This window comes from Pseudarthrobacter sp. PvP090 (assembly GCF_040547365.1).
In the GTDB taxonomy this organism is placed as follows: domain Bacteria; phylum Actinomycetota; class Actinomycetes; order Actinomycetales; family Micrococcaceae; genus Arthrobacter.
Map to the genome: position 1 here is coordinate 226,133 of NZ_JBEPPO010000003.1, position 106,072 is coordinate 332,204.

103 protein-coding genes and 1 pseudogene (1 of these 104 only partly in view) are annotated in these 106,072 nt (G+C 66.3%); 45 read left to right on the top strand and 59 right to left on the bottom strand.

Translation table 11 applies throughout. The features are described 5' to 3' along the window. Positions 1-438: the 3' end of a sigma 54-interacting transcriptional regulator gene (locus ABIC21_RS04750; RefSeq protein WP_354349266.1), read on the top strand. 945 nt of this gene lie to the left of the window's left edge; the window shows 438 of its 1,383 coding nt (coding positions 946-1,383); its start codon lies off the left edge, out of view; the stop codon is at positions 436-438. 26 nt (positions 439-464) lie between these two features. Next, positions 465-2,465 (top strand): vWA domain-containing protein, encoded by a 2,001-nt coding sequence (locus ABIC21_RS04755; RefSeq protein WP_354349267.1) that lies wholly within the window; start codon positions 465-467, stop codon positions 2,463-2,465. Positions 2,466-2,555: 90 nt separating this feature from the next. Here ABIC21_RS04755 and ABIC21_RS04760 read toward each other — a convergent pair whose 3' ends face one another. Next, positions 2,556-3,647, bottom strand: coding sequence for a type I restriction enzyme HsdR N-terminal domain-containing protein (locus tag ABIC21_RS04760; RefSeq protein WP_354349268.1), 1,092 nt, complete (start codon positions 3,645-3,647; stop codon positions 2,556-2,558). A 433-nt stretch (positions 3,648-4,080) separates the two neighbouring features. Here ABIC21_RS04760 and ABIC21_RS04765 point away from each other — a divergent pair, with 433 nt between their 5' ends. The 11 genes from ABIC21_RS04765 to ABIC21_RS04815 all read left to right on the top strand — a co-directional run bounded on the left by ABIC21_RS04765 (position 4,081) and on the right by ABIC21_RS04815 (position 14,641). Beyond that, positions 4,081-4,671 (top strand): TerD family protein, encoded by a 591-nt coding sequence (locus ABIC21_RS04765; RefSeq protein ID WP_354349269.1) that lies wholly within the window; start codon positions 4,081-4,083, stop codon positions 4,669-4,671. Between the two features lie 21 nt (positions 4,672-4,692). Continuing rightward, positions 4,693-5,274: a TerD family protein gene (locus ABIC21_RS04770; RefSeq protein WP_354349270.1), complete on the top strand. Its 582-nt coding sequence runs from the start codon at positions 4,693-4,695 to the stop codon at positions 5,272-5,274. 38 nt (positions 5,275-5,312) lie between these two features. Next, on the top strand, positions 5,313-5,894 hold the full coding sequence (locus ABIC21_RS04775) for a TerD family protein (protein WP_354349271.1): 582 nt from the start codon (positions 5,313-5,315) through the stop codon (positions 5,892-5,894). Positions 5,895-6,015: 121 nt separating this feature from the next. Continuing rightward, entirely contained in the window at positions 6,016-7,209 is a 1,194-nt protein-coding gene (locus ABIC21_RS04780; RefSeq protein WP_354349272.1) for a toxic anion resistance protein, read from the top strand. 29 nt (positions 7,210-7,238) lie between these two features. After that, positions 7,239-7,742, top strand: coding sequence for a hypothetical protein (locus ABIC21_RS04785; RefSeq protein WP_354349273.1), 504 nt, complete (start codon positions 7,239-7,241; stop codon positions 7,740-7,742). After that, on the top strand, positions 7,742-8,293 hold the full coding sequence (locus ABIC21_RS04790) for a TerD family protein (protein WP_354349274.1): 552 nt from the start codon (positions 7,742-7,744) through the stop codon (positions 8,291-8,293). Before ABIC21_RS04785 ends, ABIC21_RS04790 begins: the two co-directional genes overlap by 1 nt. Positions 8,294-8,296: 3 nt before the next feature. Next, the gene (locus ABIC21_RS04795) at positions 8,297-9,061 is read left to right on the top strand and encodes a hypothetical protein (RefSeq protein WP_354349275.1); all 765 of its coding nucleotides are present in this window, start codon (positions 8,297-8,299) and stop codon (positions 9,059-9,061) included. 9 nt (positions 9,062-9,070) lie between these two features. Beyond that, positions 9,071-10,321, top strand: a complete 1,251-nt coding sequence (locus ABIC21_RS04800; RefSeq protein WP_354349276.1) for an HpcH/HpaI aldolase/citrate lyase family protein — start codon at positions 9,071-9,073, stop codon at positions 10,319-10,321. Further along, on the top strand, positions 10,318-12,882 hold the full coding sequence (locus ABIC21_RS04805) for a phosphoribosyltransferase domain-containing protein (protein WP_354349277.1): 2,565 nt from the start codon (positions 10,318-10,320) through the stop codon (positions 12,880-12,882). Before ABIC21_RS04800 ends, ABIC21_RS04805 begins: the two co-directional genes overlap by 4 nt. Then, on the top strand, positions 12,879-13,688 hold the full coding sequence (locus tag ABIC21_RS04810; protein WP_354349278.1) for an HAD family hydrolase: 810 nt from the start codon (positions 12,879-12,881) through the stop codon (positions 13,686-13,688). Before ABIC21_RS04805 ends, ABIC21_RS04810 begins: the two co-directional genes overlap by 4 nt. A gap of 77 nt (positions 13,689-13,765) precedes the next feature. Beyond that, a complete protein-coding gene (locus ABIC21_RS04815; RefSeq protein WP_354349279.1) occupies positions 13,766-14,641 on the top strand; it encodes an aminoglycoside phosphotransferase family protein in 876 nt (291 codons plus the stop codon). 23 nt (positions 14,642-14,664) lie between these two features. On the opposite strand, the gene ABIC21_RS04820 is transcribed toward ABIC21_RS04815, so the two are convergent. Next, positions 14,665-16,539: a Na+/H+ antiporter gene (locus ABIC21_RS04820; RefSeq protein ID WP_354349280.1), complete on the bottom strand. Its 1,875-nt coding sequence runs from the start codon at positions 16,537-16,539 to the stop codon at positions 14,665-14,667. Between the two features lie 290 nt (positions 16,540-16,829). Between ABIC21_RS04820 and ABIC21_RS04825 the strand changes: the two genes are divergently transcribed. Next, on the top strand, positions 16,830-17,687 hold the full coding sequence (locus ABIC21_RS04825; protein ID WP_354349281.1) for a phosphatidylinositol-specific phospholipase C/glycerophosphodiester phosphodiesterase family protein: 858 nt from the start codon (positions 16,830-16,832) through the stop codon (positions 17,685-17,687). Positions 17,688-17,733: 46 nt separating this feature from the next. Beyond that, positions 17,734-18,780, top strand: a complete 1,047-nt coding sequence (locus tag ABIC21_RS04830; protein ID WP_354349282.1) for a metallophosphoesterase family protein — start codon at positions 17,734-17,736, stop codon at positions 18,778-18,780. A 106-nt stretch (positions 18,781-18,886) separates the two neighbouring features. On the opposite strand, the gene ABIC21_RS04835 is transcribed toward ABIC21_RS04830, so the two are convergent. Continuing rightward, the gene (locus tag ABIC21_RS04835; RefSeq protein ID WP_354349283.1) at positions 18,887-19,216 is read right to left on the bottom strand and encodes a hypothetical protein; all 330 of its coding nucleotides are present in this window, start codon (positions 19,214-19,216) and stop codon (positions 18,887-18,889) included. Between the two features lie 114 nt (positions 19,217-19,330). Here ABIC21_RS04835 and ABIC21_RS04840 point away from each other — a divergent pair, with 114 nt between their 5' ends. Continuing rightward, the gene (locus ABIC21_RS04840; RefSeq protein ID WP_354349284.1) at positions 19,331-20,089 is read left to right on the top strand and encodes a GOLPH3/VPS74 family protein; all 759 of its coding nucleotides are present in this window, start codon (positions 19,331-19,333) and stop codon (positions 20,087-20,089) included. Between the two features lie 22 nt (positions 20,090-20,111). Here the strand turns inward: ABIC21_RS04840 and ABIC21_RS04845 are convergent, their stop codons facing one another. From ABIC21_RS04845 to ABIC21_RS04885, 9 genes are all read right to left on the bottom strand, one after another. Next, on the bottom strand, positions 20,112-21,533 hold the full coding sequence (locus tag ABIC21_RS04845; protein WP_354349285.1) for an FAD-binding oxidoreductase: 1,422 nt from the start codon (positions 21,531-21,533) through the stop codon (positions 20,112-20,114). A gap of 296 nt (positions 21,534-21,829) precedes the next feature. Next, the gene (locus tag ABIC21_RS04850) at positions 21,830-22,972 is read right to left on the bottom strand and encodes an amidohydrolase family protein (RefSeq protein ID WP_354349286.1); all 1,143 of its coding nucleotides are present in this window, start codon (positions 22,970-22,972) and stop codon (positions 21,830-21,832) included. Then, on the bottom strand, positions 22,972-24,336 hold the full coding sequence (locus ABIC21_RS04855) for a type I glutamate--ammonia ligase (protein WP_354349287.1): 1,365 nt from the start codon (positions 24,334-24,336) through the stop codon (positions 22,972-22,974). Before ABIC21_RS04855 ends, ABIC21_RS04850 begins: the two co-directional genes overlap by 1 nt. Positions 24,337-24,416: 80 nt before the next feature. After that, the gene (locus tag ABIC21_RS04860) at positions 24,417-24,608 is read right to left on the bottom strand and encodes a hypothetical protein (RefSeq protein WP_354349288.1); all 192 of its coding nucleotides are present in this window, start codon (positions 24,606-24,608) and stop codon (positions 24,417-24,419) included. Positions 24,609-24,683: 75 nt separating this feature from the next. Beyond that, on the bottom strand, positions 24,684-25,766 hold the full coding sequence (locus tag ABIC21_RS04865) for a PfkB family carbohydrate kinase (protein WP_354349289.1): 1,083 nt from the start codon (positions 25,764-25,766) through the stop codon (positions 24,684-24,686). Beyond that, the gene (gene eda, locus ABIC21_RS04870) at positions 25,766-26,434 is read right to left on the bottom strand and encodes a bifunctional 4-hydroxy-2-oxoglutarate aldolase/2-dehydro-3-deoxy-phosphogluconate aldolase (protein ID WP_354349290.1); all 669 of its coding nucleotides are present in this window, start codon (positions 26,432-26,434) and stop codon (positions 25,766-25,768) included. Before eda ends, ABIC21_RS04865 begins: the two co-directional genes overlap by 1 nt. Next, positions 26,431-27,201, bottom strand: a complete 771-nt coding sequence (kduD, locus tag ABIC21_RS04875; RefSeq protein WP_354349291.1) for a 2-dehydro-3-deoxy-D-gluconate 5-dehydrogenase KduD — start codon at positions 27,199-27,201, stop codon at positions 26,431-26,433. The genes eda and kduD overlap by 4 nt, the downstream gene beginning before the upstream one ends. Beyond that, the gene (locus ABIC21_RS04880; protein ID WP_354349292.1) at positions 27,198-28,223 is read right to left on the bottom strand and encodes a zinc-dependent alcohol dehydrogenase; all 1,026 of its coding nucleotides are present in this window, start codon (positions 28,221-28,223) and stop codon (positions 27,198-27,200) included. Before ABIC21_RS04880 ends, kduD begins: the two co-directional genes overlap by 4 nt. Positions 28,224-28,282: 59 nt before the next feature. Then, the gene (locus ABIC21_RS04885; protein ID WP_354349293.1) at positions 28,283-29,605 is read right to left on the bottom strand and encodes an L-fuconate dehydratase; all 1,323 of its coding nucleotides are present in this window, start codon (positions 29,603-29,605) and stop codon (positions 28,283-28,285) included. Between the two features lie 243 nt (positions 29,606-29,848). Between ABIC21_RS04885 and ABIC21_RS04890 the strand changes: the two genes are divergently transcribed. Then, positions 29,849-30,571, top strand: a complete 723-nt coding sequence (locus ABIC21_RS04890) for a GntR family transcriptional regulator (protein WP_354349294.1) — start codon at positions 29,849-29,851, stop codon at positions 30,569-30,571. Between the two features lie 2 nt (positions 30,572-30,573). Here the strand turns inward: ABIC21_RS04890 and ABIC21_RS04895 are convergent, their stop codons facing one another. The 5 genes from ABIC21_RS04895 to ABIC21_RS04915 all read right to left on the bottom strand — a co-directional run bounded on the left by ABIC21_RS04895 (position 30,574) and on the right by ABIC21_RS04915 (position 35,293). Then, positions 30,574-32,112 (bottom strand): UxaA family hydrolase, encoded by a 1,539-nt coding sequence (locus ABIC21_RS04895; RefSeq protein ID WP_354349295.1) that lies wholly within the window; start codon positions 32,110-32,112, stop codon positions 30,574-30,576. Between the two features lie 164 nt (positions 32,113-32,276). Beyond that, complete coding sequence (locus ABIC21_RS04900) at positions 32,277-32,981, bottom strand: amino acid ABC transporter ATP-binding protein (protein ID WP_354349296.1); 705 nt, start codon at positions 32,979-32,981, stop codon at positions 32,277-32,279. A gap of 32 nt (positions 32,982-33,013) precedes the next feature. Continuing rightward, positions 33,014-33,703: an amino acid ABC transporter permease gene (locus ABIC21_RS04905; protein WP_354349297.1), complete on the bottom strand. Its 690-nt coding sequence runs from the start codon at positions 33,701-33,703 to the stop codon at positions 33,014-33,016. After that, a complete protein-coding gene (locus ABIC21_RS04910; protein WP_354349298.1) occupies positions 33,696-34,367 on the bottom strand; it encodes an amino acid ABC transporter permease in 672 nt (223 codons plus the stop codon). The genes ABIC21_RS04905 and ABIC21_RS04910 overlap by 8 nt, the downstream gene beginning before the upstream one ends. An 86-nt stretch (positions 34,368-34,453) precedes the next feature. Further along, entirely contained in the window at positions 34,454-35,293 is an 840-nt protein-coding gene (locus ABIC21_RS04915; RefSeq protein ID WP_354349299.1) for a transporter substrate-binding domain-containing protein, read from the bottom strand. A gap of 227 nt (positions 35,294-35,520) precedes the next feature. Between ABIC21_RS04915 and ABIC21_RS04920 the strand changes: the two genes are divergently transcribed. The 3 genes from ABIC21_RS04920 to ABIC21_RS04930 all read left to right on the top strand — a co-directional run bounded on the left by ABIC21_RS04920 (position 35,521) and on the right by ABIC21_RS04930 (position 39,057). Then, positions 35,521-36,237 (top strand): GntR family transcriptional regulator, encoded by a 717-nt coding sequence (locus tag ABIC21_RS04920; protein ID WP_354349300.1) that lies wholly within the window; start codon positions 35,521-35,523, stop codon positions 36,235-36,237. 91 nt (positions 36,238-36,328) lie between these two features. After that, the gene (locus ABIC21_RS04925) at positions 36,329-37,840 is read left to right on the top strand and encodes an aldehyde dehydrogenase (NADP(+)) (protein WP_354349301.1); all 1,512 of its coding nucleotides are present in this window, start codon (positions 36,329-36,331) and stop codon (positions 37,838-37,840) included. Continuing rightward, entirely contained in the window at positions 37,837-39,057 is a 1,221-nt protein-coding gene (locus tag ABIC21_RS04930) for a fumarylacetoacetate hydrolase family protein (RefSeq protein ID WP_354349302.1), read from the top strand. Before ABIC21_RS04925 ends, ABIC21_RS04930 begins: the two co-directional genes overlap by 4 nt. 101 nt (positions 39,058-39,158) lie before the next feature. On the opposite strand, the gene ABIC21_RS04935 is transcribed toward ABIC21_RS04930, so the two are convergent. The 4 genes and pseudogenes from ABIC21_RS04935 to ABIC21_RS04950 form a co-directional block, all read right to left on the bottom strand. Then, positions 39,159-39,830: a FadR/GntR family transcriptional regulator gene (locus ABIC21_RS04935; protein WP_354349303.1), complete on the bottom strand. Its 672-nt coding sequence runs from the start codon at positions 39,828-39,830 to the stop codon at positions 39,159-39,161. 87 nt (positions 39,831-39,917) lie between these two features. Then, positions 39,918-40,676, bottom strand: a complete 759-nt coding sequence (locus tag ABIC21_RS04940; protein WP_354349304.1) for an SDR family NAD(P)-dependent oxidoreductase — start codon at positions 40,674-40,676, stop codon at positions 39,918-39,920. Between the two features lie 26 nt (positions 40,677-40,702). Beyond that, the gene (locus ABIC21_RS04945; RefSeq protein ID WP_354349305.1) at positions 40,703-41,620 is read right to left on the bottom strand and encodes a fumarylacetoacetate hydrolase family protein; all 918 of its coding nucleotides are present in this window, start codon (positions 41,618-41,620) and stop codon (positions 40,703-40,705) included. A 293-nt stretch (positions 41,621-41,913) separates the two neighbouring features. Then, a pseudogene (locus ABIC21_RS04950) lies at positions 41,914-42,036 on the bottom strand (GNAT family N-acetyltransferase); the annotation flags it as partial. Positions 42,037-42,184: 148 nt separating this feature from the next. Here ABIC21_RS04950 and ABIC21_RS04955 point away from each other — a divergent pair. The 5 genes from ABIC21_RS04955 to ABIC21_RS04975 all read left to right on the top strand — a co-directional run bounded on the left by ABIC21_RS04955 (position 42,185) and on the right by ABIC21_RS04975 (position 48,201). Then, entirely contained in the window at positions 42,185-43,717 is a 1,533-nt protein-coding gene (locus ABIC21_RS04955; protein WP_354349306.1) for an FAD-dependent oxidoreductase, read from the top strand. Between the two features lie 603 nt (positions 43,718-44,320). Then, complete coding sequence (locus ABIC21_RS04960; RefSeq protein WP_354349307.1) at positions 44,321-45,697, top strand: chloride channel protein; 1,377 nt, start codon at positions 44,321-44,323, stop codon at positions 45,695-45,697. Next, positions 45,690-46,175 carry a hypothetical protein gene (locus ABIC21_RS04965; RefSeq protein ID WP_354349308.1) on the top strand — a complete coding sequence of 162 codons (486 nt, stop codon included), beginning with the start codon at positions 45,690-45,692 and terminating at the stop codon, positions 46,173-46,175. The genes ABIC21_RS04960 and ABIC21_RS04965 overlap by 8 nt, the downstream gene beginning before the upstream one ends. A 38-nt stretch (positions 46,176-46,213) precedes the next feature. Next, on the top strand, positions 46,214-47,593 hold the full coding sequence (gad, locus tag ABIC21_RS04970; protein ID WP_354349309.1) for a glutamate decarboxylase: 1,380 nt from the start codon (positions 46,214-46,216) through the stop codon (positions 47,591-47,593). 137 nt (positions 47,594-47,730) lie between these two features. Then, positions 47,731-48,201: a hypothetical protein gene (locus ABIC21_RS04975; RefSeq protein WP_354349310.1), complete on the top strand. Its 471-nt coding sequence runs from the start codon at positions 47,731-47,733 to the stop codon at positions 48,199-48,201. Between the two features lie 34 nt (positions 48,202-48,235). Here ABIC21_RS04975 and ABIC21_RS04980 read toward each other — a convergent pair whose 3' ends face one another. The 8 genes from ABIC21_RS04980 to ABIC21_RS05015 all read right to left on the bottom strand — a co-directional run bounded on the left by ABIC21_RS04980 (position 48,236) and on the right by ABIC21_RS05015 (position 55,807). Continuing rightward, positions 48,236-48,718: a sensor histidine kinase gene (locus tag ABIC21_RS04980; RefSeq protein WP_354349311.1), complete on the bottom strand. Its 483-nt coding sequence runs from the start codon at positions 48,716-48,718 to the stop codon at positions 48,236-48,238. Positions 48,719-49,112: 394 nt separating this feature from the next. After that, entirely contained in the window at positions 49,113-49,643 is a 531-nt protein-coding gene (locus ABIC21_RS04985; RefSeq protein WP_354349312.1) for a gluconokinase, read from the bottom strand. Then, positions 49,643-49,954, bottom strand: a complete 312-nt coding sequence (locus tag ABIC21_RS04990) for a putative quinol monooxygenase (RefSeq protein ID WP_354349313.1) — start codon at positions 49,952-49,954, stop codon at positions 49,643-49,645. Before ABIC21_RS04990 ends, ABIC21_RS04985 begins: the two co-directional genes overlap by 1 nt. Before the next feature lie 167 nt (positions 49,955-50,121). After that, complete coding sequence (locus ABIC21_RS04995) at positions 50,122-51,318, bottom strand: ABC transporter ATP-binding protein (protein ID WP_354349314.1); 1,197 nt, start codon at positions 51,316-51,318, stop codon at positions 50,122-50,124. Between the two features lie 2 nt (positions 51,319-51,320). Further along, positions 51,321-52,214 carry a carbohydrate ABC transporter permease gene (locus ABIC21_RS05000; RefSeq protein WP_353917894.1) on the bottom strand — a complete coding sequence of 298 codons (894 nt, stop codon included), beginning with the start codon at positions 52,212-52,214 and terminating at the stop codon, positions 51,321-51,323. Between the two features lie 4 nt (positions 52,215-52,218). Beyond that, the gene (locus tag ABIC21_RS05005) at positions 52,219-53,166 is read right to left on the bottom strand and encodes a carbohydrate ABC transporter permease (RefSeq protein WP_200939300.1); all 948 of its coding nucleotides are present in this window, start codon (positions 53,164-53,166) and stop codon (positions 52,219-52,221) included. Between the two features lie 26 nt (positions 53,167-53,192). Next, the gene (locus ABIC21_RS05010; RefSeq protein ID WP_354349315.1) at positions 53,193-54,458 is read right to left on the bottom strand and encodes an ABC transporter substrate-binding protein; all 1,266 of its coding nucleotides are present in this window, start codon (positions 54,456-54,458) and stop codon (positions 53,193-53,195) included. Beyond that, entirely contained in the window at positions 54,455-55,807 is a 1,353-nt protein-coding gene (locus tag ABIC21_RS05015) for an NAD(P)H-dependent oxidoreductase (protein ID WP_354349316.1), read from the bottom strand. Before ABIC21_RS05015 ends, ABIC21_RS05010 begins: the two co-directional genes overlap by 4 nt. A gap of 276 nt (positions 55,808-56,083) precedes the next feature. On the opposite strand from ABIC21_RS05015, the gene ABIC21_RS05020 reads away from it, so the two are divergent. Beyond that, positions 56,084-57,112 carry a substrate-binding domain-containing protein gene (locus tag ABIC21_RS05020; RefSeq protein ID WP_354349317.1) on the top strand — a complete coding sequence of 343 codons (1,029 nt, stop codon included), beginning with the start codon at positions 56,084-56,086 and terminating at the stop codon, positions 57,110-57,112. A 155-nt stretch (positions 57,113-57,267) separates the two neighbouring features. Next, the gene (locus tag ABIC21_RS05025) at positions 57,268-58,185 is read left to right on the top strand and encodes an NAD(P)-dependent oxidoreductase (protein WP_354349318.1); all 918 of its coding nucleotides are present in this window, start codon (positions 57,268-57,270) and stop codon (positions 58,183-58,185) included. Positions 58,186-58,213: 28 nt separating this feature from the next. Here the strand turns inward: ABIC21_RS05025 and ABIC21_RS05030 are convergent, their stop codons facing one another. Together ABIC21_RS05030 and ABIC21_RS05035 are read right to left on the bottom strand one after the other, a co-directional pair. Then, the gene (locus ABIC21_RS05030; protein ID WP_354349319.1) at positions 58,214-59,026 is read right to left on the bottom strand and encodes an alpha/beta fold hydrolase; all 813 of its coding nucleotides are present in this window, start codon (positions 59,024-59,026) and stop codon (positions 58,214-58,216) included. Positions 59,027-59,051: 25 nt separating this feature from the next. Further along, positions 59,052-60,302, bottom strand: a complete 1,251-nt coding sequence (locus ABIC21_RS05035; RefSeq protein ID WP_354349320.1) for an MFS transporter — start codon at positions 60,300-60,302, stop codon at positions 59,052-59,054. A 74-nt stretch (positions 60,303-60,376) separates the two neighbouring features. On the opposite strand from ABIC21_RS05035, the gene ABIC21_RS05040 reads away from it, so the two are divergent. Further along, positions 60,377-60,919 (top strand): ArsR/SmtB family transcription factor, encoded by a 543-nt coding sequence (locus tag ABIC21_RS05040; RefSeq protein WP_354349321.1) that lies wholly within the window; start codon positions 60,377-60,379, stop codon positions 60,917-60,919. A 4-nt stretch (positions 60,920-60,923) separates the two neighbouring features. Here the strand turns inward: ABIC21_RS05040 and ABIC21_RS05045 are convergent, their stop codons facing one another. Beyond that, positions 60,924-61,556: a DUF998 domain-containing protein gene (locus ABIC21_RS05045; RefSeq protein WP_354349322.1), complete on the bottom strand. Its 633-nt coding sequence runs from the start codon at positions 61,554-61,556 to the stop codon at positions 60,924-60,926. Between the two features lie 57 nt (positions 61,557-61,613). Beyond that, positions 61,614-62,327, bottom strand: coding sequence for a hypothetical protein (locus tag ABIC21_RS05050; RefSeq protein WP_354349323.1), 714 nt, complete (start codon positions 62,325-62,327; stop codon positions 61,614-61,616). A 267-nt stretch (positions 62,328-62,594) separates the two neighbouring features. Here ABIC21_RS05050 and ABIC21_RS05055 point away from each other — a divergent pair, with 267 nt between their 5' ends. Next, complete coding sequence (locus tag ABIC21_RS05055) at positions 62,595-62,951, top strand: hypothetical protein (RefSeq protein WP_502935954.1); 357 nt, start codon at positions 62,595-62,597, stop codon at positions 62,949-62,951. Positions 62,952-62,969: 18 nt separating this feature from the next. On the opposite strand, the gene arr is transcribed toward ABIC21_RS05055, so the two are convergent. Further along, positions 62,970-63,395 carry an NAD(+)--rifampin ADP-ribosyltransferase gene (gene arr / locus ABIC21_RS05060; protein WP_354349324.1) on the bottom strand — a complete coding sequence of 142 codons (426 nt, stop codon included), beginning with the start codon at positions 63,393-63,395 and terminating at the stop codon, positions 62,970-62,972. 234 nt (positions 63,396-63,629) lie between these two features. On the opposite strand from arr, the gene ABIC21_RS05065 reads away from it, so the two are divergent. Then, entirely contained in the window at positions 63,630-64,559 is a 930-nt protein-coding gene (locus tag ABIC21_RS05065; RefSeq protein WP_354349325.1) for an NADP-dependent oxidoreductase, read from the top strand. 50 nt (positions 64,560-64,609) lie between these two features. On the opposite strand, the gene ABIC21_RS05070 is transcribed toward ABIC21_RS05065, so the two are convergent. Both ABIC21_RS05070 and ABIC21_RS05075 read right to left on the bottom strand, forming a co-directional pair. Next, entirely contained in the window at positions 64,610-65,194 is a 585-nt protein-coding gene (locus ABIC21_RS05070; protein WP_354349326.1) for a histidine phosphatase family protein, read from the bottom strand. A 47-nt stretch (positions 65,195-65,241) separates the two neighbouring features. After that, positions 65,242-66,438: an NAD(P)/FAD-dependent oxidoreductase gene (locus ABIC21_RS05075; RefSeq protein ID WP_354349327.1), complete on the bottom strand. Its 1,197-nt coding sequence runs from the start codon at positions 66,436-66,438 to the stop codon at positions 65,242-65,244. 339 nt (positions 66,439-66,777) lie between these two features. Here ABIC21_RS05075 and ABIC21_RS05080 point away from each other — a divergent pair, with 339 nt between their 5' ends. Beyond that, entirely contained in the window at positions 66,778-67,149 is a 372-nt protein-coding gene (locus ABIC21_RS05080) for a VOC family protein (RefSeq protein WP_354349328.1), read from the top strand. Between the two features lie 73 nt (positions 67,150-67,222). Then, positions 67,223-68,026: a GOLPH3/VPS74 family protein gene (locus tag ABIC21_RS05085; RefSeq protein ID WP_354349329.1), complete on the top strand. Its 804-nt coding sequence runs from the start codon at positions 67,223-67,225 to the stop codon at positions 68,024-68,026. A gap of 15 nt (positions 68,027-68,041) precedes the next feature. Here ABIC21_RS05085 and ABIC21_RS05090 read toward each other — a convergent pair whose 3' ends face one another. The 7 genes from ABIC21_RS05090 to ABIC21_RS05120 form a co-directional block, all read right to left on the bottom strand. Continuing rightward, entirely contained in the window at positions 68,042-69,298 is a 1,257-nt protein-coding gene (locus ABIC21_RS05090; protein ID WP_354349330.1) for an NYN domain-containing protein, read from the bottom strand. A 128-nt stretch (positions 69,299-69,426) separates the two neighbouring features. Beyond that, a complete protein-coding gene (locus ABIC21_RS05095; RefSeq protein ID WP_354349331.1) occupies positions 69,427-69,630 on the bottom strand; it encodes a hypothetical protein in 204 nt (67 codons plus the stop codon). A 335-nt stretch (positions 69,631-69,965) separates the two neighbouring features. Next, positions 69,966-71,261, bottom strand: coding sequence for a cation:proton antiporter domain-containing protein (locus tag ABIC21_RS05100; RefSeq protein ID WP_354349332.1), 1,296 nt, complete (start codon positions 71,259-71,261; stop codon positions 69,966-69,968). Beyond that, entirely contained in the window at positions 71,261-73,162 is a 1,902-nt protein-coding gene (locus tag ABIC21_RS05105; RefSeq protein WP_354349333.1) for a pyruvate kinase, read from the bottom strand. Before ABIC21_RS05105 ends, ABIC21_RS05100 begins: the two co-directional genes overlap by 1 nt. A 136-nt stretch (positions 73,163-73,298) precedes the next feature. After that, a complete protein-coding gene (locus ABIC21_RS05110) occupies positions 73,299-73,502 on the bottom strand; it encodes a three-helix bundle dimerization domain-containing protein (RefSeq protein ID WP_354349334.1) in 204 nt (67 codons plus the stop codon). A gap of 253 nt (positions 73,503-73,755) precedes the next feature. Further along, a complete protein-coding gene (locus ABIC21_RS05115; RefSeq protein ID WP_354349335.1) occupies positions 73,756-74,100 on the bottom strand; it encodes a MarR family transcriptional regulator in 345 nt (114 codons plus the stop codon). A gap of 70 nt (positions 74,101-74,170) precedes the next feature. Further along, on the bottom strand, positions 74,171-74,743 hold the full coding sequence (locus tag ABIC21_RS05120; protein WP_354349336.1) for an MOSC domain-containing protein: 573 nt from the start codon (positions 74,741-74,743) through the stop codon (positions 74,171-74,173). Positions 74,744-74,834: 91 nt separating this feature from the next. Here ABIC21_RS05120 and ABIC21_RS05125 point away from each other — a divergent pair, with 91 nt between their 5' ends. Further along, the gene (locus tag ABIC21_RS05125) at positions 74,835-75,560 is read left to right on the top strand and encodes an alpha/beta fold hydrolase (protein WP_354349337.1); all 726 of its coding nucleotides are present in this window, start codon (positions 74,835-74,837) and stop codon (positions 75,558-75,560) included. A 90-nt stretch (positions 75,561-75,650) separates the two neighbouring features. Continuing rightward, entirely contained in the window at positions 75,651-76,055 is a 405-nt protein-coding gene (locus ABIC21_RS05130; RefSeq protein ID WP_354349338.1) for a nuclear transport factor 2 family protein, read from the top strand. Between the two features lie 44 nt (positions 76,056-76,099). Here ABIC21_RS05130 and ABIC21_RS05135 read toward each other — a convergent pair whose 3' ends face one another. From ABIC21_RS05135 to ABIC21_RS05155, 5 genes are all read right to left on the bottom strand, one after another. Continuing rightward, the gene (locus ABIC21_RS05135) at positions 76,100-77,260 is read right to left on the bottom strand and encodes a serine hydrolase domain-containing protein (protein WP_354349339.1); all 1,161 of its coding nucleotides are present in this window, start codon (positions 77,258-77,260) and stop codon (positions 76,100-76,102) included. Between the two features lie 181 nt (positions 77,261-77,441). Then, on the bottom strand, positions 77,442-78,209 hold the full coding sequence (locus ABIC21_RS05140; RefSeq protein ID WP_354349340.1) for an SDR family NAD(P)-dependent oxidoreductase: 768 nt from the start codon (positions 78,207-78,209) through the stop codon (positions 77,442-77,444). Between the two features lie 72 nt (positions 78,210-78,281). Continuing rightward, positions 78,282-80,957, bottom strand: coding sequence for a PEP/pyruvate-binding domain-containing protein (locus ABIC21_RS05145; RefSeq protein ID WP_354349341.1), 2,676 nt, complete (start codon positions 80,955-80,957; stop codon positions 78,282-78,284). Positions 80,958-81,149: 192 nt separating this feature from the next. Next, positions 81,150-81,509, bottom strand: a complete 360-nt coding sequence (locus ABIC21_RS05150; protein WP_354349342.1) for an Hpt domain-containing protein — start codon at positions 81,507-81,509, stop codon at positions 81,150-81,152. A gap of 138 nt (positions 81,510-81,647) precedes the next feature. Further along, positions 81,648-82,454 (bottom strand): DeoR/GlpR family DNA-binding transcription regulator, encoded by an 807-nt coding sequence (locus tag ABIC21_RS05155; protein WP_354349343.1) that lies wholly within the window; start codon positions 82,452-82,454, stop codon positions 81,648-81,650. A gap of 167 nt (positions 82,455-82,621) precedes the next feature. On the opposite strand from ABIC21_RS05155, the gene galT reads away from it, so the two are divergent. Next, complete coding sequence (gene galT, locus ABIC21_RS05160) at positions 82,622-83,770, top strand: galactose-1-phosphate uridylyltransferase (protein WP_354349344.1); 1,149 nt, start codon at positions 82,622-82,624, stop codon at positions 83,768-83,770. Further along, positions 83,767-84,966 carry a galactokinase gene (galK, locus tag ABIC21_RS05165; protein WP_354349345.1) on the top strand — a complete coding sequence of 400 codons (1,200 nt, stop codon included), beginning with the start codon at positions 83,767-83,769 and terminating at the stop codon, positions 84,964-84,966. Before galT ends, galK begins: the two co-directional genes overlap by 4 nt. 95 nt (positions 84,967-85,061) lie before the next feature. On the opposite strand, the gene ABIC21_RS05170 is transcribed toward galK, so the two are convergent. Both ABIC21_RS05170 and ABIC21_RS05175 read right to left on the bottom strand, forming a co-directional pair. After that, positions 85,062-86,090: a LacI family DNA-binding transcriptional regulator gene (locus ABIC21_RS05170; RefSeq protein ID WP_354349346.1), complete on the bottom strand. Its 1,029-nt coding sequence runs from the start codon at positions 86,088-86,090 to the stop codon at positions 85,062-85,064. 10 nt (positions 86,091-86,100) lie between these two features. After that, positions 86,101-87,306, bottom strand: coding sequence for a Gfo/Idh/MocA family protein (locus tag ABIC21_RS05175; RefSeq protein WP_354349347.1), 1,206 nt, complete (start codon positions 87,304-87,306; stop codon positions 86,101-86,103). A 212-nt stretch (positions 87,307-87,518) separates the two neighbouring features. Here ABIC21_RS05175 and ABIC21_RS05180 point away from each other — a divergent pair, with 212 nt between their 5' ends. The 4 genes from ABIC21_RS05180 to ABIC21_RS05195 all read left to right on the top strand — a co-directional run bounded on the left by ABIC21_RS05180 (position 87,519) and on the right by ABIC21_RS05195 (position 93,200). Next, positions 87,519-88,475, top strand: a complete 957-nt coding sequence (locus ABIC21_RS05180; protein WP_502935955.1) for a carbohydrate ABC transporter permease — start codon at positions 87,519-87,521, stop codon at positions 88,473-88,475. Positions 88,476-88,487: 12 nt separating this feature from the next. Next, a complete protein-coding gene (locus tag ABIC21_RS05185) occupies positions 88,488-89,429 on the top strand; it encodes a carbohydrate ABC transporter permease (protein WP_354349348.1) in 942 nt (313 codons plus the stop codon). 64 nt (positions 89,430-89,493) lie between these two features. Then, positions 89,494-90,831 carry an ABC transporter substrate-binding protein gene (locus tag ABIC21_RS05190; protein ID WP_354349370.1) on the top strand — a complete coding sequence of 446 codons (1,338 nt, stop codon included), beginning with the start codon at positions 89,494-89,496 and terminating at the stop codon, positions 90,829-90,831. 146 nt (positions 90,832-90,977) lie between these two features. Further along, on the top strand, positions 90,978-93,200 hold the full coding sequence (locus ABIC21_RS05195; protein ID WP_354349349.1) for an alpha-galactosidase: 2,223 nt from the start codon (positions 90,978-90,980) through the stop codon (positions 93,198-93,200). Positions 93,201-93,319: 119 nt separating this feature from the next. On the opposite strand, the gene ABIC21_RS05200 is transcribed toward ABIC21_RS05195, so the two are convergent. Beyond that, positions 93,320-93,883: a hypothetical protein gene (locus ABIC21_RS05200; RefSeq protein WP_354349350.1), complete on the bottom strand. Its 564-nt coding sequence runs from the start codon at positions 93,881-93,883 to the stop codon at positions 93,320-93,322. 442 nt (positions 93,884-94,325) lie between these two features. On the opposite strand from ABIC21_RS05200, the gene ABIC21_RS05205 reads away from it, so the two are divergent. Next, a complete protein-coding gene (locus ABIC21_RS05205) occupies positions 94,326-96,287 on the top strand; it encodes an ATP-binding protein (protein ID WP_354349351.1) in 1,962 nt (653 codons plus the stop codon). A 24-nt stretch (positions 96,288-96,311) separates the two neighbouring features. Here ABIC21_RS05205 and ABIC21_RS05210 read toward each other — a convergent pair whose 3' ends face one another. The 4 genes from ABIC21_RS05210 to ABIC21_RS05225 form a co-directional block, all read right to left on the bottom strand. Then, positions 96,312-96,659: a DUF202 domain-containing protein gene (locus ABIC21_RS05210; RefSeq protein ID WP_354349352.1), complete on the bottom strand. Its 348-nt coding sequence runs from the start codon at positions 96,657-96,659 to the stop codon at positions 96,312-96,314. A gap of 2 nt (positions 96,660-96,661) precedes the next feature. Beyond that, positions 96,662-97,159: a YidH family protein gene (locus tag ABIC21_RS05215; protein ID WP_354349353.1), complete on the bottom strand. Its 498-nt coding sequence runs from the start codon at positions 97,157-97,159 to the stop codon at positions 96,662-96,664. Positions 97,160-97,221: 62 nt separating this feature from the next. Then, a complete protein-coding gene (locus ABIC21_RS05220) occupies positions 97,222-97,761 on the bottom strand; it encodes a TspO/MBR family protein (protein ID WP_354349354.1) in 540 nt (179 codons plus the stop codon). 100 nt (positions 97,762-97,861) lie between these two features. Then, positions 97,862-98,467: a TetR/AcrR family transcriptional regulator gene (locus ABIC21_RS05225; protein WP_354349355.1), complete on the bottom strand. Its 606-nt coding sequence runs from the start codon at positions 98,465-98,467 to the stop codon at positions 97,862-97,864. An 83-nt stretch (positions 98,468-98,550) separates the two neighbouring features. Here ABIC21_RS05225 and ABIC21_RS05230 point away from each other — a divergent pair, with 83 nt between their 5' ends. From ABIC21_RS05230 to ABIC21_RS05240, 3 genes are all read left to right on the top strand, one after another. Continuing rightward, positions 98,551-99,330, top strand: coding sequence for an SDR family NAD(P)-dependent oxidoreductase (locus tag ABIC21_RS05230; RefSeq protein ID WP_354349356.1), 780 nt, complete (start codon positions 98,551-98,553; stop codon positions 99,328-99,330). Between the two features lie 161 nt (positions 99,331-99,491). Continuing rightward, a complete protein-coding gene (locus ABIC21_RS05235; protein WP_354349357.1) occupies positions 99,492-101,180 on the top strand; it encodes a long-chain-fatty-acid--CoA ligase in 1,689 nt (562 codons plus the stop codon). Between the two features lie 149 nt (positions 101,181-101,329). Next, complete coding sequence (locus ABIC21_RS05240) at positions 101,330-101,941, top strand: DnaJ family domain-containing protein (RefSeq protein WP_354349358.1); 612 nt, start codon at positions 101,330-101,332, stop codon at positions 101,939-101,941. A gap of 30 nt (positions 101,942-101,971) precedes the next feature. Here ABIC21_RS05240 and ABIC21_RS05245 read toward each other — a convergent pair whose 3' ends face one another. The 3 genes from ABIC21_RS05245 to ABIC21_RS05255 all read right to left on the bottom strand — a co-directional run bounded on the left by ABIC21_RS05245 (position 101,972) and on the right by ABIC21_RS05255 (position 104,125). After that, a complete protein-coding gene (locus tag ABIC21_RS05245; protein ID WP_354349359.1) occupies positions 101,972-103,285 on the bottom strand; it encodes a S8 family peptidase in 1,314 nt (437 codons plus the stop codon). A 237-nt stretch (positions 103,286-103,522) separates the two neighbouring features. Continuing rightward, positions 103,523-103,840: a DUF6221 family protein gene (locus tag ABIC21_RS05250; RefSeq protein ID WP_354349360.1), complete on the bottom strand. Its 318-nt coding sequence runs from the start codon at positions 103,838-103,840 to the stop codon at positions 103,523-103,525. Positions 103,841-103,903: 63 nt separating this feature from the next. Continuing rightward, complete coding sequence (locus tag ABIC21_RS05255; RefSeq protein WP_354349361.1) at positions 103,904-104,125, bottom strand: hypothetical protein; 222 nt, start codon at positions 104,123-104,125, stop codon at positions 103,904-103,906. A gap of 197 nt (positions 104,126-104,322) precedes the next feature. Between ABIC21_RS05255 and ABIC21_RS05260 the strand changes: the two genes are divergently transcribed. Continuing rightward, entirely contained in the window at positions 104,323-105,075 is a 753-nt protein-coding gene (locus ABIC21_RS05260) for a GAF and ANTAR domain-containing protein (RefSeq protein ID WP_354349362.1), read from the top strand. A gap of 34 nt (positions 105,076-105,109) precedes the next feature. Here the strand turns inward: ABIC21_RS05260 and ABIC21_RS05265 are convergent, their stop codons facing one another. Next, entirely contained in the window at positions 105,110-105,844 is a 735-nt protein-coding gene (locus ABIC21_RS05265; RefSeq protein WP_354349363.1) for a GAF and ANTAR domain-containing protein, read from the bottom strand. Between the last annotated feature and the right edge of the window lie 228 nt (positions 105,845-106,072).

Sequence of the window (106,072 nt, forward strand, 5' to 3'; positions counted from 1 at the left end):
CGCCGGGCCAGCGTGCGCGGCGAGGACGAGGCCGTCGCCCGGATCATCGACCTGGACGCCGCCGTTGAAGTCCTCGCCGGGAAGATCGAGTTCGAGTCCGGGGAGGAGGGCCGGGAACAGGACATCCTGGACCACCTCCTGCGCGTGGCCACCGCGGAAGCAGTGCGGGCGCACTTCCACGGTATCGACATGGGCGAACTCGTGGCCGCGCTGGACGGCCACACCACGGTGACCACCGGGGAGCTGGTCACCGCGCGGGAGTTCCTCGAAAACCTCCCGTCGCTCAACGGATCAAGCCTCTACGACGACATCGGTGAGCGCCTGGGCGCGACGAACGACGGACAGCGCGCCGCCGCCGTCGAACTGGCACTGGAAGGCCTCTACCTCGCCCGGCGGATCGCCAAGGAGTCCGACGACGAGGCAACCGTTTACGGGTAACGCAGCGTTACCGCTAGGGAGACCTGATGACCGCTCACCACCGGTCCCGGTACAGCCGCTACCGGGGAGGACCGGACCCGCTCGCCCCGCCCGTGGACCTGGCGGAGGCGCTGGACGCCGTCGCCGAGGACGTTATGGCCGGCTACTCGCCCCGGCACGCCCTGCAGGAGTACCTGCGGCGCGGCGGCCGCAACCGCGAAGGGCTCGACGACCTCGCCGGCCGCGTCCAGCAGCGGCGCAAAAACCTGCTCGGCCGGCACAACCTGGACGGCACCCTTAACGAGGTCCAAAAGCTGCTGGACACCGCCGTGCTGGAGGAGCGCAAACAGCTCGCCCGCGACGCCATGATGGACAACACCGACCGCGCCTTCCGGGAGATGCAGCTGCAGAACCTGCCCAAATCCACGGCGGCAGCGGTCAGCGAGCTCGCCTCCTACGACTGGCAGTCCAGCACCGCACGGGAAGCCTACGAGCGGATCAAGGACCTGCTGGGCCGCGAAGTCCTGGACCAGCGGTTCGCCGGGATGAAGGAGGCCCTCGAGGGCGCCACGGAGGAGGACCGCGCGGCCGTGGCCGAGATGCTGCAGGACCTCAACGAGCTGCTCGACAAGCACCGCCGCGGCGAGGACACGGACGCGGACTTCCAGGAGTTCATGGCCAAGCACGGCCAGTTCTTCCCGGAGAACCCGCAGTCGGTCGAGGAGTTGGTGGACGCGCTCGCCCAGCGCGCGGCCGCAGCGCAGCGGCTCCTGCAGTCCATGTCCGCCGAGCAGCGCGAGGAGCTGATGCGGCTCTCCGCGCAGGCATTCGGCTCGCCCGAGCTTATGGCACAGTTGGGCCAACTCGATGCCAACCTGCAGGCGTTGCGCCCCGGCGAGGACTGGAGCGGATCCGAACGCTTCGAGGGCGAGGAAGGGCTGGGACTCGGCGACGGCACCGGCGTGCTGCAGGACCTCGCCGAACTGGACGAGCTCGCCGAACAGCTCTCCCAGTCCTACAACGGCTCACGCCTGGACGACCTGGACCTGGACGCCCTCGCCCGCCAGCTGGGACAGGACGCCGCCGTGTCCGCGCGCACCCTCGCGGAAATCGAGCGGGCCATGCACGACGGCGGCTTCCTGCAGCGCGGGGCCGACGGCGACCTCCGGTTGTCCCCGCAGGCCATGCGGCGGCTCGGCAGGTCGCTGCTGCGCGACACCGCCAAACAGCTCTCCGGCCGGCAGGGCCGCCGGGACACCCGCGTTGCCGGGGCGGCGGGGGAGCAGACCGGCTCCAGCCGGCCCTGGGCGTTCGGCGACGCCGAGCCGTGGGACGTCACCCGGACCATCACCAACGCGATCCGCCGCACCATCGCCGACGGCGGGAACCCGCGGCACGGCCTGCGCCTGGCGGTGGACGACATCGAGGTGACCGAAACCGAGGCGCGCACGCAGGCCGCCGTCGCCCTGCTGGTGGACGTCTCCTTCTCGATGGCCGCCGAGGGGCGCTGGGTGCCGATGAAACGCACCGCGCTGGCCCTGCACCACCTCGTCTCTACCCGGTTCCGCGGCGACCGGCTGCAGCTGATCAGCTTCGGCCGCTACGCACGGACCATGGACATCGGCGAGCTCACGGCCCTGCCGGCCTTCCGGGAGCAGGGCACCAACCTGCACCACGGGCTGCTGCTGGCCGGACGGTTCTTCCGCCAGCACCCGTCGATGCAGCCGGTCCTGCTGGTGGTGACCGACGGCGAACCCACCGCGCACCTGCTGGCCGACGGCGAATCCTGGTTCTCGTATCCGCCGGACCGGGAGACCATCCGCGTGACGGTGGCCGAGCTGGACCGCCTGGGGCGGGCCGGCACGCAGGCCACATTCTTCCGCCTCGGCGATGACCCCGGCCTGGAACGGTTCGTCGTCCGGATGGCCCGCCGCGTCGGCGGCCGCGTGGTGGCGCCGGAGGCCGGGGACCTGGGCGCCGCCGTCGTGGGGGAGTACCTCCGCGCCCACTTCCGCGGACGTGCGTTCGGCGACGACTGGGCCGGATAGACGCCGTGTACATTTCTTGGCACAGATAGTCTCGCTACCCTGCACTCAAGTCGCTGCTAGCTCGCCGTCGTCCGCTGAATACCCGCGGATTTACCAGTTGTTCCGGAGCTTCGGGTCAACGATCTCTGTCCGGATCACGGCCGCCAGCGTCTGGACCGTCGTGGTGATCCCGGTATTCCGCTTGATTTCCTTGCGGATGATGTCCAGCACCGAGTCGGACAGGATGACGTCCAGAAGTGCATCCGGCGACGTTGCCGCTCGGTGCTTCCACAGCTCATCGATCCGGCGGCGTTTGAGCGCCTCCCGGTGGAGGAAGAACATTTTGTCCGCTTTTGCCTCCAGCGATTCGGGGCCGAGGAGGTCAACCTCGAAGGCGAGATTCACAATCACGGGGAGTCCGCCGGTGAGGTGGTAGGCCTGCCAGACCTGGCCGTTGGTGAGGATCATCCATTCCACCCCCTCGTTGACCGCATACATTTGGACTTGGCGAAGGTGGCGCTCACCGAGTTTCTGGCTCACCCGCTTGACCTCGATGAAGGCAACCAGCTGCTTATCAATTCTGACGCCATAGTCCGCGAAATCCTGCTTGACCATGTACTCGGTGGTCAGGTCGCGGAATTTGTCGTAGCCCAAACCCTCGCAGAGCATGTCCGTGATCAAGAGGCGGGTATCGCCCTCATTGGCGTCACGGGTCAGGAGATCGTGGAGTGGCCTGGTGAATCGCTGCACGGCAGCTTGAACCTGCTCACGCGCCTCGGACTCCCACTTCGGTACCTTGGCGGTTGGCGGCGTGGGTTTGATCTCCGCGACGACTGTGACGGATTCGGCGGCGTCGACTGCCACCAGGCTTACTTCCATCGCCGGCGGCGCTGGCGCGTCGGCCGAATCTTCGTCGGCTGGAACGGCCCGGAGAGCGTGCGCTGCACCCACGGGACGCGACAATTCGTCGGGGAGTTGGACATGCGGGTCCACCACGCCAAAAGCCGCTTGTTTCAGGAGCCACTGGATTGTCGGCAACCACGGCTGGACTTCCTTCCTGCTCACACCCGGGGCCTCGACGGTTCTGGCCGCGGAGATGGCCTCCAGATCGGCGATGCGCGGAACAAGGTGACCCTGCCCGGCTGCCTCAGTTGCCCACTGAGAGAGCACCTGCAGGCGCGCCTGATACTTGATGTCTGTCATTTTCCCCCCAATTGAATTCAATCCTTACTGGAAATTGACTTCATGTGAATGCTTTCAAGCAAGAGCCGCACTGCGTCTGAAATTCGCCAATTAGACGAGACCATACACGGCCGCCGTGTCCGGCTCCGCCCGCGCCACGACTCCACTTGGAGCGTACCCGTCCCGGACGTCGGAATGCCTGAAATTCCAGAACTGCAAGGGCGTTGGCCGCGAGTCCATGCCTTCGCCGCCTCATTTGCTTTTGGCCCCAGCGTAAGGCGGCTTCGACATCGCCTCCATTCCGGCTAGGATCGCTCTCGAACCCGGCCTGATCGGCATGGTCTGGGTCCTCACCCCCGCTAACTTCACATGTACACGAGGAACTAGCGCAGGGACGGGCTCGTTGGGACCTGAGGACGCGAGTATTTTCAAACTAGCTGGAGGTTGAGAAATTATGGGATTGAGCTTGCAGAAGGGTCAGTCGCTGTCGCTGACCAAAAAAGACGGCGGTTCGCTCACCAAGACCAAGATGGGGCTGGGCTGGGACTCGGCGGCTCCGGTCAAGAAGGGCTTTTTCGGAAAGGCCAAGACTGTGGAGGTCGACCTCGATGCGTCGGCCATTTTCTTCGACGCGGCCGGCAAATCGCTGGATCAGGTCTGGTACAACCAGCTGCAGAGCAAGGACGGCTCCACGCGTCACACCGGCGACAACCTGACGGGCGATGGCGACGGCGATGACGAGACGATTCTGGTGAACTTGGAGCTCGTCTCCCCGGCCGTGGCACACATCGTCTTCGTCATTAGCAGCTACACCGGCCAGACCTTCGATCAGGTACAGAACGCCTTCTGCCGGCTGGTGGACGACTCCACGCCGGGAAGCCCGGAAATTGCCAAGTACCAGCTGACCGACTCGGGAACCCATTCGGCCATGATCATGTCCAAAGTATCCCGTGATGGCGCGGGCTGGACTTTTAAGGCCATCGGGGAGCGCGCCCAGGGCCGCTCGGTCGCGGATTTGATCGCACCTGCCGCTGCCGTCCTCTAGCCGTTCGAAGGATCCCCTAATTTGTCGAGCCTGACCCTTACCAAAGGTAATAATCTCTCTCTCACCAAGGCCGATCCCGGCCTGGTACGGGCACTGATCGGCCTGGGCTGGGATCCGAGGACCACCAGCGGCGAAGCCTTCGACCTGGACGCTTCGGCGCTCCTGGTCGGGGCGGACGGCAAGGTCCGGTCCCAGGACGACTTCATCTTCTACAACCAACTCCAGGCCAAAGACGGTTCGGTGGTCCACCAGGGCGACAACCGCAGCGGTGTGGGGGACGGCGACGACGAACAGATCCTGATCGACCTCAGCCTGATTGCAGCAGACGTCGACCGCGTTGTCGTCGTTGTTTCCATCGACCAGGCGGATGCCCGCGGCCAGAACTTCGGCCAGATCCGTGGCGCGTACTGCCGTGTGCTGAACCAGGACACGGAGCATGAAGTGGTCCGCTACGATTTGAGCGAGGATGCGGCACCTGAAACGTCAATGATTTTCGCCGAGATTTACCGCAACCGTGCCGAATGGAAGTTCCGGGCGGTTGGCCAAGGCTATGCCACGGGCCTCCACGGCATCGCCACCGATTTCGGCATCTCGCTGGACTAGTTCGCAAGACCGATTCAACACGAAGGAATGGTACAAACATGGCAGGACTAACCCTTACCAAAGGCAGCAATCTGTCCCTGACGAAGAGCGCACCAGGCCTGACGAAGGCTGTGGTGGGGCTGGGCTGGGACCCGCGTACGACGACGGGTGAGGCCTTCGACCTCGACGCCTCCGCCCTCCTGGTGGCCGCGGATGGCAAAGTCCGGTCCTCCGCGGACTTCATTTTCTACAACCAGCCCGCTGCCGCGGACGGCTCCGTCAGCCACTTGGGGGATAACCGGTCCGGCGAAGGCGCCGGCGATGACGAACAGATCCTGATCGATCTCTCCCTGGTTGCGGCTGACGTCGAGCGTGTTGTCATCGTGGTCTCCATCGACCAGGGTGAAGCGCGCGGCCAGAACTTCGGCCAGGTGCGCAGCGCCTACTGCCGGGTGGTCAACCAGGTCGATGACAAGGAAATCGTCCGCTACGACCTCAGCGAGGACGCGGCGCCCGAAACGTCGATGATTTTCGCCGAGGTCTACCGCAACAACGGTGACTGGAAGTTCAAGGCCGTCGGACAGGGGTACGCCACCGGACTTGCCGGCATCGCCAAGGACTTCGGCGTCGACCTTAGCTGATTAGTTTCCCGGACTGGGTAGAGTCCGGACTGGCTACTTCCGCTCCGCATCGTTTCCACCTGAGGTGGTGTCCCGGCCAATCGAAACCGGGACACCACCGATCTCTTGAAAAGGCAGCATCATGAATTCTCCGTTGACTCCCCCCGACGCCGCAGAGGCTTCATTGGTGCTTCAGGCTCCGGACGCCCCTGCCATAGTTCAGCCCGAAGACGCGCCCGGCATGGTGCCGGTCGCCGACGAACGACGGGCCGAGATCAACAGGCAGGCAAGGGAGTTCGTGGCCGGCCTGGCACAGCTGGACGCGCGCAGCCCGGAGTTCTCCTCACAGGTCGATGGCATCAATAAAATCGGCAGCGCCGAGATCACAGCGTCCAGCAACTCCTCCAGCAGGCTGCTGGAGCGTTCTTCGACGTCCATTGCCGGCGCCAAGAAGTCCGGGAACAGCGCTCAGGTGGCGGTCGCCAACACCCTGGGTGAGCTGCGGAGCACGGTGGAGGACCTCACTCCCAACCAGGCCAACATGAGCGTGGGCAAGAAGATCCTGGGCTTCATCCCCGGTGGCAATAAGCTGGCCAAGTACTTCCAGAAATACGAGTCGGCGCAGACCCAGCTGAACCAAATCATCAAGGCCCTGATGACGGGCCAGGACGAGTTGCTCAAGGACAACGCCAGCCTGGCCAACGAAAAAGTCCAGCTCTGGGAAACGATGCAGGCGCTGAGCGAATATGCAGTCTTCGCCAAGGCCCTGGATGCCGCCTGCGTGGAGAAGATCGACTCCGCCCGCGCCGCCGGGCAGATTACCGAGGCCCAGAAGATGGAGGCGGACGTCCTGTTCCCCGTGCGCCAGCGCCACCAGGACATCCTGACTCAGCTCGCCGTATCGGTGCAGGGGTACCTGGCGATGGACCTGATCCGTAAGAACAACGTTGAGCTGATCAAGGGTGTGGAGCGTGCGCGCACCACCACCATCTCGGCGCTGCGCACGGCGGTGATCGTGGCCCAGGCCCTGGCCAACCAGAAGATGGTCCTGGACCAGATCGACGCCGTCAATACCACTACCAACAACATGATCCTTAGCACCAGCGAAATGCTCAAGGACCAGACTTCGCGAATCCACCAGCAGGCGTCCAGCTCCGGGGTCAGTGTGGAGACGCTGCAGAAGGCCTTCGACAATGTGTTCGCCACTATGGACGCCATTGACACCTTCCGGTCCGAGGCGGCCAAGAACATGGAGAGCACCGTCGGGGCCCTTGAAGCCAGTGTGTTGAAGGCCAAGCCGTACCTGGAACGCGCACGGCAGGGCCAGACAGACTAGGTGACAGCGAAGCAGCAGGCGGTACCGCAGTGATTGGTAAGTTCATCGGCTCCCTGTTCGGCGGAGACCCCGCGCCGAGCATCGCCGAGCAGGCTCCGGAGCCAACGGCCGACGCCGAGCTGGCGCAGGCCGCCGGGTCCATGGACAACCTGCGCAGCGCCATCCGGCGGGCCGGCGCTGAGTTGCCGACGTCGGTGTCGTCGCAGCTGCGCCAAATCGACGATGTGCTGCGTCCGCTGGTCAGCCATATGGCCGAGCACGGGGCTTCGATGGAGCAGCAGGTGCTGTTAAATTCCATCGTCTGCAGCTACATCCCGGATCCCCTGCGCACGTTTCTGGCGCTCCCGGACAGTGCCAGGACTGAGGAGTCCGGGCCGACGGGGCTGCTGGCGGAGCAGCTCGCCACGCTCGAGGAAATAGCCCGGGACCTGGCCAATCAGGTGCGGATCGGTGCCATTGCCGAGCTGTCCACCCACGGCCGGTTCCTCGAAGATAAGTTCGCGCCGTCCGCGCTTCGTTTGGAAGGCCGCTGATGGGCAACCTTGTGGCCGGGGCCAACGCGGCGCTGACGGCCGAGAACCCGGGACTGACCAAGATCCTGGTCGGCCTGGGCTGGCAGTCCATCCCCAGCCGGGGGCCCCAGTCCGAGCTGGTTCCGCTGGCGATCATGTGCGACGCCGGCGGCCGGGCCGTCTCGAATGATCACCTGGTGTTTTTCAACCAGATCGCCAGCCCGGAGGGCTCGGTGGCCTTCGCCGGCACCGACGACCAGGAGCAGATCGACGTCGACCTGTCCCTGGTGCCGGCCAGCGTCGCCAAGATCACGTTCATCGTCTACGTTGACCCCGATCTCCGCGGGCCCGGCACCTTCTCCGCCATCCGCGGCCAGTACATCCGCGTGGCTACCGCACAGAATCAGGAGCTGGTGCGCTTCGATATCCCCCAGTCCCCGCAGGACAGCATCACTGCCATGATGTTCGGCGAACTGTACCGCCACCGCGAAGACTGGAAGTTCCGGGCCCTGGGCCAGGGCTACACGACCGGCCTGCGCGGCGTGGCAGCCGACTTCCGGTTCGACGTCTAGGCGATGGCACTGAACAGGTCCAATATCCGCACGGACATCACCTACCTCAGCCGCCGGATCAAGCCGTCTGCGCGCGCTGAAACATCCGCCCCGGCACCCGTCCGGGCGACAGTGCCGCCGTCGTCTCCTGGGGCCCCGGCAGCCACCCCATCGCTGTCCCTCAGCCGATCGCCGGCGCCCGCCTCCCCGGGACCAGCCACGTCAGCTGCCACCCCGTCGGCCGGAGCCCTGCCCGTGGCCGCGGCCCGGCCTACCCGGCTCTTTCCGGCTCCCGGGATCGGCGCGACTGGGCTGCTCAACGCCCAGACGCCGATGGTCCGCCTGGACCCGCGTCAATCTGCGATTGGCAGCCTGCTGGTGACGGGGGCAACCTCGGCGGCATGGGAAAGCTCAGAGCGCGTGACCGGGGCCATGACCGTGGACGGTGCTGTCTCCGGCACTTCCATCACGTGCTCGGGAAACCGCCCGCTGGTCGGCTACGAGGATGGGACAGCCGCCGTGACGCTTCGGCATATCCGCGAGTTGCGGCGGGCGCTCTTTATCGGACAGCCTTCAGCCCCGCTGACCGCGGAGATCTTCGACGGCGGCACCGTGACGCTGCCCGCGGCCGAGGGAGAGCTTAGATACATCCTCTCCCTGACTGCGATCGATGGAGTCATCGAGCTGCGCGCCGAACCGGTTCCTGCCCGCGCCGAAGCCGCCGAGCTCTGGCAGGAATTCGGCTTTTCCATGACCATCAAAGCTGCCGTCCGCCGGCAGGGACCCTGACGGGACGGCATGCGCCATTTCAGTTTTCTCAGCGACGAGCATGCCTCGCGCCTTTTCCACATCGCGCCGCAGGAGCTTAACCTGGGCTCGGCGCCCGCGGTCCTGGCCGTGGCCCTGGGCGCGACGCTCTACACTCCGGCGGACCGCCCGAACCTGGCGCAGGATATCCGCAAACAGGCGGCCCGAGGCTGCCTGAGCATGGTGATCTGCCTCGAGGATTCCATCGCCGATAATGCGGTGGACTCCGCCGAGACCAACGTCGTGGACACGCTGACCCGGCTGCATGCCGGTTCCGCCGGCACTCGCCGCGGGAGCGGCATCGGCAGCGACGATGACTGGACTGGCGACGGCTGCAGCGACACCGAAGGTGCCTTCCACTCCGACGAAGGGCCTTTGCTGTTTCTCCGGGTCCGCACCCCGGAACAGATGCTGGGCCTGGCCCGCCGCTGCGGCAAGGCCCTGGACCTGCTGATCGGCTTTGTCATCCCGAAGTTTGAGAATGAGACCGGCCGGGCGCAGCGGTTCCTTGATGCCTTGCATGACATCAACGCCTCCCGCGGTGGCGGCCGCAGGCTGCGGATTATGCCCATCATGGAATCCCCGCTGATGATCCACGGCGAAACCCGGGCAGGGACCTTGTCCGGTATCTGCGACGTGCTTCAAGCCAATCGGGACGACGTCCTAGCCGTCCGGGTGGGCGCCACGGACATGTCCAGTGCTTTCGGCCTGCGCCGCTCCCGGGACCTGACCATTTATGACGTCAAGGTGGTCGCCTCCGTGATCGGGGACATCGTGAATATGCTGGGCCGGCCGGACAACGGGTTCGTGATCTCCGGCCCGGTCTGGGAGCACTACAGCAACAGCGAGAGGGTGCTGCGCCCACTGCTGCGGCGCACTCCTTTCGCCGATGCAAATGAGATGCCCCTGCGCGATCGGATTCTGACGGCCAACCTCGACGGGCTGATCCGCGAAATCGAACTGGACCTGGCCAACGGGCTGCTGGGCAAGACGGTCATCCACCCCACCCACGTCCCGCTGGTCCATGCCATGTGCGTCGTCAGCCACGAGGAATACGTGGACGCGCTGGAGATCGCCGGCAAGAACGGCGGCGGCGCCTCCGCCTCTCCATACGGCAACAAGATGAATGAGATGAAGCCCCATCAGGCATGGGCCGGCCAGACGCTGCTGCGTGCCGCAGCTTTTGGCGTTGCCGCCGAGAACATCACCTACGTTGACCTTCTGGAAGCGAGCATGAATTGAGCCAGCACCCCTGGACCGGCGGCTTCGTGCAGGACGCCCTCGGCGTCGGCATCAAGACGGACCACTCCGCGAGCCTGCTGCCGGTCGAGGACCTGGTGGGACTAGCACTGCGTCGCAACCCCAAGCGGGCCCACCTGCTGGTGTCCCGGGTGCTGGGCAAACACGTCCCGTCGGAACCCGGGCTGGTCATGGCCGCCGGTGAGCTGCTGGGCGTGCTGGTCGGCGAGGCGCTGTCCGCCACCCCGGAATCCGTATCCGCCACTCGGACCATTGCGGCCGGGCTCGCCGCGCTCATGCGCGGGGAAACGCACGACGACGGCAGGCGGGCCGCGTTGCGTAGCCTCCGGCGAGAGCTCGCCGGGTTGATGACCCGCAACCAGCAGATTATTACCATCGGCTACGCGGAGACGGCAACCGGTCTGGGGCGGCTTGTGGCCGACACGATCGGCTCGTATTACATCCATTCATCCCGGCACGCCGCGGTGGGCGCCGCCGCCTATGGGTCCTTCGAGGAATCACATTCGCACGCCACCTCACACCGGCTGCTGCCCACGGATCCGCGGCGCCTGAACGCCCCGGAACCGGTGGTGCTGGTGGACGACGAACTCAGCACCGGGGCCACCATCATCAACACCATCACCGAACTCCACGCCCTCGCGCCCCATCCGAGTTACACGGTGGCCACACTAGTGGACCTGCGAACACCGGGCGACCGGGCCAGGTTCGACGAACTGGCGAAACGGCTCGGAACCCGCATCCGGGTGGTGGCCCTGGGCACGGGGCAGATCACCCTGGGCGCGGACATTCTCAAACGTGCCGGGGAGGTTGTGGCGGCATTGCCACAGGCGCCGGTTACTCCCGATTCGGCACCCGGAACGGTGACTTTCCTCAAGCCACCGGCGGTCGGCGCATCCGTCCGCAGCGACCGGTTCGGCAACGGCGGTTCCCCGCAGGCGGACACGCTGGCCCACATCGGGGAATCGATCCACCGGGCCCTTCCGCAGGCGGCCGCCGCGGAGCCCGTCCTGGTCCTGGGCAGCGAGGAGTTCATCCACGTCCCCCTGGCCGTGGCCGACGCACTGGACCGGCTGAATCCGGACCGGGGCGTCCGGTTCTCTACCACCACCCGCTCTCCAATCGTCGCCCTGGACCGCCCGGACTACGCCATCACGGGGACGGTGCAGTTCGCCAGCCATGACGCCACCGTGGACGGCCCCGGTGTGCGCTTCGCCCACAATGTTTCCCCCGCCGGCCGCAGATTCGGCACGATCGTCCTGATGCCTGAACCGGGGACCCCCGCGGAGGCCCTTTCGGGTCCCGGCAGCGTGACGGAGGCGCTCAGCGCCGTCTGCAGCGCCGTCGTCGTCGTGCTCCTGCCTGCCTCACCCATCCTCCCTGCTCCGCTGGCGGGACCGGCGTTCGGTTCCTACGCACCGGAGGAAGTCACCTGGCTGCTCAAGGACATCGGTGATGCCGCGCTGGAAGCGCCGGCGGCCGATCGTGAAGCCGTGATGCAAGCGGGTGCCGGGAGGTATGCAGAAACCCTGCCGATCGAATATTCGCCCTCCCAGCAGTACCAGCAGCTGTACCGGGATGCCGTGGAACGCTCCTCCGCGCGCGTGGCGCAGGCCGTAGGCACCGTGACCGAGATGGCGCTGGCCGTGCGACGGAACCGGCCGGTGTTGGTTTCCCTGGCCAGGGCCGGCACGCCGGTCGGCATCCTGATGCGCCGCTGGGCCGAGCAGATCCATGGCATCGACCTGCCCCACTACACGATGAGCATCGTACGCGGTGTCGGGCTGGACCAGACGGCGCTGCGATACCTGGCCGCCCACCATGATCCGGAGCACATCCTCTTTGTGGATGGCTGGACCGGAAAGGGCGCGATCACCCGCGAGCTCTCTGCCGCCCTCGACCGCTTCGCCGAAACCGACGGTGTTGCGTTCCCGAAGGACCTCGCCGTGCTCGCCGATCCCGGGCACTGCGCCGACATGTACGGCACCCGCGAGGACTACCTCATACCCTCCGCCTGCCTGAACTCGACGGTGTCCGGGCTCGTGTCCCGCACGGTCTTCAACATGGAGTTCATCGGCCCGGACGACTTCCATGGGGCCAAGTTTTACCATCAGCTGCGCGGTGACGACGTCTCACGGGAATTCCTAGCCGCCGTCTCCGGCCATTTCCGAACCGTCGAAGCGTTCGCCCGGACCGAAGCCCGGGCCCTGCTGGCCGCGGACCGGACGCCCACCTGGGCAGGCCGGCTCGCGGTGGAAAGCCTCGGCCGGGAATACGGGATCGACGACCTGAACCTCATCAAACCCGGAGTCGGCGAGACAACACGGGTGCTGCTGCGCAGGGTGCCGTGGAAGATCCTGGTGCGTCCTGATGCCGCGGCCGAGATAGCGCACATCCTGCTGCTGGCTCAACAGCGCGGTGTGGCGGTGCTGGAAGTGCCGGGCCTGCCCTTCAGGTGCGTGGGGCTCATCGATCCGGGGTTCAGCGGCGGGGCATCCGGTGCTGACGGATTCGCCGAAGAATCAACAGCGGTGGCCGCCCAATGAATTCCGTCCTGGTGGCCTCGGATCTGGACCGGACCCTGATCTATTCGGCGAAGGCCTTCTTTTTGGACGTCCCCGACCACCTGGCCCCGGCCATGGTGGTTGCGGAGCTCCACCGGGGGGTACCCATCTCATTTATGACCCGCACCGCCGAACAGCTGCTGCTTGAACTCACCCGGACGGCCATCTTCGTCCCCGTGACAACCCGGACCGAGGCCCAGTACCGGCGGGTCCGGCTGCCCGGTGCCGTGCCCGAATACGCGATCACCACCAACGGCGGTGTACTGCTCAAGAACGGCGAGCCGGACATCGAGTGGCAGACCAACGTCGGGCAGAAGGTCTCGGAAGGCTCCGCGCCGCTGGCCATCATCGAGGAATTTCTGTCCCGGGAGGTCTATCGGTCCTGGATACTCCAACTGCGCCAGGCCGAAGAGCTTTTCCTCTACGCCATGGTGGACCGGGAGCTCATGCCCGCGGAATTCGTGCGGGAGCTGGACGCATGGTGTGCCTCGCTCGGCTGGACGGTGTCCGTCCAGGGCCGCAAGCTCTACTGCGTGCCGCACGCGGTGACGAAGAACAGCGCCGTCGCAGAAGTCGCCAGGCGCACCGGGGCCTCCCGGGTGATCGCCGCCGGGGATTCGTTGTTGGACGGGCCGATGCTGGCCGAAGCCGACGTCGCCTTCCGTCCGTCCCACGGAGAACTCGCCGACGTCGACTTCCGCAGGGACCACCTGCGCGTCACCGATACCCGAGGCATCCTGGCAGGCGAGGAAATCTCCCGGCTGATCCATGCCCTGGTCCAGCGCTAAGCACGCGTCTACAGACGGCCTTGCTGGACCGCCCTCATGCAACCTGGACACGGAAGGCGGATCTCCGAATGGCGGGAATGCCACCAGCCACGCTGGAAGTCAATGACGCCGTCGTCCGGTGCCTCGTCCGGGACCAGCGGCCCGATCTCGCCGGCCGTCCCCTGGTGCGGGTCACGAATGGCTGGGACAACGCGACCCTCCGGCTCGGCGACGACCTGGCCGTCCGGCTGCCGCGCCGGGCGGAGGCCGTGCCGCTGATCCTGCATGAGCAGCGCTACCTTCCCGGCATAGCCCGCCGCTCCCCGGTGTCGGTTCCTGTCCCCGTCCATGCCGGCCGTCCGACGTCGGACTTTCCCTGGCCGTGGAGCATCGTGCGGTGGGTCCCCGGAGCCGCCGCGGCCGACGTCGGCCCCGCAGGCCGCGGGCCGGCCGCTGAAAGCCTGGCCGATTTCCTCCTCGCCCTTCACGTGCCTGCCGAACCCGGTGTCCCGGTGAATCCTGTCCGGGGCGTGCCGCTGCTGGAGCGTGACGCTGCGGTGGGGGAACGACTCCGGGACCGCGCACGCTACCCGCAGGCGGCAGCGCTGGGAGCGGTGTGGGCGCAGGCCCGTGCCGCTCAAGCCTGGGACGGTCCGTCCATGATGCTCCACGGGGACCTTCACCCGGGCAATGTCCTGCTGGCGGACGGCGGCTCGCTGGCCGGCGTCATCGATTTCGGCGATGTCGGGGCAGGGGACCCGGCTGTCGATCTTGCGGTGGGATGGCTGATGTTCGACGCCGCCGCCCGCCACCGCTTTATGGACGCCTTTGGCCCCGCCGTGGAAGGGGACACCTGGCTGAGGGCCCGTGGCTGGGCGCTTATCCTGTCCACCGCCCTGCTGAGCAACTCCGACGACAATCCGCGGATGTTCTCCGTGGGGGAGTTCGGGATCAGGCAGATCCTGGAAGGCTGACTTTGCCTCCTGCCCTCCTGCCCTCAGCCCAGCAGGTCGTCCTGATAGCACCAGCGCCAGTCTTCGCCCGGCTCGATGCTCCGCATGACCGGGTGCCCGGTCGCTTCGAAGTGCCTCGAGGCGTGGCTTCCGGGCGAGGAATCACAGCACCCCACTCTGCCGCACGCCAGGCACATCCGCAGGTGCACCGTCGTCGTGCCTTCCCTCCGGCAGTTCGCGCAGAAGGGGTCCGCGGGTACCTCCGGAGATCGGGCCGACTCGAGGTGGGCGCATACTCCGCCCGGCCTCGCGATCCCTTCCCCGCCGCCCTCGCCGGAGGTGTCCACCTCGTCCAGCGCCATGTCCAACATGGATTCCTCAACATCCAGCCGGTCCAGCACAGCACTGAGGACCTCGTGCGCGTACTCGCCGCCCCGTCTCAGTTCCAGTACCTTGGCCCGTTCCGCTTCCAGCATGGCCAGCCGCAGCCAGGCGTAACGCGCGCTGGGGGTCGCCGTTTCCGCCGACGGGCGTCCGAGCCGTTCCCAAGCAGCCAGCCCGCGCTCCTGGGTGCGCCGTTTCAGCATGGCCACCACCTCGGGCGGATCGTTCTCCGTGCGCAGTTCCTGCAGGCGTGCCACGCCCGCAACGGTGGCCAGCTGCATCAGCGAAGCCTGGTTCAGCGCGTCTTCGCGCTGGTCCGGGCCCTGGACCTTCAGGAGACGGACCAGCCCCGGAAGAGTGAACCCCTGCAGCGTCAGCGTGCCGCCCACCACCACCAGGGCGGCCAGAATCAGCACCGAACGGTGCTCCAGGTCTGCAGGCAGCACCAGCACCGCGGCCAGCGTGACCACTCCCCGCATCCCGGCCCAGGAGACAATCGCCGCGAACTGCCACGGCGGCGCCGGGTCCTTGCGCTGCACGGCCGGAATCAGGCGGGGCAGGTACGTGGCCGGGAAAACCCACACCGGCCGGAGCACCAGCACCGCCAGCAGGATCAGGGCACAGCCGGCCCAGATCCGCCCGGCGCCCAGGGAGTCGTCTTGGACGCCGTCGATGATGGTCCGCACCTGCAGCCCGATCAGCAGGAATACCGAGTTCTCCAGCAGAAACTGCACAGTGTTCCAGTTGCTGCGCTGGCTCAGCCGGGCGGCGCCGTTGGGCATGGATGGCGCCTTGGTGCCCATCACCAGCCCGGTAACGACGACGGCGAGTACGCCGGACGCGTGGATCGCCTCCGCGGGAAGGTAGGCGACGAGCGGGGCTATCAATGACGTCGACGTGTTAATGGCGACGTTCCGGGTCCGCTTGCGGAGCTCGGTCAGCACGTAGGCGGCCGCCATGCCCACCGCCACCCCGCCCCCGGCCGCGAGCAGGAAATCCCCGGCGATCCCCGTCACGGACACCGACCCCGAAATGGCGGCGATGGCGGCGCGAAGGCAGATCAGGGCGGTGGCGTCGTTGACCAGGGATTCACCCTCCAGGATGGTGACGATCCTGCGTGGCATCCGCACCTTCCTCGCGATGGCGGTCGCCGCCACAGCATCCGGCGGCGCCACGACCGCGCCGAGAGCGATAGCGGCAGCCAGCGGGATTTCCGGGAACAGCCACCAGACCACAAAGCCCACGGCGAAGGTTCCGAAGATGACATAGCCCACCGAGAGCAGTCCGATGGCGCGGCGGTTGGAGCTGAAATCGAAGAGCGAAGTCCGCAGCGCCGCGGCGTACAGCAGCGGAGGCAGCAGTCCCACAAGGACCACTTCAGGGTTCAGCTCAATGGGTGGAACGAAGGGGAGGAAGGAGCCCGCCACGCCGGCCAGCACCAGCAGCAGTGGAACCGAAATGTTGAGCTTCCGGCCCAGCGCGCTGCCGGCACAGACCACCGCCACGAGAACCAGGAGTCCCAGCGCGATGTCCATTGGCACATTGTCTCAGCTGGCGGAAAAGGTGTCTGGGCCGGCCAGACATTTTCTGTGGCCTGCGCCGGATGCGGGCTGAAGCTTGCCAACGTGCGGGTGGCCTGGGTGCGGCCATATTCAGCGTGTTCGGAACGAAAACCACCGCGCCAATGATCCTTCCCAGTTCACCCGCCAGCAACCAACACGCCCTCCAACGTTCTCCCGCGACCAGCAGTCTTTGCACGCCCCCCTTTTGCCCGGCACGTCCCCATCTGCCGGGCGGAGAATCCCCTGCATTCAAGGAGTACTCCGTGTTCGTGAAAAGCACCCTTGCCGCCGTCGCCGTCCTTGCCTCCCTGGCCGGGACAGCAGCAGCCCCCGCGCAGGCAGAGGCACCCAAGCCGGCACCCGTCGTCGTCGGCCAGCCGCTCGCCCAGGCGCATGCGCACAACGACTATGAGCACGACCGCCCCCTGTTCGATGCGCTCGAGCATGGCTTCACCAGCGTGGAAGCGGACGTGTGGCTGGTGGACGGCGAGCTGCTGGTGGCCCACGACCTGGAGGATGTCCAGCCCGGCGTTACGCTCGAGAGCCTCTACCTCGATCCGCTCCAGGACCTGGCCCGCGGCCAGGGCCACAGCGTCTACCCGAAGTGGGACGGCAGCCTGCAGCTTCTGATCGACATCAAGAGCGACGGCGAATCCACCTACGCCGCAATCGAGCAGGAACTGGCCGAGCACCGCGACATCATGAGCCGCTACAGCCACGGGACCACCAAGACCGGCCCGGTCACCGCGGTCGTCAGCGGAAACCGCCCGCTGGCCACCATGCAGGCGCAGGAGCAGCGCTTCAGCTTCTACGACGGCCGCTCCGCAGACCTCACCTCCGGACAGCCCGCCGGCCTGATGCCGCTGGTCAGCGACAACTGGACCAAGCTGTTCACCTGGCAGGGCGTGGGCCCCATGCCGGAGACCCAGCGCGCCAAGCTGCGCGCCTACGTGGCCGAGGCGCACTCCAATGGCTACCGCGTCCGCTTCTGGGCCACCCCGGACATGCCCGGCACCGCACGCGAAGCCGTCTGGAATGAACTCTTCGACGCCGGCGTGGACCACATCAACACCGACGACCTCGCCGCGCTGCAACAGTTCCTGACCGCCCGCGCGGCCTAAGCCGCACACCCCAAGCCCCAACCCCGCAACGAAGAGGAACACCGTCATGCCTTCAAAGACCATCAAAACGACGACGGCGGCAGCCGTCCTGGCGCTCGGGCTCCTTGCGTCCCAGCCCGCCACGGCCACCGCAGCCGACGACGCCGCGGACAGCCAGGCGTTCACGTTCGGCGTGATCGGCGACATCCCCTACGGCGAGGCCGAAATCGCGACGTTCCCCGCCCGCATCCGGGACATCAACGCCGACAGCGCGCTGAAGTTCGTCACCCACGTGGGCGACATCAAGAACGGCTCCTCGGTTTGCTCGGACGAGTACTTCGAGAACATCCGCGCACAGTTCGACACCTTCGAGCACCCGCTGGTCTTCACCCCGGGCGACAACGAATGGGTGGACTGCCACCGCACCAACAACGGCGCCTACAACCCGCTGGAACGGCTCGACAAGCTGCGGGAGGTCTTCTTCGACGAGCCCGGCAAGACCCTGGGCGCCACCATGCCGGTCAAGACCCAGGCGGACCTCGGGCTGCCGGAAAACGTCCGCTTCGCCCAGAACCGGGTGGCGTTTTCCGTGCTGAATATCCAGGGCAGCAACAACTCGCTGCAGCCGTGGACCGGTCTGGGCGAAACCACGGCCACGCCCGAGCAGCTGGCCGAGGTTGAGCACCGGACGGACGCCGTCGTGGCCCAGATCCGCGGCACCTTCGCTGACGCCGAACGCCGCAATGACCGCGCCGTTGTCCTGATGACCCAGGCCGACATGTTCGACCCGTCCCTGCTCGCCGCCGCCACCGCCGACCCGGACACCATGTCCGGCTTCCGCGAAATCGTGCAGGCCATCATCCACGAAACCAACCGCTTCGACGCCCCGGTTTACCTCGTCAACGGCGACAGCCACGTCTTCGCCGAGAACCGGCCGCTCGCGGAGGGCTCACCCTGGCTGGACATCTACGGCCAGCCCGCCGCCGATGACCTGCAGCGCATCACCGTGGACGGATCCGCCAACGCCACCAACTACGCCAGGTTCACCGTCGCCGGCAACAGTGCCGACGGCGCGGACATTCTGGACTGGGAAAAGGTCCCCTTCAGCCAGTAGGCACCCGACGGAAGCGGGGGGGGGGGGGGGGGGGCCCCCCCCCCCCCCCCCCCCCGGCGGGGGGGGGGGGGGGGGGGCGCCCCCCGCCCCCCCCCCCCCACCGGTGTCATTCCTGGGCGCTGAGGTTCCAGTGGACCCGGATGGCCTCGGCGATGGGGCCGGCGGTGACGTCGACCCGGAAAGCAACGGGCGCGGTCCCTGTCTCTTCGATGACCGAGTCGCGGTACACGCGGCCGCATGACGGGCACAGGGTGTAGAGATCCTCGTCCGCAGGCCATTCCGCCAGCCCGGCGGGGACCGGGGTGTTGTCATCGTTGTAGACGGGGACGCCTTGTGAGTTGGCCTGGATCAACCCGTCCTTGCTGACGGTGTTGCCGCACACGCAGGTGATGGTGGTGACATCGTGACCGATCACATCGGCGGTTTCACTGTCCATGATGACCTCCCCGGTGATGGAAAAGACGTTCTTCAATTAGCTTAGGCCTGCTGCCGACGTCGACGCTTGTAAGTTTCCATTGTGGTGGCTGCCCACCTGCGCCACGATGATCCTATGAACGCTGAAACGCCGACGGCGGCGGAACTGAATCTTCCCCAGGCATTCCTCCTTCTCGCAACCAATGACCAAGACGGCAAACCTGAGGTGCCGATGTTCGCACTCAGGACCACGTTGGCCGGGGCGATACTGGCCGAGCTGGAGCTGATCGGCGCCATCGGGCTGCAGGGGAAGCACGTCAGGGCTAGAGCCACCGCCCCGCAGACGGACCTGCAGCACGAGCTGGAGCTCATCCGTGGCAAGTCCCGGCCCCACACGCCCAAGCGGTGGGTTTCCATGCTGGAGGGCCGCGCCGAAATGCAGCGTGTCTACGAGGGGATGGCGGCACGGGGCATCGTGGAACATGTCGGCGAGAAACACCTGGGCGTGTTCCGGGGCGTGCGGTACCCGGAGAAGGACCACGCTCCGGAGGCGGCGCTCCTGGAAAAGATCCAGGCCGCACTCGGCGTCGCGCCGGCGGCTGCCGGCGCTTCGGAAGTCGCGGCATCCGACGCCGGGACGCCTGATACCGCGGCACCTGCTGCGACGACCGATGCGGCGACTCCCGCACCCGCGAAGCCTTACGCCACGGCGCCCGATGCCAGAACCAAAGCGCTGATCGCCCTGCTTCAGGCGGCCGGGCTGCTCAGCAAGCTGGTACCGTCAGCAGACAAAATCCGGGCCAGTGAACTGGCGAAGGACTATTGGCCTTCCCGCGCGGTGGAGGACGAACTGCGCATGATCAGACTGGCGGAGGAAGAAGAGCCAGGCATCTGAGGTTGCGCCCGCCGTCGCCGTCTCAGGCGGAGGTCGGCACGATGTTGTGGTTGAGGCGGAAAAGGTTGTCCGGGTCGAAACGGTTCTTCAGTGCCACCAGCCGGTCATAGGTATCCGGCCCGTAGGCCTGACGTGCGGCCTCGATGACGTCTTGCCCGATTTCCGCGCCGAGGAAGTTGACGTACTCGCCGTGCTCGCCGAACGGCTGCATGAGAGCGTGGGCCTTCCGGGCGAACGCGCTCAGCCGCTGGTCCTCCGCGGGGTCGTTCCAGAAACCGTAGATGTTCAGCCAGTATTTCGCCGAGCGGTTGGGAAACGCTGTGGCCTCCTCCGGCACACGCCCGAAGGCCCCCTCCATGTGGTGGATATCGATCCCGGTCCCCATCCAGGTCACCTCGGAGGCGAAACCGACCAGAACGTCGACGGCGGCGTCGTCCAGCCGGGAGAACGACAAGTTCTTCCAGTACCCCCGGGAGCCCTTGGGGAAGAGGCTGTCCATGGCGGACTGCCACGCCAGCCAGTCTGTCGGCACGACTTCCTCCTCGTCCGGGGGCGCGGCGGCGCGCAGCCGCTCGATCAGCTCGAGCCCGGGCTGGTGGTTCTCCGACGCCCAGGCAAAGCCGATGATCATCCACGGCTCCTCTCCCATCTCGAGGTCGGGCGGGAGCACCAGGAAGGAGATGATCGGGTTCATTTCGTCGGGCAGATCCTGCGTCCACCGGTCGAACGCGCTCAGCGCGCTCTTCCAGCGGGGCGGGCGGTAGAACAAGTTTCCACCCAGGACGGCATCCGGAAGCGGCCGGGCGCGGAAGGTGAAGGACGAGACCACCCCGAAGTTCCCGCCCCCGCCGCGCTGCCCCCAGAACAGCTCGGGGTTCTCCTGTTCGCTGGCGTGCAGGTGCTCTCCGGTGGCGGTGATGACGTCGGCGGAGACCAGGTTGTCCAGGCTAAGCCCGTCGGACCGGGTCAACCAGCCCACCCCTCCGCCGAGCGTCAGTCCCGCCACCCCGGTTGCGCTGATCACGCCAAGCGGCACGGCCAGTCCGTGCGTGGTGGTGGCCCGGTCGACGTCGGCCAGGGTCGCCCCGGGTTCGACGGTCACGAGCCGGTGTTCGTCGTCGACCTCCACACCGCGCAACTGGCCCAGGTCCAGCACGAGGCCGCCGTCGACAGTGCCGTGGCCGGCGATGTTGTGCCCGCCGCCGCGTACGGCCAGCGGCAGGCCGGTGTGCCGGGCCGTGTGGAGGACGGGGTCAATGTCTCCGACGGCTCCCGCCCGGATGACCGCCCGCGGACGCACGTCGATCATGCCGTTCCAGACCGCCCGGGCCTCGTCGTATAGGGGGTCCTGCGGCTCGATCACCGACCCCGCCAGGCGCCCGCGCAACTCCTTAAGGGCGCGGTCCACGTCGCCGCCCTGCTCTTCCTGATGCGTTGTGCTCATCGGTCTGCTGCTTCCGTGCCATGGGGTCGGCGCCCCTGGTCCAATAGTGGAATTGATCTCGCCGGAGTCGGCGCTGCAGGGTGATACTTCCAGCCGCCAAGGCACTGGAACAGTTCGCGGTGTCCACAGTATAGATTCGCCTGCGCGCCCGGACAACGGTCAACGGACAGCGTGGAGCGCCCGCCTGCATGACCGTTCCGCCGGCGGCCGAACTCGGAGACCCCGCGAAGCTGACCGGGTTTCAAGTGCCATCGTGTCCCCCGGCAGGAGTCCGGCACCAGATCCGGGTCGGCGGCTCAGGGGAGCGCGTACACACGGCGGGCGTTGTCGCGTGCGACGAGTTGCACGATCCTGCGGGCATCCGCCTCGGAGCAGTCGTCGTCGTCGATCCATCCACCGACAACCTTGGTGATGGCGTTGCGCCACAGCCGCGCTCCGAGGTAGTGAAGTTCGGCCGGGCCAAATGCGTCCGAGGAGTACAGGACTTTTGTGAAGGGAGCCAGTTCGAACGAGCGGGCCACCAGATCACGGCTCCGTGACCCCGTGAAGTTCACCGCTAGGCCCACATCGAGGTAGACATTCTCAAAAGCGTGGGCCAAATAGCCGGCTTCGCGCTCGAACGGATAGCAGTGCAGCAGCATGATGGGTGTGTCCCGGGCCCCGGGGGACCGGAGAAAATCCAGGAGGTACATGGGATTGGTTTTGTGGAGGTCCAGGTCGCGGTCACCGAATCCGACATGGAACTGCAGCGGAAGCCTCATCGACACCGCCGTATGAATGCCGTGGGCAATGAGCGTCACGTCGGTGAGCTTCGCATTGGACCCGGCGCGCGGGTCCTCCTGCCAGCGGCGGGCTGCTTCCGTGACCGCAGCCGACGTCGGCCGGCTGAGATCCCGGTCGAATCCTGCGCGGTAGGCGAGAACCGTCTTGACCCCCACTGCGCTGCGGGTGAGCTCGTGAAGCCGCTGGCCGAACTCGTCGACGTAGTCTGCCGGATTGGCAATCTCCCGGAGCAGCGCCTCGGCGACCAGTTCCAGCCGAACGATCTCGTGGGTTCGCCCGCCGGAGACGTCGGCCAGACCGGCCCGTCCGAGGTAGTCAGCGCCATCCAGGCCTGTATCGATCAGCCAGTCGCTCACCCCGGCAGCGCGGGTCATGCGCCGGCACACCTCGAGTTCTCCAAGCTCGGAACGCCGGCTCCAGTAGTCCGCCGGTGAGGCGTGGCGTGGCAGATCAAGAATCCCGCTGCACCAGCGGCGGATGGCGAGCCCGATCTGTGTGTCGTAGGCGTCCTCCGGGTAGGCCAGCGGTTCGGTGTTCCCCTCGTTGAGCGCGTTCTGAAAGCGCGCCTCATCGCCGGCGGCGTGAAACACGCCATGCACGTGGTGATCAACAAGGCTGACGTGGTCGACGAAGTCCGCGAAAGAACCGCCCGCCATTAGATTGACCAGGCGAGTCGAAAGCGTTCGGAAAGCTCGTCCGGCGGGAGGTCCGCGGCGATTCGCTGTTCGTAGCGCCGGACGGCCACTGTGGCATCGACGATTGCGTCGCCCAGAAGCCCGCGGGCCAGGCGCGACGTGTCCAGCGTGTCGATGATGGCGGAGGGGGAGTTGGTGAGCAGCCGGACGTTGGCCCGGCGCCGCTCGTCGTCCGAAAGCCGTCCGGGGTCACCCGGGATCTCTGCCGGAAGCTGGCGCCCGCCGCGGATGCCGTCAAGGGCGATCGCAAGGATGGCTGCGGAGGCCAGATACACGTTTGACGACGGGTCGACGATTTTCACCTCGACGTTGGCCCCGTGCGGATTGCTCTTGCCCTCGTTCAGAAAGCGCACGGAGGCTTCCCGGTTTTCCAGGCCCCAGCATAAATAGGCGCCCGACCACGAGCCGGGTGTCAGGCGGCTTCCGGACAGGACCGATCCCGTGAGGAATCCCTGGACATCGGGAATTCCTGCGATGATGCCGCCCATGGCCGCGCCGCCCTCGGCGGAGATGCCGTGCGGTCCGCTGCCGCCGGAGAACAGCGGCAGGCCGTTCTTGTGGAGCGAAAAGTGCTGGTGGGCGCCGTTTCCGACCGTGCCGGTAAAGGGCAGCGGAGAGAACGAGGCCTGCATGCCGTGGGCCCGGGCGACGATGCCAACGATGATCTTGGAAAGGACCACAGTGTCCGCAGCCTCAACCGGCGAAGCAGGGGGCAGGGAAAACTCGAACTGGTTTCTGCCGTACTCGGCGTGGATCTGCTCCATCGGAATGCCGGCATGGTTCAGCAATGACAGCAGATCATCGAGGAATTCTGATCGATCCAGAAGGCCGGTTGCGCCGTATGGAACCCAGGGTGTGGTCTCCAGCGCTGAACCGTCCGGGGCGACGAGGAAGAATTCAAGTTCGTGGCCCACGAGTGCCTGGTATCCGGCCTCGTCGAGGCTGCCGTCGACAGTGGCCAGAAGGCCGCGGGCACAGGCCGGAGACGCGGCTCCGTCTTGTTCGAAAAGCTTGCCCGGTGCCCATGCCCGGCCGCCCTGCAGGACACGGAGTCCCGCGATATCTATCTTGAGGCGCAAATCGCCTACGGTGGTGATGCTGTCCGTGAAAGCTATCCCGCCGTCGATGGTGAAGACATGCCAGACGGGGGCGGCGCCCATCCCGGATTGCTGGAAGGTTTTGAGCCGGGCTACCGGAACGCTCTTGGCCAGCGTGATGCCCGAAGCATTCACCACCGTCCCGATCACGGTGCGGACCCCGGCCTCTTGGAGCTCGTGTTGAGCCTTGGCAACAGCGGAATCGCCGGCTGACGCGAATTCACTCATGCGCCCATCATGCGGCGCCTCCCCGCCCAATGAAAGGTTCGAAAGATGCGCCGGGCTTTAACTTGCCCCGCTCAGCAGGTTCATTCCTGGGCGCTGAGGTTCCAGTGGACCCGGATGGCCTCAGCAATTGGTCCCGCGGTGACGTCGACCCGGAAAGCAACGGGCGCGGTCCCCGTCTCCTCGATGACCGAGTCACGGTAGACGCGGCCGCAGGAGGGACACAGGGTGGAGTCCATGATGACCTTCCCGGCGCTGGAAGAGACGTCCTTCAATTAGTTTATGCCTGCCGATCTCTGCCCGCACTGGAACGCGACAGCATAGCTCACCCTGGTTCGGTAGGCGCGGCCTTATCGGTTGGTGTACGAGCCCTGTCCTTGAGCCGCCGTGAGGACTTCCGCCAGGGTCGCCATGGAATTGTCGCCGGGGGTGGTCATGGCCAAGGCGCCGTGGGCGGCACCGATTTCGACGGCTTCCTGAACAGAGAGGCCCTGCAACAAACCGTAGATGAGACCGGACGCGAATCCGTCCCCACCGCCTACGCGGTCGAGAATCTCCAGGTCCGTCCGTTCCCGGGAGGTAACGGTTCCGGCCTTTAATGTGTGGCACATTCCATGCCAGTCGTTGCGGCTGGCGCTGCTGACCCTGCGGGTGGTGGCGGACACCATTCCCAAATTGGGGAACCGGGCCAGTGTCCGGGAAGCGATCGAGGTAAATCGCGGCGTGCCAGCCAGGGACGCGGGGGGAGCCTCGATGCCAAGCCTGTCGACAAAGTCCGTTTCACCTCCAATGACGACGTCGGCGGCTGCGGTCAGTTGCGTGAAAACGGCGGCCGCCCGCTCCTGGCCTCCGTGGTCTGCCCACAGGCTCGGACGGTAGTTAAGGTCAACGGACACAACTGTGCCGTGTTTCCGCGCGGACGTCATGGCGGCGATCGCCGTCGCGCAGGAGTTTTCGGAGAGCCCCGCGAAAATGCCGCCGGTGTGGAACCAGCGGACGCCGCGAACGCCGAAGAGGTCCTCAAAGTCCACGTCCTCGGCGCACATCTGTGACACTGCCGTATTTCCGCGGTCGGATACGCCCCGCGCGCCGCGGATGCCAAAGCCTCGTTCCGTGAAGTTCAGCCCGTTGCGGGACTCACGTCCCAGACCGTCATACGGGACCCACTTGATGAGGGAAGTATCCACGCCGCCGGCGCGGGCCAGGCTTTCGATGAGATGTCCGATGTCATTGTCGACGAGTGCTGACAAGGCCGCTGTCCGCTGCCCGAAGACATGGCTCAAGGCCCGGATCGCGTTGTACTCGCCGCCGCCCTCCCAGACGTCGAATTGCCGGGCCGTCCGGATGCGCCCGGCTCCTGGGTCCAGGCGCAGCATGATTTCACCCAGCGCCACGGCGTCGTAAGACGCGTCGGTCTTGACCGTCAGAGGCATCAGATGGGTCCCTGGTTCATCCGGTGGTGTTCGGCCAACGCTGACCGGGTTTCGGCGCAGAGTCGGGCAATTTCCTGGAAGTTGCCCGCAACAATCGCGGCGCGGGGGACCATCCAGCTGCCGCCGGCGGCGAACACCGCAGGATGGTCCAGATAGGTGTTCACGTTCTCCGGACGCAAGCCCCCGCTGGGCATGAACCGCACCTCGGGGAAGGGGCCAGCGAGTGCGCTGAGCATCGGCAGGCCACCTGCTTGTTCAGCCGGGAAGAACTTAACGTGCCGGAGACCGGCGGCAACGGCTGCCTGCAGTTCCGAGGCCGTTGCGACTCCCGGGATGGCGGTGACGCCGCGTTCACGGCACCGCATAACGACGTCGGCTCCGAATCCGGGGCTGACGATGAACTTCGCCCCCGCATCGGCGGCTATATCGACGTCGGCGGCGTTCAGCACCGTGCCGGCACCGAGCAGGAGATCGGTGCGCCCGCGAAGCGCCTTCAGCGCTTCCAGGCCGGCAGGTGTGCGGAAGGTGATTTCGGCGCAGGGGATTCCGCCGGCAACCAGGGCATCGGCGAGTTCGTTCGCCCCTGCAGGGTCATCCAGGACCACCACCGGAACTATCTGGATTTCAGCGAGTATCCCGGTCACGGTTGCTGTCGAGGTGTGAGTCATCGTCCCAGCCACCCGCCGTCCACTGACAGCACCGTGCCGGAGACGTAGTCCGAGGCGCGGCTGGCCAGGAACACGACGGCCCCGGCCATGTCGTCGGCAGTGCCCCAGCGGCCAGCCGGGATGCGGTCCAAGATTGCCTGGGACCGGCTGGGGTCGTTGCGCAACGCCTCCGTGTTGTCTGTGGCGATATACCCCGGGGCGATGGCGTTGACGTTGATGCCGTGGACCGCCCACTCGTTGGACAGCGCCTTCGTCAGCCCGGCGATGCCCGATTTGGCGGCAGTATAGCCGGGGACGTTGATGCCGCCTTGGAAGCTCAGCAGGGACGCGGTGAAAATGATCTTGCCCCCTGCGCCACGCTGGATCATGGCTTGGCCGATTTCGCGGCTCAGCACAAACTGCGAGGACAAATTCACCTGCAGCACGTGGTCCCAGAGATCGTCCGAGTGCTCTGCCGCGGGTGCCCGTTCAATAGTGCCGGCGTTGTTGACGAGGATGTCAACAGGCCGTTCCATGGCGGTCAGTTCGGTGCCAAGGGCGCCGACGGCGGCCCGGTCCGAGAAGTCGACGGTGCGGGCACTGAATGTGCGCCCGAGTGACTGGACAGCCTGGGCGACCTCGCTGTCCTCGGGCTCCAGGGTTGCGCTGACGCCGATGATGTCGGCTCCGGCAGCGGCCAGGGCCTCGGCCATGGCCCGGCCGAGTCCACGTTTCGCGCCGGTGACAACAGCAAGTTTCCCGGTCAAGTCGAAGGGATCAGTGCTCACGCCGGTACCGCCTGGCAATCGACGAGGATCTTCATGGCGTCTCCGGCGGCGAGCCGGCTGAACGCGTCAGCGGTCCGCTCGAGGGGAACGGTTCCGGTGATCATTTGATCGGCCGGTATGACGCCGGCAGCCAGCAGCTCGACCGCCGTTTCGAAGTCCCGGCGTTCGTAGACGCGGGCGCCCACGATGGTCAGTTCGCGCCAGAATACCCGCTGAAGGTCCACAGGCCTGGGCTGGGGGTGGATGGCCACGATCACGAGCCGGCCCCGCACCTTTGCCAGCGCCGTCGCCCCCAGTACCGCGGCTGCAGCACCGGAAACCTCGAAGACGACGTCGGCGCCGGCCCCGCCTGTCCAGGTGTTGACCCATTCGACCTGGTCCTGTGTTTGTGGGTTTAGGACATCAAAGCCCAGCTCTTGAATCATGGCGCGGCGGTCGGCGTCCAGCTCCAGTACGACAACCTCGGCGCCGGCGTGCCGGGCGGTCGTGGCGATGAGGACTCCGATGGGGCCGCCGCCGATGACGACTGCTTTCTCGCCCGGTTGAATCTCGGCGCGGCGGACGTCGTGAACCGACACCGCAACAGGTTCAACCAGTGCGGCGTGATCCAGACGCAGGGAGTCCGGCAGCCTGACCAGGACATTCTCCTGGACGTTCCACTGCTTCTGCAGCGAGCCGGCCGAGTCGATGCCGATGAAGTTCAGATTCTGGCAAATATGCTGATGCCCGGCCTTGCAGGCTGGGCAGTCGCCGCACCAATGTAGGGGCATGACCGTGACCGGGTCGCCCAGGTTCCAGCCGCTGACGCCTTCGCCGACGGCTGAGATGCGGCCGGACATTTCGTGACCGATGATCGCCGGAAAAGTGACCCGGGCGTCCATGTTCCCGTGCAGGATGTGAAGGTCGGTTCCGCAGATTCCCGTGAAGGCAACATCAATCTGGACCTCGCCCGGAGCGGGCGGGCGCTGATTGCTTTCAACGATGTCGATGGTGCTGTTGCCGATGTATGTTGCCGCTGGCATGGCTTCTTCCTTTGCTGAGAGCTTTGCGGGGCCGGGACGTGCCCGGCCCCGCGGGTGGCTTAGACGCTGACGGGAGCGGCGTTCCTGGTTTTAGCCCAGTACGAGCCCGCCGGGAACGAGAACTCGGCAAGGGTGGTCTCGAACATCTCCGCGCTGTATCCGGGAAGGGACGGCAGCATGTACGCGCCGTCGCGCACGATGCAGGGATCGACGAAGTGCTCGTGGAGGTGATCAACAAACTCGGTGACCCGTCCCTCGAGGCTGCCCGAGACGGCGACGAAGTCAAAGATCGACAGGTGCTGCACCAGCTCACAAAGGCCTACGCCGCCTGCGTGCGGGCAAACCGGGACCCCGAATTTGGCTGCCATGAACAGCACCGAAAGGACCTCGTTGACGCTGCCCAGCCGGCAGGCGTCCAGCTGGCAGTAGTCGATGGCCTCGGCTTGGAACAGCTGCTTGAACAGGACACGGTTCATTCCGTGTTCGCCGGTGGCTACACCGATCGGTGCCACGGCCTTCCGGACCGCTGCGTGGCCGAGAATATCGTCGGGGCTGGTGGGCTCTTCGATCCACAGAGGCTTGAACTCGGCCAGGGCGCTGACCCATTCGATGGCCTCCGGAACATCCCAGACCTGGTTGGCGTCAATCATCAGGTGGGCGTCGTCGCCGATGACTTCGCGGGCGATTGAACAGCGGCGGATGTCGTCCTGAAGGTCGGCCCCGACCTTCAGCTTGATGTGGCGGTAGCCCGAGTCCACGGCCTCCTGGCAGAGCATCCGGAGCTTGTCGTCGGAGTAGCCGAGCCAGCCGGCAGACGTGGTGTATGACGGGTATCCGGACACATCCAGCTGCGCGATCCGGTCCTTGCGGGTACCTTCGAGTTTCCTCAGCAGCTCCAGTGCTTCATCGCGGGTGAGCGCGTCCGAGAGGTAGCGCATGTCCGCCGCGTCGACAAGTTCTTCCGGTGTCATCTCGGCCAGCAGCTTCCACATCGGCTTTCCGGCCCGGCGTGCTGCCAGGTCCCACACGGCGTTCATGACCGCGGCAAGGGCAAGGTGGATGACGCCTTTCTCCGGACCGAGCCAGCGGAGCTGGGAGTCGGACTGCAGTTCGCGGTAGATGCCGCCCAGGTCCGACGTGATCTCCTCGACGCTCCGCCCGATCAGCGGCAGCGCACGCTGTTCGGCGGCGGCGACACAAAGATCGTTGCCGCGGCCAATCGTGAAAGTGAACCCGTAGCCCGAGAGCTGCGGGTCGTCGGTGCGGAGGACGACGTAGGCGGCGGAGTAGTCGCCGTCCTTGTTCATGGCGTCGGAGCCGTCCGCGGTCAGCGATGTGGGGAAGCGGACGTCGACTACGTCCACCCCGGTGATGACTGTCATTTTGATTCCTTAGCGAATTAGCTGGTCAGTGCGGGCGTGGCGTTCCATAAGTGATGCGCTGAGGTCGAATCCTATAGGAATACTCCTAATTATATATAGGGTGTGATCTGAGTCAAGCAATTTGGCGCGGCCCCGGGGCCGCAGCCGGATGGCCGCAGGGGGTGATCGTGTGTGATGTGCTGGGCAGGGGCCGATCACATATGCTTCGTTTAAGCCACATATACGGAGGGACGGAAGGGTTTCATGCCAAATCGGGCTCCCGCAGACCAAGCCAAGGTCCCTACGAGCGAGGTGTACACGTTGCTCCGCGCGGCCATCATGTCCGGGGAAATCGCGCCGGACTCGCGGATCAACATCGAGGCCATTTCCCGGACCTTTGGCGTGTCCCAGACGCCGATTCGGGAAGCGCTGCAGCGCCTCGAGGGCGACAACCTGATCGTTTATGCGCCGGGCAGGGGCTACAGCACCACGGCCCTGCTGGATCTTCAGGGTCTGCATGACCTCTTTGAGTTCCGGCTGCTGGTCGAACCCTGGGCGGCCCGGGCGGTAGCGGTGGACAGGCTTTCCAATCCCGGAACCCAACTCCTCCATGAGGTGGAAAAGTTTGCCGACACGGCGGACCCGGACCAAGACCTGCGTCAGGACATGGTGGCGCATGATGCGCGGTTCCACGAACTGATCCTGACGGCCACCGGAAACCCGGTCATCGGGCAGGCCTACGCACAGACCCACTGCCACCTGCACATATTCCGGCTGTATCCCCGGGACCTCTACAGGGCTGAAACGATCGACGAGCATCGACGGATTGCCACCGCCGTCGCCAACGCCGATCCGGAGTTGGCGGAGCAGGCCATGTCTGACCACATCAAAAACTCATTTGGACGGTTTTCCGTGGCCTTCGATGTCAGTGCAGGATGTCCGACGCTGGTCCACACGAAACGGCCGCCGCTCCGGCTCCAGCGCTAGGGCTACATCACCGTGCCGACCATCCACGGAACGAATTCCTTGTCGCCATAGCCGAAGTCCTCGCTCTTGGTGTGGGTCCCCGAGGCAACGTCCAGGATCGTCCGGAAAATCTCCTCTCCCAGGTCCTCGATGGTGGTGGTGCCGTCGGCCACGCCGCCACAGTTGATGTCCATGTCCTCGGTCATGCGGTCATAGAGTTCGGTGTTTGTGGCGAGTTTGATGCTGGGCACCGGAGCGCATCCGAACGCCGATCCACGGCCGGTGGTGAAACAGACCAGGTTGGCCCCGCCGGCGACGATGCCGGTGACGGACACGGGATCGTGGCCGGGGGTGTCCATGAACACGAACCCTTTCGAGGTGACTGGTTCCGCGTACTCCACGACGTCCGCGAGGGTGGTGGTGCCTCCCTTGGCGACGGCGCCCAGGGATTTTTCGAGAATGGTGGTGAGGCCACCCTCCTTGTTGCCCGGAGACGGGTTGTTGTCCATGGATCCTGAGTTCTTGGCGGTGTAGTCGCGCCACCAGTCGATGCGCGCCAGCAGCTTGCGGGCCACGGCCTCCGTGGCCGCCCGCCGGACGAGCATATGCTCGGTGCCGTAAATTTCGGGCGTCTCGCCGACGATCCCGGTCCCCCCCTGGTGGACAAGGCGGTCCACGGCGTTGCCAAGCGCGGGGTTGGCCGTGATTCCGGAGTATGCATCGGAGCCGCCGCAGTTGGTTCCGAGAATGAGCTCGGATGCCGGGACGGTGGTTCGCTTCGCCTCATTGACCTGCCCCAGCATCCCGGTGAGCCAACCGATGCCGGCGGTGATGGTCTTCGACGTTCCGCCGAGCTCCTGGATGGTCGAATACACGATGGGCAGGTCCGGGCGGAGCTGGACGTCCTGGGTCAGTTGGTTGATCTGGTTGTCCTCGCAGCCGAGGCCCAGCACCAGGAAGCCGCCGAAATTGGGGTGGGTGAGGTAGCCGCGCATGGTCCGGCGGAGGATGTCCATCCCCTCGCCTTCCTGGGCCATGCCGCATCCGGTGCCATGCGTCAGTGCAACGATGCCATCGACGTTCTCGTATTGGTCAAGGACGCCCGAGTACCGGAGGCGCTGGACGATCTGGCTTGCTGCCGTGGCCGAGCAGTTGACCGTGCTCAGGACGCCGATGTAATTCCGGGTTCCGACCTTGCCGTCCGAGCGGACATAGCCCTGAAAGGTTGCCCGCTCGCTGAGGGGCAGGACAGGCTCATCCTTGGCGTCCACGCAGAACTCGTAGTCGCGGTCGAACTCCTTGTAATCAAGATTGTGCAGGTGGACATGGTCCCCGGTGCTGATGTCCGACCGGGCGAAACCGATGATCTGGCCGTACCGGCGGACCGCGTCGCCTTCGGCAATGTCGCGGACGGCCACCTTGTGGCTGCGCGGAACTGCGGCGGCCAGCGTCACCAGTTGGTCGCCGGCGCTGGCCGTTGAGGCTACCTGCATGTCCTGGGTAGTGATGGCCACGTTGTCTTCGGTGTGAAGGTGGATGAGGGGCGCAATGGCAGTGGCCACGGGGATAAACCTTTGTTCGATGTTTTCGGCAGGACGGACTTCAAATCGGGCCGTCAATGGGCCAGCACGTCCGGGCCGCAGGTCCTGCCCGGAATTGGGGCGTCCGGTGGGGTACGCCCCACCGGACGCTGAGGGGGAGCAGGTGCCCGGCTAGAGAACGGTGGCTAGAGAACCTTGCTCAGGAATCCCTGGGTTCTTCCGTGCTGCGGTGCGGAGAAGATCTCGTCCGGCGTGCCTTCCTCGACGATCCGTCCCTGGTCCATGAAGATCACGCGGTCGGCCACTTCCCGGGCGAAGCCCATTTCGTGGGTGACAACTACCATGGTCATGCCCTCATTTGCGAGGTCCTTCATGACGGCCAGAACTTCGCCGACAATTTCGGGGTCGAGAGCCGAGGTGGGTTCATCGAAGAGCATGATTTTGGGATCCATCGCCAGGGCCCGGGCTATGGCGACGCGCTGCATCTGACCGCCGGACAGGTTCCCAGGGAAGGTGTTCATCTTTTCCGCGAGGCCCACCTTTGTCAGCAGCATTTCAGCCTTGGCGCGGGCTTCCTCCTTGGAGGTCTTGGCGACCTTGAGCGGGGCAAGCATGACGTTGTCGATGACTTTCAGGTGCGGGAACAGGTTGAAATGCTGGAAGACCATCCCCGCCTCCTGCCGGACCAGATTGATATTGGTCTTCGAATCGTCCAACCGGTGCTTGTTGATGACGATGCTGCCCGAGGAGATTGACTCCAGGCCGTTCATGCACCGCAGAAAGGTGCTTTTGCCGGATCCTGAGGGACCTATGACACACACCACCTCACGCTCGCGGATGTGGCAATCGATGCCCTTGAGCACATGGTTCGGCCCGAACTTCTTATTCAAATTCTCAACAAAAATCACTGGTGTATTCCGATCTAAATGCCCGCGGGCTCTGGAAGTTTGAGGGGGTCGACATGGACGCCGGTGCGCCTCTCGTAGAGTCGGCCCAGCCGGGAGATGCCATAGCAGATGACGAAGTACATGGCGGCGACCACCAAGAACGTCTTGATGGGGTCACCGGTGAGGTTGGTGACGATGTTCCCGGCATGGGTCAGTTCGAGGAGGCCGGTGACCGTGACGAGCGACGAATCCTTGACCAGGCCGATGAGGAAGCCGATGCCTGGCGGAACCATGATCTTCACTGCCTGGGGAAGGATGACGTAGGTCAGTTTCCGCCAGTAGTTGAGACCGAGGGCATCCGCTGCTTCGCTCTGTCCCTTGGCCACGGCTTCGATGCTGCCGCGCACGATCTCTGCTACGTAGGCTGCGGCGAAGCAAGTCAGTGCGATGACGGCTGAGGAGAATTTGTCCGGTTCCAGGCCGGGAAACAGCAACGGAATCCCGAAAAAGACGAAGAAGATGATGACCAGAACAGGAATGCCGCGGACGCAGCTGATGTAGACGGTGCTGATCCATCGCGCGATCCTGCTCGGCGACGTCCGGGCGATGCCGAGAATCAGTCCAAAGAAGACTCCGAGAATGCCGGATACGGCGCAGAGCTGAATGGTCAGCCATGCTCCCTGGAGCAGCGGAATCAGGTCCTGCCAGTCAAAGGGCCTAAACATGGGTACCCACCGCCCACCGGAACAGCGTTGTTTCGGCCCGTTTGGAGGCCAGCGACATCAGCGCCGATACCCCGAGATAGAGCAGGCCGCCGACGGCGAGTACTTCGATGGTTCGGTACGTGGTGTTGCTGACGCTCATGATCGCGTTGGTCAATTCAGGAAGCGAGATGATGGATCCAATCGACGAAGCCAAGAACAGCAGAATGAGCTGGTTGGTCAGTGCGGGGAAGACGTTTCGTGTGGCCGGCAGCAAAATGATGTAGCGCACGATCTGGCCAGGCTTCATGCCGAGCGCTTTTCCTGCTTCACGCAGGCCGTGGGGCACCGATTCGAACCCGGCCCGGTAGATTTCCGCCGTGTATGCAGCATTATTCAGGGTCAGGCCGATGATGGCGGCCCAGACGGGCTCGAGGTTGATGCCCAAGGCAGGAAGGGCGAAATAGATCAGGTACAGCTGAACTAGCAGAGGCGTGTTGCGGATGGCCTCGATATAGCACGTGCACAGGATGCTGAGTGGTTTTCCGGGCCCGACCTTCCCCAAGTACACGAGAACACCGAGTGCGCTTCCCACCAACATGGCCACGAGCGTGATGTACAAAGCCGTCCAAAGTCCCTCGAGTAAGAGCGAGCTGAACGGGAGAAGGTCTCCGAAATATAGAGCCATGAGCAAGGGATCCTATCCGTGAACGGCAGGGTGGGTGGAGACTGCAATGTCATCCACCCACGCCTGAGGACGCGTTCGAATGCTGTCTAGTGGGCGAGGAACGGAGGGAGTGACAGCCCGAACCACTTCTGCAGGGAGGCCTCGTTCTGTCCGGAGATGTTGTAGTTCCGGATGAAGTTGTTGAGGTAGTTGAGCCAGGTTTGGTCGCCCTGCTTGACGCCGATGGAGAACAGCGCCGGCTTGATCGGATCGCCCTTCAGAACCTGGAACGCGGCAGGTTCTTTTTTCACGAGACCGCCGACAATGGCGTTGTTTTCAATCAGCGCGTCCACCTTGCCGCTCTTGAGCGCCTGGATGGAGTCCGCCGTCGTGTTGAAGCCGGTGATCTTGGCGTTGGGGAAGCTGGCCTTGAGGATTTGCTCGCCCACGCTTCCCCGAGACGTAGCCACCGACTTGCCGTCAAGGTCCCCGTAGCTGGCGATCGGGCTCCCGGCAGGCACCATGAAGACGGTGGAGCTCGCGGCATACGGCTCGGACATGTCCACCACTTGGGCGCGCGCATCCGATGCGGTGAAGGTGGCAATCACGGCATCAGCCTTATCCGTCTGCAGCAACGGGATGCGGCTTTCATTCGTGGCGGTGACGAACTCTACCTTTGCGCCCAAAGAGGCGCCGAGTGCATTTGCGACGTCAATGTCGAAGCCCTCGTGGGTTCCTGACGAATTCATCACGCCATAGCCCGGGGAATCGGCGCTGACGGCGATCTTGATGGTCTTTGACTTGAGAATCTGCGTGAGGTGGCTGTCTCCAACGGCGCCTGTTGCGGCACCGGGTCCATTCGATGCGCCGCCGGACGAGCAACCCCCCAATAGAAGGGCCAAGGCGACAGCCGGAACAAGAAGCAACTTCGGCGTTGCTCTGAACATGAGTACTCTCCTGGTGATTATTTACTGCGTAACGGAAGCGGACTGTGACAGCGTTCCGGGATCCCGGGCTGATAGCACCTCAGGGGATCCTGTAGGAATATGTTGTATCATATATGCAATGTGATCTAGGTCAAGTCTCTGCTTGCTCACTTGCTGCAGCCGGCCGACGGGGCGACCCGCCGTACTGGACGGCTCACGATCTCGACGGCTACTGAAATGAGGGGCGAGTGACGGTATCAACCGCAGGCGACGCAACGACGGCGAAGGTCGCGGCCAGCGAGGTGTACTCAGCCCTTCGCCAGTCAATTCTGGATGGCGACATCGCTCCGGGTACGCGCATTAACATCGATGCGGTGTCCAGGCGCTTGGGGGTCTCCCAGACTCCAGTCCGCGAAGCGCTGCAGCACCTGGAGGGCGACAACCTTCTGGTGTACTACCCCGGCCGGGGCTACAGCACCACGCCCCTATTGAGCCTGCCGGAGCTTCGTTCGCTGTTTGAGTTCCGGCTGCTGGTTGAGCCCTGGGCGGCACGATCAGCCGCAGTGGACCGACTGTCCAATCCCTCGGCCGCCCTGCGGGCGGAACTTGAGGTGCTCGAGCGCCAGATTGATGACACCGTCAACGTACGCCAGGACCTACTGGCCCACGATGCACGCTTCCACGACCTGATCCTGGCCTCCGCCGGCAATCCGGTGGTCCAGCAGGCGTACGCCCAGACGCATTGCCACCTGCACATGTTCCGGCTGTACCCCTCGGACCTGGACAGCCAGGTCACCCTGATGGAGCACCGCGGCATCCGTGACGCAGTTGCGGCCGCGGATCCGGTGGCTGCCGAGGAAGCCATGAGCGCTCACCTCCGCAGTTCGTTCCATCGCTTTGCCCGAGCCTTCGGCGCGGAGCCGGCCGCACTGCCGGGTGCCGCGCTCGGACGAATGACACCCTGACCGCGGTACCATTTGATCCGGGTCACATTGCATATATGATGCGATGCATCCATATATGATCCGATCCGCTCGCTCAGGAGATAGAGACTTCATGGCACCGACGATTTCCAGCACCACCCGCGACGCGGCCTCAGTGAGAACCAGTGTCGAGGATCTGAACACGACCGTAGAGACGGCACACGCCGCGTTCCTGCTCGGGCGGCGCGCCGATTTGACCACCCGGGCAGGATGGCTCGAGGTGGTGGCTGCTGCCCTGGAAGAGGACGCCGACGTCCTGGTTCCGCTGGCAGCCCGTGAGACCAACCTCGGTGTAGCGAGGCTCCAGGGCGAACTGAAGCGCACCGTTTTCCAGCTCCGGCTCTTCGCCGCGGAAGTCCGCTCCGGTGAGCACCTGGACGCGACCATCGACCATGCGGATCCCGGCTGGGGGATGGGCGCCCGGCCGGACCTGCGGCGGATGAATGTCCCCTTAGGTGTCGTGGGCGTCTTCGGCGCATCCAACTTCCCGTTTGCTTTCAGCGTCATGGGCGGGGACAGCGCATCGGCCCTCGCGGCCGGATGTTCCGTTGTTTACAAGGCCCACGAGGGCCACCTCGGACTCTCGCTACGCACGGCCGAAACCGTGCAGCGCGCCCTCCGGGAGGCGGGCGCCCCGGCCGGTCTCTTCACGCTGATCGCGGGCCGGGCGGCGGCTGAAGCGCTGATAGACCACCCGCTGGTTAAAGCGATCGGATTCACCGGCTCCACGGCCGGGGGACGCGCGTTGGCGGAGCGGGCCTTCGCCCGGGCGGAGCCGATTCCATTTTATGGAGAGCTCGGCGGCATCAACGCCGTGTTCGTGACCGAAAAGGCCTGGTCGGCGCGCAAAGACAGCATCCTCAGCGGCTACGCGGCGTCACTCAGCCTCGGCATGGGGCAGTTCTGCACCAAACCTGGCCTCCTCTTTGTCCCCGGGGGGACGACGTCGGAAGTTGCCGAGGCACTGCGCGCAGCGTTCACGGATTTCGAGCCGGCGCCGCTACTCACCGAACGGCTGCACGAGGGCTACCGCAATGCCGTCAAGGAGGTTGCCGGACAGCCGGGAGTGGAACAGCTGGTGGAGGGCACTTTCGACGCCGCCCCGATGCCGACCGTGCTGCGCGCGGCCAGCGCTGCGGTCTTCGAGCAGCCCGAGCTGCTGCGCCAGGAGATGTTCGGGCCGGCCAGCCTCCTCGTTGAATACCGGGACGAATCCGAACTGGCGGCGCTGGCCGAGCTGCTTGAGGGCCAGCTGACCACCACCCTGCAGGCCGAGGCGGACGACGACGTCAGCGAACTCGCGGCCCGGCTAGCCGACATCAGCGGACGGGTTCTCTGGAACGGCTGGCCCACCGGCGTTACGGTCAGCTTCGCCCAGCACCACGGCGGCCCCTACCCGGCCACGACGTCGACCACGACATCCGTGGGGACGGCCGCCGTTGGGCGCTTCATGCGTCCGGTGGCGCACCAGGATTTCCCTGCCGCACGATTGCCGGATCCACTTCAGGACACGAACCCATGGTCGGTGCCCCAGCGCATCGACGGGACCTGGACCCGACCGCAGCCAAAGGTGGATGCCCGATGACTATTCCTAGCGAAAACCTCCCGCAGCGCCTGACGATGAGGGACGTGCTTCCCGAGGACGCCGGGAACGCCGTGCTGATTGGACGTGTCTGGGACGTTGAAACCCGGGGGCCGCGCGTCGCAGCCTTCCGCGGGGAAGACGCCTTCGATCTGCAGCCCATCACCGCCACGGTGTCGGATCTGCTGGAATCCAGAACCCTCCTCAGCGACGTCAAGGCCGCGATGACAACGCCCCGCTGGCGGACAGCGGACATCATCGACGCGTCCATGTCCAGGGACCCTAAGCGCCCCCATCTGCTGGCCCCGGTGGATCTGCAGGTCATCAAGGCCTGCGGAGTGACCTTCGTGGACAGCATGATCGAACGCGTCATCGAGGAAAGATCCGGCGGCAATCCGCAAAAGGCCGCAGACATCCGCGGCCGCGTCGGTGCAGCCCTTGGCGGCAGCCTGGCGGGAGTCCGGCCCGGCTCGAAAGAAGCCGTGGAAGCCAAGAAGGTGCTAATCGAGGAGGGGCTTTGGTCCCAGTACCTCGAAGTGGGCATCGGGCCGGACCCGGAGGTCTTCACCAAGGCACCCGTGCTCTCCTCGGTCGGAACGGGCGCCATGATCGGGATCCCGTCGTTCTCGTCATGGAACAACCCGGAACCGGAGCTGGTGCTCCTGGTCAACTCGCGCGGGGCCGCCGTCGGGGCAACGCTTGGCAACGACGTGAACCTGCGCGACGTAGAGGGCCGCAGCGCACTGCTGCTGGGGAAGGCAAAGGACAACAATGCGTCCAGCGCGCTGGGCCCCTTCATCCGCGTCTTTGACGAGGACTTCACCCTGGAGACCCTGCGGACCGAAGAAATCCTCCTCAAAGTCCAGGGCCCCGACGGCTACCTGCTGACCGGGAACAGCAGCGTGGGCAGGATCAGCCGCAGCTTCGAAGAGCTGATTTCCGCAACCCACGGCGACCACCACCAGTATCCGGACGGCTTCGCTTTGTACACCGGCACCCTATTCGCCCCCACCCAGGACCGGGGCGAGCCAGGCCGCGGGTTCACCCACCAGATGGGCGACACCGTGGAAATTTCCAGCTCCCATCTGGGGACGCTGATCAACGAGGTGGGACCCACCGAAGAGCTGCCACGCTGGAGCTACGGCATCCGTGACCTGCTGGGCTATCTTCAGCGCACCGGGTCCGCCATGACCCAACCGGCCTCCGCCTCGGGGGACTGACCGGGGAGCAGTCGAGCGCCTGTGCCGTGGCGGCGTAGACCATCCCCGGCGCCGTCACGGCACAGGTCTCATCCCGTTCTTAAGCCGCTTCGCTGGGCTTTTCAGACCGCTTCGCGGAGCCAGGTCTCGACGCCGGAGATATGGACCGTCAGCAAGGCCCGGGCGAGGTCGCCGTCGCCGCGAGCCAGCGCCTCCACGATGGCGGCATGCTCGTCAACGGTTCGTGCCACCGCGCGTTCCTCGGTCAGGCCACGCCAGACTCGGGCTCGCACGGTGCCGCTGGAGAGGCCATCCAGGAGGCTCGCGAGGTAGCTGTTGCCACTGGCATGGGCAATGATGCGGTGGAATTCCAGGTCGTGGGAGACCAGTTCCTCTACCGAGGTGTCTTCCCGGACTGTGGCCATGCTCGCCCTGAGCAGGGCCAGCTGGTCAGCGCTGATCCGGCTGGCGGCGATGGATGCAGCTGCCGGCTCCAGGATTCGACGCACCTCGAAGAGCTCGAGTACTGAGGTGTCCTGGTGCAGGTCTACGATGAAAGCCATCGCTTCTGACAGCAGCCGTGGCTCCAGGCTCGTCACGTAGGTGCCGTCGCCCCGTCGCACATCGAGAACGCGGATGATTTCCAGGGCCTTGACCGCTTCGCGCAGCGAGCTCCGGGACAACCCGAGCTGCTCGCTGAGTTCCTTCTCCGGAGGTAGGCGCTCTCCCGCAGTGAGCCGTCCATCGAGGATCATTTCCTTGATCTTCAGAATCGCTTCATCGGTTACGGTCATGAGCCTCATCCCCTCGGACAGGATTTTGGTTTGACCCACGCCGGGGCAGGGTAGCGTCGTGAACGGAACATCGGAGGCGCCTAGTCCTCAGTGCCTGGCCGCGGGCAGCCGAAGTGCCTGGAGGCCTCCGTCAACGGCCAGGGAGGTACCCGTCGTGGAACCGGAGAGCGGGCTCGCCAGATAGACAACGGCGCCCGCGACTTCGTCCGCAGTGACCAGCCGGCCATGCGGCTGCCGCCCGTTCAGGGCCACGCGTTCGGCCTCGGGATCGACGGCGGCGTCCAGCAGCCGCCCGACCCAGGGCGTGTCCGCGGTGCCGGGGTTGACGCAGTTGACGCGGATACCTTCGCGCAGGTGGTCAGCAGCCATGGCCTGGGTCAGTGAGAGCACAGCCCCTTTGGTGGCGCTGTAGAGGGCACGTTGGGGTAGCCCGGCGGTGGCGGCAATGGAGCATGTATTGACGATGGCGGCCGACGGCGACCTGCGCAACAGCGGCAGGGCGGCACGGGTAACTCGGACCATCCCGACGACGTTGATGTCCCAGACGCGGTGCCATTCGCCGTCGTCGTTATCCTCCACGGTGCCCTGGGCCCCCATGCCGGCGTTGTTGACAACGATATCCAGTCGCCCAAACGAGGCTCGCACCGCCTCGATGGCCTCGCGAACGGACGCATCGTCGGCGACGTCGCATACCAGGCCGAGTTGGCCGTCCGGCAGTCCGGTGGGGCGGAGGTCCAGCACGGCAACTTTGACGCCGAACTCCTGCAGGCGGGCGGCAATGGCGGCGCCGATCCCGGATGCTCCACCGGTGACGACGGCGACGAGTCCGTTCATTTCCTGGCCCATGCGGGCCTCCTTACTGGAACTGGTGGCTACTTCGGTGCGGGTGCGGGTGTGGTGCCGGCCCGGACAGGTGCTCGCGGGACGGGGGTGCTCACGTATGTCTGACGTTGCCGGCCCAGGCCTTCTATCTCGAGATCGACGATGTCGCCGTCCTGCAGGTAAGGGAAACGGCCGGAGAGGGCCACGCCTTCCGGGGTCCCGGTGAGGATGACGTCCCCCGGTTCAAGCAGCATATATTGGCTCACGTGGTGCACCACCGTCGCGACGTCGAAGATCAGGTCCGCGGTGCTCGAATCCTGGCGTTCTTCGCCGTTCACCCAGCTGCGCAGCCGAAGGTTGCCGGCGTCCACTTCATCGGCCGGCACCAGCCAGGGCCCCAGCGGTGTGGACTTAGGCAGTGATTTGCCCTTCGTCCACTGCCCGGCGGCGCCGGGAAGCTGATACTCACGCTCGGAGAGGTCATTGGCGACGAGGTAGCCCGCGACGGCGTTCATCGCCTCTGCGGGACTGCCCAGGTAGCTGGCTTCCCTGCCGATTACGATCCCCATCTCGACTTCCCAGTCGTACTTGCGGCTGCCCGGCGGTATCGGGGCGTCGTCATTGGGGCCGGTGACGGTGTTGTTCGGTTTCAGAAAGACCACGGGAGTTTCGGGCGCAGCGGCCCCCGACTCCGCGGCGTGGGCCGCATAATTCATGCCGATGCAAATCACGTTGTTGGGCCGGGCGAGCGGAGTTCCTATCCGCAGACCGGCTGCCCCGGACAAGACGGGCAGGGCGCCCGCCGCCAAGGCGGCGCGAAGCCGGGCGACCCCGTCGGCAGCTAGAAATGCGCCGTCGATGTCGGCGGTGATGCTGCTCGCGTCATACGCCTCTTCCCCGCCGTTCCCCGCCGCTGCGTAGATGACTGGTATTTCATGCCCTGCTGGACCCAGCCGTGCGATTTTCACTCTTGTCGTATCCCTTCGGGCGCTTCGTCAGCGTGTGTCGCACATTGTCGTGAACGTCGAAACACTGCAAACATCGGAGTTATTAGCGGGCCTGATCGACTCACCGCCTGGTCGCTTCAAGCAATTGTAGTGGCAATCTGAAAATCGGCAAGGATACATCCGATGTCTTGCTTGTTTTGGGCTTCGCAAAACCACGCTTTGGGTCCATGGATGAACCGGCATTCAGCGGGGGAGCGCGTCTCCTGCACGGTCCCTCGAGGCCCCGGTGAGATCCAGGCGCACCAGCACGCAAATCGGGCGAAGTCGACGGCGCCCTTCAGTAGCTGGTGGGAGATTCCCTCGCCGCGATGCCCGGGTCGCACCCGGATGCACCACACCGACCACACGTCGAGCCGGTCCACGTGGGGGGCCCATCGTAGGTCGCTGCTGTGCGCCAGCGCGACCGCCTCGGCGCCGGTCAGCGTCCTTGCTGCCCTGACTGCTGAGCTGGCCGCTGGCTCCGGTGGAACCGCGGGACAGCGCGCTGTTCGCCGCAGTATGGTGTGCTCCTAGAAGGGGGCTGTTATGAGTGGGATGTTGCAAGGGCAGGCCATTTCCCTATGGCTTGCCACCGCTGCCGGCACGGGCTATCCCTCGCTCAGTACCGACCTCGACGTCGACGTCGCGGTGATCGGCGGTGGCGTCGCGGGTCTGACGGCAGCGCTGGCCTTAAAGCGTGCTGGTCAATCGGTCGCGGTTATCGAGGCGGCGCGCGTCGGGACAGGCGTCACTGGGCACACGACCGGCAAGGTAACCTCCCTGCATCGCTTGGTGTACACCGAGCTTGCCGGGCGCCACGGCCCCGACACGGCGCGCCGCTACGGGCAGGCGAACCAGGCGGCCATCGAGCACATCGCCCGCGTCGTCTCGGACGAGGGTATTGACTGCGGTTTCCGCCGCGTATCTAACTTCACCTACGCGGAAACGGACGGGGCCCTGAACCTCGTCCGGCAGGAGGCGGCGCTGGCCGCCCGGCTCGGCCTTCCTTCCGTCTTTACCGCCGATGTGCCGCTGCCTTTCGCCGTCAGGGGAGCCGTCCGCTTTGACGACCAGGTGCAGATCCACGCCGTGAGATACGTGCAGGGCCTGGCCCGAGCGGTCGACGGCGGCGGCAGTTTTGTGTTTGAGGAATCCAGGGCCCTTGCGCTCCGGGACGGGTCACCGGTTGTGGTGGCGACAGAGCGGGGTTCGCTCCGCGCACGGGATGTAATCGTGGCTACCAATGTGCCCTTTGGCGACCACGGAAGTTTTGCTGAGAAGTCCTTCCTGCACCGTTCCTACCTCGTCGCGAGCCGGGCGGGTTCCCCTCAGCTGGAGGGGACCTATATCAGTGTCGACGAGCCGATGCGCTCGATTCTGGCTGTAGAGATCGATGGCGCCAGCTACGTGCTCGCTGGCGGCGAAGGCCACCGGCCCGAGGAACCCGGCGACACGGCAGAGAGATATCGCCGGCTGACAGCTTTCAGCCGTGACCGTCTCGGCACGCATGAGCCCTTGTTCCGCTGGTCCACCCAGGACAGCATTTCCGTAGATGGCCTCCCGTATGTGGGCCTCATGTCCCCGGATTCCACCCACATCCATGTGATCACCGGGTTGCGGAAGTGGGGCCTGACCAACGGCTCCGCGGCGGCCCTGGTCCTGGCCGATAGCTTGTACGGCCGGGCGAATCCTTGGGCGCGTATGTTCGACAGCACCCGGACGCCACGGGCCGAGGCCACGCCGGCCGCGCTTCAGAGCGTTTCACTTCCGCCCGGGCCACAGCATGTGGCGCAGGCCCGGGAAGATGAGGGTGCTCCCATCGTTCCTGCCCCGGGGGAAGGCGCAGTCATCGACCGGGATGGCGAAAGGATCGCCGTCTATGCTGATCCGGCCGGTAGAGTGCTGTCGGTCTCGGCGACGTGCACGCATTTGGGCTGCATTGTCGAGTTCAATTTGGCCGATGCGACCTGGGACTGCCCCTGCCACGGTTCGCGGTTTGCCACCGACGGCACGGTCATTCAGGGTCCTGCCAGCACCAACCTCGCCCCCCGCCCCCTTACCGGGGATGAACTCCTTTAGCCCGGTCCCGGGCTGGTCCCTGCGGCGTGCCCCCATTGTTCAGTGTGGGCACGCCGTTGGAGTTCGTGATCGATGAGGTTCAGGAGCTCGCCGGCGGCAGCTGGTCCGCCTATTGCGTGGATCTGCCGCAGTGATTGGCGTAACTTCACATGGTCTTCTGTCGGCACCAGAGGCCACCTTCAGAAGGTGTGGAATATCTTGTTCCCCGCGCCCTGGGCTGACCCTCCCGGTCACGCGGCCCGCCTCGCTGTCAGGTACGGGCAGCGGGGTCCGTGGCGGGCGTCCAACGGATGTGCGACTGACGGCCGCTTGCTTGACGTCTTTCAGAATACCGAGAGTGTCTGTACTACCGCTCTTGGTTCCCGTTCACCCGCTTTGGGTGATGACTGCCCCCGCTTGGAGCGCTAAATTGGCGGACGTGTGATTGACCGCCTGTATCGCTTGTGAGACCTCACTAATGGCTCCCGCCGTGTACCGGACGGCCAGCGGAAGGAGAGGGATGATCAACGGTTACCACCGGCGCACCGAACCCGTTCCCTCGGTCCTCTCGGCGCCTCCTTTCATCGGGGGTACCGGAGTCACAGGAGCGCAGGCTTGCCGGAAATGAGCGAGCCTGCCGCCTCGGCACCCAGCATCGACCCGGTCGCCGTGATTCGTTCCAGGCCGTACATGGCTGCGCTGGTGCTGGCAGCGGTCCTGGGCGTTCCCATCTCGATCATGGCCTACGGATTTCTCGCTTTGGTCGCGGCGGTCCAGCGGTACGTCTTCGTCGGGCTGCCCAATCAAATCTTCGGGGGTCCTGCTCCTGCGTGGTGGCCGGTTCCATGGTTGGTGCTGTGTGGGCTGTTAACGGCGTTGACCATCCGGTACCTGCCAGGAACCGGGGGCCACTCACCGGCATTCGGATTCAAGACGGGCGGCGGTCCGCCCAGCGGCCGGGAGCTCGCGGGGATCGTCCTCGCGGCGCTGACCACTCTCAGCCTGGGTGCGGTACTCGGGCCCGAAGGGCCGCTGATCGCGATCGGTGGCGGACTCGGGGCGCTGGCCGTGCACCTGGTGAAGAAGGACGCTCCGCCGATGTCCCTGACGATCATGGCGTCGGCCGGCAGCTTCGCGGCGATCAGTACCCTGCTCGGGTCTCCCGTGCTCGGTGCCTTCCTGATCATGGAAGCCGCCGGGATCGGGGGAATGACGCTGAGCCTGGTGGCCCTGCCCGGACTGATCGCTTCCGGCGTCGGGGCGCTGGTGTTCGTCGGCCTGGACGGCTGGACCGGGCTGGGCAGCTTCTCGCTGGCGCTGCCCGTGGTGCCGCCCGCGGTGGCGCCGACGTTGGCGACGATGGGCTGGGCGGTGGTCATGGGGGCGGTCGGCGCGCTCCTGGGATGGCTGATCCGCTGGGTCGCGCTGTCGCTGCGCCCGGTCGTGCACCTGAACCGGGTGTTGGTGACGTCGGCGCTCGGCTTGCTGATCGGTCTCACCGCGATGGCGTACCAGCTGGTCTCCGGGCACAGCTTCACGCAGGTGTTGTTCTCGGGGCAGGATGCGCTTCCGGAGCTGGTCGAACACGCCGCGGACTACTCGTTTGCTGTGTTGGTCCTGCTGATCGCTTGTAAGACCCTGGTCTACGGGCTCTCGCTGAGCGCATTTCGTGGCGGGCCGGTGTTCCCGTCGATGTTCATCGGCGCGGCGCTCGGCATTGCTGCGAGTGGGCTGCCCGGAATGAATCTCGCGGCAGGGATCGGCATGGGCATGGGAGCCATGTGCGCAGCCATGCTGCGGCTGCCGTTGACGTCGACGCTGCTGGCCACGCTGCTGCTGGGTGTGGACGGTGTGGCGGTAACACCCCAGGTGGTGGTGGCTGTGGCGGTGGCCTTCGTGATCACCAATGTCCTTCCGGTCCCGGGCCCGACGGCGTCCGTGGCGCCTGACGATGTCGGCAACGTCCAACATCGGCCTCCTTCGAGGGCCGACCATGACTGAGATCCCGAGCGCGGGCCGTTCGACCGCACGGGACCGGTGGGTCGCCTGGTTGTTCATCGTTGGCTCGAGTCTGTTCGCCCTGGGGGCGGTGCCGTCCTATGTCGAGGCTGTGGGATTGCGTTTGTGTGCGGCTACATTCTTCGTCGGTTCGCTGTTCTTCACCGGTGCGGCGTTCCTGCAGTACCGCGAGGCCGTAGACGCGCTCGCGGCCGTGGGTGCCACGCGGCGCCGTTCGTTGTGGGTGTGGGCGCCGCGGAATCTCGTTTGGCCCGCCGGCGCGGTTCAACTTGCCGGCAAGCTGTGGTTCAACTGGAGTACGGGAAACGCCCTGCGGGACAATCTCAGTGCGGAGCCGACCGAGCAGCGGGTGTGGCGACCCGACGCTCTGGGTTCCATCGCCTTCCTCGTTTCAAGCGCCGTGGCTGATGCTGAGTCCGGAATCCACCGATGCCTCGGTTCCTGCGGGCCGGGGAACTGATCCGTAACCTCTTTTCGCCAGTTTCTGAAGGAGAAGTGATGTCAGCAAATTTCCAGCCGGCGGATGCCGACGTAGCCCTGTTTGGCAACCGATTCGTCACCCAGGAGGTTCCGAGCCGGGAGTTCCCGGAAACCGGCATTCCTGCTGAGGACGCTTTGCGGCTCGTGTCGGAGGACCTGGCGCTGGAGGGTGATCCGGCCCGGAACCTGGCGACCTTCGTGACGACATGGATGGAACCGCAGGCCCAGCGGATCATCGCCGCGAACCTGCACCGCAATTTCATCGACCACGCCGAATATCCCCGCACGGCCGAGATCGAGCAGCGCTGTATCCGGATGCTCGCCGACCTCTTCCACGCGCCCGGCGAGACGACGGGAGCCCGGACCCAGGGATCGTCCGAGGCGATCATGCTCGGCGGCCTGTCCCTGAAGTGGAACTGGCGCAAGCGTCGGGAGGCGGCCGGCGCGTCGACGTCGAGCCCCAACCTGGTGTTCGGCGGCGACGTGCATGTCGTGTGGGAGAAGTTCTGCCGCTACTTCGACGTCGAGCCGCGGATTGTGCCGCTGCAGCCCGGGAAGTACACGATCGGCCCGGAAGACGTGCAGGCCCATATCGATGAGAACACCATTGGCGTCGCAGCCGTGCTGGGTACGACGTTCACCGGACACAAGGACGACATCGCCGGGATCAACGACCTGCTGCTATGGATCAAGCGCGAGCGGGGCCTTGATGTGCCGTTGCACGTGGACGGGGCAAGCGGGGGGTTCGTCTGGCCCTTCCTCTACCCCGACTCCAAGTGGGACTTCCGGCTCGAGCAGGTCCGCTCGATCAATGTCTCCGGGCACAAGTTCGGACTGGTCTACCCCGGCATCGGCTGGCTGATCTTCCGGGAGAAGGCCGACCTGGCCAAGGACCTCGTCTTCGAGGAGAACTACCTCGGCAAGACCGACTCGACCTTCACCCTGAACTTCTCCACCGGCTCGTCGATGGTTATCGCCCAGTACTACAACTTTGTGCGCTATGGCCGCGCCGGCTACACCTACATCATGCGGGACATGCAGACCAACGCCCGCGTCCTCGCCGAGAAGTTGGAAGCCATGGGCCGGTTCGAGATTATCGGCCCCGGCGAGGAGCAGCTTCCCCTGGTCGCGTTCCGGCTCGCTGCCGACACCGGCTATGACGAGTTCGATATCGCCTGGCAACTCTCGGCCGAGCGCGGCTGGATGGTGCCGGCATATACCCTGCCCCCGAACGCCCAAAACGTGACGATCATGCGGGCCCTGGTCAAGCAGACGATGAGCCGCGAGCATGTCGACACGCTCGCCCGGGACATCGAAGAGGCGTGCTCCACGCTGGCCAAGAAGGGCGGCGCGCACGAATCCGAACGCAACAAGATCATCACCGGACCCGGCCATTGACCCACTGCGACCCCGACCCACCAGGCGTGCAGAGCCGCGTCAGACAGCGGCACGCCGCGCTGTACCCGGGGAGGGGCCTGTTTCGACGGCGCCGGGGGCCGTAGGCTATGGGCATCCATCACACCAAGGAGGCACTCATGCGCACCGCAACACCCACAGTGCAGGCCGATCAGGTCCGGCATCTTTCCGAGAATCTCAAGTCCCAGCTCTCGAAGGGTAAGGAGTGGGCCACTCCCGGGGTCGAGGCGGCACTTCAAAAAGCGATCGCGGGGCTCGATACCGGGATTGAATCCGCGTCCCCGAGGATCCAGGCCGGACTGCGGCGGCTCGCTGACGAGCTCGCGGTAGGAGTGGAAACTCTGACTCCCCGTGTTCACGAGGGTCTGCAGCGGGTCGCACCTAAAGTCGCGCCGGCCAAGTCGAAGCGGACGGCTTCCGGGAAAGCCTGGTTGGTTGCCGGGGCGGTAGCCGTCGCGGTGACCGCGGGAGTGGCGGCCTGGCGCTTTTTCCGGCCTGCCGACGAGGAGCCGGCGCCGTCCGTGAATGCACGGCGTACCAGCGGCGCGAACCCCGCCGCGGACGCCGGCCCCGCAGAGGCCCGGACCTGAGGCAATCAAGGGCAGAAAAGCGGGGCGGCCGACCCTAGTCCAGGGGCAGTGTTACCGTCACACAGGTTCCTGCGGCGGCGGACGAATCGATGATCACCTCTCCGCCAGCGAGGCTTACGGCCACGCGCATGAGCCGCAGTCCCATGCCGGTGTGCCGGCCGATCATGGCTGCCGACACGTCGAAGCCGCCGCCGTCGTCGGTCACTTTGAGCTGAACGCCGTGGCTCATGCCGTGGGTGACGCAACCGAGCCGGACCGTCACAGCTGACGCCTGGGCGAATTTATAGACGTTGCTGAGGAGCTCCTGCGCCGCCCGGTACAGAAGCGTTGCGGACTGCCGGTCCACTTCCATCGCGTGGTGCGGAGTCTCCAGATGAACCACGGTGCCGCGTTTGCGGAGGGGAAGGGTCAAACGGTCAATTGCGCCGGTGAGCCCGAGGGCATGAAAATCGACCGGGTGCGTATCGGTGAGGACGCCACGTACGGCGACGACTTCATCGCTGAGTAGTGATTTCATGTTCTTACTGTGCGCTTGTGTCGTTGGCTTTTTCCTGTGACGCGCCGAGCATAGCGGCGGGAGTCCTCGCCGTCGTCAGCTGTGAGCGTCGTGGCACGGCGAAGCCCCTGCCGGGCAGGACGTGCCCTAGTTTTTTTGGTGTGGCATCCCGGCCCGAACGAAAGGCGGCACATGGAGATTGCCAAGCCCACGAAGGCCGACAAAGAGCATTTCCGATCCCTGTTCGCGGAGCTCCGCGCCAGGCCCAAGAAGGGCTGAACGACGACGGCGCGAAGGCCCGGTGCCGCTATTGGCGGGGACCTGCGGACGACGCGCGTTCCTGGTCCGGTACCTCGGCGGGCATAGGCTTCTGAAGATGACCGCCAGCCCGCCGGTCCATGTCGATACAACAGTGTCATCCCCGATGGAGGCCTGCAGGTGGCTCAATTGGACGAGCTCCGAGTTGGAGCAGTATCAGCTCTGCGGTTGACTCGATCCCTTCCTCCGAGGTGACGGTTAACCCTGCTTCATCTGATTCGAGCGGTTCGAGTGTTTCGAGCTGAGATGTGAGGAGGGAGGCCGGCATAAAGTGTCCGGGGCGCATGGGCAGGCGCTCTTGCAGCACCGGCGTCGCGACGTTCAGCAGGACAAATGTCGTGGTCGGGGCAATGGCCCGGATCGCGTCCCGGTATCTGCGCCTGAGGGCCGAGCAAGCTACGACAACCCCACCGGGGGACTCAGCAGAAAGCGCCGTGCCCACCAGTTGGAGCCAGGGCCATCTGTCTTCATCCGTCAGGGGAGTGCCCGAGGCCATTTTCCGGACGTTGGCCGACGGGTGCAGGGAATCGGCGTCTTTGAACACGGCACCTAGCCGAGCGGCGAGGGCGGATCCAACCGTGGACTTGCCCGCGCCCGAGACGCCCATGACGACGATCGGACGCATCATTAGAGCGCCCCCTGGCTTTCTGTTCCTGCCGGGATGGCCGTCAGGCGGGTGACTTCTACCGGCGCTTCCAACAGCCCCTCAAGTGCAGCGTTGAGCCGCTTGACTGCGACACCGTCGCCGTGAGCCTCGAGCAGTTCCACTGATTGCCATTTCTCAATCATGGCAATCTGGCCGTTCGGCGCTGCGTGGATGGCGTAAAGGAGACAGCCGGGTTCCTGGTGGACTTCCGCTATGGCCGGGGATAGGGCGTCGACGACTTTGTTGAAGGCGCCGTCGGTGGGAGTGAAGACTGCGGTGACGATGATGGACATCGGTGAATTTTCCTTGTGTGTGAGATCAAGCTTTGCTTGAAAATGCCAAAAGTTTGGATGGTCTGAAGCCGGCGGCGCGGGCGGCCGACGGCGGATGAACGCCGTCGGCCCGCGGAGACCGCTGCTCTGTGCTGCGGGGGATCGGAGATATTTCGTCGTGGCGCAGGCTAGCCGCGCAAGGGCAGCATTCCGGCGTCTGAGATCTGGTCGGATGATGCCAGGTTCACACCGGTATCGCTGGCGAAGTAGCTGGCCAGTCTGGTCTCGGGGATGATCGTGCAGGCATCTCCTGCGATCAGTCGGGTTTGTCCTGTCTGACGGATCCAGATGAGTTCGTCCTGGTTGAGCTCCCACAGTTTCAGGTCCAGGGCCGGGTCGGGTCGGACTCCGATCAGGGTGTCCGCACCCAGGTCCTCAATTCTCCGGACCGTTCCCGCCAGACCATGCCCGCCGAGGTCGGCGGTGACCGTGAGGCTTTCCGGGCGCAGCCCCAGGGTCACCGTGCCGGTCCTGAGCCGGAATCCTGCGGGCGCCGGGAGCCGAAGCCCTCCGAGTTCTGCGCACCCGTCGGTCACGGTCGCGGTCATCAGGTTCATGGGCGGGCTGCCGATGAACCGGGCAACGTACGTGTTGGCGGGACGCGCGTAAATCTCCTGCGGGGTGGCGTGCTGCTGCACGATGCCATTGTGGAGAATGACGATCTGGGTGGCCATGGTCATTGCCTCGACTTGGTCGTGCGTGACGTAGACGAAGGTCTTCCCGGTCAGCCTGTGCAGCCGGACGATTTCGCCGCGGAGTTCAGCCCGGAGCTTGGCGTCGAGGTTGGACAGCGGTTCGTCGAGCAGGAACATCGAAGGATTACGGATCAGGGCGCGTGCCAGGGCCACGCGCTGGCGCTGCCCGCCCGAGAGACCCCCGGGCTTGCGGTTCGCGTACTCGTCCAGTTCCAGCATTGACGCGACACCGGCGACCCGCTCGACGATGTCCTTGGACGAGCCAAAGATGCGGCGCGCGATCGCGCTGATGCCCGGGATGTGGTGCCAGGCCTTGAATCTGTCCAGGGCCAGCGGGAAGGCAATGTTCTCTCGGACTGTCAGGTGCGGATACAGCGCGTAGGACTGGAAGACGAAGGCTATGTCGCGTTCGCGCGGGCTTTGCCGGTTCACGCGGAGGTTGTCGAAGATGATGTCGCCAGCGCTGGCATCGGTGAGCCCGGCAATAATGCGGAGCAGGGTCGATTTTCCGGAACCCGACGCGCCGAGCAGGACGAGAAACTCTCCGTTGTCGACGTCGGCGCTGAAGTCGTGGATGACCCGGGTGTCCCCGAAGCGCTTGCTGATGTTGCGTAGTGAGAGCTTTGCCATGATCAACCTTTGACTGAGCCGGCCGTGAGGCCCGAGACGATACGACGCTGGACAAGGAGGAAGAAAATCAACGCCGGGAGCGTGAACAGCAAGGCTGCGGCCATGACGGAGTTCAGTGATGTCAGGTACTGGCCAATGAAGGAGGCCAGGCCCACGGACGCCGGCCAGAGATCGCGTTCGGCGATGAACGTCTTGGCCAGGAGGAATTCGTTCCATCCGTCGAAAAAGTTGATGACGGCGGCCGCGGCGATGCTGGGAAGAATGAGCGGGGTGAGAACCAGCGACAGGATGGTGACTCGAGGGCACCCGTCGACTGCCGCGGCTTCCTCGATTTCGTAGGGAATCGCGTCAATGGCTCCCTTGATGATCCATACGCTCACGGGCATCGTGAATGCCACGTTGGCGAGGATCAGGCCGCCCATGCCGTTGAGGAGGCCCAGCGACGCGAAGAGGGCATAGATGGGGACCACGAGCAGTGCTTCGGGCAGCATCTGGGTGGCGAAGAGCAGGAACCCCGCGGCGCCCTTGCCATAAAACTTGAATCTCGACAGTGCGTAGCCGGCCAGAACCGCGAAGATGAGGGACATCAAGGTGGTGCCGCCCGCGATGACCACTGAGTTGGTGAGCCACTTGAAGATGGGGACGCTGCCGATGAGGTCCCCGAAGTCAGCGAGCCGTTCCCAGTGCGGCCACCAGCCCTGCGCCTGGCCGTACAGTTCTGAGTCCTGGCTGAGCGCCGTATTCAGCATCCAGTAGAGCGGGAAGCCTGAGAAGAGGACCAAGGCGGCCAGCATGAGGGAGCGGGCGGGTTTGCTGAAATTGCGGTTGCCCGGCGCCTTCAGCCGGCGCTTGTGCGGAGCTGCCTCGGTGAGTGGTGGTGCTTCTTTGGTGGTCATTGTTCTAGGCCTCCTTGGCGGCGTTGCGCCGTTCCATCATGAAGTAGACAACCGTGACGAGCAGGGACAGCACCAGGCCGAGGGCGCCGATGGCTGCCGCGCGGCCCAGTTCCTGGTTGCTGAAGGCCTGGCGGTAGACGTTGACGACGAGGGTGTTGGTGGTGTCAACCGGGCCGCCGCCGGTCAGGAGATAGATGATCTCGAAACGGCGGATGGACCAGATTGTCATGAGCAGCGTGACCACCCTGACGGTGGGGGCGATGTGCGGCCAGGTGACGGCCTTGAACGTCTCCAGTGCCCCGGCGCCGTCCATGCGGGTTGCCTCGTAGAGTTCGCTCGGGATGGACTGCAGCGAGGCAAGAACCACGAGCATGACGAGGGGCATGACCTTCCAGACCGAAGTCAGGACGACGGCGGCCATCCCGAACTTCGGATCGACCAGCCAGCCCTGCTGGCCGACGCCGAGCACTCCGACCACTTCGTTCAGGACGCCGTCGGACCGGTTGAAGATCCAGCTGAAGATCAGGGCGGTGGCCACCGTGGGGACTGCCCAGGGGAACGTGATGATGGCCCGGACAATCGTGCGGCCCTTGAAAGCTTGGTTCAGGAGCAGCGCCGATCCGGCGCCGATGGCGACGGCGAAGATTACGGTCGCGGCCGTGTACAGGATGGTGGCGCCCAGCGAATTGTAGAACTGCGGGCTGCTGAGCAGGCGGGAGTAGTTCTCCAGCCCGACGCCGGTTCCGCCGTCGGGCCTGACGAGAGGGGTTTTGGTGAAGCTGAGCTGGATGCCCTGCACGACCGGAATGATCATGAAGATAATCAGGTACACGACGGCGGGACCGATGTAGATGTACGGGGAAATCCTCTGCCACATGTGATGCCGGGAAGGGGCATCCTGGATGGGAGGCTGCGCCACGGCGGGCGGGGAGATCGAAGTTCGGAGCGACATTGCCCGGATCCTTTGCCTAGGTCTTCTCAGCCAAGCAGCTGAGTTACTTGTTTCTGTGCGGTGGCGAGTGCCTTGGCAGCATCGCCGCCGTCCACGAGGTAGCGTTCCACCTGCGTCATCACTTCGCGCATGATGGCTTTGGTCTGTGCCTCGTAGCCCCGGATGAGGGGGCTGCGCGACTCGGAGGCGAGGTCGATGAACGCCTTGGCCCACGGGTTGGCCGCGGCGTAGTCGGGAGCCAGCGGCACGTCGGTGGCCAGTGTTGACGGGCCCATTGCCGCCCGGAGCGCCGCCTGGCCTTCATCGGAACCGACCCAGCCGACGAAGTCGACGGCGAGGTTTTTATTCTTGCCGTACCCGTTGACTGCCAAAACGATCTCCTGGTGGGCCGACGGCTTGGGCAGGGGAATCCGTTCGGCAAAGCCGATGTCGGCCGACGTAAGGGCCTTGGAGGACCGCAGGATGCCGGCCACCGTGGAGGAAACATCGATCATCATGCCGAGGCGGCCTTCGCGGAACTTGGTGCGCATCGTTGATGCGTCGTCTCCGATGGGCATGGCACCCGAGCGGTAGATCTCGCCGAACGCTTCAACGCCGGCGATGTTCTCTGCGGAGTCGATGGTGGGCCGTGAGCCGTCCGACCAGGATCCGCCGTGCCCGTAGGTCCACACGTCGAAGTCCATGAACCAGGAGTCGAATTCCGTCATCTGGTGCCGGACTCCGAAGCCGTCCAAGCCTGTTGCGGAACGGATCTGGCCCGCTGCCGAAATCAGTTCAGCGACGTTCATCGGCGGCGTCACGCCGGCCTTGTCCAGGATCTTGCGGTTCCAGAAGAAGTTCCAGTTCAGCCGTTCCCACGTGATCCCGTACTGCACGCCGTTGACCAGACCGGATTTATTGGTGTGGTTGAACGGCGTGCCCTTGCGCGAGGAGATGACCGAGGTCAGCGGGGCCAGGATGCCGGCGTCGGCCAGCGGATAGAAATTGACGTCCTGCACGACGAAGACGTCGGGCCCGCCCTTGCCGCCTAGCTCGGTGTTGAGCTTGTCGGCGAAGGAGAGGAACGGCGTGGTGCTCTGGGCCAGGACCGCGGACGGATTCACCTTCTGGTAGGCCTGGATGGCCTTCCACATGGCCTCACCGCGGCCCGGCTCGAGCCACTGCCAGCTGCCGAACTTCAAGGTGCCACCGGCCGATGCGGCACGGTTGGGGTCGATTCCCGGGGTGGCCCCGCAGCCGGCGAGCAGCATGCTCGCCGCGGCGGCTCCCAGGAAAGTGCGGCGGTCGATCATGTCGCCGGCACCACTTCGAGTGCGAGGGCCTCCGTCTCGCGCCGCAGCTTCAGCGCCTCTTCCAGGGAGGTATCGATCTCGACATCGTCCCAGCCGACGATGCCGCCCTCCGGAACGTCGTTGACGAGTTTGACGTGGTGGGCCATGGCGACCGGAAGGGCGCGGTCCCGGACCGACTTTTCGGCCGAAATCAGCTTGCCCCAGACCGTGAAGCCGCCCTCGCCGTCGAGGATTTCCCCGGCGTGCAGGTCCTTCTTGGCGCAGGCGACGACGTCGGCGTGGAAGCCTTCCGGAGCGCCGGTGGCCACACCGCGAAGCACTGCGTTGGCGATGGAGACGTTGAGCTCCAGGCCGACGTAGTGGTAGGGGCGGTAGAGGGCGGCGTACTGGCCGGTGGGGTCCGGGTGCCAGGGGTATTCCTGGAAGCAGCCGGAGACGTACCTGTTGGTGGCCTTCACCACGACGAAGACGCCTTCCTGGGTGTTGTGGGGGATCCAGTCGCCTTCACGGGTCACGCTGGACATCACGTCGACGCTGCCGGTGTTGCTGAGGACGCCGCCGTCGGCCGCGGGACGGCAGATCGTGGCGATCTGTTCGACGTCGCCGGGAGTGAACGTCAGCCCTTCGTCGGACGGACGCAGGCCCGCCGCATTGGCTACGGCTGCCATCTCGATGGCGGCCTTGGTGCCGTCACGGAAGGAGGTGTGCATGTAGGGGTTGAGCTGGCCGGAGTCCGTCAGTTCCTTCGAGAATTCCCAGTTTTCCCAGACGTTGTCCGGGTTCATCTGGTGGTAGTGCGAGAGGTACTTGGCGCCCTTGCCGGCGCAGACGACGTCGAAGCCGGACGTCCGGGCCCAGTCCACGAGTTCCCAGATCAATGCGGGCTGGTCGCCGTAGGCCAGTGAATAGACGACGCCAGCCTCCTTGGCCCGCTTGGCCAGGGCCGGACCCGCCAGGGCGTCCGCCTCGACCGTGACCATGATGATGTGCTTGCCGGTTTCGATGGCGCGGAGCGCGTGGTTGATGCCGACAATCGGGTTGCCGGTGGCCTCAACGATGACGTCCAGGTCCGCGTCGAACAGGACGGACGCATCGGTCACCACGGTGGTGGCCCTCGTGGCGATGGCCGTCCCGATGTCTTGAACGAAGGCTTCCTCGGGCCAGTCCACGAGCTTCAGGGCGCCCTTGGCGCGTTCCGCATTGATGTCGGCGATGGCCACCACGTGGATGCCGGGGATGTTGCGGGCCTGTGCCAGGTACATGGTGCCAAAACGTCCGGCGCCGATCAGCCCAACGCGGATCGGGGCGCCTTTGGCCTCGCGTTCGGTCAGGAGTTTGTGCAGGTTCATAACTACCTTTCAATGGGTGCGGCTCTATCCCGTGTGGATGGCCGGCGGAAAGCATCGGGTCCGCCGCAGCGTGCGGTGAAGTAACGCTCAGGCGGGTGGCTGGGGTGTGCTGCCTCAATCCCGGGCGGTGCTGCGGTAGACAATCGGCTCCGAAGTAAACATAATGGAACCGGTTCCACTTTTATTTCATACCTGCTCGACGAGGTCAATACCCTAGTCTGAAAAAGTTCCTGCCGGAGGTTCCGGGGAGCCGCAGTAGCCGATTGAGGAGTACACGTGCAGAAGCAGCCGACCATACGCGATGTTGCCGCGGCTGCGGGGGTGTCGGTTGCCGTCGTCTCCCGGGTCCTCAATCCGGGCTCGGGTCCCGTGGCGGCGGCGACGCGGGGCCGTGTGCACGAGGTGATGGAAACCCTTGGTTACCACCCCCGCACAGCGGCCAGGGAACTTAAGCACGGGCCGCCCACTACGTTGGGACTTCTCTTGGCCGACGTCTCCAATCCCTTCTTTGCCCGGCTGGCGGACCAGGTTGTCCAAGAAGCGCATTCCCGCGGGATCCAGGTGCTTCTCATGACGACTCAGGAGGACGATCAGTTGGAGGCGGAGCGCCTCTCCACGCTCATTGAGCGACGGGTCAGCGGTATCATCGCCACTCCCACGGGCAACAATCTGGAAATCTGGAAAAGACTCCACGACATGGGAACCGATGTCGTCTTCGTCGACCGCTCGATCCCGGCGTTGCCCGAGGTCGACGTCGTGACCATCAACAACACAGAGTCGGCGCGGTCGGCCACAGCCCTGCTGGCCGCGCATGGGCATCGCCGCATCGCGATAATCTCGGGTCCTGTGTCTTCTACCACCGGTCGGGATCGGATCGCCGGCTATCGCGAAGCTCTGGTAGCGGCCCATTTGGAACAGGATGACCTTCTTATCCGCTCCGCCGCCTTCCGTGGGGTCGCCGGCGGGGATGCTGTGACAGCGCTGCTCAATCTGGAAGATCCGCCGACGGCCCTTGTTGTGGCCAATACCGCCCAGGTGACGGCCGTGCTCCGGCGCCTTGCGCATGCCGGGGTGTCAATTCCGGAGGAACTGTCGGTCATCGTGTTCGAGGATTCGCCTTGGACCGAACTGATGACTCCGCCTTTGACGATTGTCCGTCAGCCCATCGATCTGCTGGCCATGCACTCTGTGCAGCTGGCCCTTTCCAACGCAAGCGGCAAGGCCTCCGGAAGGCCTTCAGTCATACGGGTCGATGCCGAATTGATCGAACGGTCCAGCGTGGCGCGGCCAAAGCCCCGCACATAGACTTCACGGCGGCCCCGCTCGCTGAAGCTGGGTAGGCGGCCCCGGCTTGTGGTTTACACCTGATCAACCGGCGTGGTACAAAAAGTGTACCGGTTCCACTTTGCGTTGCACTCGCGCCAAGCGGCAGCGGCTGCCTCAAACCAAAGGACTTGATAATGACGGAAACCACACGCCCTTCGCTCGCCCTTCTAGGACTCGGCCCCATGGGAGGGCCCATGGCCCGGCGGCTTCTGGACTTCGACGGCGATCTCACCATCTGGAACCGGACATCAGCGAAAGCGAAACCCCTGGTTGCGCTGGGTGCGCGCGCCGCTGCATCGCCGGCCGAAGCCGCATCCGACATTGTGCTCACGGTCCTGCCCGATCTGGAACAGGTCGAATCACTGCTGCCGGGGCAGGCCGGGTTGCTGGCCGGCTGGGCGGCGAAGGGCATCGTCCGCCCTGTCCTCGTGATTCACGGGACAGTTTCACCGACCGCCGTCGCGGCCTTTGCAGAACGCTTGTTCAGCGCGCACGGGGTCACGGTCCTGGATGCGCCAGTCAGCGGCGGAACCGTCGGCGCTGAGACGGGTTCCCTCAGCATTATGGTCGGTGGCGACGAGGAGGCCGCGAAATCCATGGAACCCGTGTTCCGGGCCATGGGCACCACCGTCCGGTACATGGGGCTGAGCGGTTCGGGGGCCCTCGCGAAGGCCTGCAACCAGGTCGTGGTAGCTGCCACAGTGACCGCACTTTCCGAGGCCATGCTCCTTGCCCGCAGCGGAGGTCTCGACCTGGCGGTGATGCTCGAGCTGCTGCAAGGCGGGCTGGCCGACTCTGCTGTCCTCCGGCAGAAAGGTCACAGGTGGCTGAGCAGCGACTTCGCCGGCGGGGGCAGCGCTCAGAACCAGCTTAAAGACCTCGGATTCATCTTGGATGCGGCTACGAAAGGTGGAGTTGAGCTGCCGCTGAGCCGCACGGTGACGGCGTTGTTCGACGAGATGGTCGCCCAAGGCGAGGGCGCCCTCGACCACACGGGAATCCACCGCACCCTGGCGCTTCGCGCTCAGGACTATTTGCAGAGTCCTCGCTGATGCAGGCATCCATCCCGACGTCGGCTGGTCAGCGCAGCTGATGCTCACGCACGCGCGCGAGCCATTCGACGACCAGGGCGTGCGTGAGGGCGGGCTGCTCGTGGAGCAGGGCGTGGCCGGCGCGATCGAGTACAGCAAAGGCAGCGCGAGGGTAGTGCTCGACCAGGTCCCACGGGCCCGTGTGCCCGGCCGTGGCATCCTGTCGCCCGGCAAGAATTAGCACAGGATGAGGATAGGTTTTCCCAGCCTCCGGGGGATCCCGTAGCTCCCAGTGCGAAAAGATCCGCATCAGGCTCGGCTCGTCGACGAGTGACGCTGCGGGAGCCACAAACTCCTGGAACCGGTCAAGCGTTTCAGGCGTCTGCACAACAAAGTAGCTACGGTAGGAAGCCTCGAGCTCCGCTCCCAGTTCGCCGCTGAGATCGGCCGACGAAACAAGAACCTCATGCTTGGGCACGGCGCCGGTATGCGCGCCCACCGGGCAGATTAATGCCAGCCCGACAGCCTGCTCGGGTCTCCGGTTGGCCACCGCGCGGGCCAGGTACGCGCCGTACGAGTGCCCCATGACCAGGAACGGTTCATCACCAATGGTGCTATCGATCAGGCCGAGCAAAAGGTCCAGGACGTCGTCGTTGCACGTGATCGTCTTCGGCGCGGGGGTGCGGCCCATCCCCGGCAGGTCCGGATACAGGCGCCGAAAGCCGGGAACGTGGCTGAATATCGGTTCAAGGGCGCCGGCGATCTCAAGGTGATCCACACCGGCACCGTGCAGGGCGAGAACCGGAGTGCCGGTGCCGTGCTCGGCGTAATGTACAGGAACTCCGCTGACCGTAGCCTCCATCCGGACAGTGTAGATCCAGAACAACTCAGGATTCGACGTCGGCCGCGGCGATTGCCTTGTCGGTGAGGATGGGCATCATCCCGAGCAGCGCGAGGGTCAGCGCTCCCATGATGCCGAACATGGCCTGCAGGCCCAGCCATTGGGCCAGCAGGCCGCCCGCTGCCGCACCGAGCGGCATGGTGCCCCACGCCAGCAGGCGGTAGGCGCTGTTGACCCTGCCCAGCAGGCGGTTGGGGGCAATGCGCTGGCGCAGGGATACGGTGATGACGTTCCACAGCATGATCAGCATGCCGCCCACAAAGAGGATGGTGCCAAGAATATACGGGTTGTCGGTTACGGCGGGCGCACCTACAAACAGCGCGCCCGCGAAGATCGTGAGCATCAGGGACCTGGACCGGCCCAGCCTGGCTTCCACCCGTTCGGCGATGAAAGAACCAACGAAGGCGCCGAGGGCGGAGGTCGTCAGAAGTAGGCCGAACCCCACTTCGGACAGTTCCATTTCCGACGCCGGGCCCACGGCAAACAGCACCAGGACCGCGAATGCCGCGCTGGAGGCGAAGTTGAACACCCCGGTCATCACCGCGAGCGTGCGAAGGATCTTCTGGTTCCAGAGGAACCGCAGACCCTCACCAATGTCGAACCGCAGTGTGGTCTTCTGCTCCCGCTCGATGCGAAAAGCCCCCGGGACCAGGAGCAGGGCAGCGACGGCCGCAAGCCACAGTGCCGCCGGCACGGCCAAGCCCGCAACAACGCCGACGGCCACCAGCAGCCCGCCCAGCGGCGGACCAACGAACTGGTTCGCGGTGAGCTCGACGGCGTAGAGCCGGCCGTTGGCGCGCGAAAGCTGTTCCCTGTGCACCATCTGGGGCAGGATCGACTGCGCGGAGGTGTCGTAGAGCGTCTCAGCCACACCCACCATCAAGGCGACAACGTACAGAGCCCAAATGGAGCCCAAGTCCAGCACGACGACGGCGGCCAGCACCGCGGGCAGCACCGCGCGGCTGACGTTAGCCCACAGCATGAGCTTGCGCCGGTCCAGCCGGTCGGCCAGCGCCCCGGCAGTCAGGGCGAAGAGAAGCCAGGGAAGCGTGGCTGCAACGGACAGCCCGGCGATCAGCGTGGGTGACTGCGTGACCTGAATGGCCAGCAGCGGCAGCGCGATTTTGAAGACGCCGTCCGCGAGGTTTGAGAGCCCGGATGAGGTCCACAGCTTCCAGTAGGAAGCCCCCAGCGGCGCGCCGCCCCGTTCTTTCACCTGCGCAGCTGGAATGGTCATAGGTGAACCATTCCCTATTGATTGAGAAAATTCAAGGTGGTTGAATTTAGTACATCAGATCGTAGGATGGACACATGACGGATGCCGAGCCGACGGGCGCGAACGAGAAGAAACCCGCCGCGAGCGCCCGGGAAATTAAGGCACTGGCCCATCCCCTGCGCCTGCGGATCCTGCGCCTGTGCGGGCTCCACGAACTGACCAACAAGCAACTCGCCGACCGGCTGGGCCAGGATCCGGGGACGGTGCTCTATCACGTTCGGCAATTGCTCTCGACCGGCTTCCTTGAACCCGCCGAGGTTCGCACGGGAGAAAGCGGCGCGCTGGAGAAGCCGTATCGTTCCACGGGGCGGTCCTGGAATCTGGACACCGCACTGCGGGAAGCCGGTCCGGGCGGTCCGCTGGCGCCGATCGAGGCGTTCCGGGAAGAGCTGACGGACGCGGGACCGGACGCACTCGCCAGCCTCTCACGCTTCGTTTTGCACCTCTCCGAGGAGGACGCCGGGGACCTTATTACGCGCATCGGCGCTGTGCTGGACGAATACACCGGGAGTGATCGGCAGAGATTGGACCAGCCCGCGTACGGCGGCATCTTTGTCCTCCACCGGTCGCCGGACTAGGAGGTCATAGAGCCTGGATCAGTGTCAGGCCGCCTGCCAGCGCGACCCACGCCAGATACGCCAGCATGCTGAAACGGTTGGGCCAGCCGATGCGTACTTCAGGCTTCCCGACCATGTCGGGTTGACCGAACCGGAATGTCGCGCCAAGGAACCACATGAGGCCCGCCCACGGGATGATCGCCGCCCACGCTAGAACTAGCCCGGCCGGCGAATGCATGGCTGCGCCAATTCCCGCACAGGTGGCGGCAACGGGAAAGCCCAGGATGAACAGCGCGCCGAGACCGGCGTGGACCTTGCTCCGGCCCGTCATCTCCGGCCGCGGCGTCGTGACCGGGTCCGTGTCGACGAAGGCCGCCCCGATCGGCCCGAGCGCAACCACCGGCAGCCCGACGGCCAGAAGGCCGGCGGCCTGCCACAGGGCAACACCGCAGGCCGCGACGCCGCTCCCGCCGAGGATGAAGGCAAAGCGCATGATCGCGCCGTACTTGCCCAAGGAATACTCACTGAGCATCCGCCAGGAGGGGTCGAATTCCGGTTCAAGCTTGTGCAGCGCGATCACGAGAAGGATGGCGACCGCTACAGCACCCAGTGAGTAGCCGGCGGCCAGCGCCGAAAGGGACTGCATTGACGCCGTCATGCCTTGATTATCGGCCCCGACGCCGGAAACGCCTGCCCCACCAGACGAGGGGGACTATTACCCGACGTGGATGCGTGGGCGCCGGGCGGGATCCGGTTCGTGCTTGCGGATGATTTCCCGCACGACGGGCGGGGTATCGCCGCGCCCCAGCAGAAGGTAACGCATCAGGTGGGCCAGGGGGTTGCCTTCGGACCATTCGAAGTAGGAGTGGGGAATGACGCCGGTGGTGTCCCTGAGTGCCAGCAGAATCGCGGCGATCGCGTTCGGGGCGGCGGGGCTTTCCACCCGGAGGATGCGGTGGCCATCGACTTCGACGCCGTGCACGTCGAGGGTCCCGGCGAAGTTGGACGGGTCGATGATGTCGATTTCGAGGAAGATGACGTCAGCTGTCCCGGGGACAGCATTCTGGCCGCGCTGGTCCACTTCCTTCTCCGCGTATTCCAGGGCATCGCCGTCCTGGCGGCGGTTGGCAATCAGGTTCAGGGCTCCGTCGTAGTCCAGCGAATCGGCGATGAAGCGGAGGGCGGTGTCGTCGAACCTGATGATGTCCGCGCGCAGTTCCGTGGTCCGCGCGACGCGGGAGACCAGTGAGATCGCGATGATGCCCAGGATGAAGAACGCCGAGATGGCCAGTCCGTCGGGTTTCGCGATAACGTTCGCGGCCAGTGCGTACAGCAGGATCAGTGTGAGCACCGCGAAACCCGGGTCGACCCTGCGTTGCCTGTGCCGGAAGGCAGATATGGTGACGGCGATTGAGCCGGAGACCATCATGGCCAAGATGCCAGTGGCGTATGCGCCAGCCTGGGCGTGCGGCCCGGCATTCCCGCCTGGCTCGACCTGTCCTCGAAGGACGGGCACGTGCGCAACGAGCTCGACGGCGACCGCGCTCCCGGCGCGTCCGAGCGGAGCGTCGCAGTGTGTGCGCGCACCCGGGCCAGCGACATCAGCATCCAGTGCGCCCGGTGACTCATCGCTGCCGCCTGCTCTCTTTGCGGGAAAGTCGAGCTATTCAGCAGCGGTCCGTGCCAGACTTCAGCCATGGAGCCCATGGATTGTCTGGTCATCTACGTCCCCACCGAAGCTGCGCCCGCTGTCCGGCAGGTCATTGGCGACGCCGGGGCGGGCAGGCTGGGCAACTACTCGCACTGCTCGTTCAGCCTCGAAGGCACCGGGCGCTTCACGCCGCTGCCGGGCGCGACCCCGGCAATCGGCACCGTCGGATCCCCCGAGGAAGTGTCGGAAACCCGGATCGAGGCCATTTACCCGCGCTCCCGGCGCAACGCCGTCGTCGGCGCCGCCTTGTCCGCGCATCCGTACGAGACCCCGGCGTTCATGACGTTCCCGGTCGACGCCAGCCTGCCGGACGGAACCGTCAAATCCACGGAAGCGCCGTGACTGTCGTTGCGTCAGAGTTCAGTCGATTGCCTCGATGCCAAGCCGTTTGAGGTCTTCAAGGTGGTTCCGCATGTTCTGCAGCAGCTCGGGGGAGTGCGGCTGCCAATCAAGAATCTCGTCAACCACCCTCAGCGGCGCTCGGGTGCGGTAAGACCTCGTCGGGTTGCCTGGAAACTTCTGGTCCGTCAGGTTGGGGTCATCCTCAAAGGGGCCTGTGGGCTCCACCCGGTAGATTCTGCCTGGCCCCTCGCCCACCCCAAGTTCCGCTCCCCAGGTGGCCGCGTCCAGGGTTGCGGTCAGGTAGATGAAGTGCGCCCGCTTTCGCTCCCCGAAATTCGAGCTATAGCCGGATCTCAGCAAGTCCCCAGCCTTCAGGTCAGCCTTCGTCCCGTGGTAGAAGGGCCCGGGATCTTTGGCCTCGGACCACAGCGGTCGGTTCTCCATGCATACCCTCCTCGAAGTCGGGCTACCACTCTAGTTCGCAGACCTTTGACGATAGTTAACATCCGCGCCGGCCGTGGGCTCAGCAGTCCAGCCCTTTGCGTCGGCGGCGCCCGGCATTAGGATGCCGTGTGAGCTTCACCCATGGCTCCGCGGACAACCACGGACTTCGCGGCGCGGTGAGATGCCGCACGAACCGTGCCGGCTTCGGAATAGTGTCCCGGGAGTGGCTGTTGCATGAAAGCAATTACTTACAGCGAATACGGAAACCCCGACGTCCTCGAGTTGACGGAGGAACCGATGCCGAAGGTCGGGCCGGGGATGGTACTGGTCAAAGTGAAAGCGGCATCGGTGAACCCGGTCGACTGGAAGATCATGGCCGGCTACCTGGACGCAGCCATGGACCTGCAGTTCCCCGCAATTCCCGGGTGGGATGTGGCCGGCGTCGTCGAGTCAGTGGGAATCGACGCGCCGCACTTCCGGCCCGGCGATGAAGTCATTTCCTATGGCCGCAAAGACTACGTCCACGGTGGCAGTTTCGCTGAATATATTGCCCTGCCGGAACGGCTCCTTGCCCGGAAGCCGGCGTCCCTGGGGTGGAACGAGTCCGCCGGTCTTCCCTTGGCGGGCCTGACGGCATATCAAGTCCTTCGCCGGCTGGGCCTCACAGCGGGCGAGACCGTGCTGATCCACGGCGGCGCCGGCGGTGTCGGGTCCCTGGGCATCCAGATTGCCGTTGCGCTGGGCGCCCGGGCCATCGCGACCGCCTCCGAAAGGAACCACGACTTCCTGCGGTCGCTCGGGGCCGAGCCCGTCAGCTACGGCGAAGGACTCGTGGCCCGGGTGCGCGCCCTGCGGCCCGACGGCGTTGACGTCGTCGCCGACTTCGTGGGAGGGAACCTCGACGCGACCCTGGCTGTCCTGGCCGACGGAGGCCGCCACGCCTCCATCGCGGACAGCGACGTCGAGCAGCACGGCGGCACCTGGATGTGGGTCAACCCCGTCGGCACCGAGCTGCAGGAGCTCGCCGATCTGGTCGACCAGCACAATATCCGCGTTGAGGTTGCCCGGACGTTCCCGTTGCCGGAGGCGGCCGACGCCTTCCGGCTCAACATGGAGGGGCACACACGCGGCAAGATTGTCGTCACGGTCGACGACGTCGCGTGATGTGAAGCGGCGGCCGGATTCCGGCCGCCGCAGTTCCGGGTTGGTGCGGCTCAGCCCGGAATGTCGGCGGCAACCCGCTCGCCGTTGAAGTATTCGAGCTGCCAGCCGTCAGCGGGATGGTGGTGGGCCAGGTTGAGCGCGGCGTTCTCGATGCTGTGCAGGGTGCGGCCGATGGCACGGCTGAGGCTCACGCGGAGAAGGGAGCCGTGGGCGACCACCAGGACGCGGCGGCCGCGGAACTCCTCGGCGAGGGCTTCCAGCGCGGCCAACCCGCGGCGGGCCGCACCGTCCTCGCTTTCTGCGCCATGGAAGCCGTCGGGGATGCGCAGCGCGTCCAGCTCCGGGCCGGCCTGCAGGCCCTCGGCGGGTCCGAAGCTGCGTTCGGTGAGTTCCGGTACGCGGCGGGCGGGGCCGAGTCCCAGTCCTGCCGCAAGGAGGTCGGCGGTTTCCGCGGCACGGCTCAGCGGCGACGACACGATCGCATCCCACGCATAGCCGGACAGGACGGCGACGGCGTCGCGCGCCTGGCCGCGGCCGACGTCGTTCAGTGGAATGTCGGTGGATCCCTGCAGCCGGCGCTGGGCGTTCCAGTCCGTCTGGCCATGGCGGACGAGGGCGAACGTCGTAAGGGTCATGCGCTCCATTCTGCCCCGAATCCCGGTGCCGGCGGTGCTAAGCGTCCTCAGACGCGCCCCTTCAGGATCAGGTTCCAGTACATAAACGGCAGCGCGTAACGCTTGAGCAGCCACATGTCGCTGCGTTCCTTGGTGGTGTCGATAAAGGGGATGCTGGGGGCGGGCTGGAGGGTGTAGTCGAACTCGGCCAGCAGCATCTTTCCCCGCGCCGTGGTCAGTGGGCAGGAGGCGTACCCGCCGTACTGGGCCGACGGGGTTTCGCCGTCGAGAGCGGCCAGCAGGTTCTCCACCAGCACCGGGGCCTGCTTGCGGATCGCGGCTCCGGTCTTAGAGTTCGGTGTGGATCCGGCGTCTCCCAGGGCAAAGATTTCCGGGTAGCGCTTGTGCCGCATGGTGTGCTTGTCGACGTCCACATAGCCGGCGGGGTTGGCCGGATCGGCCAGCGGTGTGCGCTTGAGCCAGTCCGGGGCCGACTGCGGCGGCACAACATGGAGCAGGTCATAGTGCAGTGATTCCTCGGAGCCCGCCGCGTTGTCCCTAATCACTGCCACGCCGGCGGCCGGGTCCACTGAGGTCAACTCGCTGTTGAAGCGGACTTCGATGCCGTATTTTTCCACCACCCGCTCAAGCTCATCGGCGAACACCTTGACCCCGAACATGCCCGGCGTCGGCAGAACCATGACGACCCGGATGTCATCCAGCACCCCCTGCTTGCGCCAGTAGTCGGCTGCCAGGTAGGCGATTTTCTGCGGGGCGCCGGCACACTTGATCGGACCCGAGGGCTGGGTGAAAACGGCCGTCCCGGACTTCAGGTTCCGGATCATGTCCCAGGTCTTGGGTGCCAGGTCGTACCGGTAATTGCTCGACGCCGCCGGGGATTCCATGGCTTCGGCCATGCCCGGGATCTTGTCCCAGTCCAGCTGGATGCCGGGACAGACCACCAGATAGTCATACGTCACGGAACCGCCGGACGCGAGGGAGACAGTGCGCCGCTCAGGGTCGATGTCCGCCGCGGCGTCCTTGATCCAGGCAACCCCCTGCGGCATGACGGACGCCTGGGGACGGACCGTTTCCTTCTGGCTGGCGACGCCTCCCCCGACCAGGGTCCACAGCGGCTGGTAATAGTGCTGCTCGCTCGGCTCGATCACACCGACATCAGTCCGCCCTGCATTGCGGAGCCGGGCGGCAACACTCAGCCCCGCGTTGCCGCCGCCGATGATCAGGATCTCGTGGTGCATAGTCATGGATAAGACGCCTCTCTGGGAATCGGGCGCCGCATCAAGGCCGACGCCGGACAGGTTAGGGATGAATGGGCGGGAATCTGCGAAGCCGGTCCTGGCTGCCTCTTCGCCTGCACAACCGGACCGCGATGTCTTCGTGCTGTCTAACCACTGTGGTGATAATCACTGTATACCCCGTGGGGTATGGCTGTATACCCCTATGGGTATTTTGCTGGACGACGGCGGGACCTCCCGCCGTCGTCCGTTTAGCGCCACCCGCGAGACCGGCCGGTCCGGCGCCCTGGCCTGGGATAACCGCGCGTATTATCGGAAAGATCCGTCCCCTGGAGAGTGGAGCAACACATGCAGCTCGGCGCTTTTTCCGTCAGCCTGGCAGTCAAGGACATCGAGGCCTCGGTTGCGTTCTACGAGAAACTCGGCTTCAGCAGGTTCGGGGGCGACATCACGCAGAACTGGCTGATCCTGAAGAACGGCGAGACCGTCATCGGCCTCTTCCAGGGGATGTTTGAGAAGAACATGCTCACCTTCAACCCGGGCTGGAACCAGAACGCTGAGGCGGTGGACCCGTTCACCGATGTGCGCGACCTCCAGCGGGAACTGAAAACTAAGGGCATGGAGTTCCTTACCGAGGCAGACGAGGGAACAACGGGGCCGTCGAGCTTCATCGTCCTGGATCCGGACGGCAACCCGGTGCTCGTCGACCAGCACGTCTGACTTGAGCAGACGCCGCCGTAGACGGGTATAAATCCTCATTGTGGTGGATGCGTGACTGCGCCACCATGATCGTATGGATGCTAAGACGCCTGAAACACCCAAGCCGGCGGAGCTGAGCCTTCCCCAGGCCTTCCTTCTTTTGGCAACGAACGACAAAGACGGCAAACCTGAAGTGCCGGTGTTCGCGCTCAGGACGACTTTGGCCGGGGCGATATTGGCTGAGCTGGACCTGATCGGCGCCATCGAGCTGCAGGGGAAGCACGTCAGGGCTACCGGCGCCGCCCCGCCAACGGAGTTCCAGCACGAGCTGGAGCTCATCCGTGGCAAATCACGGCCCCACACTCCCAAGCAGTGGGTCTCCATGCTGGAGGGCCGCGCCGAGGTGCAGCGTGTTTACGAGGGAATGGCGTCCCGGGGCATCGTGGAACATGTCGGCGAAAGGCACCTTGGCCTGTTCAAATCCACGCGGTACCCGGAGAAGGACCACGGTCCGGAAGCTGCGCTCCGGCAGAAGATCGAAGCGGCACTCAGCGGTGCACCGACGGAACCCGCAACGCCCGCTGCCACAGCGCCCGTTTCCGAACCTGATGCCGGGGCGCCCGGGGCCGTACGTGAGTCCGCGACGCCCGATTCCAAGCCTCTTTCCGGGACGCCCGGTGGCACGCCTGATTCCAAAGCCCCCGTTGCCAACGTGTCCGATGACAGGACCACGGCGCTGATCGCCCTGCTTCATGCGGCCGGGCTGTTCGGCAAGCTCTTCCCGGCAGCAGACAAAGGCCGGGCAAGTGAGCTGGCAAAGGACTATTGGCCTTCCCGCGGGGTGGAGGACGAACTTCTTATGGTCAGACTGGCGCAGGAGGAAACCGCCACCTTGTGATGCTGACCGACATCGCTAGTCCGGGGAGTTGTCAGGCTGCGTGGACTCCAGTAGCCCGCCGCTGGCCCAGCGCCTCACCGCGGACTTCTCGGCGGCGTCGAACTCCAGCAGCGCCACCCGGCAGAGCTCTTCCACGTTCGCGGTCCAGGCTGCTGCCAGCCCTGCTGGGGTCGCCTCGTCACTGGGCTGGAAATTGGCGTAGGCGAGGCCCTGCAGGACAAAGTTCACGGCGTTGCGGGAGACCGGCTGGCCTGCGCTGACGCAATCATCCCGCACCAGCCGGGACAATTCGGTGCGGTTGAGCGGATGCTCCCTAAGCCTGGCCGCCATGGCCAGGAACACCTGCCGGAACTGGGCCGCGGACAGTGCCGGAACGTCCGTCACCCTGGTGACCTGCTCCTCGATGCCGGGCTGCAGGTCCGCCGGGGCAGGAAGATCCTCGCCCGAAAACCGTTTGGCGTCCCAGACCCACCCGCCCTGGGCCGGGGAATATTCGACGCTCTGGCCGATCTGGGCCACCCAGGTCCCGAACTTTCCGAAGCCGCCCCAGTCTGTCTTCAGGGACGGGTCCGCTGTGAGGGCCCGGTGGGCCACCATCGCGCCGACCACCGGTCCGGGAGCGTTGCGGACGAACTCCAGGACCTCACGGACCGCCGGAGAGGCTGCCGTCGTTTTCGACTTCGCTGCTGCCGGGACGTGCTGCTGCTTCGGGGACGCCACCGCATGGATGGGCTCCACCGCCGTGCCGTTGAGGATGGCGACGAAGTCGTGGGACTCCACCACATGGTCCGCCATCTCCCGGTAGGCGAAGGCCACGGCGCCGGCTGCGATGACCGTGGTCATCCGGTCGGCGGCCCGGAACCGCTGGATCAGGGACGTGAAGTCGGCGTCAGCCGAGGCGATGAAGAACTCGTCGATGACACCGCTGCCGGAAAGTGCGTCCATGGCATCAAGCACCAGGTTGATGTCCGTGCTGCTCTTTCCCCGCTGCGTCAGCGACGGGCAGTCGATCACGCGGAACCCGGCCCGGGTCCAGTACGTCCGGTACTTCGAGTACACCACCGGGTTGAGATAACAGTTGCGGATCAGGAAGCGCCGGGATTCCCCGCCGGCGCCGCCGTCGGCCAGTGCTTCCGTCCAGTGCTTGGGATCCTCGGCGAATCGTTTGGCGGCCGGGTCCAGGGCCAGCAGGCCGGTGTAGACGTTGTCGAAGTCGACGAACATTGCGGCGCGGATGCCGGGCCGCCCGGACAGGGGGAGAGGATCACTCATCGGCTCAGTGTGCCAGCAGGATGGCGGGACGGACCAGATTGACCTCCCGCGGCGTTGCTCTTTTCGAACACGACGACGGCGGCGGCAGACTCCCGCCGCCGTCGTCGTGTTGCGCCGTGGCAGTGGCGCTAGGAGGAGACGGAGTCGATGTTGGCTGCGCCGTGGTTCAGGCTGAGCGTGAACGTGCTGGGGCCGCTGGCGTGGACCGCGATGTTGCTCTTCGGCGTGTTGTGACGGACCGAGAGGTCGTGGATCAGGGAATCCAGCTCGTGGTGCATCGTGGAGCGGTCCCAGAGCTTGTGGGTGACAGAGGTGGCAGTTTCAAACGTCATTGTTCAGTGCTTCCATTCGTGATCCGGGTGTCCGGCTGCCGCACCGATGCGGAGCCGCCGTAAGGCCAAACCGGGAACGCTCCGGGACCGTTGGCGGCTCTGCGAGCTCACCGGTTTGGCCTCATTGCGTCCACCAGGATGGGTAAAGCTGTTGCCGCCGGCCTGCTGCTTGCGCGAAGCGGCCAGGGCTGCTGCGGCCGGGACGTTTCCGTCCTGCCGTGCCTTTCCATAGTGCACAGGGCGGCGTAATCGGCTCAAGCGGATTTCGCATTTATGGACCGTGAGACTCATCACAGGCAGTCGCCGTGGCGGCGCCCGCCGGGGTCCAAAGCGGACTAGGGACGTGCCCGTTTCCACGGAAAACGGGGAAGCGGCGTGTGCTTGCGGCTCAAGCCCCGGGCGGGCGCGGGAGTGACCGGCACCGGGCCGCCGGGCTCCGGGCCGGCGGCGGCAGCGGCCCGTCCGTAGCGGGCGGCCAGCGGCGCGGCGCTGATGCCGTGGGCCACGACGCTGAGCAGGACGGTGGCCGTGATGACGCCCACCGCCTCATTCGACACTGTTCCGAGGGCTTCCAGCGCCAGCAGTGCGAACACGAGCGACGCCAGGCCGCGCGGTCCGAACCACCCCACAAAAAGGACGGTCTTCCGGTCGAGGCCGGAACCAATCGAGGCGAGCGCCACCGGCAGCATGCGCACCACCGTGAGGCTGAGCACTGCGTAGACCAGCGTCAGGGGAACAAAGTTCGCCAGCAAGGTCGGAACGGAGATGGCGCCGAAAGCGAGCCACACCAGCAGGGAGACCAGTCCGCCCATCTGCTCAACGAAGACCAGTTCCGCCGGTCCCCGCTGGCCCGCGCACGTGCCAAACGCCAGGCCGGCGCAGAACGCGGCGACGAACCCGTTGCCGTCCACGGCGAGGGCGACGGTGTAGGCGAGCAGGCTCAGGGCCAGGACGCCGATGCCGGCGAAGTCCTCGGTGGCGGTCCCGTGCCGGCGGGCCAGCTGCAGCAGCCACCCGCCCAGGGCCCCGGTTGCTGCGCCGACGCCGGCGCCGATGAGCAGCGCGACGGCGGCGCTGCCGGGAGCGGCGGCGCTCTCCAGTCCTGCCGCGGCGGCCGCGCCGGCGATAGCGACCATAACCACCGGGGTGGCGATGCCGTCGTTGAGGCCGCTCTCGACAGTGATCAGCTGGCGGATCCGTGACGGCACGGCCGGGTTCGTCACCACCGGGATCCCGAGGGCGGCGTCGGTGGGGGCCAGTGCCGCGCCGACGAGGAGGGCCAGCCACAGCCCGACGTGCGGGAAGAACCAAAGTGCCAGGACCCAGCCGAACACGATCGTCAGCGGCAGGCCGATTCCCAGCAGCCGAACATAGCGGCCCACATCACGGCGCAGCTGCTGCAGGGGCAGGCGGGCGGCGTCGGAGAAGAGCACCCACACCAGGGTGATCTCGACTATCGGGGTGACTGCCTCCGGGGGTGACGAGCCATCGACCAGCCCGGACCAGGCCATGGCCGCACCGACGGCGGTGAACACCACGGGGGCGGTCAGGTCCGCCTGCTGCAGCCGCGCCGAAACCAGCGCCCACACGAACAAGGTGGCCGTGATGAGGACTAAGGCCGTGAGTTCCATCAGGGGTCCGTCCCCGTTTCCGTGGCTCCGGCGCCGGCGTCGTCCCATGCGCGGAGGCGCCTGAGCAGGCTGCTCTTCTTCTGGGTGTGGTCCTGCATCCGGCCGAGAATATCCGCGAGCATGCTGATCGCTTCGTTGATGAAGGGACCCTTGTTGAGCATGACGCACTCGGCACGCTGGGCCATGGCGGCGTCGGTCACTTCGGCCCGGGACGGCCTGCCGGCCCGGGACGGCCTGCCGGCCCGGGCGAGGGTGTCAAGCGCCTGGGTGGCCCAGACCACGGGGACGTGGGCGGCTTCGCAGAGCCACAGGATTTCCTCCTGGACCTCTGCGAGACGTTCGAAGCCGGCTTCCACGGCGAGGTCCCCGCGCGCGATCATGACGCCGACGTCGGCCCACTTCATCAGTTCAAGGAGGATGTCGGGCAAGGCCTTGAAGGCCGCCACGGTTTCAATCTTGAGCAAAATATCCAGGTTCCGGTCCCGCTCCGGATCGAGGTGGGCGAGGAGTTCCCGCACGTCTGATGCGCTGCGGACAAAAGACATGCTCACGATGTCGGCCAGCTCCCGGACGTGCTCCAGATCCGCGACGTCCTGCTCGGTCAGGGCAGAGACGGTGAGCCGCGAGTCCGGAAGATTGATGCCCTTTTCTGCGCGGAGCCGCGTACCCTGCGGTGCGGCGGACGTGACCCTGGCCGTGAGCTCTCCCGGCCCGACGGCCGTGATCACGGCGCCGATCTTGCCGTCGTCGAACCAGATCCGTTCCCCGGTCCGTACGTCAGCGAGGACGCCGGCGAGGGTGCACCCGATGCGGTGGTTGCCCACCGAGGTGCTGTCCGCGGGTTCGAGGCTGCTGCTGAGCACAATGCTGTCACCGCGACGAATGAGCAGGCTCTCCTGAACGGCCGGGAGTTCCCCGACTTTGACGGAGGGGCGCCCCGGGTGGTGGCCTTTCTTGCCGGCCGCCGGGTCCGGGACCGCGGTGAGTCTGGTCCCGGGCATGAAATAGGCGGTTTTATCCAGCGTCACCAGGCACCCGTTGGGGGCCGTCTGCTCGACGACGAGCGTGCGGCGGGCGCCGCGGGCATCATCCAACGTGATCTTCTGGCCCCGCTTCCGTGAGCCGGCCCAGGCGTTGTCATCCAGGGGAATTGCCGGCAATGCCGGGGCGGGGGCCGGTTCGGGTGCTTCGCCGAGCCACACGCGTCCGGGTTCCAGCACCGTGCCCGTGTTGCTGCGGACCGGTTTGACCCGGAGAACCCTGGGGCCCGGGCGCACCGGGCCGGTGCGCAGCTTGGGGCCGGCGAGATCCATGGCGATGAGGCCGCGTTTCCCGGTGGCTTCCTCCGCGGCGCGGACATGGTCGACCATGTGCCGCCATGCCGGGGGTCCGTCGTGGGCGCAGTTGATGCGGGCAAGGTCCATCCCCCGCTCCACCATGCCGCGGACGAGGGACGCGTCCGTTGCAGCTTCGCTCGGCAGCGTGACCATGATGCGCGTGGAGCGGTCTTCCGGTCTGGGCCCCAGGAGGTTGACGGCGTTCCGCGCGAGCAGCTCGCCGCCGTCCAGGAAACCGGCCGGCGGGGCGGTGTGCCCGCCATCAGTGGTGACCAGCCGGGTGAGGGTCCAGATCAGCGTTTCGATACTGGGCAGCACATGTGATTCCGTGCGTCCGAGCGAGGACAGCCCGTACTTCGAGAGCCGGGACTGGAGGTCGCGGATGTCATGGCGGCGCAGCTCGGCGTAGTGAACGAGGTTGAGGGCACTCTCGCGGTGGCGGGGCCGGACGGCATCGATTCTTCCGACGCTGCTTGTTTCGGCGTGCTTGACGTTGCGCCGGAGCCTGATGACTTCCTCAAGCAATGCGCGCAGTTCTTCGATCTCCGCATTGGACACGAGCATTTACTCCTGCGGGTCGCATTTTCGTTCCGCATCGAGCGGGGCGGAACTTACCATGCTCAATGTTAGTCGGGGCGGACCTGCCGGGGCCTGTGTCCAAAGGCCCTAGGGGGCGCCGCCGTCGTGGGCCGACTACTGCCTAGTTGTTGAGCTCACGGTGGAGTCTGGTCCGGGCGCTGTTTTCGATCAGCGTCGGGATGTAGATTCTGATCCGGCCGGTTTCCAGCGAGTCGTATTCCTCCGCGACGATTCCTTCAATGCGGTGCCGGGGCGCCGCGGGGAAGCGGGTGGCGAGGCGGTCTGCAACCTTGCGGATGGTCGGGTCCCTCTCGGCGTCGCTCACTATTTCAGTGTGCTTCAGACCTGTTTCGGCGTCAACCAAAAGGTGGCCGTTCACCGGTCGTTAAAAGTGCCGGCCTACGCTGAAGAGGACCCATCTCTGTTTACGGGAAGGCGCCGCCATGAGCTTTGAAGGAAAGTCCGGCAGGAATCTTCACGGGAGTGAACTGCAGCGCGGAGCTCTCTCACCGAGTGAGCCGGTCTGCGTTGCGGCTCATGCGTTCGAGCACGCTGACGGCGATCGCATACTCGTCCGCTCAGATGCCTGCCGTAAGTTCCCGCCGCGTGTCCTCCACGAGGGCGGTGGCCTCCGCGTGCAGTGCCGAGCCGGCTTCGGTGAGGGTGAGGCCGCCGTCGAGCAGAAGCACGAGCCTCTTTCGAACCAGCACGGCCATGTCCCGCTCCTGCGCGGCGGGGCCGTCCCCTGAGTTGAAGGGGCGCAGGATATTCCTTACTTTCGCGGGCGTGGCGGGGCCGGCCTTCAGAGCATTGAGTACGTGCCACTGTCGTCGGGTGACGTGCAGGCGGGCCAGCGTGGAATCGAGTTGTGTCTCCAGCGACGCATCAAGCTGCTTGATCCAGTATCCGATTGGCCTGTTCACCAGTCCATGGTCGCAGGACGCTTACGCCTAGGCCAACGTCCGCAGCTCGACCGCTGGCCGCCGTCCGGCCCTACGGCAGCCGCGACGGCCGCAGGAGGCTGGGCATGCCAGCCAGGGCAGGGTCCAGCGGCACGAGGCTGACCAGCACGGCCGGGCCGCGGTGCAGCAGGCCGTCCGAAAGAGGCTGGCAGCGCACGCCTCCCCGCCCGCGCATGGCGGCGTGCGCTCCAGGGGCGAGCATCCGGTCCATCCAGGCACACGGGTGGGCCGGCCGCCCCGCCCGGAGCCGCACCAGATCCCCGCCCGACTCCAGAGCGAAGTCCTGACCCAGCAGGGGAGCCAGCTGCGCCCCTCTGATGACCACATTGCGCCGGGTCAGGAGCGGGTCAAAGGGCTCGGCGCCCAGCTCCGCGGCCATCTCCTCGAGGGCTTCGGCCGCGATCAGGGTGACGGCCGCATCCATGTGCGCAGCCTTGCCGAAGAACCGGTCGCCGGCGATCCCCTTGCCGGCCACCAGCTCCACCCTGTCCGCGTCCGTTGTGGGGACGTCGGCTGCGCCGTCGCGGGCGCGGCCGAAGTATGCGTGGGCGGGCGATACGAGAAGGTGGAGGATCTCGACGTCGTACCTGTAGCTTGCCGTCATGCCTTCAAACTACCCTGAGCCTATGGAACCCGAGGTCCGGATCCTACGGCTTTCCAGCGGCATCACGGTGCCCTGTCTCGTCCAAGGAAGCGTGGACGCCAGGCCGCTGTTGCTGTTGCATGCCTGGGGCGAATCCCGCCGTAGCTTCGACCGTCTTGTGCCCCTGCTGACCGGTTTCCGGGTCTATGCGCCAGACCTCCGCGGCCAGGGCGACGCCGACAAGCCGGCGGACGGCTATTCGCTGGCGGAACAGGCCCGGGACGCCGCCGCGATCCTGGCTGCCCTCGACGTGCAGAGGGCCTTCGTCCTCGGCTCCTCCAGCGGCGGCTACGTGGCCCAGCAGCTGGCCGTTGAGCACCCGGAGCTCGTCGCGGCACTTGTCCTGGTGGGCTCTCCCTTGAGCCTGCGGGGCCGGCCTGCGTTCACGGACGAGGTCGACCGTCTCACGGACCCCATCGACGAGGACTGGGTGCGGAAATCGCTGTCCTGGTTTCCCCTGCTGCACGCCGTCCCGAGGTGGTTCATCGAGGACCGGGTGCAGGACGGCCTCAGAATGCCCGCGCATGCGTGGAAGCGCATTCTGGAGGGCCTGCGTGCCGCAGAGCCGCCCACCGAGTCCGGAACGATTCATGCGCCCACGCTCATCCTGTGGGGAGCCCACGATGGCGTGCTGCCGCGGCGGCACCAGGAAGCCCTGGCGGCGCGGATAGCGGGCGCCGAGCTGAAGGTCTATCCCGACGTGGCTCACCTTGTCTTGTGGGAGTGCCCCGCACATGTGGCCGAGGACGCAACGGCGTTTCTTGGTTCTGTCGACTGAGTCCCACCACCGCTGGTCTCCGGCGGGCGGCACGGCCCTGGGACGGTCCCAGCCTAAAGGCTGTGGCGGAAACCACCGTACGGGAGCAAAATGCAGGACATGGAGCCGAATCGTATGGATGAATCGAAGGCAAACGAGATTGTGGTCAACCGACTGATCGCTTGCATCAACGACCGTCGGGTTGAACTCATGGACGAGCTGTTTCATGACGACGCGGTCATGCACTGGCCGCAATCCGGGGAAGTCGTGCGCGGCGCCGAGAACCGGAGGGGAATCTACAACGCCTTCCCGCAACTGCCGACCATCACGCCCCGCAGGCTGGTTAGCGGCGGGGACCTGCTGGTCCTCGAGGCGTCCCTGGATTACGGCGGCCCGAAGTATGAAACGGTCTTCATCTTCGAATTCCGGGACGGCAAAATTGCCAAGGAAACCGCGTACTGGAGTGAGGCGTTCGAAGCGCCGGCCTGGCGCGCGCAGTGGGTGGAGAAAACCTAACGACGGCCGAGCGTCGGGGAACGCAAGGCTCAACAGTGGCGCCCTCAGCAGGCGGCATTCAATGCCTCCACCACGGTCTCCATCATGTCGTCCACTATTCCGTTGTCCCTGACACCGAACGGGCCGGGCGGATACGTCAAGGACATGGAGACCTGCCGCGAACCGTCCGCGCTGGAGACCGAGATGGTTCCGTACCCCGGCACATCCCCTCCGTGGCCGTAATAGAAATTGTTGGTGCACGTGTCGTTCCAGCGGCCAATGCCCAGACCGTAACGCGCATGGAGCGGGCTTTGCATTTCGGCCACCAGGGACAACGGCAGCAACTGTCCCCGCAACAGCGCCGAATAGAACGCGTTCATATCGCCCACAGTGGAGATCAACCCGCCGTCAGGCGACCCGGCGAACATCTCCATACTGCTGACATCCCTGCGCTCGCCGAAGACCGTGATGTAGCCATGGACCATGTCGCCCGGGGCTGGACCGGACTGGGCTATGGCAGTTCCCTCCAGCCGGAGCGGCTCCACAATGTCTGTCCGCAGGACGTCGCCGATGGGCCGACCGCGAAGCCGTTCCACGATCATTCCCAGGGCGACGTAGTTTGAATTTGAGTACTCAAAACCCTGGGCAATTTTCCGTTCCCACTTTTGGGTTCCCGCCAGGGCGAGCCGCTCCGTGTGGTTCAGGGGGGTGTCAAACACCTCGCGAAGGCTGCCTTGCTGCAGCATCGGGATGACGTAGTCAGGCATGCCCGACCGGTGCTGCAGCAACTGCCGCACGGTGACCTGCTCGGGTGGGCGTAAAAGGCGCTCGACGTCGGGAAGGATCTGGCTGACGTGGTCCTCGAGCCCGAGCCGTCCTTCCGCGACCAGCTTGAGGACGGAGACGGCCACGAAGCTCTTGGTCACGCTGCCCACCCGTGTGCGGTCACTAATCTGGGCAGGCTCCGCACTTTCCAAACTCCGCACACCGTAGGCCCGTGACCATTCCTCGCCGCGCATCTTTGCCTGGACCAGAACGGCGGGCGCTCCGGCGTCGCGCATCTTGTTGCCAAACCCATCAAGAGACGTTGCAATGCTGAGGGTGGAAGGGGATTGTCGCTCGGTGGGCTGGGGCGCCGGAGTGCATCCCGTCGCTGCCGCCAGGACTACCGAAGTAACGGCGGCCCAGGCGGAGCAGGACTTCGCGCGCATCCATCCACCGGACATGGCATCAGATCCCTAGCTTGTCCTCGGTTCCGGCCCGTCATTGAAGTGGATCTGCGGGGCCGGTCCGATGCAACAGATACTCCTCGGGCCGGTTCCGGCCGTCAATAGCTGGTGTCACCGCACTCGGGTCGGAACCCGGCGGCCCGCCGTCAATCCGGTCGGACCCGGGGCCGGTGCTGCCTCAGAACAGCGTGATGCCGGTGAGTTCGGCGAGTTTCTCGGTGAGCCTGTCCTGGAAGCTGGGATCGGTGACCGCCGGGGCCGGCTTCTGCTGCCGGCGATGGTGCCAGTACTTGCCCGAGACCAGGGCGGCGGGGTCCTTGCTGACGGCGAGCCAGCACTGGGTGTCGTGGCCCATAGCCAGGTCGTCGGGGGCGCCGGCGCCGCCCATTCTGGTGGGCACCCAGCCCGGGTCAACGGAGTTGCTGAGCACGTCGGGCCAGTGGCGGGCGACGGAGGCGGCAAGCGCAGAGATGTGGAGTTTGCTCTCGGAGTAGGCGGCGCCGGCATTCCAGCGGCGTTCGGTCCAGTCGATGTCGTGGAGGCTTCCGCCGGCCCCGCGGTGCATGCCGCTGCTGAGGTAGATCAGCCGGTGCGGCCGCTCGATCAGGGCGGTGAGGAGGTAGGGGGCGAGCACGTTGACGGCCAGGGTGCGGGAATGTCCCTCCGGGGTCGCGACGCGCCCCGGCGAGAGGTAGACGCCGGCGTTGTGGATGACGGCGTCCATCCGCCCGTGCGCGTTGACCTGCCCGGCGAGGTCCCGGGTTTCGGCGGCGCTGCTGAGGTCGCCAATCACAACGCCGGCCGCCTGCGGGGCAAGTCCATCGAGGGCAGCCGCGCGCTCCGTGCTGCGGGCGTGCAAGAGGACCTCGTGGCCTTCAGCCAGCAGCGTCCGGGCGCTGGCGAGTCCGAGTCCATCGGTCGAACCGGTGATGAATATGCGGGCCATGCGCTGATCCTATCCGTGGTCCGGTGCCGGCGACCGGTGCCGTCGACTCGGCGGGGCAGCAGTTGCGCGGAGCTAAAACGGATCACCCGTAACTGGACCAAGGCCCCGTTCGATCGTGACGGTGCCGGCGTCGCCGTCGACGCGGATCCGCTGGCCGCTGGTGAGCCGCTGGGTGGCCACTCCGGTGCCCAGCACGGCCGGGATGCCGTACTCGCGGGCCACGATGGAGCTGTGGCTCAACGGGCCGCCGACGTCGGTGACCACGGCGGAGGCCATCGCGAACAGTGAGGTCCAGGCGGGAGTGGTGATGCGGGCGACCAGGACGTCCCCGGGCACCATCCGGGCGAAATCCTGGGGCCCGCTGAGGACCCGGGCGGGGGCGGTGACCCGGCCCGAGCTGGCGCCGGTGCCTTTGATGATGTCGCTGGGCTGGTCCTGCGGGCCTGCCGGCATCATGGACCCGAAGGCCCGCTCCATCCACCGGCTTTCCGGGAGAAGCTGCGGGGCGGCAGCCCTGGCCTGGCCCCGCCACAGCATCTTGCGCTCTTCGACGGCGCCGGCGCGGACGGGCTGCTTTGCTCCGGTAATGGCCACTGCCGCCGTTGCGCCCGGGCTGGTGAGGCCGAACTCGACGGCGCTGCGCAGCTCCCGGTGGCGCAGCCAGAACACGTCGGCGGGCTCGGCGATGACGCCGGCGCCGACCAGCCGCCGTCCGAGCTCGAACAGCATCCGGCGCAGCAGCGGCCAGGCCAGGCCGACGTCGGCCAGGGCATCCTCGCGGATCGGGTTGGCGCTCTGTGCCCACCGCAGCAGCTTCAGGAACACGGCCCGGCGGCGCGGCCCAAGCCGGTCGGCCGCCCGGCTTGTCAGATCCTCCCGGCGGGCGGCCGACAGCCGCTGCCGCTCGTACGGGTCAGTGCCCTGTCCCCGCAGGTAGAACTTCACCGTCTCCAGCAGCGGCGCGGGATCGTCGGCCGGCACCGGGCAGACGAAGTCCAGGTTGTAGACCGCATGGCCGAACCGGCCGAGGTGGTCCTGGAATCGGGAATGCCACTGCTGCCAGAGGCCCGGGTCGACGCCGGCAGGCGGGATGCCGGTGCGCTGGGCGGTAACCAGCGCCGTCGTCGGTTCCTCAAGGATCACCGCAGCCAGCCCCGGAACCCCACGGGCCCAGACCGACAGGTCGTACAGCGATTTTTCGGCCCGGATGGGTTCGCTGTCGTAGCCGAGGAGGAACGTCTGGGCGGGAGGATCCCCGTCGCGGCGCACGAACTTGTCGTAATACGCCCGGAAGGACATTTCGCTGGTGGCGGCGAGCGGAATGATGGACTGCACGGCCGTGTAGTACACGGTGCCGGCGTCGAGCAGCGCCTGCGCACCCTCCAGCAGGTCCTCGCCGGAGAGTTCCTCAACGGGTGTCGCCGACCAGTCCTTGATCACCCGCTCGTAGCGGGGATGCGAAAATTCCCGCCAGCCGGCCACTCCCATGTGCGCCTTGCCACGGACCAGGGCGCGCACCGCCGTTAACGTTTTGGCTGTCACCCGCCACAGGGCCGAGGTGCGGTAGTAGTAATAGGCGTAGCCGTTAATCGTGGGCAGCCCCACGTCGTCCGCGCGGATGACGTTCTTGCCGACGGCCTCGGCGAGCAAAGCCCGCAGCGACCGTGACACCGAGCCGTCAATGAGGTCGGCGAACAGCGGCGAGAGCGGGTCGGGCAGCTGTTCCACGATGCTCGCCCGGAAGTAGAGCCCCTTCGGGTACGGCACCGGCCAGGTATCCGGGGTGTCGGCCGCCGGTTCGGGCAGTGCGGTGATGGGCCGGGACTGCAGGATGAAAAACTCCCCGCCGGCCCGTGCCCACTCGATGTCCTGCGGTGTCCCGAAATGTTCCATGATCCGTGTTCCATAGCCGGCCAGCTCCGCCGCTGCCAGGTCGTCCAGGACGGGCAGGTGACGGCGGTCCGCCGGCACCGGTTCCTCCCGTGTGCCGTGCTCCGCGTAGACCGTCATGACCTGTTTGTCCGCTGTGCGGCGGGACAGCACATGGCCCGTCCCGGCGTCGACGACGACGTCGTCGGTGCTGACCGTTCCGCTGACGACGGACTCGCCCAGGCCCCACGCGGCACTGATGACGAGCCGGTCGCGGCGTCCGTTGGCCGGGTTGGCGGTGAACATGACCCCGGCTGCCTCGGCGTCGATCATCCGCTGGACCACGACGGCGAGGCGTACCGCGGCGGGTCCGATGCCCTCACGCGCCCGGTAGGCCATGGCGCGCGCCGTCCACAGGGAGGCCCAGCACTCTGTCACGGCCGCGGCCAGGGCCTCCATCCCGGTGACGTTGAGGTAGGTTTCCTGTTGCCCGGCGAAGCTGGCCGAGGGGAGGTCCTCGGCCGTGGCGGAGGAGCGGACCGCCACGGCTGGATCCCCGGTGCCGAGATGCCGGTAGGCAGCGCCGAGTTCCGCTGCGATGGCGGCCGGCATGGATCCGCCCGTGAACAGGGCGCGGATCCGTTGCGCGGCGTCCTCGTAGTCCTGCGGCGTTGCGTGCGGTGACAGCGCGGCCAGTTCTTGAATCCCGGCCCCGAGGTGGTTGGCGTCCACAAAGTCCGCATAGGCGGCGGTGGTCAGCACAAATCCGGGTGGGACCGGCAGCCCGGCCCCAATGAGGCCGCCCAGTCCGATCCCCTTGCCGCCGGCCAAGGCGACGTCGTCTGGTCCCACATCGCCGAGGTGGTTGACGTAAGTCATGACAGTGCATCCTTCTGCCCGGAGCCGGGGCCCCTTCCTGGAGCCTGATGCCCTATCACTTTTGGTGCCCATCCGCGGGTTTTAGCAACCAGGAGTGACAGGGCAACGGGGAGGCGGGGCGGGGCTCCTTCCTTGGGCCTGATGCCCAACATACTGGCACTGCCGCAGGCAAGAGGCCAGAGCTGGCACAGCTCAGGGGGCCGGCGCCGGACCCTTGGCGTCGTCGGGAAACGTGACCGCGACGGTACCTGCCAGGGCTGACCTGAAATCGGCGGCGAGCCGCGGGAGCGCACCGGCACTGGGAATCCGCTGCCCGCGGAGTTCCGTCTCCAGGCCTGTGCAGTAGAGGGTCATTTGCTCCGCTCCGAGCATTGCCGAGCTTGCCTTGAGGCTGAGGACGGCGTTCAGGGCGGCCGCGGGGTCCGCCGCTGCCAGCGCCCCGTCCACGCGGGCAAGGCGGTCCTCGAAAAGTTTGAGGAAATCGTCCGCAAACCTGGCTGCGGCCGAACGCCCGGCGTGTTCGATCAGGGCCTGCAGTTCAAGGGGGTTCAAGACCGGTGGTGCTCCAGGACCAGCGCCGGAAAGCGGCTGTGCAGTCTTGTGATCGGGCACTGGTGCCCCGGACAGCGGCTTGTTCATAGCGTCCCCCAACGTCATGACCTCAAGCCTAGTCTGCGCCGCGGGCCGGTCCTAACGCTCCGGAAGTGCTACGGGCCCCGCGGCTCCGCTGCCGCCCGCCAGCCGCAGCCGGCCCACGCGCTCGCCCAGGATCCGCCGGGCCTCACCGGGCAGGCCCTCGTCGCTGATCAGCTCGTCCGCCTCCTCGAGGCCGGCGATGGTGCTGATACCAAAGGTGCCCCACTTTGTGTGGTCCGCCAGCACCACCACCCGGCGGGCCGCGGCCACGAAGGCCCGGTCCGTCTCGGCCTCCAGCACGTTCGGCGTCGTAAATCCCGCGTCGGCATCGACGCCGTGGACGCCCAGGAACAAAACGTCCAGGTGCAGCTGTTTCAGGGCCGAGGTGGCCAGCGGACCCACCAGGGCATCCGAGGGCGTGCGCTGGCCGCCGGTCAGGATCACGGTGGACGGGGATGAGCTCTGGTGGAAGACATCGGCCACGCGGACCGAGTTGGTGACCACGGTGATCCGGGGCCCAACGGACAGCAGCTGCGCCAGCGCCCACGTGGTGGTCCCCGCGCTGAGCCCCACCGCCATGCCCTCGCGCACCTGGGCCGCTGCCTCCTGTGCGATCGCCATCTTCTCGTCCTGCAGCTGGGTCACCTTCAGTTCGAAGCCGGGCTCGTGGGTGCTCACCCCGCCGGGGAGTTTGGCGCCGCCGTGGATCTTCTCCACGGCGCCGGCCGCATCGAGCGCCTCGATGTCCCGCCGGACGGTCATCAGGGACACGCCGAGCATTTGTGCGAGGTCCGCGACGCGGACGATCCGCTCGCGCTGGACCTCCGCGATGATGGCGGAGTGGCGGGCTGCGGCTAGCATGCTGCGTCCTTCGGGTGTGCTGGCAGGGACATCGGGGGAGTGGACGGCGGCGAGTGCGCAGGCTTCCTCCTGCACATCGTATCTTCCGAGCACCGCAAAAGCACACACTTTCTGCTTCATTTTGTTCTCTATTGTTTGAAAATGTTTTCTCGTGTACAACTGGAACCATGACGCGAACCACGATGACCCGGCTGGCCGACGGCCGCGAGATCCTCTTCTTTGACGACGCCGGCTCCGCCGAGCGCCCCGCCGCATCCCTCGTGGACCACCGCGAGCTGCCCGCCCGCCCGGAACCGGGCCAGTTGCGCTTTGACGCGCTCAGCCGCGAATGGGTGGCCGTCGCCGCGCACCGGCAGACGCGCACCCACCTGCCGCCGGCGGACCAGTGCCCGATCTGCCCGACGACGCCGGCCAACCAGACCGAGATTCCGGCGCCGGACTACGACGTCGCCGTTTTCGAGAACCGCTTCCCTTCCCTCGGGCCGGACACGCATGCAGTGCCCGCGGCACCGGGCTGGGGGACCACCGCACCCGCCGTCGGCCGCTGCGAAGTGGTCGCCTTCACGCCGCAGCACACCGGATCGTTCGCCGAACTGGGCTGGCGCCGCAGCCGCACGGTGATCGACGCCTGGGCCCACCGCACGGAAGCACTCAGCGCGCTGCCCGGCATCCAGCAGGTTTTCCCGTTCGAAAACCGGGGCGCCGACATCGGCGTCACCCTGCACCACCCGCACGGCCAGATCTACGCCTACCCGTACGTCACGCCCCGCGCCGCTGTCCTGGCCGCCGCGGCCGGCGAGTACTTCGACACCGCGGACGGCACGGCGACGCTCACGTCCTCCCTGCTCCGGGCCGAACGCGGCGACGGCAGCCGCATGGTGCTCGAGGGAGAACACTTCAGCGCCTACGTCCCCTTCGCGTCGCGCTGGCCGCTGGAGGTCCACCTCGTCCCGCACCGCCAGGTCCCCGACCTCGCCGCCCTGAGCGGGGCCGAGCGCGACGAACTGGCGCAGCTCTACCCCGAACTCCTGAAGCGCTTCGACGCCCTGTACCCCACCCCGACCCCCTACATCGCGGCCTGGCACCAGGCCCCGCTGGAGCCGGCCCTGCGCCGGGCCGGACACCTGCACCTGCAGCTGACGTCGCCCCGCCGCGCCGCGGACAAGCTCAAGTACCTGGCAGGTTCCGAGGCGGCCATGGGCGCATTCATCAACGACACCACCCCCGAGTCCGTCGCGGCCCGGCTGCGGGAAGTCGCCAGCGAACCGGCCGCCGCAGCCCGCACCACCCTGACCCCGGAAGGCGCCCCCGCATGAACACCACCACCCGCACCGACGCCGGGGCCGGCGGCCTGGCGGACAGCCTGACCGGCCTTTTCGAGGCCACGTTCGGCGCGGCCCCGTCCGGCGTCTGGGCCGCCCCCGGCCGGGTAAACCTGATCGGCGAGCACACCGACTACAACGAGGGCTTCGTCCTGCCCTTCGCCATTGACAAACGGGCGACGACGGCGGTCCGGCCCCGCGGGGGCTCCCTCGGCAAAGACAGTACTGTCCGGCTGCTGTCCACCTCCGGCGGCGAGGGCATCGTGGAAACCGATATTACCGACCTGGCCCCCGGCGCCGTCACCGGCTGGGCCAAGTACCCCCTCGGCGTGGTCTGGGCGCTGCAGCAGCGCGGCATCGAGGTCCCCGGCTTCGATCTCCTCCTCGATTCAGACGTCCCGCTCGGCGCGGGGCTGTCCTCCTCGCACGCCATCGAATGCGCCGTCGTGACAGCCCTTAATGACCTCACCGGCGCCGGACTGACCGCCGAGGAGATGGTCACGCTCACCCAGCATGCGGAAAACGCCTTCGTCGGCGCACCGACCGGCATCATGGACCAGTCGGCGTCGCTGCGCGGAGCCGGCGGGCACGCCGTCTTCCTCGACTGCCGGGACCAGTCCGTCCAGCTCGTGCCGTTCGAGGCGCAGGAGGCCGGACTCGTGCTGCTGGTCATTGACACCAAGGTCTCGCACTCGCACGCCGACGGCGGCTATGCCTCCCGGCGGGCGTCCTGCGAGCTCGGCGCCGAGGTCCTGGGCGTCACGGCGCTGCGGGATGTCGCCGTCGCGGACCTCGAGGAGGCCAGGCGGCTGCTCGATCCGGTGACCTTCCGGCGGGTCCGGCACATCGTCACCGAAAACGACCGGGTGCTGCAGGCCGTGGACACCCTCCGGTCCCAGGGGCCGGCCCACATCGGCGGCCTGCTCGATGCCAGCCACGCCTCCATGCGCGACGACTTCGAGATCTCCTGCCCCGAACTGGACCTCGCCGTGGACACCGCCCGCAGCCACGGGGCCATCGGCGCCCGCATGACCGGTGGCGGCTTCGGCGGCTCGGCCATCGCCCTCACCCCGGTGCGGGACGAGCGCCAGGTGCGCGACGCCGTCGTCCGCGCCTTCACGGACGCCGGGTTCACCGCGCCGGACATCTTCACCGTCACGCCGGCCGCCGGAGCGGAGCGCCTTTCCTGACATCGATTGCTCCACAACCGCCCTTTTGACCCCTCAAAAGGGCGGTTATGGAGCAGCCGATGGGCGCTTGGCCGCCGTGGAGCAGCCGATGGGCGCTAGGCCGCCGCGGCGCAGCCGCAGGACTGCCGGATCCGCAGCGTGGTGGGGAATGTCTGGTGACCGGACGGCTGGCCGCGGCTCGCGCCGACCAAGGCCTTGACGGCAGCGTCCGCCATCACCCGGACCGGCTGCTCCACGGTGGTGAGGGCGGGCCAGCTGTATTCCGCCTCCGCGGAACCGTCGAAGGAGGTCAGGGCGATATCGCCCGGCACCGTCAGCCCGGCTTCGTGGATGGCGCGCAGAATGCCGATCGCCTGCATGTCGGAGCTGGCGAAGATGGCGGTGGGACGGTTCGCCGAGGCGAGCAGCCTGCGGCCGACGGCGTAGCCGCCCTCCCGGCTGAACGGTCCGCGGACTATGGGGCCTTCCGGCAGCCCGGCCGCGGCCAGCGCCTGCTGCCAGCCCTCTTCGCGGAGGTCGTAATCTTGGCCCGTGTTGGTGCCCATGGCGAGGGCGATGTTGGTGTGCCCGTGTCCGATCAGGTGGTCCACCGCCATCCGGGCGCCCGCGGCGAGATCCACCCCCACGCTGTTGAAGCCTGGCGCCTGGCCGCCATGGTTCAGGAGCACCGCGGGGATGTCGGCCGATTCGAGTGCCTCGAGGTCAGGTTCAAAGAGCACACTGGCAAGCACCACGCCGTCGACCTGGCGGGAAGCGAGGTTGCGGATGTTCCGGCGCTCCTTGGCCAGGTTGCCGTCGGAGTTGGTCAGCAGCAGCGCATAGCCGAGCTCGGCGGCGGCGTCCTCCACGGCGTGGGCCAGCAGCGAGAAGAAGGGGTTGGTGTTGTCCGGGATGACCAGGCCGATGGTCTCGCTGGAGCCGAGCTTCAGGGCTCGCGCGGCTGCGTTCGGCCGGTAGCCCAGAATGCGGATGGCATCCTGGACCTTGGCCTCGGTGGCGGGGGCCACCTTCTTCGGGCCGCCGTTGACGACGTAACTGACGACGGCGGTGCTCACGCCCGCGTAGCGGGCGACGTCCTTGCGGGTCACCGGGCCGCGGGGGGTGTGCACTGCCGAAGTTGTCATGGGGTACATGCTAACTATCAGCGGTCGGCGCATCGCCGAAATCGCGGATGGGCAGGCGTTCGCCGTTGCGCTGGGCCGATGCGTGCGCCACGATTCCGGGCAGCGTGAAACGCGCCGCGACCCACGCGTTGACCGGCGGGAGCGACCCGCTGTTGACCGCAGTCACGAAGTCGTCCACAAGGAACTGGTGGCTCCCGTCGTGCCCGTTCGGTGCGCCCCGGAATTCCTCCGGGAGCCGGCTGCTGTCGTGCACCGGCGCCAGCCCGGAGATGAAGGCGTCCCGCAGTTCGGGGGCGACGTCCGCCAGGGACGGATCGTCCAGCGGAATGCTGGGCCGGGTCTCCAGCTGGGCCGAGATGTCATGAACGTCCTTTTTGTCCTGCCACACGCTGACGGTGGCGAGCTGTTCGAAGCTTGCCTCGGTCCCGAAGAAGCGGAAACGGGATTCGCGGATGTGCGAGGGGTAGCCCACGCGGCGCATCTCGTTGGTGCGCATCACTGCGCCGTCGTTCAATTCGAACAGGGCCGTGGCGTTGGAGAAATCGTTGCTGAACATACTGACGTCCTTATCGAAGACGCCGTCCGGACGGTCGTCCTTGACCCCGACGCAGCTGACGCTCACGGCGTGGGCCGGCACGGCACCCAGGACCCCGCCGATGGCGTGCGTGGGGTAGAGCATGGGCGGGTAGCTGGCTGTTTCCTTCCATCGCTCGCCGCCGCTGTACTGGTAAGCCTCGTAGAAGCCCAGGTCCATGTCGTGGACATAGTCGCCCTCGGCGTAGAAGATCCGGCCAAACCTGCCGGCCGCGTGCTGGTCCCGCGCGTAGACCGTGGCCGGGTTGTAGAAGCTGGTCTCGCCCATCGCGTACACCAGCCCGGTCTCGCGGACCGTCTCGATGATGAGAGCGATCTCGTCTTCGGTGATGGCCATGGGGACCGCCGAGTAGACGTGTTTGCCGGCCCGAAGGGCCTGCACCACGAGCGGACCATGCGTCCAGCGCTGGGTAAAGATGGCGACGGCGTCGACGTCGGACGCCAGCAGGTCCTCGAAACTGGCCATGGTGCCATCCAGTGCCCACTGCTCGCGGGCCGCTGCGGCACGTTCCGGACGTTCGTCGACGGCGACGACCTTGCTGACACCGGGGTGAAGCTTGAAGAGGTGGGCGAAGTGGCCACCGAACTGGCCGACACCGACGACTCCGAGGGAAAACGTCACTGTTACCTACCCGATCTACCCGGAATGCCGGGTGCTGTGCCCGCGCGGGCGCTCGGCAAAAGTGTCCCACGACGATCTACTCGAGTCAACGGTTACCGGCGGGTACAAGAAAAGCCGCGTATTTCTGGAAATTATCTCTTGCCAGCACGAATCTACTCGTGTAGATTCATTCCCAGTTGTTACCCACATCACACCATCAGGAAGAGTCAACGATGACTACCATCACCAAACTTCCGGATCCCGTGGCTGGCGGATCCAAGCCTTCGCACCGCGGCAGGGCTTCCCGGCCCGGCCGGGGCCGCGGCCTCGGCGACCTGCGGATCGCACTGCTGTTCATCCTCCCGGCCATGGTCGGCTTCGTTGCCTTCTACCTGGTCCCCACGATCCGCGGCGTCTACCTCAGCTTCACCGAGTACAGCGTCCTGGGGGATCCCACCTGGATCGGCACCAAGAACTACACCGCGATCTTCGCCGACGAGCTGTTCTGGAACGCCATGGCGGTCACCCTCCAGTACGTCGGCCTGAACATCGGATTCCAGACCGTCATCGCCCTCGGACTGGCGCTCCTGATGCACCGGGTGGCCAAATCCACGCTCATCCGCGGCGCGCTGCTGCTGCCGTTCCTCGTCGCCAACGTGATCGTCGCGCTGCTGTGGTTCTGGATGCTGGACTACCAGATCGGCATCGTCAACGAGATCATCAACTGGTTCGGCCTGCCCCGCATCGCCTTCTTCGGCAGCGAGCAGTGGGCCATCCCCACCATCGCCGGCGTCAACGTCTGGCGGCACATGGGCTACACCGCGCTGCTGATTTTCGCGGGGCTGCAGTCCATCCCCAACCATGTCTACGAGGTCGCCTCCCTGGACGGCGCATCGCCCACCCGGACCTTCTGGAGCATCACCATGCCGCTCCTGCGCCCCGTGCTGGTGCTGGTCCTGGTGGTCACCGTGATCGGGTCCTTCCAGGTCTTCGACACCGTGGCCGTCACCACCGGCGGCGGCCCCATCAACGCCTCCCGCGTCATCCAGATGTACATCTACCAGAAGGCCTTCGGTGAATCCGATTTCGGCTACGCCTCGGCCCTGTCCGTCATTCTCTTCGTCATTCTCGCCCTCGTGGCCTTCATCCAGATGAAGTTCCTCAAGGGCGACGAATCGGATCTGGACTAAGGAATACCAGCCATGACAACCTCCGCACTCTCCCGCAAGACGCCCGCCAGCAAGCCCGGCCGCCGGCCCGCCGACAAGAAGCCCTTCAACTGGCGCCGCGCCGGCGCCTGGACCCTGGTCGTCGTCGCCGTCATCGTGACGGTGGCACCGTTCCTCTGGATGCTCCGCACCGCGCTCTCCAGCAACGCTTCGCTCGCCTCCAACGCCAGCAACCTGCTGCCGGCAGACTTCAGCCTCGGCGCGTTCAAACGGGTCCTCGGCCTGCAGACCGCCGAGGAGGCCATCGCCGAAGGCGGCTCCGGCGCCGCCATCAACTTCTGGCTGTACCTGCGGAACTCCATCATCTTCGCCACTGTCACCACCGCCGGGCAGGTGTTCTTCAGCGCGATGGCCGCCTACGCCTTCTCCCGGCTCCGCTGGCCCGGCCGCAACGTGGTCTTCGGCCTTTTCCTCGCCACCATGATGGTTCCGCCGATCTTCACCGCACTGCCCAACTTCCTCATGATCAAGAACCTCGGCCTGCTCAACACGTTCGCCGGACTGGCCCTGCCCTTCCTGTTCATGACACCGTTCGCCATCTTCTTCCTGCGCCAGTTCTTCCTCTCCATGTCCCGCGAAGTGGAGGAAGCCGCCATGCTCGACGGCGCCAAGCACGTCCGGATCTTCTTCCAGATCGTGCTGCCCAACGCCGCCGCACCGCTGGCGACCCTGGCCCTGCTGACCTTCATCGGCCAGTGGAACGAATACTTCTGGCCGCTGCTGGTGGGCCAGGACGAAAGCGTCCGCGTCCTCACCGTGGGCCTGGGCGTCTTCAAATCCCAGTCCCCGCAGGGCGCCCCCGACTGGTCCGGCCTGATGGCCGCGACCCTGATCGCCGCCCTGCCGGTCCTCCTGCTCTTCATCGCCTTCGGCAAGCGGGTGGTCAACTCCATCGGCTTCTCCGGCATCAAATAACCCCCGCACCACTCCTTCCGCCCCACCCCACGCTCCCACTATGCACATCCCTGAAAGGCTCATCATGAAGAAGACCCTCGGCGCCGTCGCTGCCGCCGCAGCCATCGCCCTCTCCCTGTCCGCATGCGGCGGTTCCGCGCCCTCAGCCGATGCGAAGGGCGAAATCAACTACTGGCTCTGGGACGCCAACCAGCTCCCTGCCTACCAGCAGTGCGCGGACGATTTCACCAAGGCCAACCCGGACATCACGGTCAAGATCACCCAGCGCGGCTGGGATGACTACTGGACCACACTGACCAACGGCTTCGTCGCCGGCACGGCCCCGGACGTCTTCACCAACCATCTCTCCAAGTACCCCGAGTACGCCGCGAAGAAGCAGCTGCTCTCCCTGGACGACGCCGTCGCGAAGGACGGCATCAAGCTGGAGAGCTACACCAAGGGGCTGCCCGAGCTCTGGGTCGGCCAGGACGGCAAGCGCTACGGCCTGCCCAAAGACTGGGACACCGTGGGCCTGTTCTACAACAAGGCCATGGCCGACTCCGCCGGCCTTAGCGCCGAGCAGATGGCCAACCTGGACTGGAACCCGCAGGACGGCGGCAGCTACGAGAAGGCGATCGCGCACCTCACCGTGGACAAGAACGGTGTGCGCGGCGACGAGGCCGGCTTCGACAAGAACAACGTCGCGGTCTACGGCCTCGGCCTCGCCGGCGGCGGGTCCGGCCAGGGCCAGACCGAGTGGAGCTTCCTGACCGCGACCACCGGCTGGACCCACACCGACAAGAACCCGTGGGGCACCGAGTTCAACTACGATGACCCCCGCTTCCAGGAGACCATCGCCTGGTGGGCCGGCCTGATCGAGAAGGGCTACATGCCCAAGCTGGAAACCACCGTGGGCGCCAGCCTCGCGGACAACTTCGGCGCCGGCAAGGCCGCGATCAACACCACCGGCGACTGGCTGATCGGCCAGTACCAGAGCTACAAGGGCGTGGAAACCGCGTTCGCCCCCACCCCGAAGGGACCCGAGGGCAAGCGGGCCAGCATGTTCAACGGACTGGCCGACTCCGTCTGGGCCGGCACCAAGAACCCGGCCGGCGCGGTCAAGTGGGTCGAATACCTCGGCTCCACCGCCTGCCAGGACGTCGTCGCCAAGAAGGCCGTGGTCTTCCCGGCCATCACCAGCTCCTCCGAAGTCGCCGCCAAAGCCTTCGCTGACAAGGGCACCGACGTTTCCGCCTTCACCACCCACATCAAGGACGGCACCACGTTCCTCTTCCCGATTGCGGACAAGGCAGCCAAGGTGGACGGCATCATGAAGCCGGCCATGGACGCCGTCCTCGCGGGCAAGAAGCCGGCCAGCTCGCTCACGGAAGCCAACAACCAGGTCAACGCCCTGTTCAAGTAGGGCCCACCCGCCCCGGATGCCGCCGCTACCTCCTCGCGGCGGCGGCATCCGGTATTTCCCCCTTAGACCACACCTGTACTGCGACCACCCCCGCACTTCGCAACCCGCGTCCCGGACGCGCCCCGAACCACCGAAAGAGACCCGCCATGGAACCCCTGTACCTCCGCTCCGCCAGCACCAGCCTGGTGATCAGCTTCGACAGCGGGGAGGCTGAGGTCATCCACTGGGGTGCCGACCTGGGCGATGCCCTGCCCGACCTGGCCATCCTCGGCGCTCCCGTCTCGAACTCCGCGGTCGACGCAGCCGTCCCCGCCGGGCTCCTCCCGCAGGCCTCCTCCAGCTGGCGCGGCCGCCCCGCCCTCCGCGGGCACCGGATCGCCGACGGCGTTCCCGGCTACGACTTCTCCGCCCGCCTCCGCGTGGCCGAGGTAACCCCGGACGGCGCCGGCGCCGTCGTTATCATCCAGGCAGATGCCGACGCCGGGATCCGCGTCGCATCCGTCCTCACACTGCACGACGGCGGCCTGCTGGAACTGCGCCACACCGTGACCAACACCGGCACCTCGCCGTACCAGCTCGACGAACTGGCCACGGTCCTCCCGGTGGCGCCGGACGCCGTCGAGCTCCTGGACCTGACCGGGCGCTGGTGCCGGGAACGCCACCCGCAGCGCCGCGCCATCGAACAGGGAACCTGGGTGCGCACCGGCCGGCACGGCCGCACCGGCCACGATTCCTCGCTGCTCTTCGCCGCCGGCACCGCCGGCTTCGGCAACCGCCACGGCAAGGTCTGGGCCACCCACCTGGCCTGGAGCGGCAACCACGAACAGTTCGCGGACACGATCGGGGACGGGCGGACAATGATCGGCGGTTCCGAACTGCTGGGCCCGGCCGAGGTCATCCTGGCCCCCGGCGGCAGCTACACGACGCCCGCGCTGTTCGCCGCCTATTCGGACCGCGGCCTGGACGGCATCAGCGAGTCCTTCTACGACTGGTTCCGGAACCGGCCGCACCACGTGCTGCCCTCCGCAGCCGCGGCCGGGCTGTCGCAGACCGGCGCTGCCGCTGCCGGCAAGCCGCGCCCGGTGGTGCTGAACACCTGGGAGGCCGTGTATTTCGACCACAACCTCACCACCCTGATTGAACTCGCGGACTCCGCCGCGGAGCTGGGCGTCGAGCGGTTCGTGCTCGACGACGGCTGGTTCCGAGGCCGCCGCGATGACACCGCCGGCCTCGGCGACTGGTACGTGGACGAGACCCTCTGGCCGTCCGGGCTCACCCCGCTGATCGACGCCGTGACGTCCCGCGGGATGGAATTCGGGCTGTGGGTGGAGCCGGAGATGGTGAACCTGGACTCCGACGTCGTCCGGGCGCATCCGGAATGGATTGTCGGCCCCTCGGTGCAGAGTTACAAGGACGGCGGGCGGCTGCCGCTGGAATGGCGGCACCAGCACATCATCGACCTCGTCAACCCGGACGCCTGGCAGTACATTTACGACCGCGTGGACGCGCTGCTGCGCGAGAACAACATCAGCTACCTCAAGTGGGACCAGAACCGGGACCTGCTGGAGCACGGCCACGCCGGCCGCGCCTCGGTGCACGAACAGACCCTCGCCGCGTACCGGCTGTTCGACGCGCTCAAGGCCGCGCATCCCGGCGTCGAGATTGAAAGCTGCTCCTCAGGCGGCGCCCGGGTGGACCTCGGCATCCTGGAACGGACCGACCGGGTCTGGGCCTCGGACTGCAACGACGCCCTGGAACGGCAGACCATCCAGCGATGGACCGGAATGGTTCTCCCGCCGGAACTCGTGGGCGGACACGTCGGCCCCACCACCTCGCACACCACGGCCCGCACGCACGACCTCTCCTTCCGCGCCCTCACCGCCCTGTTCGGGCACTTCGGGATGGAATGGGACGTCCGGCAGGTGCGGGGCGCGGAGCGCGAGGAGCTCAAGCGCTTCATTGGCATCTACAAGGAGCACCGCGGACTCATCCACTCGGGCCGGATGGTCCGGGCCGACCTGGCCGACGAATCCCTGATGCTGCACGGTGTGGTGGCTGCCGATGGCGGGCCCGCCGTGGCTGGTTCGACGGCGGCCCTGTTCACCCTGGTCAGCACCCGGACCTCACCCGCGGAGCAGCCCGGCCGGATCGCGATCCCGGGCCTCGCCGCCGATGCGGCCTACCGGGTGGAAGCGGTCTTCCCCGCCCCGGGCGACGCCGACTATGCCCACACCTACACCCAGGTCCAGCCCCCGGCCTGGTTGGCATCCGGGGCCACGGCCAGCGGCCGGTTCCTGGCAGAGGTGGGCCTGCCGATGCCCAGTCTCAATCCGGAGCACGCCCTGCTGCTGAAGATCACCGCCGCCTGACCCCCGGTCCCGCCCATCGATTGCTCCGCAACGGCCCTTTTGAGCCCCCAAAACGGCCGTTGCGGAGCAATCGATGACTGTCAGGACCGGCTATTGCCACACCCGCACGTTGTCCACCCTCATGCTGCCCCGCTCACCGAAAAGCCGCGAACCCCCCGAAACGCCCACATTGAGGAGTAGATAACGCGGGCTGTTGCCGTCCTTCGTGGCATAGGAGTGAATGAGCCGGCCGTCGTAGTAGATGTCGTTGGCTCCGGCCTTCCGGTGCAAACCGTACTGTGGTACGCGCCGGCCAAGCAATCGGGGACGTTGCGGGATTTCTTCCCCTCCGCTGAGTGATAGACGCTCCACATATCACCGCTGAGGGCCTCCGCTATGTCGATTTCTCCGGTGTGGGGAAACCGCTGCCCCACTGTCCACCACGCTGGCCAGTTGGGGATCCTGCTGCTGCAGGTTCCCGGGAAGTAGATCCGTGCTTCGGCGAAGCCGCTGGTGAACTCGAAGCCCGCGTGGCCGGGTGCACCGTCTTTGGGGTTGGTGGAGAGGAGTGCGCCGGACTCGGCGTCGGTGAGCTGGAGAACCGCTTCGCCATTGGCTACCCGTACGTTGCGCGAACAGGTCTTGACGTTGTTCATCACCGATTTGGGGTTGCAGTCGTTGAACCAGTAAGGAGTCCAGAACATTGTGTTCAGGGTGTCGAATTCGTCGTCGAAGACCAGATTCCACGGACCGCGAACGCCGTGCGGAAAGAACGACGCCCAGGGGCAGGGACGGAATGCCGCCGGTGCAGTGGTCCCCTGTCGGCCGGTGCCCACCCCGTGGCACCGGACGCTGTGCGGGCTGGTCGCACGTTGGTCCTTCCGTTTACAAATTCGGCAGGCAGCCTGACCCTATTCTTTCGGTTCACGCTATGGGCCTGGCGGCCGCAGGTCAGGAGTACCGGCGACCTATCTATTCGCTTTCCTACTCTCGGTTCGGCCTCCCGGTTTACTTGGTTCGCGTCAGCTACCGAAGCTGGACCTCCTTCCGAGCCCCGGGAAGCATCAAAATGCTACGCTCCACCTATCGGCACCGTCCGGCGCCGGCAGGTGGAGCAGCAACGGCGCTGCGAATGAGGGAGACGCCATGACGGTTGCCGAAATCCAGGTGGACCAGCGGGTAATCGGGATTGACTCCCGCCGTTTCGCTTCCGTGGAAAAGGCGCTGGTGGAGCTGATCACCAACAGCGACGACAGCTACGCCCGGCTGGAGAAAACTGGAGCCCCGGTGACCGGCACAATCCACGTCGGCTACGAACGGCACCACACCGGCGCCGTGCTTATGGTGACGGACCAGGCGGAGGGCATGTCCTTCGAAGAAGCGGCCCGCATCCTCACCTACGGCGGCGCGCACAGCCCGCTTTCCCGCGGCGAGGGCAACGGCCGCGGGTACTTCGGCCGCGGACTTAAGCAGGCTATCTTCGGCCTCGGCCACGGCTGGATCGAGACCATCCAGAACGGCCGGTTTACCCGGATCGACGTATTCCGGGGCGAGAACGGGGGATACCTTTACGACGACGGCGAGGAGGACCGCCGGGCGTTTCCCGCGGACTTCGCCCGGCTCGGCATTCCCGCCGGCGTCGCCGAGAGCGGCACCCGGGTGACCATAGTCGTCGACAATCCCCACGTCACGATCACCCAGCACGCCACCCTGCTGCAGTCTATGTCCAACAACATCTACGTGCGTGACGTGCTGGATCGCCGCACGGTGGAACTGATGCCTGTCCGGGCAGCGGGCCAACACGGAACCGGGGATGACGGCTCCACGGCAATCCGCTTCGAGGAGCCTCCGGCCCTCCTCCTCATTGGCCCGGAGCACCCTGGAAGTTTCAGCCACGACGGGCAGGAGTATTCCTTTTCGCTCACCTTGAAGCGGGCGAAGGACGTGGAGCTCACGCTCAAGGGCGATGAACGCACCAACGGGCTGGTGGTCCTCTCCGGGATGGCAGCGCTCGATTGCACGCTGTTCGAGTACGAGAACCAGGTGGGAACGGAATATCTCTTCGGGGTTGTGCGCTGTGCGGCGCTGACCCAGATGCTGGGCCGCGGCAAGGCGGTTATCAGCGACGAGCGGGAGGGCCTGAACTTCAAGGATCCGTTCGTGGCGGCGTTCTCCCAGGCCGTCAGCGCCATGATCAGCAGCGCAGTGCAGGCCGAGAAGGAGAAACTCACCCACCTGGAACGGGCCACCACCTCCGGCCGCACCGCCGAGATGATCGAGCGGCTGCTGCAGCACATGAGCGAGGCGGCCGTTGTCGACCTGGGCATCGAGTCATTCCCGGAATCCGCCGACCGAACCCCGGCCGAGGAGGAACTACCGGCCGCGCTGCGCTTCACGACGCCGTTCTATTACCGGAAGCCGGGGCACCCGTTCCACGTCGCCCTGCTGATCGATGCAGGGCGGCTGCCCGACGGCGAACAGCTCACCTTCGAGCTCCACCTGCCGGATTCGATGGGGATTGAGCCGGCGCCTGTTGCCGTGCCGGTCGACTCCCTGCGCGGAACCCAGCGGATCGAGTGGACGGTCGCGGGTGAAGTGCCGGGGGAGCGCGGCGAGATCACGGTCCGGGCCGGTGCCTACTGGGCCTGGTGCGAGATCGTGGTGGCCGAGCACGCCTCGCACCGCAGCGACCGCCAGCCCCCGCACGTCTCTGTAGTTCGACCTGCCGGCCAGCCTGCCGGCCAGTCCGCGGGGCACCCGGTGGCGCACCGGGTGCCCCGGGACCACGGCATGGATTTGTTCGTCGGCTACGAATTCCGCAACCTGCACAACAGCGCGGACCGGGCCGTCTACAGCGCCGCGGAGCGCAAGGTCATCATCAACACCGGTGCTCCGACCGTGCGGCTCTATGTCGACGGCCGCGGTCGCTTCCGGGACTCCGCGCGGCTGCTCCTCGCCGAACTCTTTATGGACGTGATCTCCGACGAGCTGGCACGGCGGAGCATCGAACAGCACGGACATGCGGGAAACCTCGACGCCTTCCACAGCGCCAAGCGGGACATCATCCGCCGTTTTGGCAGCGACATCCATTTGTCATTCCTGAGCTGATACGCGCACCCGCAGGGCCCCAGCCTAACCCTGCAGCGGCAGGAACAGCACCGTGTAGATGCCCAGTCCGGCGAGTACCACCACGCTGCCGGCGATGGCGGCCGTCCCCCTGATATTCGCGGCCATCACCGCTCCGCCGATGCCGCTGGCGTGGTGGTGGTAGCGGCGTCGTTGGGTGAGGGCTATGCCCAGCGCGGCCAGCAGTGAAGCCGCCACAAGGGTTCCGGCAAACCAGCCGTAATGGGGTACCCAGCGCAGGAAGATGCAGGCCGCCGTTACCAGCGTCAACGAGGTCCGGCGCCAGGCGAGGTCCGTCCGCTCGGGCTGGAGGCCGGGGTCACCATGCACCGCCACGGCCCTGGTTTTCGCCATGGCTACGCCGGCCGGCCGATCACAAAAACGATCAGCACAGCCGCAACAAGGGAGCCGCCGGCGGCCAGGATCGGAGCGAGCAGGGGCGCCGGGAGCGGAGCCTGGTGCCGCATGGCGCGTTCCACATTGAGCCAGCGGAAGAACGAGCCGCCGCCGGTCATCAGCCCCAGCAGGAGCAGCAGCACAGCGACGGTCTTCCGGATTTCCGGGGTGAACAGCCCCGAGGTGAAGGCCTCGACGGCGATGCCGCCGGCCACCATCGCCAGCGAGGTCCGGATCCAGGCCAGGAACGTGCGCTCGTTGGCCAGCGTGAACCGGGGATCCGGGTCGGTTCCGCCGCCCAGCGCCCGAGCCAGGATCCCGCGGCGGCCCCGGTAAGTGTCGGAAACGGCCCCCGCCCCTCCGGTTCCGGCGCGGCTCGGGGCCTGAGCCGGAGCCTCGCGGCCGGGTGCCTCGCGGCCGGTGTGTGACGTCTCGGGTGTCTCTTCGTGTGCGGTCATGATGCTCTCAGGATGCCACCCTGGGAATAATTCCACACACTCCTGCCGCCGCCCGGCACCTGTCAGTTGTTCACGGCGGCGTACAGGTTCAGGCTTGCCGAGAACACGAGCCACGAAACGTAGGGCAGCATCAGCAATCCGGCCGTCCTGCTGATGGGCCCGAACAGGAGCACGGTCAGTGTGGCCACCACGGCGTGGGCGCCAATCAGGAGCAGCGCCAGCCACAGGGCGGCGGCCCCCACCAGCGGGTACAAGCCAAAGAACATCAGCGGCCACGCCAGGTTCAGCAGCAGCAGGACCCCATAGACCTTGAATGCAGCCCTGCGGGGGAAAAGCCGCTGCCGCCACACGAGCCACGCAGCGACAGCCATGGCGGCGTAGAGCACCAGCCACACGGAGCCGAAGATCCACCCCGGAGGTGTCCACGGTGCCTTATCAGCCAGGGCGTACCAGCCGGCGTTCATTCGGATCGGCAGGGAGCCGAGCAGCGACACGAGCCAAGACACCGCCAGAAAGCCGGTCAGGGCCGCCACCTGCCGCTGCCAGGGGCGACCGCCCGTCAGCGCGGGGCGCGGGAGACCTTTTTCTACGTTGGCAAGCACTGACTCACTGTGGACAATCGGGGGCCGGTACGTCAAACCGCGACGGCGGGACCTCCCGCCGTCGCATCCGCCCGCGGTCCCCAGCGGTCCGCGGAACGAGTCAGGTCCCCGGCACCCGCAGCACCTCGACGGCAGCCAGCAGATATGGCACCGGATCCGGGTCCGTGCCCGCGGCCCACCGCATCCACGCTTCAAACGTCGCAGCCAGGTAGGCGGCGCACAGGTAGCCGGCCGTGTCCTCGGGAACGCCGAGGCCGATCAGGTGCTGCCGGGCCCGCTCGCGCTGGGGCGCCAGGGATTCGTAGCTCCGGCTGGCGAGCTCGGGATGTTCGGCGATCAGGCGCAGCCGCCCGCGCGACACGGAAAGATCAGGAATGACCGCCACCCCGGCAACGGCGGCCGCCCGCAGTCCCGCCAGAAGGCCGGCGCCGTCTTCCCGCCCGCCTCGGGTTCCCTCGAGGGCCGCCCCCGAGGCTGCTATCACCGGTTCCATGCCACCCCAGATGAGATCGGCCTTGCTGGAGAAGTACCGGTAGAGGCTCTTGCGCCCAATGCCTGCCTCGCGGGCGATGTCCTCCATCGAGGTTCGTTCGTAGCCGTTCTCGGCGAAGAGCCGCAGCGCGAGGCTGGCGATGGCGTCCGGGTCGATGGTTGCGGGACGCCCGGCGGAACGTGTGCCGGCGGGCTGGGGATCTTGCGGGGACATCCCACCAGTATTCACCCTTCCATAATGACACAGCGTGTCATAAGGTGGAAGATGTCAGCGCTGGAAACGTTCGGAAGGGCATCATGGGCAACGAAGATTCATGGCAGGAATCCATCACGGCGGGCCGCTTTGCCGGCAAAACCGTCATCGTCACGGGTGCCGGTTCGGGCATCGGCCTGGCCACGGCCCTGCGCGTTGCCAAGGAAGGCGGCAGGGTCATCGCCGCTGACATCAGCCCCGAGCGGCTGGACGCCCTGGTCGCCGGGAACAGCGGCCTGGACGTGGTCGCCGTGGCCGGTGACATCTCCGACGAAGACACGATCGCCGCCGTCGTCGCCGCCGCGGGCGGCCGGGTCGACGCTCTCGCGAACGTCGCCGGCATCATGGACCACTTCGCCCCGATCCACGAGGTGGACGACGCCACGTGGGACAGGGTGTTCAGGATCAACGTCACCGCCCTGATGCGCCTGACCCGCGCCGTGGTGCCGCTCATGCTGGAGGCGGGTTCCGGTTCCGTGGTCAACGTCGCCTCCGAGGCCGGCCTCCGCGGTTCCGCCGCCGGCGCCGCGTACACCGCCTCCAAGCACGCGGTCATCGGCCTGACCAGAAACTCGTCGGTGATGTACGGGCCCAAGGGCCTGCGCTTCAATGCCGTTGCCCCCGGCGCCACCATCACCAACATCGAGGCCACCTGGGGGTCCCAGCTCGCCGCCGAGCGCCTCGGCCCGCTCATGGGGGCAAACATCCCGGCCCCTGCCACCGCGGCCCAGTTGGCGGCTTCCATCACCTTCCTGCTCAGCGACGACGGCACCAACGTCAACGGCGCCGTCCTGGCCTCCGACGGCGGCTGGTCCGCGGTTTGACCGCAGCCCGGCACACGCAAGAGGACGACGGCGGGAACCTCCTTGGGTCCTGGCGCCCGTGTCGAACTGCGCGTCCGCTGGGGGACGCGGAGGTGGAGGCCGCACGGACGGAGGCAGGGCAGGGATTCGCGGGGGGAGGCGGTTCACGGCAAGATGTGAGCATGGAGCACACTGACCAGCAGCCCTGGGTGAAGAACTACCAGCCGGGAGTCCCGGCTGACATTGAATTGCCCGCGGAGTCGCTCGTTGCCATGCTGGAGCGGTCCGTGGCCGAGGCAGGCACCGCCCCCGCGCTCGAGTTCTTTGGCCGCCGTACCAGCTACACCGAACTCGGCGAACAGGTCGACCGGGCAGCCGAGGGCCTGCGCCGGCTTGGCGTCCGCGCCGGCGACCGCGTGGCGCTGATCCTGCCGAACTGCCCGCAGCACGTCGTCGCGTTTTACGCGGTGCTGCGGCTCGGCGCCGTCGTCGTCGAACACAACCCCCTGTATACCTCCCGGGAACTCCGCCACCAGTTCGAGGACCACCAGGCCCGTGTCGTCATCACCTGGGACAAGGCCGCGGCTGCCGTCCGTGACTTCCCGTCGGACATCGAGATCGATCATGTCGTCGCGGTCAACCTCCTGGAGGCGTTCCCCGCGATCAAACGTCTGGCTTTGCACCTGCCCGTGAAGAATCTGCGTGAGTCCCGCGAGGCGCTGACGGCTCCGGCGCCGGGCACTACACGGTGGAAGGAACTCCTCAGTCACGGCCCCATCGATCCGGGTCACGCCCGCCCCGCCGTGAATGATCTCGCCGCGATCCAGTACACCTCGGGAACCACCGGCCGTCCCAAAGGCGCCATGCTTACCCATTTCAACCTGTACTCCAACGCCCTGCAGGGTGAGGCCTGGATGCAGGGGGCGGAGTACCGCAAGGAAATCTTCTACGCCATCCTGCCGATGTTCCATGCCTTTGGCATGACGCTCTACCTCACCTACGGCATCCGCAAGCAGGGCCTGCTGGTGCTGTTTCCCAAATTCGACCCTGACCTGGTGCTGGGCGCCATGAAGAAGTCGCCCGCGACGGTCTACTGCGCAGTTCCGCCGATCTATGAGCGCACCGCGATGGCCGCGAAAGAGAAGGGCATCTCGCTCCGTTCGTGCAAATACTGCATCTCCGGCGCCATGAACCTGCCGGACCATGTGGTGGAGCTGTGGGAATCGGTCTCCGGTGGGCTGCTGGTCGAAGGCTACGGCATGACCGAGTCCTCCCCGGTCGCGCTGGGCAACCCGTTCCACCCAACCCGCCGCAACGGCACGATTGGCGTGCCGTTCCCCTCGACCCTGATGAAGGTTGTCGACCTGGACGACCCCGCCGTGGAAGTGGTGCCGGGCCAGCCGGGGGAGCTGCTGCTCAAGGGTCCGCAGGTGTTCCAGGGCTACTGGAACAGCCCGGAGGAAACAGCGAAGACCCTCACCGCCGACGGCTGGCTGCGGACGGGCGATGTTGTGACAGTGGACGACGACGGTTTCACCACGATCGTTGACCGGGCCAAGGAGCTCATCATCACCGGCGGTTTCAACGTCTCGCCCACCGAAGTGGAGACGGTGCTGCGCCTGCACCCGGACGTCAGGGACGCCGCCGTCGTCGGCAAGCCGCTCGAACGGGGCGGCGAGCTGGTGGTCGCCGCCGTCGAGCTGGAACCAGGAGCCGCACTGGACGAGGACGCCCTCCGCGGCCACTGCCGCGAGCATCTGGCCGGCTACAAAGTCCCCAAGCGGATCGTTGCCATCCCGGACATGCCGCGCTCCATGCTCGGCAAGATCCTGCGCAAGCAGGTGCGCGGGCAGGTGCTGCCCACGCTCTGATGACCGCGGACACCGCTGCCCAGGCCTGCCTCCGCCGTTGCCCGTTCATGCTTGCCGGCTCCCCGGCATTGGTCCTTGGCTGCCGGGAGTTTGCTTCGCATACTGGAAGCAGGGTGCATATCCACGCAGCCACGAAAGGGTGGGGAGCCATGAGCGGCGGGTCAGGGGGGTCGTTCCGGCGCCGCGTGGAGCGGGCAGCAGAACTCCGCTCCCTCCGGGTGAGCGGAATGACGGTCCAGGAAGAGGAGGAGCTGGCCGCTGCCGAAGAGAGGGAACGGGAGCTGCGCGCAAAGTTCGATGATGCCGCCAGGGCCGAGTACCTGATCCGTGATGCCATGGCGCAGGGGAAGTTCGACGATCTCAAATACGCCGGAAAACCCATCCCAGGGCTGGGGGAGAAGTACGACCCCGACTGGTGGGTCAAAGGCCTGATTCAGCGCGAAAACATCACCGGGATGGGTCCCAAGGCCATCCTGCTCCGCACCGAGGACGCCGGGCTCGAGGCGCGGATCGACGAGCTGCACTCCGAGAAACAGGTCCGCCAGCTCCTGGAAGATTTCAACGCCCGCGTGATTGATGCCAGGCGGCAGTTGCAGGGCGGTCCGCCGGTTGTCACAAAGACCCGCGACGTCGAATCCGAGGTCCGGCGCTGGGCGGAACGCCGCCTGGCCCGCGCCGCCGTCGTCGCTGAGCTGGACGGGCCACAGGAACAGGACCAGAGCCGCCAACCGTGGTGGCGGCGGATCTGGTCCGGTACCTAGCGGCGTGCTGGCCCCTGGCGGCTATTCGGTTCAGTACCGCGCGATCTGGGTCAGATAGCCGTAGTACTGCCCATCGATCGGGCGGAGCGGGTCGCCCTCGAAGCCGAAGCCGCGGTGTTTCTTCGTGTAGCCGGCCGTGGCCTTCAGGAACTGTGACATCACGGCCTTCGCCGAGCCCTCACATTTTCCTTCGCTGATGCACTGCGCCACTGAGCCGGCGACGGCCGGGCTGGCGAAACTGGTGCCGTGGGCCACGGCGTAGCCCCCCGGCGCCGTGGAGGTAATGCAGACCCCGGGGCCGGCGACGGTGTGATCCCTATCCTTTGGCTCGCTGGCGTAATTGGAGAAGAACGCCGGACTGTCATCCAGCTGTCCCACCTCGGTCCAGTCCTCGGGCCCGCAGACCGGGGCAGCGAGGCCGTCGGGTTTGCCGTCGAAGTCTGCCATCGCCGTGGCGGTCAGCACCTCGTCATACGTGGCAGGAACCGTGGAGGCAATGTCCTGCCCGGAGTTTCCGGCGGCGACGGCATACACGACTCCGGCCTTGACCGAGCGGCAGATGGCGTAGTGCATTGGATCCGTGCCCTTGCCGCAGTTGTCGGTATCGGCGCCCGGGCCGCCGATGCTGATGTTGGCCACCTCGATGTTGTTGTCCGGATCCTTGTCCTTGCGGGTTGCCGTCACCCAGTCGATGGCGCAGATGAGCATTTCTTCCGTGATCACATCGGCGTCATTCACGACGCGCACGGACCACAGCGGGGTTCCCGGGGCCGTGCCGATGACGCCCTGCTTGTTGTCTTTGGCGCCGATTACACCGGCCACGAACGTCCCGTGGCCAACCGTATCCGTGGGCTGCACCTTGACCGGCGACCCGGTTGAGCAGTCAATGCCGCCGCGCACATTGAGCTCAGGATGGCTACCGTCGATGCCGCTGTCGATCACGGCCACGTTGACGTCCACTACCTCCTTGGACCGGCCGCGATCCTCGGGGAGGGTACCGCCGATCCTCTGGCGCCAGAGCGGCGCCACCTGGGTGCTTGGGGTGGGGTCCTTGGGCTTCTTGAATTCCCGGGCCACGGTGATGAAGTCGACGCTCGGGTCAGCAGCGAGACGGGCCGCAACCGATGCCTTCATCGTGGCGGCGTACCCGATTACGGCATCCCGGTAGACCGTGGAAACGGACAGGCCATAGCTGTCCTGCTGTGCCGCGGCCGCCGAGCCGGCGTCAACAACGCCGTCCTTGAGCACGACAATGTAGCCTTGTTCCTGCTCGGCGCCAGCCGAGGGGATTGCCGCGACGAGGCTTCCGGCCATGGCCAGGCTCAGCGCCGCGATGCCGCCCACGATCCGACGGATCCTTGAGGTGATTTCTGGCGGTGGTGAGGCGGGGCCGGCATTCCGGCGTGCCCGCGCGGCTGCATGCACTGGTTCCCGTGATGATCCCGGACGTCGGACGTGGCTGAACATAGTGGCCTCCCTTAAGCGTCTACGCTACTGAGCGCCCCCCGGTCCTAGCTTAGGCCTGCGACTGTCAGTTGCACACGGACCTTTGGCATTAGTTGGGAAGGACAGTGGCGGGAATCAGGCGCGGAGCCAGTCCTGGTCGAAGTCCGGGTGGTCGTAATAGGGCAGGGCCAGGGCGTTCAGCGACTGCTCCAGCCACTCCAGCGATTGCGGGATCCACCCGGGATCCTGGCCGGGGTCGCTGACCAGCGACGCGAGGGCCGCCTGCCGGGCGGTTTCCACGATGCGGATCAGGCGCCGCTTGGCCTCGCATTCGAGCAGCAGGCGTTGTTCGTACCAGGCGCCGGATTTCGAGACAGTCCGGTCGCCGAGGAGGGTCCGCGCCACGGCCTCGTCCTCGCTGATCCGCTCGGACAGGAAATCGACAATGTCCACACCGCGAGCGTACGCGCGGTCCTAGGCCGGCAACCAGCCCCGGCTGCCGCCGGGCCCCGGCGCTTAGTGGACTGCCAGGTTTTCCGCGTCCTCGGGACCGATGAAGTGGCATGATCCCTCGTGCCGCTCGGGCAGGTCGCAGGTCCGGCCGGTGGGCAGGTGGACGTTGCCGCACCGCCCGGTGACGGCGACGTCCTCGCGGACGTGCAGGCTGCTCAGGTCGGGACGGTCCTGGCTGGTCTCGTGGATCTGGGGGCCGGGGGAATTGTGCTCTGGACTGTTCATGTCTGCTGCTCCTTGAAAATGTTGCTGTGCAGGGAGGGGCCAGTCTCGATTGAGTCCGATGCGCCCAGTCTTACACGGTGACGTTAATACGGGGTTACGGGCCCGTTAGAAATTTGTCTCAGGCCCGCTACCGGGACCGCTCGCAGGGGTATATTTCGAAGGAGAGCAGCTATTCAACCAGGCAAAAGGGGTGCGCCATGACGGTGCCAAATTCAGCGGACATTGGTGACCGGTCAACGGGCGCCCATGGCGAGCCGCCGATCAGCGCGGATGCCCTTGCCACCCGGCTGGGTGACATCGCCCGAGCACTCCAGCACGAGGATGACCCTGAGTCCGTGCTGGCCGGGATCGTGCACGCCGCCCTGGAGCTCGTGCCGCATGCGGACGACGCCTCGGTCAGCCTGATCACGGGCCGCAGGACCATCGACTCGCGAGCGGCTTCCAGTGACCTTCCGCGCCAGGTGGACGCCCTGCAGAGCGAAACAGGGCAGGGGCCGTGCATTGACGCGTCCCATGAGGAGCGCGTTGTCAGCGTTCCCGACCTCAGCTCGGACCAACGCTGGCCGGATTTCTCGCGGGCGGCCTACAAGCTCGGAGCGCGGAGCATGCTCTCCTTCCAGCTCTTTGTGAACGGCGCCCACCTCGGTGCCTTGAATCTGTTCGGGCACGGTGTTGGCGCCTTCGACGCCGAATCCGAGCGGATCGGGGCGCTCGTGGCGGCCCACGCCGCCGTCGCGGTCGCCGGCAGCCAGCAGGTCAGCCAGCTCACCCAGGCACTTGACACCCGGGACCTGATCGGGCAGGCCAAGGGCATCCTGATGGAACGCTACAAGATCACGGCCCAGCAGGCGTTCCTGCTGCTCTCACGGGCCAGCTCGGAGCTGAATATCAAGCTGCACGACGTTGCGGAGCAGCTGACCGTTAGCGGGGAAATGGCCAAGAAGCGCTGACGGCGGCCGTGCCCGCGCCCGGTCCCCGGGGTTCTCAGCCGCCGGAGGGAGACCGCGTGCCATGGAGGATGTCCGCGCACACCCGGGACAGCGGTGTGCCGTCAGTCCGGGCGCGGCGCAGCAACTCCCGCAGGGCCTGGTCCGCCGACAGCCCATGGCGTTCCATCAGCATCCCGCACGCACGGTTGGTGTTGTCCCGGCCGGTGAGTGCGCCTTTGAGCGGTCCGCTCAGGTGCCGGGGAGTGTCGGAGCCTTGGACATGGGCGAGCAGGGTCGCCGCGGGAACCGCGAATTTCTCGAGCAGATGCCCGGTCGCGGCGGTATAGGCCGCTGGGAGGGCAGCGTAGATCTTCAGCGTTCCGATGGGCCCGCCGACGGCGGCCAGCGTCGTGCTGACGACGGAACGGACGGGCAGTAAGGCGACAGCCTCGCTCCAGAGCGGCCACCGGCCATCCGCGGCGGCGTCATGGACCAGGACGGTTGTCCCCTCCGTCCAGGCCTCGACACACGGGCCCTGACCCAAGTCGTGCTGGGCGGCGTCCGCCTGCCCCACGAGGTGTGCTGTCGCCGCGGTGCTGCGTCCGCACCCCTGCCCGTCGAACAGTGAGATGCCGGCTCCGGCTGATCCCGGGATGGCATCCCGGACCGCCTGCACGAGCAGCTGCAGCGCACGGTCTACCTTGTCCTTCGTGAGGAGCAGGCCTTTGATGCGCGCGAAAACCGCGGTCAGTTCATCGAGGGGGAGCGGATTGAATGGCTGGTTGAGCACTTGCGGGCCTTACGGCGTGAGGGCACGGTCACCCTGCGTATGCCCCCTGCTGAGCCGGGACGCCTCAACGGGCGGCCACTTCAAGCATAGCCCGCTCCATTGTGCAGAGGGTAAGCGGCGGGTGACGGTCGACGGCGGCGGGGCGGCCCCCCCGCGGCGCCCCGGCGGGGGCCTCGGGCGGCGGGGGCCCACACACCACGCTTGGCTCGTGGCCACAAAAATGGCGGG

Excerpts from the sequence above, each read along its gene's own strand:
- ABIC21_RS04755 (WP_354349267.1), top strand. The coding sequence starts at position 465 with ATGACCGCTCACCACCGGTCCCGGTACAGCCGCTACCGGGGAGGACCG.
- ABIC21_RS04760 (WP_354349268.1), bottom strand. The coding sequence starts at position 3,647 with ATGACAGACATCAAGTATCAGGCGCGCCTGCAGGTGCTCTCTCAGTGG.
- ABIC21_RS04765 (WP_354349269.1), top strand. The coding sequence starts at position 4,081 with ATGGGATTGAGCTTGCAGAAGGGTCAGTCGCTGTCGCTGACCAAAAAA.
- ABIC21_RS04775 (WP_354349271.1), top strand. The coding sequence starts at position 5,313 with ATGGCAGGACTAACCCTTACCAAAGGCAGCAATCTGTCCCTGACGAAG.
- ABIC21_RS04780 (WP_354349272.1), top strand. The coding sequence starts at position 6,016 with ATGAATTCTCCGTTGACTCCCCCCGACGCCGCAGAGGCTTCATTGGTG.
- ABIC21_RS04790 (WP_354349274.1), top strand. The coding sequence starts at position 7,742 with ATGGGCAACCTTGTGGCCGGGGCCAACGCGGCGCTGACGGCCGAGAAC.
- ABIC21_RS04795 (WP_354349275.1), top strand. The coding sequence starts at position 8,297 with ATGGCACTGAACAGGTCCAATATCCGCACGGACATCACCTACCTCAGC.
- ABIC21_RS04800 (WP_354349276.1), top strand. The coding sequence starts at position 9,071 with ATGCGCCATTTCAGTTTTCTCAGCGACGAGCATGCCTCGCGCCTTTTC.
- ABIC21_RS04810 (WP_354349278.1), top strand. The coding sequence starts at position 12,879 with ATGAATTCCGTCCTGGTGGCCTCGGATCTGGACCGGACCCTGATCTAT.
- ABIC21_RS04815 (WP_354349279.1), top strand. The coding sequence starts at position 13,766 with ATGCCACCAGCCACGCTGGAAGTCAATGACGCCGTCGTCCGGTGCCTC.
- ABIC21_RS04820 (WP_354349280.1), bottom strand. The coding sequence starts at position 16,539 with ATGGACATCGCGCTGGGACTCCTGGTTCTCGTGGCGGTGGTCTGTGCC.
- ABIC21_RS04830 (WP_354349282.1), top strand. The coding sequence starts at position 17,734 with ATGCCTTCAAAGACCATCAAAACGACGACGGCGGCAGCCGTCCTGGCG.
- ABIC21_RS04835 (WP_354349283.1), bottom strand. The coding sequence starts at position 19,216 with ATGGACAGTGAAACCGCCGATGTGATCGGTCACGATGTCACCACCATC.
- ABIC21_RS04840 (WP_354349284.1), top strand. The coding sequence starts at position 19,331 with ATGAACGCTGAAACGCCGACGGCGGCGGAACTGAATCTTCCCCAGGCA.
- ABIC21_RS04845 (WP_354349285.1), bottom strand. The coding sequence starts at position 21,533 with ATGAGCACAACGCATCAGGAAGAGCAGGGCGGCGACGTGGACCGCGCC.
- ABIC21_RS04850 (WP_354349286.1), bottom strand. The coding sequence starts at position 22,972 with ATGGCGGGCGGTTCTTTCGCGGACTTCGTCGACCACGTCAGCCTTGTT.
- ABIC21_RS04855 (WP_354349287.1), bottom strand. The coding sequence starts at position 24,336 with ATGAGTGAATTCGCGTCAGCCGGCGATTCCGCTGTTGCCAAGGCTCAA.
- ABIC21_RS04865 (WP_354349289.1), bottom strand. The coding sequence starts at position 25,766 with ATGCCTCTGACGGTCAAGACCGACGCGTCTTACGACGCCGTGGCGCTG.
- eda (WP_354349290.1), bottom strand. The coding sequence starts at position 26,434 with ATGACTCACACCTCGACAGCAACCGTGACCGGGATACTCGCTGAAATC.
- ABIC21_RS04880 (WP_354349292.1), bottom strand. The coding sequence starts at position 28,223 with ATGCCAGCGGCAACATACATCGGCAACAGCACCATCGACATCGTTGAA.
- ABIC21_RS04885 (WP_354349293.1), bottom strand. The coding sequence starts at position 29,605 with ATGACAGTCATCACCGGGGTGGACGTAGTCGACGTCCGCTTCCCCACA.
- ABIC21_RS04890 (WP_354349294.1), top strand. The coding sequence starts at position 29,849 with ATGCCAAATCGGGCTCCCGCAGACCAAGCCAAGGTCCCTACGAGCGAG.
- ABIC21_RS04905 (WP_354349297.1), bottom strand. The coding sequence starts at position 33,703 with ATGTTTAGGCCCTTTGACTGGCAGGACCTGATTCCGCTGCTCCAGGGA.
- ABIC21_RS04910 (WP_354349298.1), bottom strand. The coding sequence starts at position 34,367 with ATGGCTCTATATTTCGGAGACCTTCTCCCGTTCAGCTCGCTCTTACTC.
- ABIC21_RS04915 (WP_354349299.1), bottom strand. The coding sequence starts at position 35,293 with ATGTTCAGAGCAACGCCGAAGTTGCTTCTTGTTCCGGCTGTCGCCTTG.
- ABIC21_RS04925 (WP_354349301.1), top strand. The coding sequence starts at position 36,329 with ATGGCACCGACGATTTCCAGCACCACCCGCGACGCGGCCTCAGTGAGA.
- ABIC21_RS04930 (WP_354349302.1), top strand. The coding sequence starts at position 37,837 with ATGACTATTCCTAGCGAAAACCTCCCGCAGCGCCTGACGATGAGGGAC.
- ABIC21_RS04935 (WP_354349303.1), bottom strand. The coding sequence starts at position 39,830 with ATGACCGTAACCGATGAAGCGATTCTGAAGATCAAGGAAATGATCCTC.
- ABIC21_RS04940 (WP_354349304.1), bottom strand. The coding sequence starts at position 40,676 with ATGGGCCAGGAAATGAACGGACTCGTCGCCGTCGTCACCGGTGGAGCA.
- ABIC21_RS04955 (WP_354349306.1), top strand. The coding sequence starts at position 42,185 with ATGAGTGGGATGTTGCAAGGGCAGGCCATTTCCCTATGGCTTGCCACC.
- ABIC21_RS04960 (WP_354349307.1), top strand. The coding sequence starts at position 44,321 with ATGAGCGAGCCTGCCGCCTCGGCACCCAGCATCGACCCGGTCGCCGTG.
- ABIC21_RS04965 (WP_354349308.1), top strand. The coding sequence starts at position 45,690 with ATGACTGAGATCCCGAGCGCGGGCCGTTCGACCGCACGGGACCGGTGG.
- gad (WP_354349309.1), top strand. The coding sequence starts at position 46,214 with ATGTCAGCAAATTTCCAGCCGGCGGATGCCGACGTAGCCCTGTTTGGC.
- ABIC21_RS04975 (WP_354349310.1), top strand. The coding sequence starts at position 47,731 with ATGCGCACCGCAACACCCACAGTGCAGGCCGATCAGGTCCGGCATCTT.
- ABIC21_RS04980 (WP_354349311.1), bottom strand. The coding sequence starts at position 48,718 with ATGAAATCACTACTCAGCGATGAAGTCGTCGCCGTACGTGGCGTCCTC.
- ABIC21_RS04985 (WP_354349312.1), bottom strand. The coding sequence starts at position 49,643 with ATGATGCGTCCGATCGTCGTCATGGGCGTCTCGGGCGCGGGCAAGTCC.
- ABIC21_RS04990 (WP_354349313.1), bottom strand. The coding sequence starts at position 49,954 with ATGTCCATCATCGTCACCGCAGTCTTCACTCCCACCGACGGCGCCTTC.
- ABIC21_RS04995 (WP_354349314.1), bottom strand. The coding sequence starts at position 51,318 with ATGGCAAAGCTCTCACTACGCAACATCAGCAAGCGCTTCGGGGACACC.
- ABIC21_RS05000 (WP_353917894.1), bottom strand. The coding sequence starts at position 52,214 with ATGACCACCAAAGAAGCACCACCACTCACCGAGGCAGCTCCGCACAAG.
- ABIC21_RS05005 (WP_200939300.1), bottom strand. The coding sequence starts at position 53,166 with ATGTCGCTCCGAACTTCGATCTCCCCGCCCGCCGTGGCGCAGCCTCCC.
- ABIC21_RS05010 (WP_354349315.1), bottom strand. The coding sequence starts at position 54,458 with ATGATCGACCGCCGCACTTTCCTGGGAGCCGCCGCGGCGAGCATGCTG.
- ABIC21_RS05015 (WP_354349316.1), bottom strand. The coding sequence starts at position 55,807 with ATGAACCTGCACAAACTCCTGACCGAACGCGAGGCCAAAGGCGCCCCG.
- ABIC21_RS05025 (WP_354349318.1), top strand. The coding sequence starts at position 57,268 with ATGACGGAAACCACACGCCCTTCGCTCGCCCTTCTAGGACTCGGCCCC.
- ABIC21_RS05030 (WP_354349319.1), bottom strand. The coding sequence starts at position 59,026 with ATGGAGGCTACGGTCAGCGGAGTTCCTGTACATTACGCCGAGCACGGC.
- ABIC21_RS05035 (WP_354349320.1), bottom strand. The coding sequence starts at position 60,302 with ATGACCATTCCAGCTGCGCAGGTGAAAGAACGGGGCGGCGCGCCGCTG.
- ABIC21_RS05040 (WP_354349321.1), top strand. The coding sequence starts at position 60,377 with ATGACGGATGCCGAGCCGACGGGCGCGAACGAGAAGAAACCCGCCGCG.
- ABIC21_RS05045 (WP_354349322.1), bottom strand. The coding sequence starts at position 61,556 with ATGACGGCGTCAATGCAGTCCCTTTCGGCGCTGGCCGCCGGCTACTCA.
- ABIC21_RS05050 (WP_354349323.1), bottom strand. The coding sequence starts at position 62,327 with ATGATGGTCTCCGGCTCAATCGCCGTCACCATATCTGCCTTCCGGCAC.
- ABIC21_RS05055 (WP_502935954.1), top strand. The coding sequence starts at position 62,595 with ATGGAGCCCATGGATTGTCTGGTCATCTACGTCCCCACCGAAGCTGCG.
- arr (WP_354349324.1), bottom strand. The coding sequence starts at position 63,395 with ATGGAGAACCGACCGCTGTGGTCCGAGGCCAAAGATCCCGGGCCCTTC.
- ABIC21_RS05065 (WP_354349325.1), top strand. The coding sequence starts at position 63,630 with ATGAAAGCAATTACTTACAGCGAATACGGAAACCCCGACGTCCTCGAG.
- ABIC21_RS05070 (WP_354349326.1), bottom strand. The coding sequence starts at position 65,194 with ATGACCCTTACGACGTTCGCCCTCGTCCGCCATGGCCAGACGGACTGG.
- ABIC21_RS05075 (WP_354349327.1), bottom strand. The coding sequence starts at position 66,438 with ATGACTATGCACCACGAGATCCTGATCATCGGCGGCGGCAACGCGGGG.
- ABIC21_RS05080 (WP_354349328.1), top strand. The coding sequence starts at position 66,778 with ATGCAGCTCGGCGCTTTTTCCGTCAGCCTGGCAGTCAAGGACATCGAG.
- ABIC21_RS05085 (WP_354349329.1), top strand. The coding sequence starts at position 67,223 with ATGGATGCTAAGACGCCTGAAACACCCAAGCCGGCGGAGCTGAGCCTT.
- ABIC21_RS05090 (WP_354349330.1), bottom strand. The coding sequence starts at position 69,298 with ATGAGTGATCCTCTCCCCCTGTCCGGGCGGCCCGGCATCCGCGCCGCA.
- ABIC21_RS05095 (WP_354349331.1), bottom strand. The coding sequence starts at position 69,630 with ATGACGTTTGAAACTGCCACCTCTGTCACCCACAAGCTCTGGGACCGC.
- ABIC21_RS05100 (WP_354349332.1), bottom strand. The coding sequence starts at position 71,261 with ATGGAACTCACGGCCTTAGTCCTCATCACGGCCACCTTGTTCGTGTGG.
- ABIC21_RS05105 (WP_354349333.1), bottom strand. The coding sequence starts at position 73,162 with ATGCTCGTGTCCAATGCGGAGATCGAAGAACTGCGCGCATTGCTTGAG.
- ABIC21_RS05120 (WP_354349336.1), bottom strand. The coding sequence starts at position 74,743 with ATGACGGCAAGCTACAGGTACGACGTCGAGATCCTCCACCTTCTCGTA.
- ABIC21_RS05130 (WP_354349338.1), top strand. The coding sequence starts at position 75,651 with ATGCAGGACATGGAGCCGAATCGTATGGATGAATCGAAGGCAAACGAG.
- ABIC21_RS05135 (WP_354349339.1), bottom strand. The coding sequence starts at position 77,260 with ATGTCCGGTGGATGGATGCGCGCGAAGTCCTGCTCCGCCTGGGCCGCC.
- ABIC21_RS05140 (WP_354349340.1), bottom strand. The coding sequence starts at position 78,209 with ATGGCCCGCATATTCATCACCGGTTCGACCGATGGACTCGGACTCGCC.
- ABIC21_RS05145 (WP_354349341.1), bottom strand. The coding sequence starts at position 80,957 with ATGACTTACGTCAACCACCTCGGCGATGTGGGACCAGACGACGTCGCC.
- ABIC21_RS05155 (WP_354349343.1), bottom strand. The coding sequence starts at position 82,454 with ATGCTAGCCGCAGCCCGCCACTCCGCCATCATCGCGGAGGTCCAGCGC.
- galT (WP_354349344.1), top strand. The coding sequence starts at position 82,622 with ATGACGCGAACCACGATGACCCGGCTGGCCGACGGCCGCGAGATCCTC.
- galK (WP_354349345.1), top strand. The coding sequence starts at position 83,767 with ATGAACACCACCACCCGCACCGACGCCGGGGCCGGCGGCCTGGCGGAC.
- ABIC21_RS05170 (WP_354349346.1), bottom strand. The coding sequence starts at position 86,090 with ATGACAACTTCGGCAGTGCACACCCCCCGCGGCCCGGTGACCCGCAAG.
- ABIC21_RS05180 (WP_502935955.1), top strand. The coding sequence starts at position 87,519 with ATGACTACCATCACCAAACTTCCGGATCCCGTGGCTGGCGGATCCAAG.
- ABIC21_RS05185 (WP_354349348.1), top strand. The coding sequence starts at position 88,488 with ATGACAACCTCCGCACTCTCCCGCAAGACGCCCGCCAGCAAGCCCGGC.
- ABIC21_RS05190 (WP_354349370.1), top strand. The coding sequence starts at position 89,494 with ATGAAGAAGACCCTCGGCGCCGTCGCTGCCGCCGCAGCCATCGCCCTC.
- ABIC21_RS05195 (WP_354349349.1), top strand. The coding sequence starts at position 90,978 with ATGGAACCCCTGTACCTCCGCTCCGCCAGCACCAGCCTGGTGATCAGC.
- ABIC21_RS05200 (WP_354349350.1), bottom strand. The coding sequence starts at position 93,883 with ATGTTCTGGACTCCTTACTGGTTCAACGACTGCAACCCCAAATCGGTG.
- ABIC21_RS05205 (WP_354349351.1), top strand. The coding sequence starts at position 94,326 with ATGACGGTTGCCGAAATCCAGGTGGACCAGCGGGTAATCGGGATTGAC.
- ABIC21_RS05210 (WP_354349352.1), bottom strand. The coding sequence starts at position 96,659 with ATGGCGAAAACCAGGGCCGTGGCGGTGCATGGTGACCCCGGCCTCCAG.
- ABIC21_RS05215 (WP_354349353.1), bottom strand. The coding sequence starts at position 97,159 with ATGACCGCACACGAAGAGACACCCGAGACGTCACACACCGGCCGCGAG.
- ABIC21_RS05225 (WP_354349355.1), bottom strand. The coding sequence starts at position 98,467 with ATGTCCCCGCAAGATCCCCAGCCCGCCGGCACACGTTCCGCCGGGCGT.
- ABIC21_RS05230 (WP_354349356.1), top strand. The coding sequence starts at position 98,551 with ATGGGCAACGAAGATTCATGGCAGGAATCCATCACGGCGGGCCGCTTT.
- ABIC21_RS05235 (WP_354349357.1), top strand. The coding sequence starts at position 99,492 with ATGGAGCACACTGACCAGCAGCCCTGGGTGAAGAACTACCAGCCGGGA.
- ABIC21_RS05240 (WP_354349358.1), top strand. The coding sequence starts at position 101,330 with ATGAGCGGCGGGTCAGGGGGGTCGTTCCGGCGCCGCGTGGAGCGGGCA.
- ABIC21_RS05255 (WP_354349361.1), bottom strand. The coding sequence starts at position 104,125 with ATGAACAGTCCAGAGCACAATTCCCCCGGCCCCCAGATCCACGAGACC.
- ABIC21_RS05260 (WP_354349362.1), top strand. The coding sequence starts at position 104,323 with ATGACGGTGCCAAATTCAGCGGACATTGGTGACCGGTCAACGGGCGCC.